Source organism: Luteipulveratus flavus, from assembly GCF_029439465.1.
Lineage (GTDB): Bacteria > Actinomycetota > Actinomycetes > Actinomycetales > Dermatophilaceae > Luteipulveratus > Luteipulveratus flavus.
The window spans coordinates 55268-169159 of record NZ_JAROAV010000010.1; the positions used below are offsets into that span (position 1 = coordinate 55268).

Annotated in this window: 109 protein-coding genes, 1 tRNA gene, 5 pseudogenes and 1 riboswitch (2 of these 116 only partly in view); of the genes and pseudogenes, 71 read left to right on the top strand and 44 right to left on the bottom strand. The window is 72.1% G+C overall.

Going from position 1 to position 113892, the window contains the following annotated elements; genetic code table 11:
* Window positions 1-143 carry the 5' portion of a transporter substrate-binding domain-containing protein gene (locus P4R38_RS03355; RefSeq protein ID WP_277191048.1) on the bottom strand. It extends 580 nt beyond the left edge of the window, so only the first 143 of its 723 coding nucleotides appear in the window; its start codon is at window positions 141-143; the stop codon falls past the left edge of the window.
* Between the two features lie 10 nt (window positions 144-153).
* Window positions 154-711, bottom strand: coding sequence for a GNAT family N-acetyltransferase (locus P4R38_RS03360; protein WP_277191049.1), 558 nt, complete (start codon window positions 709-711; stop codon window positions 154-156).
* Between the two features lie 86 nt (window positions 712-797).
* Here P4R38_RS03360 and P4R38_RS03365 point away from each other — a divergent pair, with 86 nt between their 5' ends.
* Genes P4R38_RS03365 through P4R38_RS03375 form a run of 3 tightly spaced genes read left to right on the top strand, consistent with a single transcriptional unit; the run spans window position 798 to window position 1696 of the window.
* Window positions 798-1223, top strand: coding sequence for a bifunctional DNA primase/polymerase (locus P4R38_RS03365; RefSeq protein ID WP_277191050.1), 426 nt, complete (start codon window positions 798-800; stop codon window positions 1221-1223).
* Window positions 1220-1384 carry a hypothetical protein gene (locus P4R38_RS03370; protein ID WP_277191051.1) on the top strand — a complete coding sequence of 55 codons (165 nt, stop codon included), beginning with the start codon at window positions 1220-1222 and terminating at the stop codon, window positions 1382-1384. Before P4R38_RS03365 ends, P4R38_RS03370 begins: the two co-directional genes overlap by 4 nt.
* A gap of 39 nt (window positions 1385-1423) precedes the next feature.
* A complete protein-coding gene (locus P4R38_RS03375) occupies window positions 1424-1696 on the top strand; it encodes an acylphosphatase (protein ID WP_277191052.1) in 273 nt (90 codons plus the stop codon).
* Between the two features lie 49 nt (window positions 1697-1745).
* Here the strand turns inward: P4R38_RS03375 and P4R38_RS03380 are convergent, their stop codons facing one another.
* Window positions 1746-2681, bottom strand: coding sequence for an aminoglycoside phosphotransferase family protein (locus tag P4R38_RS03380; RefSeq protein WP_277191053.1), 936 nt, complete (start codon window positions 2679-2681; stop codon window positions 1746-1748).
* Window positions 2678-3532 carry a hypothetical protein gene (locus P4R38_RS03385; RefSeq protein ID WP_277191054.1) on the bottom strand — a complete coding sequence of 285 codons (855 nt, stop codon included), beginning with the start codon at window positions 3530-3532 and terminating at the stop codon, window positions 2678-2680. Before P4R38_RS03385 ends, P4R38_RS03380 begins: the two co-directional genes overlap by 4 nt.
* A gap of 184 nt (window positions 3533-3716) precedes the next feature.
* Here P4R38_RS03385 and P4R38_RS03390 point away from each other — a divergent pair, with 184 nt between their 5' ends.
* The 14 genes from P4R38_RS03390 to egtD all read left to right on the top strand — a co-directional run bounded on the left by P4R38_RS03390 (window position 3717) and on the right by egtD (window position 19687).
* Complete coding sequence (locus P4R38_RS03390; protein ID WP_277191055.1) at window positions 3717-5399, top strand: nitrite/sulfite reductase; 1683 nt, start codon at window positions 3717-3719, stop codon at window positions 5397-5399.
* A complete protein-coding gene (locus tag P4R38_RS03395; protein WP_277191056.1) occupies window positions 5396-6085 on the top strand; it encodes a phosphoadenylyl-sulfate reductase in 690 nt (229 codons plus the stop codon). Before P4R38_RS03390 ends, P4R38_RS03395 begins: the two co-directional genes overlap by 4 nt.
* Window positions 6082-6633 carry an adenylyl-sulfate kinase gene (cysC, locus tag P4R38_RS03400; RefSeq protein ID WP_277191057.1) on the top strand — a complete coding sequence of 184 codons (552 nt, stop codon included), beginning with the start codon at window positions 6082-6084 and terminating at the stop codon, window positions 6631-6633. The genes P4R38_RS03395 and cysC overlap by 4 nt, the downstream gene beginning before the upstream one ends.
* The gene (gene cysD / locus P4R38_RS03405; protein ID WP_277191058.1) at window positions 6630-7556 is read left to right on the top strand and encodes a sulfate adenylyltransferase subunit CysD; all 927 of its coding nucleotides are present in this window, start codon (window positions 6630-6632) and stop codon (window positions 7554-7556) included. Before cysC ends, cysD begins: the two co-directional genes overlap by 4 nt.
* A 2-nt stretch (window positions 7557-7558) precedes the next feature.
* Complete coding sequence (locus tag P4R38_RS03410; protein WP_277191059.1) at window positions 7559-8872, top strand: sulfate adenylyltransferase subunit 1; 1314 nt, start codon at window positions 7559-7561, stop codon at window positions 8870-8872.
* 104 nt (window positions 8873-8976) lie between these two features.
* Window positions 8977-9531: a ribosome maturation factor RimP gene (gene rimP, locus P4R38_RS03415; protein ID WP_275240514.1), complete on the top strand. Its 555-nt coding sequence runs from the start codon at window positions 8977-8979 to the stop codon at window positions 9529-9531.
* The gene (nusA, locus tag P4R38_RS03420) at window positions 9531-10583 is read left to right on the top strand and encodes a transcription termination factor NusA (protein WP_277191060.1); all 1053 of its coding nucleotides are present in this window, start codon (window positions 9531-9533) and stop codon (window positions 10581-10583) included. The genes rimP and nusA overlap by 1 nt, the downstream gene beginning before the upstream one ends.
* 7 nt (window positions 10584-10590) lie before the next feature.
* Window positions 10591-10905: a YlxR family protein gene (locus P4R38_RS03425; protein ID WP_277191061.1), complete on the top strand. Its 315-nt coding sequence runs from the start codon at window positions 10591-10593 to the stop codon at window positions 10903-10905.
* A gap of 178 nt (window positions 10906-11083) precedes the next feature.
* Window positions 11084-14038 (top strand): translation initiation factor IF-2, encoded by a 2955-nt coding sequence (gene infB / locus P4R38_RS03430; RefSeq protein ID WP_277191062.1) that lies wholly within the window; start codon window positions 11084-11086, stop codon window positions 14036-14038.
* 209 nt (window positions 14039-14247) lie between these two features.
* Window positions 14248-15318, top strand: a complete 1071-nt coding sequence (locus P4R38_RS03435; protein WP_277191063.1) for an aminotransferase class V-fold PLP-dependent enzyme — start codon at window positions 14248-14250, stop codon at window positions 15316-15318.
* A gap of 184 nt (window positions 15319-15502) precedes the next feature.
* Window positions 15503-16750: an ergothioneine biosynthesis glutamate--cysteine ligase EgtA gene (egtA, locus tag P4R38_RS03440; protein ID WP_277191064.1), complete on the top strand. Its 1248-nt coding sequence runs from the start codon at window positions 15503-15505 to the stop codon at window positions 16748-16750.
* Window positions 16747-18018: an ergothioneine biosynthesis protein EgtB gene (egtB, locus tag P4R38_RS03445; protein WP_277191065.1), complete on the top strand. Its 1272-nt coding sequence runs from the start codon at window positions 16747-16749 to the stop codon at window positions 18016-18018. Before egtA ends, egtB begins: the two co-directional genes overlap by 4 nt.
* A gap of 1 nt (window position 18019) precedes the next feature.
* Complete coding sequence (gene egtC / locus P4R38_RS03450) at window positions 18020-18712, top strand: ergothioneine biosynthesis protein EgtC (protein ID WP_277191066.1); 693 nt, start codon at window positions 18020-18022, stop codon at window positions 18710-18712.
* Entirely contained in the window at window positions 18713-19687 is a 975-nt protein-coding gene (gene egtD / locus P4R38_RS03455; RefSeq protein ID WP_277191067.1) for an L-histidine N(alpha)-methyltransferase, read from the top strand.
* Window positions 19688-19700: 13 nt separating this feature from the next.
* Here the strand turns inward: egtD and P4R38_RS03460 are convergent, their stop codons facing one another.
* Entirely contained in the window at window positions 19701-21062 is a 1362-nt protein-coding gene (locus P4R38_RS03460) for a DHA2 family efflux MFS transporter permease subunit (RefSeq protein ID WP_277191068.1), read from the bottom strand.
* Window positions 21063-21147: 85 nt separating this feature from the next.
* Between P4R38_RS03460 and P4R38_RS03465 the strand changes: the two genes are divergently transcribed.
* From P4R38_RS03465 to P4R38_RS03500, 8 genes are all read left to right on the top strand, one after another.
* Window positions 21148-21777, top strand: a complete 630-nt coding sequence (locus tag P4R38_RS03465; RefSeq protein WP_277191069.1) for a TetR/AcrR family transcriptional regulator — start codon at window positions 21148-21150, stop codon at window positions 21775-21777.
* Window positions 21774-22826: a TRM11 family SAM-dependent methyltransferase gene (locus P4R38_RS03470; protein WP_277191070.1), complete on the top strand. Its 1053-nt coding sequence runs from the start codon at window positions 21774-21776 to the stop codon at window positions 22824-22826. The genes P4R38_RS03465 and P4R38_RS03470 overlap by 4 nt, the downstream gene beginning before the upstream one ends.
* 97 nt (window positions 22827-22923) lie before the next feature.
* The gene (rbfA, locus tag P4R38_RS03475) at window positions 22924-23367 is read left to right on the top strand and encodes a 30S ribosome-binding factor RbfA (RefSeq protein WP_275240499.1); all 444 of its coding nucleotides are present in this window, start codon (window positions 22924-22926) and stop codon (window positions 23365-23367) included.
* A gap of 50 nt (window positions 23368-23417) precedes the next feature.
* Entirely contained in the window at window positions 23418-24329 is a 912-nt protein-coding gene (truB, locus tag P4R38_RS03480) for a tRNA pseudouridine(55) synthase TruB (protein ID WP_277191207.1), read from the top strand.
* Window positions 24330-24382: 53 nt separating this feature from the next.
* Window positions 24383-25336 carry a bifunctional riboflavin kinase/FAD synthetase gene (locus tag P4R38_RS03485; RefSeq protein WP_277191071.1) on the top strand — a complete coding sequence of 318 codons (954 nt, stop codon included), beginning with the start codon at window positions 24383-24385 and terminating at the stop codon, window positions 25334-25336.
* A 93-nt stretch (window positions 25337-25429) separates the two neighbouring features.
* A complete protein-coding gene (locus tag P4R38_RS03490) occupies window positions 25430-27271 on the top strand; it encodes an AMP-dependent synthetase/ligase (RefSeq protein WP_277191072.1) in 1842 nt (613 codons plus the stop codon).
* A gap of 78 nt (window positions 27272-27349) precedes the next feature.
* Window positions 27350-27967 carry a LysE family translocator gene (locus tag P4R38_RS03495; RefSeq protein ID WP_275240493.1) on the top strand — a complete coding sequence of 206 codons (618 nt, stop codon included), beginning with the start codon at window positions 27350-27352 and terminating at the stop codon, window positions 27965-27967.
* A 45-nt stretch (window positions 27968-28012) separates the two neighbouring features.
* Entirely contained in the window at window positions 28013-29968 is a 1956-nt protein-coding gene (locus P4R38_RS03500) for a TIGR03960 family B12-binding radical SAM protein (protein ID WP_277191073.1), read from the top strand.
* Here the strand turns inward: P4R38_RS03500 and P4R38_RS03505 are convergent.
* The 4 genes and pseudogenes from P4R38_RS03505 to P4R38_RS03515 all read right to left on the bottom strand — a co-directional run.
* On the bottom strand, window positions 29965-31278 hold the full coding sequence (locus tag P4R38_RS03505) for an FtsX-like permease family protein (protein WP_277191074.1): 1314 nt from the start codon (window positions 31276-31278) through the stop codon (window positions 29965-29967). The genes P4R38_RS03500 and P4R38_RS03505 overlap by 4 nt on opposite strands.
* A complete protein-coding gene (locus tag P4R38_RS20025; RefSeq protein WP_346770736.1) occupies window positions 31275-31502 on the bottom strand; it encodes a hypothetical protein in 228 nt (75 codons plus the stop codon). The genes P4R38_RS03505 and P4R38_RS20025 overlap by 4 nt, the downstream gene beginning before the upstream one ends.
* Window positions 31503-31997, bottom strand: a pseudogene (locus P4R38_RS03510) (ABC transporter ATP-binding protein); the annotation flags it as partial.
* A gap of 166 nt (window positions 31998-32163) precedes the next feature.
* Window positions 32164-33441 (bottom strand): annotated as a pseudogene (locus P4R38_RS03515) (MFS transporter); the annotation flags it as partial.
* A 19-nt stretch (window positions 33442-33460) separates the two neighbouring features.
* Between P4R38_RS03515 and P4R38_RS03520 the strand changes: the two are divergent.
* The 10 genes from P4R38_RS03520 to P4R38_RS03565 all read left to right on the top strand — a co-directional run bounded on the left by P4R38_RS03520 (window position 33461) and on the right by P4R38_RS03565 (window position 44520).
* The gene (locus P4R38_RS03520) at window positions 33461-34447 is read left to right on the top strand and encodes a GlxA family transcriptional regulator (protein ID WP_277191076.1); all 987 of its coding nucleotides are present in this window, start codon (window positions 33461-33463) and stop codon (window positions 34445-34447) included.
* Between the two features lie 28 nt (window positions 34448-34475).
* On the top strand, window positions 34476-35198 hold the full coding sequence (locus P4R38_RS03525) for a TIGR03936 family radical SAM-associated protein (RefSeq protein ID WP_277191077.1): 723 nt from the start codon (window positions 34476-34478) through the stop codon (window positions 35196-35198).
* Between the two features lie 324 nt (window positions 35199-35522).
* The gene (locus P4R38_RS03530; protein ID WP_409201232.1) at window positions 35523-38033 is read left to right on the top strand and encodes an Rne/Rng family ribonuclease; all 2511 of its coding nucleotides are present in this window, start codon (window positions 35523-35525) and stop codon (window positions 38031-38033) included.
* Window positions 38034-38201: 168 nt separating this feature from the next.
* Window positions 38202-38510 (top strand): 50S ribosomal protein L21, encoded by a 309-nt coding sequence (gene rplU, locus P4R38_RS03535; protein ID WP_275240481.1) that lies wholly within the window; start codon window positions 38202-38204, stop codon window positions 38508-38510.
* 22 nt (window positions 38511-38532) lie between these two features.
* Window positions 38533-38805, top strand: coding sequence for a 50S ribosomal protein L27 (gene rpmA, locus P4R38_RS03540; protein WP_275240479.1), 273 nt, complete (start codon window positions 38533-38535; stop codon window positions 38803-38805).
* A 125-nt stretch (window positions 38806-38930) separates the two neighbouring features.
* The gene (obgE, locus tag P4R38_RS03545) at window positions 38931-40463 is read left to right on the top strand and encodes a GTPase ObgE (protein WP_275240478.1); all 1533 of its coding nucleotides are present in this window, start codon (window positions 38931-38933) and stop codon (window positions 40461-40463) included.
* Between the two features lie 46 nt (window positions 40464-40509).
* On the top strand, window positions 40510-41691 hold the full coding sequence (gene proB, locus P4R38_RS03550; protein WP_277191078.1) for a glutamate 5-kinase: 1182 nt from the start codon (window positions 40510-40512) through the stop codon (window positions 41689-41691).
* Window positions 41688-42464, top strand: a complete 777-nt coding sequence (locus P4R38_RS03555; protein WP_275240475.1) for a DedA family protein — start codon at window positions 41688-41690, stop codon at window positions 42462-42464. Before proB ends, P4R38_RS03555 begins: the two co-directional genes overlap by 4 nt.
* Before the next feature lie 58 nt (window positions 42465-42522).
* On the top strand, window positions 42523-43791 hold the full coding sequence (locus tag P4R38_RS03560) for a glutamate-5-semialdehyde dehydrogenase (protein ID WP_277191079.1): 1269 nt from the start codon (window positions 42523-42525) through the stop codon (window positions 43789-43791).
* 36 nt (window positions 43792-43827) lie between these two features.
* Window positions 43828-44520 (top strand): class I SAM-dependent methyltransferase, encoded by a 693-nt coding sequence (locus P4R38_RS03565; protein WP_277191080.1) that lies wholly within the window; start codon window positions 43828-43830, stop codon window positions 44518-44520.
* Here the strand turns inward: P4R38_RS03565 and P4R38_RS03570 are convergent.
* Window positions 44489-45502: a glycosyltransferase family 2 protein gene (locus tag P4R38_RS03570; protein WP_277191081.1), complete on the bottom strand. Its 1014-nt coding sequence runs from the start codon at window positions 45500-45502 to the stop codon at window positions 44489-44491. The two genes, P4R38_RS03565 and P4R38_RS03570, sit on opposite strands and share 32 nt — an antisense overlap.
* A gap of 62 nt (window positions 45503-45564) precedes the next feature.
* Here P4R38_RS03570 and P4R38_RS03575 point away from each other — a divergent pair, with 62 nt between their 5' ends.
* The 7 genes from P4R38_RS03575 to P4R38_RS03605 all read left to right on the top strand — a co-directional run bounded on the left by P4R38_RS03575 (window position 45565) and on the right by P4R38_RS03605 (window position 49142).
* Window positions 45565-45753: a hypothetical protein gene (locus P4R38_RS03575; RefSeq protein ID WP_277191082.1), complete on the top strand. Its 189-nt coding sequence runs from the start codon at window positions 45565-45567 to the stop codon at window positions 45751-45753.
* A gap of 2 nt (window positions 45754-45755) precedes the next feature.
* Window positions 45756-46358 (top strand): nicotinate-nucleotide adenylyltransferase, encoded by a 603-nt coding sequence (nadD, locus tag P4R38_RS03580; protein ID WP_275240587.1) that lies wholly within the window; start codon window positions 45756-45758, stop codon window positions 46356-46358.
* Complete coding sequence (rsfS, locus tag P4R38_RS03585) at window positions 46359-46745, top strand: ribosome silencing factor (protein WP_275240468.1); 387 nt, start codon at window positions 46359-46361, stop codon at window positions 46743-46745.
* Entirely contained in the window at window positions 46742-47410 is a 669-nt protein-coding gene (locus P4R38_RS03590; protein WP_275240466.1) for a histidine phosphatase family protein, read from the top strand. The genes rsfS and P4R38_RS03590 overlap by 4 nt, the downstream gene beginning before the upstream one ends.
* The gene (locus tag P4R38_RS03595; RefSeq protein WP_277191083.1) at window positions 47407-47973 is read left to right on the top strand and encodes a DUF4442 domain-containing protein; all 567 of its coding nucleotides are present in this window, start codon (window positions 47407-47409) and stop codon (window positions 47971-47973) included. The genes P4R38_RS03590 and P4R38_RS03595 overlap by 4 nt, the downstream gene beginning before the upstream one ends.
* Before the next feature lie 14 nt (window positions 47974-47987).
* A tRNA-Ala gene (locus tag P4R38_RS03600) sits at window positions 47988-48060 on the top strand.
* Window positions 48061-48188: 128 nt separating this feature from the next.
* Window positions 48189-49142: a DUF3500 domain-containing protein gene (locus P4R38_RS03605; protein WP_277191084.1), complete on the top strand. Its 954-nt coding sequence runs from the start codon at window positions 48189-48191 to the stop codon at window positions 49140-49142.
* A gap of 18 nt (window positions 49143-49160) precedes the next feature.
* On the opposite strand, the gene P4R38_RS03610 is transcribed toward P4R38_RS03605, so the two are convergent.
* From P4R38_RS03610 to aceB, 14 genes are all read right to left on the bottom strand, one after another.
* Complete coding sequence (locus tag P4R38_RS03610) at window positions 49161-49664, bottom strand: DUF6328 family protein (protein WP_277191085.1); 504 nt, start codon at window positions 49662-49664, stop codon at window positions 49161-49163.
* A 97-nt stretch (window positions 49665-49761) separates the two neighbouring features.
* Complete coding sequence (locus tag P4R38_RS03615) at window positions 49762-50166, bottom strand: rhodanese-like domain-containing protein (RefSeq protein WP_277191086.1); 405 nt, start codon at window positions 50164-50166, stop codon at window positions 49762-49764.
* Window positions 50163-50675, bottom strand: a complete 513-nt coding sequence (locus tag P4R38_RS03620) for a cysteine dioxygenase (protein ID WP_277191087.1) — start codon at window positions 50673-50675, stop codon at window positions 50163-50165. The genes P4R38_RS03615 and P4R38_RS03620 overlap by 4 nt, the downstream gene beginning before the upstream one ends.
* Window positions 50676-50893: 218 nt before the next feature.
* A riboswitch (SAM riboswitch) is annotated at window positions 50894-51006 on the bottom strand.
* 91 nt (window positions 51007-51097) lie between these two features.
* A complete protein-coding gene (locus tag P4R38_RS03625) occupies window positions 51098-52633 on the bottom strand; it encodes a glycoside hydrolase family 3 protein (RefSeq protein WP_277191088.1) in 1536 nt (511 codons plus the stop codon).
* Window positions 52630-53457, bottom strand: a complete 828-nt coding sequence (locus tag P4R38_RS03630) for a carbohydrate ABC transporter permease (protein WP_275240455.1) — start codon at window positions 53455-53457, stop codon at window positions 52630-52632. Before P4R38_RS03630 ends, P4R38_RS03625 begins: the two co-directional genes overlap by 4 nt.
* On the bottom strand, window positions 53454-54419 hold the full coding sequence (locus tag P4R38_RS03635) for a carbohydrate ABC transporter permease (protein ID WP_277191089.1): 966 nt from the start codon (window positions 54417-54419) through the stop codon (window positions 53454-53456). Before P4R38_RS03635 ends, P4R38_RS03630 begins: the two co-directional genes overlap by 4 nt.
* 4 nt (window positions 54420-54423) lie before the next feature.
* Complete coding sequence (locus tag P4R38_RS03640; protein WP_277191090.1) at window positions 54424-55779, bottom strand: sugar ABC transporter substrate-binding protein; 1356 nt, start codon at window positions 55777-55779, stop codon at window positions 54424-54426.
* A gap of 205 nt (window positions 55780-55984) precedes the next feature.
* Complete coding sequence (locus tag P4R38_RS03645) at window positions 55985-57232, bottom strand: acyl-CoA dehydrogenase family protein (RefSeq protein ID WP_277191091.1); 1248 nt, start codon at window positions 57230-57232, stop codon at window positions 55985-55987.
* A 49-nt stretch (window positions 57233-57281) separates the two neighbouring features.
* Window positions 57282-58613 carry an acyl-CoA dehydrogenase family protein gene (locus P4R38_RS03650; RefSeq protein ID WP_277191092.1) on the bottom strand — a complete coding sequence of 444 codons (1332 nt, stop codon included), beginning with the start codon at window positions 58611-58613 and terminating at the stop codon, window positions 57282-57284.
* Between the two features lie 272 nt (window positions 58614-58885).
* Window positions 58886-59656: an IclR family transcriptional regulator gene (locus P4R38_RS03655; RefSeq protein WP_277191093.1), complete on the bottom strand. Its 771-nt coding sequence runs from the start codon at window positions 59654-59656 to the stop codon at window positions 58886-58888.
* Window positions 59646-61001: a (Fe-S)-binding protein gene (locus P4R38_RS03660; protein ID WP_277191094.1), complete on the bottom strand. Its 1356-nt coding sequence runs from the start codon at window positions 60999-61001 to the stop codon at window positions 59646-59648. Before P4R38_RS03660 ends, P4R38_RS03655 begins: the two co-directional genes overlap by 11 nt.
* On the bottom strand, window positions 61002-62177 hold the full coding sequence (locus tag P4R38_RS03665; RefSeq protein WP_277191095.1) for an FAD-binding oxidoreductase: 1176 nt from the start codon (window positions 62175-62177) through the stop codon (window positions 61002-61004).
* Window positions 62177-63646 carry an FAD-linked oxidase C-terminal domain-containing protein gene (locus P4R38_RS03670; protein WP_277191096.1) on the bottom strand — a complete coding sequence of 490 codons (1470 nt, stop codon included), beginning with the start codon at window positions 63644-63646 and terminating at the stop codon, window positions 62177-62179. The genes P4R38_RS03665 and P4R38_RS03670 overlap by 1 nt, the downstream gene beginning before the upstream one ends.
* A 4-nt stretch (window positions 63647-63650) precedes the next feature.
* Entirely contained in the window at window positions 63651-65249 is a 1599-nt protein-coding gene (aceB, locus tag P4R38_RS03675) for a malate synthase A (protein WP_277191097.1), read from the bottom strand.
* 306 nt (window positions 65250-65555) lie between these two features.
* On the opposite strand from aceB, the gene P4R38_RS03680 reads away from it, so the two are divergent.
* On the top strand, window positions 65556-66470 hold the full coding sequence (locus P4R38_RS03680) for a hypothetical protein (protein ID WP_277191098.1): 915 nt from the start codon (window positions 65556-65558) through the stop codon (window positions 66468-66470).
* Window positions 66471-66557: 87 nt separating this feature from the next.
* Here the strand turns inward: P4R38_RS03680 and P4R38_RS03685 are convergent, their stop codons facing one another.
* Entirely contained in the window at window positions 66558-67541 is a 984-nt protein-coding gene (locus P4R38_RS03685; RefSeq protein WP_277191099.1) for a phosphotransferase family protein, read from the bottom strand.
* Window positions 67542-67602: 61 nt separating this feature from the next.
* Here P4R38_RS03685 and P4R38_RS03690 point away from each other — a divergent pair, with 61 nt between their 5' ends.
* Window positions 67603-68871 carry an MFS transporter gene (locus tag P4R38_RS03690; RefSeq protein ID WP_277191100.1) on the top strand — a complete coding sequence of 423 codons (1269 nt, stop codon included), beginning with the start codon at window positions 67603-67605 and terminating at the stop codon, window positions 68869-68871.
* A gap of 24 nt (window positions 68872-68895) precedes the next feature.
* Here P4R38_RS03690 and P4R38_RS03695 read toward each other — a convergent pair whose 3' ends face one another.
* Window positions 68896-69492 carry a hypothetical protein gene (locus tag P4R38_RS03695; RefSeq protein ID WP_277191101.1) on the bottom strand — a complete coding sequence of 199 codons (597 nt, stop codon included), beginning with the start codon at window positions 69490-69492 and terminating at the stop codon, window positions 68896-68898.
* 184 nt (window positions 69493-69676) lie between these two features.
* Between P4R38_RS03695 and lepA the strand changes: the two genes are divergently transcribed.
* A complete protein-coding gene (gene lepA / locus P4R38_RS03700) occupies window positions 69677-71518 on the top strand; it encodes a translation elongation factor 4 (RefSeq protein ID WP_277191209.1) in 1842 nt (613 codons plus the stop codon).
* The gene (trmB, locus tag P4R38_RS03705; RefSeq protein ID WP_277191102.1) at window positions 71518-72297 is read left to right on the top strand and encodes a tRNA (guanosine(46)-N7)-methyltransferase TrmB; all 780 of its coding nucleotides are present in this window, start codon (window positions 71518-71520) and stop codon (window positions 72295-72297) included. Before lepA ends, trmB begins: the two co-directional genes overlap by 1 nt.
* Window positions 72298-72321: 24 nt before the next feature.
* Here the strand turns inward: trmB and P4R38_RS03710 are convergent, their stop codons facing one another.
* Complete coding sequence (locus tag P4R38_RS03710) at window positions 72322-73410, bottom strand: acyltransferase family protein (protein WP_277191103.1); 1089 nt, start codon at window positions 73408-73410, stop codon at window positions 72322-72324.
* 127 nt (window positions 73411-73537) lie between these two features.
* A complete protein-coding gene (locus P4R38_RS03715) occupies window positions 73538-74716 on the bottom strand; it encodes a GNAT family N-acetyltransferase (RefSeq protein ID WP_277191104.1) in 1179 nt (392 codons plus the stop codon).
* A gap of 43 nt (window positions 74717-74759) precedes the next feature.
* Between P4R38_RS03715 and P4R38_RS03720 the strand changes: the two genes are divergently transcribed.
* Window positions 74760-75224 carry a hotdog fold domain-containing protein gene (locus tag P4R38_RS03720; RefSeq protein ID WP_277191105.1) on the top strand — a complete coding sequence of 155 codons (465 nt, stop codon included), beginning with the start codon at window positions 74760-74762 and terminating at the stop codon, window positions 75222-75224.
* 220 nt (window positions 75225-75444) lie between these two features.
* On the top strand, window positions 75445-76023 hold the full coding sequence (locus P4R38_RS03725; RefSeq protein ID WP_275240427.1) for a TMEM165/GDT1 family protein: 579 nt from the start codon (window positions 75445-75447) through the stop codon (window positions 76021-76023).
* Window positions 76024-76032: 9 nt separating this feature from the next.
* Here the strand turns inward: P4R38_RS03725 and P4R38_RS03730 are convergent, their stop codons facing one another.
* The gene (locus P4R38_RS03730) at window positions 76033-76683 is read right to left on the bottom strand and encodes a DUF4232 domain-containing protein (protein WP_277191106.1); all 651 of its coding nucleotides are present in this window, start codon (window positions 76681-76683) and stop codon (window positions 76033-76035) included.
* Window positions 76684-76774: 91 nt separating this feature from the next.
* On the opposite strand from P4R38_RS03730, the gene hemW reads away from it, so the two are divergent.
* Window positions 76775-78010, top strand: a complete 1236-nt coding sequence (gene hemW, locus P4R38_RS03735) for a radical SAM family heme chaperone HemW (protein ID WP_409201233.1) — start codon at window positions 76775-76777, stop codon at window positions 78008-78010.
* Here hemW and P4R38_RS03740 read toward each other — a convergent pair whose 3' ends face one another.
* Window positions 78011-78406: a DUF4870 domain-containing protein gene (locus tag P4R38_RS03740; RefSeq protein WP_277191108.1), complete on the bottom strand. Its 396-nt coding sequence runs from the start codon at window positions 78404-78406 to the stop codon at window positions 78011-78013.
* 115 nt (window positions 78407-78521) lie between these two features.
* Window positions 78522-79400 carry a DUF3097 domain-containing protein gene (locus P4R38_RS03745; protein ID WP_275240421.1) on the bottom strand — a complete coding sequence of 293 codons (879 nt, stop codon included), beginning with the start codon at window positions 79398-79400 and terminating at the stop codon, window positions 78522-78524.
* Window positions 79401-79517: 117 nt separating this feature from the next.
* Between P4R38_RS03745 and hrcA the strand changes: the two genes are divergently transcribed.
* The 3 genes from hrcA to P4R38_RS03760 are packed head-to-tail and all read left to right on the top strand — an operon-like array spanning window position 79518 to window position 82423.
* On the top strand, window positions 79518-80546 hold the full coding sequence (hrcA, locus tag P4R38_RS03750; RefSeq protein ID WP_275240419.1) for a heat-inducible transcriptional repressor HrcA: 1029 nt from the start codon (window positions 79518-79520) through the stop codon (window positions 80544-80546).
* Entirely contained in the window at window positions 80543-81670 is a 1128-nt protein-coding gene (dnaJ, locus tag P4R38_RS03755; RefSeq protein ID WP_277191109.1) for a molecular chaperone DnaJ, read from the top strand. The genes hrcA and dnaJ overlap by 4 nt, the downstream gene beginning before the upstream one ends.
* A 12-nt stretch (window positions 81671-81682) precedes the next feature.
* Window positions 81683-82423, top strand: coding sequence for a 16S rRNA (uracil(1498)-N(3))-methyltransferase (locus P4R38_RS03760; protein WP_277191110.1), 741 nt, complete (start codon window positions 81683-81685; stop codon window positions 82421-82423).
* Here the strand turns inward: P4R38_RS03760 and P4R38_RS03765 are convergent.
* On the bottom strand, window positions 82412-83185 hold the full coding sequence (locus tag P4R38_RS03765; protein ID WP_277191111.1) for an ArsR/SmtB family transcription factor: 774 nt from the start codon (window positions 83183-83185) through the stop codon (window positions 82412-82414). The two genes, P4R38_RS03760 and P4R38_RS03765, sit on opposite strands and share 12 nt — an antisense overlap.
* Window positions 83186-83304: 119 nt before the next feature.
* Here P4R38_RS03765 and P4R38_RS03770 point away from each other — a divergent pair.
* The 7 genes and pseudogenes from P4R38_RS03770 to P4R38_RS03800 all read left to right on the top strand — a co-directional run.
* A pseudogene (locus P4R38_RS03770) lies at window positions 83305-84045 on the top strand (PhoH family protein); the annotation flags it as partial.
* A gap of 345 nt (window positions 84046-84390) precedes the next feature.
* Window positions 84391-84843: pseudogene (locus P4R38_RS03775) on the top strand (LAGLIDADG family homing endonuclease); the annotation flags it as partial.
* 270 nt (window positions 84844-85113) lie between these two features.
* A pseudogene (locus tag P4R38_RS03780) lies at window positions 85114-85458 on the top strand (PhoH family protein); the annotation flags it as partial.
* On the top strand, window positions 85455-85949 hold the full coding sequence (gene ybeY, locus P4R38_RS03785) for an rRNA maturation RNase YbeY (protein WP_277191112.1): 495 nt from the start codon (window positions 85455-85457) through the stop codon (window positions 85947-85949). The pseudogene P4R38_RS03780 and the gene ybeY, both read left to right, overlap by 4 nt.
* 6 nt (window positions 85950-85955) lie before the next feature.
* On the top strand, window positions 85956-87275 hold the full coding sequence (locus P4R38_RS03790) for a hemolysin family protein (protein WP_275240411.1): 1320 nt from the start codon (window positions 85956-85958) through the stop codon (window positions 87273-87275).
* Window positions 87272-88216 carry a GTPase Era gene (era, locus tag P4R38_RS03795; RefSeq protein WP_275240409.1) on the top strand — a complete coding sequence of 315 codons (945 nt, stop codon included), beginning with the start codon at window positions 87272-87274 and terminating at the stop codon, window positions 88214-88216. The genes P4R38_RS03790 and era overlap by 4 nt, the downstream gene beginning before the upstream one ends.
* Complete coding sequence (locus P4R38_RS03800) at window positions 88216-88947, top strand: class I SAM-dependent methyltransferase (protein ID WP_275240408.1); 732 nt, start codon at window positions 88216-88218, stop codon at window positions 88945-88947. Before era ends, P4R38_RS03800 begins: the two co-directional genes overlap by 1 nt.
* Here the strand turns inward: P4R38_RS03800 and P4R38_RS03805 are convergent.
* A complete protein-coding gene (locus P4R38_RS03805; RefSeq protein WP_277191113.1) occupies window positions 88937-90115 on the bottom strand; it encodes an ABC-2 transporter permease in 1179 nt (392 codons plus the stop codon). The two genes, P4R38_RS03800 and P4R38_RS03805, sit on opposite strands and share 11 nt — an antisense overlap.
* A 36-nt stretch (window positions 90116-90151) precedes the next feature.
* Window positions 90152-91285: a M4 family metallopeptidase gene (locus P4R38_RS03810; RefSeq protein ID WP_275240406.1), complete on the bottom strand. Its 1134-nt coding sequence runs from the start codon at window positions 91283-91285 to the stop codon at window positions 90152-90154.
* Window positions 91286-91356: 71 nt separating this feature from the next.
* Between P4R38_RS03810 and P4R38_RS03815 the strand changes: the two genes are divergently transcribed.
* Together P4R38_RS03815 and leuA are read left to right on the top strand one after the other, a co-directional pair.
* Entirely contained in the window at window positions 91357-92850 is a 1494-nt protein-coding gene (locus tag P4R38_RS03815) for a glycosyltransferase family 39 protein (protein ID WP_277191114.1), read from the top strand.
* A 227-nt stretch (window positions 92851-93077) separates the two neighbouring features.
* Complete coding sequence (gene leuA / locus P4R38_RS03820; protein ID WP_277191115.1) at window positions 93078-94838, top strand: 2-isopropylmalate synthase; 1761 nt, start codon at window positions 93078-93080, stop codon at window positions 94836-94838.
* A gap of 12 nt (window positions 94839-94850) precedes the next feature.
* Here the strand turns inward: leuA and P4R38_RS03825 are convergent, their stop codons facing one another.
* A complete protein-coding gene (locus P4R38_RS03825; RefSeq protein WP_277191116.1) occupies window positions 94851-95267 on the bottom strand; it encodes a hypothetical protein in 417 nt (138 codons plus the stop codon).
* 66 nt (window positions 95268-95333) lie between these two features.
* Here P4R38_RS03825 and P4R38_RS03830 point away from each other — a divergent pair, with 66 nt between their 5' ends.
* Genes P4R38_RS03830 through meaB form a run of 3 tightly spaced genes read left to right on the top strand, consistent with a single transcriptional unit; the run spans window position 95334 to window position 100302 of the window.
* Window positions 95334-97112: a methylmalonyl-CoA mutase family protein gene (locus tag P4R38_RS03830; RefSeq protein WP_277191117.1), complete on the top strand. Its 1779-nt coding sequence runs from the start codon at window positions 95334-95336 to the stop codon at window positions 97110-97112.
* Entirely contained in the window at window positions 97109-99304 is a 2196-nt protein-coding gene (gene scpA / locus P4R38_RS03835) for a methylmalonyl-CoA mutase (protein WP_277191118.1), read from the top strand. Before P4R38_RS03830 ends, scpA begins: the two co-directional genes overlap by 4 nt.
* Entirely contained in the window at window positions 99301-100302 is a 1002-nt protein-coding gene (meaB, locus tag P4R38_RS03840) for a methylmalonyl Co-A mutase-associated GTPase MeaB (RefSeq protein ID WP_277191119.1), read from the top strand. Before scpA ends, meaB begins: the two co-directional genes overlap by 4 nt.
* On the opposite strand, the gene P4R38_RS03845 is transcribed toward meaB, so the two are convergent.
* The 3 genes from P4R38_RS03845 to P4R38_RS03855 form a co-directional block, all read right to left on the bottom strand.
* On the bottom strand, window positions 100295-101104 hold the full coding sequence (locus P4R38_RS03845) for a maleylpyruvate isomerase N-terminal domain-containing protein (RefSeq protein ID WP_277191120.1): 810 nt from the start codon (window positions 101102-101104) through the stop codon (window positions 100295-100297). The two genes, meaB and P4R38_RS03845, sit on opposite strands and share 8 nt — an antisense overlap.
* A gap of 69 nt (window positions 101105-101173) precedes the next feature.
* Window positions 101174-101818, bottom strand: a complete 645-nt coding sequence (locus tag P4R38_RS03850; protein ID WP_277191121.1) for an alpha-ketoglutarate-dependent dioxygenase AlkB — start codon at window positions 101816-101818, stop codon at window positions 101174-101176.
* A 122-nt stretch (window positions 101819-101940) separates the two neighbouring features.
* Entirely contained in the window at window positions 101941-103515 is a 1575-nt protein-coding gene (locus P4R38_RS03855) for a phytoene desaturase family protein (RefSeq protein WP_277191122.1), read from the bottom strand.
* A gap of 69 nt (window positions 103516-103584) precedes the next feature.
* Between P4R38_RS03855 and recO the strand changes: the two genes are divergently transcribed.
* Window positions 103585-104346 (top strand): DNA repair protein RecO, encoded by a 762-nt coding sequence (recO, locus tag P4R38_RS03860; protein WP_277191123.1) that lies wholly within the window; start codon window positions 103585-103587, stop codon window positions 104344-104346.
* Window positions 104343-105158, top strand: a complete 816-nt coding sequence (locus tag P4R38_RS03865; protein ID WP_275240389.1) for an isoprenyl transferase — start codon at window positions 104343-104345, stop codon at window positions 105156-105158. Before recO ends, P4R38_RS03865 begins: the two co-directional genes overlap by 4 nt.
* Before the next feature lie 35 nt (window positions 105159-105193).
* On the opposite strand, the gene P4R38_RS03870 is transcribed toward P4R38_RS03865, so the two are convergent.
* The 6 genes from P4R38_RS03870 to P4R38_RS03895 all read right to left on the bottom strand — a co-directional run bounded on the left by P4R38_RS03870 (window position 105194) and on the right by P4R38_RS03895 (window position 109218).
* Window positions 105194-105568, bottom strand: a complete 375-nt coding sequence (locus P4R38_RS03870) for a hypothetical protein (RefSeq protein WP_277191124.1) — start codon at window positions 105566-105568, stop codon at window positions 105194-105196.
* Between the two features lie 102 nt (window positions 105569-105670).
* On the bottom strand, window positions 105671-106081 hold the full coding sequence (locus P4R38_RS03875; protein WP_275240386.1) for a Fur family transcriptional regulator: 411 nt from the start codon (window positions 106079-106081) through the stop codon (window positions 105671-105673).
* Entirely contained in the window at window positions 106078-107070 is a 993-nt protein-coding gene (locus tag P4R38_RS03880) for a metal ABC transporter permease (protein ID WP_275240385.1), read from the bottom strand. Before P4R38_RS03880 ends, P4R38_RS03875 begins: the two co-directional genes overlap by 4 nt.
* On the bottom strand, window positions 107063-107893 hold the full coding sequence (locus tag P4R38_RS03885) for a metal ABC transporter ATP-binding protein (protein ID WP_277191125.1): 831 nt from the start codon (window positions 107891-107893) through the stop codon (window positions 107063-107065). Before P4R38_RS03885 ends, P4R38_RS03880 begins: the two co-directional genes overlap by 8 nt.
* Complete coding sequence (locus P4R38_RS03890; RefSeq protein ID WP_277191126.1) at window positions 107890-108837, bottom strand: metal ABC transporter substrate-binding protein; 948 nt, start codon at window positions 108835-108837, stop codon at window positions 107890-107892. Before P4R38_RS03890 ends, P4R38_RS03885 begins: the two co-directional genes overlap by 4 nt.
* Window positions 108838-108882: 45 nt before the next feature.
* Window positions 108883-109218 carry a DUF6703 family protein gene (locus tag P4R38_RS03895; RefSeq protein ID WP_277191127.1) on the bottom strand — a complete coding sequence of 112 codons (336 nt, stop codon included), beginning with the start codon at window positions 109216-109218 and terminating at the stop codon, window positions 108883-108885.
* A 296-nt stretch (window positions 109219-109514) separates the two neighbouring features.
* Between P4R38_RS03895 and P4R38_RS03900 the strand changes: the two genes are divergently transcribed.
* The 5 genes from P4R38_RS03900 to P4R38_RS03920 all read left to right on the top strand — a co-directional run.
* Complete coding sequence (locus P4R38_RS03900) at window positions 109515-110543, top strand: S1 family peptidase (protein WP_277191128.1); 1029 nt, start codon at window positions 109515-109517, stop codon at window positions 110541-110543.
* Window positions 110544-110698: 155 nt separating this feature from the next.
* Window positions 110699-111643, top strand: a complete 945-nt coding sequence (locus tag P4R38_RS03905; protein WP_277191129.1) for an ABC transporter ATP-binding protein — start codon at window positions 110699-110701, stop codon at window positions 111641-111643.
* A 3-nt stretch (window positions 111644-111646) separates the two neighbouring features.
* Window positions 111647-112447: an ABC transporter permease gene (locus tag P4R38_RS03910; RefSeq protein WP_275240374.1), complete on the top strand. Its 801-nt coding sequence runs from the start codon at window positions 111647-111649 to the stop codon at window positions 112445-112447.
* A gap of 25 nt (window positions 112448-112472) precedes the next feature.
* A complete protein-coding gene (locus tag P4R38_RS03915) occupies window positions 112473-113693 on the top strand; it encodes a sensor histidine kinase (RefSeq protein ID WP_277191130.1) in 1221 nt (406 codons plus the stop codon).
* A protein-coding gene (locus P4R38_RS03920; RefSeq protein WP_277191131.1) for a response regulator transcription factor crosses the window boundary here: on the top strand, window positions 113690-113892 show its 5' end (the start). The gene runs 406 nt beyond the window's last position; 203 of the gene's 609 nt are visible here — the first part of the coding sequence; the start codon lies at window positions 113690-113692; its stop codon lies off the right edge, out of view. Before P4R38_RS03915 ends, P4R38_RS03920 begins: the two co-directional genes overlap by 4 nt.

Here is a 113892-nt window from a genome sequence, read left to right on the forward strand (position 1 = left end):
ATCTCACGGGCGAGGTCGACCGTGATGCCGCTCGGGTCCTGCGACGTGCCCTGGGCCAGGACGGCGTTGCCGAGGTTGATGCTGGCGCGCAGCGACCCCGTCGGGGCGAGGTCGTGGACGATGTCGGCGGGTACGTCGGTCATGCGGGCCACCCTACGAAGCGCGCCACCGGTCGACGGGCAGGCGGTAGAGCACGTGCCGCGACAGCCGGTGTCCCGGCTCGATGCGCGGGTGGTCGAAGTCGTCGGAAGCACTGTGGCACATGCCGATCCGGCGCATGACCGCCTGCGACCGGTCGTTCGTCACTGCGGTGAAGGACACGATCTCCTCCAGGTCGAGGACGCCGAACCCGTACCCCAGCGCGGCGCGGGCGGCCTCCGTCGCGTAGCCGTACCCCCACGCCTCGCGGGCCAGCCGCCACCCGATCTCGACCGCCGGGGTGAAGTGCGTGGTGAACGAGGGGACGGACAGTCCGGTGAAGCCCACGAACCGGCCGCTGCTCGCGACCTCGACCGCCCAGAGCCCCCACCCCTCGGCGGCGATGCGGTCGTGGATGCGGCCGGCGAGAGCGTCGCTCTCGGTCCGGCTCATGGGAGCGGGGAAGTGCTGCATGACCTCCGGGTCGGCGTTCAGCGCGGCGAAGGGGCGCAGGTCGTCGTCGGTCCAGTCACGCAGCACCAGTCGGTCGGTCTCGATCCGGATCGCGGCCACGACGCCAGCGTAGGTGTGCCGCCAGGTCGCGCGTCCCCTGTGGATATCTCCGGGGACGGATGTCTGCCACCGAGCATGCTCTGCGCATGGGAACTCCGTTGAGCAACAGCGTGATCAGCAGCAACGACGACCTTCTCCGGGTGTGGCGGAAGCTGATGGGTGACGGCGGCTTCGGGAAGCGCAGTCTGTGGTTGATCTTCCTCGACGACGAAGGTCGCCCGGCGCCGCTGGTCGTGCCGATCGACGACATACCGCCTGAGCCGGATCCGGAGGACATCCGCCGGATCGCCGACCTCGTGCGCCGGGTCCAGGACGAGCTCGGCGTGCGGTCCGTGCCGATGCTGATCTCACGGCCGGGTCCGTCGAGGATGACCGACTCCGACCGCCGGTGGGCGGTCGGACTCACCGGCGCGTTCGCCGACCAGCAGGCACCGTGGCCGATCCACCTGGCGACCGCCGACGACGTACAGGTGTTCACGCCCGACGACCTGATCGCCCAGGGAGCAGCGTGACGCGGGGAGGTGTGGTGGTGCGAGCCGGCGGACATCGGGCGCCGCCCGGTTCGGTCGAGAGCGTCCCGGTCGCGCTGCTGGTCCAGCGACTCGGTCGTCTCAGTGACGACCGGATGCGCGAGATGTGCGCGGCACTCGCCGTCGCGACCGCCTGCGGCTGATCCTGTCGCGGTCGGGTCGATGAGGGCAGCATGGGGTGCATGAGCCGCAAGGTGGTCGACGTCCAGGTCTCGGGTCGGGTTCAAGGGGTGTTCTTCCGCGCACGCTGCGCGGACGAGGCGCGCGAGCGGGGAGTGACCGGCTGGGTCCGCAACGAGGCTGACGGATCCGTCGCGGGCCACTTCGAGGGCGAGGCGGAGGCGGTCGACGCGCTGGTCGAGTGGTGCCGCGACGGGTCACCGCGGGCCGACGTCACCGACGTACGAGTAACGGACGGGACGGACGAGCACGCCGAGGGCTTCCGGGCGTCGTGACGCGTCGTGGTGGCCAGGACGTGAGCCATGACTCACGTCTCGACCACCGTCAGTCCTGCATCGCCTTGCAGATCGTGACCATGTGGGAGACGAAGTCGGCGGCGTCGTCCTGATCTGCCGCCCAGACCGCGTTCAGAGCGCATCGGGCGAAGGTCCAGTCGAGGGCAACGCGCCCGTCGAGATCGCCTGCCTCACACGCGATCTCGACCCGTCGCCGAAGGTGCCATCGAGTGGAGCCGGCGTCCATGGCCTCCTCGGCGCGGTTCCACACCAGCGGTGCGACCGCGAACTCGGGTACGCCGGCGACCGGCTTCGGATCGATCGCGAGCCACGGACGACGCTGTGCGGCCAGCACGTTCGCGTCGTGCAGGTCGGCGTGCACCAGCCGGTCGTCGACGCCCACCGAGGAACCGAGCTCGGTGAAGATCGACGCGGCGCGGTCCGCGATCCGGCGCGGCAGCGCGTCCGGGCGTGAGCGGACCTTCTCGGCCCACCGCACGGACTCCTCGGACAGCCGGACGAGCTGGGGAAGCGCGGGGCGGTCCAGGTGCCGCAGCAGGGCACCGATGGTGGCGCAGGACTCGTCGACGTCCACCCCGCCGAGGTCGTGGGCGGCGTCCAGCGGCTCGAGCAGCATGGCCCACCGGGATGGGTCAGCGGCGATGAGCCGCACGGCGCCGTCGCCGTCCCAGGCGCGCAGCGCGAGGTGCTCGTGCTCGGCCTCGGGGTGCGGCCAGGTGACTTTGAGCATCACTGGCTCGTCGCCGTACGAGCACGGGACGACGACGCCGGCGACACCGTGCAGGACCGATCCGGTGGCCCACAGGTCCCAGTGCTCGGCGCACTCGGCGACCAGCCGCGGCAGGTCGCGCAGCCAGTCCGCACCCTCGACGCCACCCTCGGGCTCGTGGCCGGACACGGTCCTGGCGAACGCCGGGGGCACGAACCGCGCGAAGTCGTGCAGGTCCGGGGTCTCGACCGTCATCCGCTCAGCCCGGGGAACGGTGTCGGTGGCACACCCCAGCTCCACGCCCGGGCGACGGCGCCCGACCACAGGTCGAGCAGGCCGGTCAGCGGGGCGGCCTCGCCGCGGACCTGGATCACCTGAGCGGCGGTCGCGGTGACGACCGGGGCGAGCAGACCGGCCACGACCTGCCGGCGCGCCTGCGGCGTGCTCGCGGTGGGCGGCAGCGGGTACGACAACGGGGGAGGCGGCGCCGCCGTACCCGCAGCGGCCTCCAGGCGGGACCGGTCGGCGTACAGGCCCTTCAGCAGAGAGCGCATGGCCTTGCGCTCGGCGTTCGCGCGGACTCCCGCGGCGACCACCTCGACGCCGTAGACCGCCGGGCGGACCGCGGCCAGCAGCGCCACGCAGACGGCAGCCGGTGGCATCGTGACGTTCGGCCACGTCGGGCTGTGACCGGCGAGAGTGGCGGCCGCGCCGCGCGTGGCCGCCACCGCCGCGAGCATCGGCAGGTGGGCAGCGGTGGTGCGGGCGAGGTCGGCGGGAGCCGCGCCGGTGGCGAACGTCATCTCGGCCCCCGCGAGGTCACCGACGGCTCCGCCGTCCGCCCTCGTGCTGGACGGGCTGCTGCTCGGTCGGACGCCGAGGCCGGCGACCACGTCGGAGATCCGGTCCTCCTGCGCCCGGTGGACGGCAGCGAGCCGCGGCCCCCAGCCGGCGCTCGCCGCAGCGACCCGCTCGAGCCGGCGGACATCGCCCAGGGTGGCGAGGAGGGCGGCGGAGTCCGGTGGTGGTGCGGCGGTCCGCAGCCCCGGGATGCCGGGCGCATCCCGCTCCAGCCGCACGCCGCAACCTGCGAGCGTGATCGTCAACGCGCCTCCGGCGACGGCCGAGACGAGGCTCCGACGACTGACACCTCTGCTCTGCTGCGGCACGCACGGGATCATGTCACGCGCCCTGCGGTCCGCCGCATGAGACAGGCACCGGCATCATTTGACGTTATGTCCGGAGAAATGTCAGGTTATCGCTGACGTCCATCGACCCGAGGAGCACTTCGTGACCACTGTCGCACCGCGCACCGGCTCGTCGGGACGCGCCCGTGACCGGAGCGAGGGTCAGTGGGCGCTGGGCCAGCGCGAACCCCTCAACCACAACGAGGTCTTCAAGGCCGAGGACGACGCCCTGAACGTGCGCCGTCGGGTCGAGGAGGTCTACGCCAAGGAGGGGTTCGCCTCGATCCCCGGCGACGACCTGCGCGGGCGGATGCGCTGGTGGGGCCTCTACACCCAGCGCCGCCCCGGCATCGACGGCGGCCGGACGGCCAGCCTGGAGCCGGAGGAGCTCGAGGACGAGTACTTCATGATGCGGGTCCGCAGCGACGGCGGTGCGCTCACGACCGAGCAGCTGCGCGTGGTGGCCGGCATCTCGACCGAGTTCGCACGCGACACGGCCGACATCTCCGACCGGCAGAACATCCAGTACCACTGGATCCGCATCGAGGACGTCCCGGAGATCTGGCGGCGGCTGGAGTCGGTCGGCCTGTCCACCACGGAGGCCTGCGGCGACTGCCCGCGGGTCGTGCTCGGCTCCCCGGTGGCCGGGGTCAGCACCGAGGAGCGCATCGACGGTACGGCGGCGATCGAGGAGATCAAGCGGCGCTACATCGGCGACCAGTCGATCTCCAACCTGCCCCGCAAGTTCAAGACCGCCATCTCCTGGCTGCCCGACACGGCGCCGGAGATCAACGACGTCACCTTCGTCGGCGTCGAGCACCCCGAGCACGGGCCCGGGTTCGACCTGCTGGTCGGCGGCGGCCTGTCCACCAACCCCCACCTCGCGGTGCGCCTCGGCACCTTCGTCCCGCTCGAGGAGGTGCCGGAGGTCTGGTACGGCGTGGTCTCGATCTTCCGCGACTACGGCTACCGCCGCCTGCGGCACCGCGCGCGCCTGAAGTTCCTGGTCAAGGACTGGGGTGCGGAGAAGTTCCGCGAGGTCCTGGAGACCGAGTACCTCCAGCGGCGCCTGCTGGACGGCCCGCCGGCGCCGGTGCCGTCGCGTCCGGTGGACCACGTGGGTGTGTTCGAGCAGCAGGACGGTCGCCGGTACGTCGGTCTCGCGCCGGTCGCCGGACGGGTGAGCGGCTCGACACTCACGGCCGTCGCGGACGCCGCCGAGGCCGCGGGCTCCCAGCGCGTCCGGCTCACGCCGTACCAGAAGCTCGTCGTCCTCGACGTGGAGCCGGACGGCGTCGAGGAGCTGGTCGGCACCCTCGCGCCGCTGGGTCTGGTCGCGCGGGCGTCGACCTGGCGCCGGTCGGTCATGGCGTGCACCGGCATCGAGTACTGCAAGCTGGCGATCGTCGAGACCAAGCAGCTGGCCCACGACCTGGTGGGCGACCTCGAGCAGCGTCTCTCCGACCTCGAGCTGGACCGCCCGATCTCGGTGCACATCAACGGCTGCCCGAACTCCTGCGCCCGCATCCAGGTGGCCGACATCGGGCTCAAGGGCCAGATCGTCACCGACGCCGACGGCAACCAGGTCGAGGGTTTCCAGGTGCACCTCGGCGGAGGCCTCGGCCTGGACGCCGGCTTCGGGCGCAAGCTGCGCTCGCACAAGGTCACGTCCGCGGAGCTCGGGGACTACGTCGTCCGGGTCGCCCGCAACTACCAGTCCCAGCACGAGGAGGGCGAGCGGTTCGCCGAGTGGGCGATGCGCGCCGACGAGGAGGCGCTGCGGTGACCGTCGCCACCGACCTGCGCACCCTCGCCGAGCGCGGGGCCGCCGAGCTGGAGGGCGCGTCCGCGCAGGACGTCCTGCGCTGGGCCGACCGGCACCTGGCCCGGTTCGCCGTGGCCGCCTCCATGCAGGACACCGTCCTGGTCCATCTCGCCTCACAGGTCGTGCCCGGCATCGACGTGCTCTTCCTCGACACCGGTTACCACTTCCCGCAGACGCTGCAGACTCGTGACGAGGTCGCCCGCCGGTACGACGTGACGGTGCGCGACCTCACCGCCCGGCAGACCGTGGCCGAGCAGGACGCGTCGTACGGCGCCCGTCTGCACGACCGCGACCCGGACCTGTGCTGCACGCTGCGCAAGACCCACCCGCTGGACGAGGCGGTCGACACCTACGACGGCTGGGCGACCGGTCTGCGTCGCGCCGAGTCGGCCACCCGCGCGCTCACCCCGGTCGTCACGTTCGACGAGCGCCGTGAACGGATCAAGCTGGCGCCTCTCGCGGCGTGGAGCGACGAGCAGGTCGCGGCCTACGTCGATGAGCACGACGTGATCATGAATCCGCTTCTGTCGCAGGGGTACCCGTCGATCGGGTGCGAGCCGTGCACCCGCCGGGTCCTCGCCGGTGAGGACGCCCGCGCCGGCCGCTGGTCGGGGACCGGCAAGACCGAGTGCGGGATCCACTCATGAGCGCGGGCGCGAGCGGCGTCACGGTCTGGCTGACCGGGTTGTCCGGTGCGGGCAAGACGACGGTGGCGGAGTCGCTGGCCGAGCAGCTGCGCTCGCAGGGCCGGCCGGTCGAGGTGCTCGACGGCGATGAGCTGCGGACGAATCTGTCTGCGGGACTCGGCTTCTCGCGTGAAGACCGCAGCACCCACGTCCGTCGGGTGGGCTTCGTCGCCGAGCTGCTGTCCAGGCACGGCGTCGTCTCGCTCGTGCCCGTCATCGCGCCGTACGCCGATGCGCGTGATGACGTCCGCCGCCACCACGACAAGCACGGCACGCCCTACCTCGAGGTGCACGTCGCGACGCCGCTCATCGAGTGCGCCCGCCGCGACGTCAAGGGCCTGTACGCCAGGGCTCGGGCCGGCGAGCTGACCGGACTCACCGGCGTCGACGACCCGTACGAGGAGCCGCAGGCGCCCGACCTGCGGCTCGACACGACCGGGCTGCCGCTGCACGAGGCGGTCGCGCGGGTCCGCACGCTGATCGCATCGACCACCGAGGAGGAGTCGTGACCACGACAGCCGAGCCGACGACCACGACCGGGCTGACCCCGGCGCTGGCCGACCTGGAGGCCGAGGCGATCGAGATCATCCGTGAGGTCGTCGCCGAGTTCGACCGTCCCGCACTGCTGTTCAGCGGAGGCAAGGACTCCGCCGTGCTGCTGCACCTCGCCCGGAAGGCGGTGTGGCCGGCGCCTCTCCCGATCACCCTGCTGCACGTCGACACCGGCCACAACCTTCCGGAGGTGCTGTCCTTCCGGGACCAGGTCGTGGCCGACGGCAACCTGCGGATCGAGGTGGCCCGGGTCGAGGAGTGGATCGCCGACGGACGGCTCACCGAGCGCCCCGACGGCACCCGGAACCCGCTGCAGACGGTCCCGCTGCTGGACACCATCGCGGCGCAGAGGTTCGACGCCCTGCTCGGCGGTGCGCGCCGGGACGAGGACCGCGCCAGGGCCAAGGAGCGGATCTTCTCGGTCCGAGACGCGTTCGGCGGCTGGGACCCCCGGCGTCAGCGGCCCGAGCTGTGGAACGTCTACAACGGACGCCACGCGCCGGGGGAGCACACCCGGGTCTTCCCGATCTCGAACTGGACCGAGCTGGACGTCTGGGCCTACATCGAGGCCGAGGACGTCCCGCTGCCGGACATCTACTACGCGCACGAGCGCGACGTCTTCCTGCGCGACGGCATGCTCCTGACGCCCGGCCCGTGGGGCGGACCGCGGGACGGGGAGGCGCTGGAGCGCCGCACGGTCCGCTACCGCACCGTCGGGGACGGCTCGTGCACCGGGGCGGTGGAGAGCGACGCCGCCGACGTGGCGGCGGTGATCGCCGAGATCACCGTCAGCCGACTGACCGAACGTGGCGCGACCCGGGCCGACGACCGGCTCTCCGAGGCCGCCATGGAGGACCGCAAGCGAGAGGGCTACTTCTAGAGATGACGGTGCTCACCGAACGTCCCGCACCCGCTCCGGACGACGACACCCCAGCGGCGGTCGGCCAGCTCCGGCTGGTCGTCGCCGGCTCGGTCGACGACGGCAAGTCCACCCTGGTCGGGCGCCTGCTGCACGACACCAAGTCGATCCTCGCCGACCAGTACGACGCGCTGGAGCACGTGAGCCGCAGCCGCGGCGCCGACGGCTTCGACCTCGCCCTGCTGACCGACGGCCTGCGCGCGGAGCGCGAGCAGGGCATCACCATCGACGTCGCCTACCGCTACTTCGCCACGCCACGACGCTCGTTCGTGCTGGCCGACACCCCGGGGCACGTGCAGTACACCCGCAACACGGTGACCGGCGCCTCCACCGCCGACGCCGCGGTCGTCCTGGTCGACGTCCGGAACGGGGTCTCGGTCCAGACGCGCCGGCACGCCGCCGTGATGGCCCTGCTGCGTGTGCCGCACGTGGTGTTCGCCGTGAACAAGATGGACGCCGTCGACTGGGACGAGGCGCGCTTCGCCGAGGTCGAGGCGGATGTCCGCCGGGTCGCCGAGCGCGTCGGGCTGGAGCACACGGAGGTGCTGCCCGTCTCGGCCCTCACCGGCGAGGGCGTCGCCGCACCCGCGCCGGGTCGAGCGGACCGGCCGACGCTGCTGTCGCTCCTGGAGCAGCTGCCCGCACGTCGCTCCCTGGTCGCCGAGGACCTCCGGTTCGCCGTCCAGCTGGTCATCCGGCCGCGCACCGAGGCCCACCCCGACTACCGCGGCCTCGCCGGTCGTGTCGGCTCGGGCACCGTGTCGGTCGGGGACGAGGTCGTGGCCCAGCCCAGCGGGCTGCGCTCCACCGTGGTCGCCGTCGACGGACCTCGCGGCCCGCAGCAGTCCGCGACCGCCGGGCAGTCGGTGACCCTGCGGCTCGCCGACGAGCTCGACGTGGCCCGCGGCGAGGTGCTCTCCCGTCCGGACTCGCCCGCCCCCGCCGTACGGTCGCTCGACGGCGTCGTGTGCTGGCTCGGCGACGCGCCGACGCGGCCGCGCCAGCGGGTGTTGATCAAGGCAGGGACGCGCGTGACGCGAGGCATGCTCGGCGACCTGGAGCAGCACTGGGACGTGGACGAGCAGCGCTGGCAGGACGGTGACGCCCCGCTGGAGCTCAACGACATCGGCCGGCTGTCCGTACAGCTCGCCGAGCCCGTCGCGGTGGACCCGTACGTCGAGCACCGGCACACCGGTGCCTTCCTGGTGATCGATCCTGACACCGGCGTGACGCTGGGTGCGGGCATGGCAGGCGGCCGGCTCGGGCAGCACTCCTGAGGTCTGCCGGGCCTGCGAGCGGTCGGGAGCGGCGTCGTTCTCGGTTAGAGTTCGGGTGCGAGCGAGAACCTTCGCTCGCGCACGACTCGAGAACAGGGCTGACCATGGGGACGACGGCACGGGCCGAACAGGTCGGGCAGGTCATCACCGAGGTGATGACGCCACGAGGCCTGGTCGTCGAGGACGTCACGGTCACCCCTGCCGGCAAGCGGCGCCTGGTGCGCGTCCTGATCGACACCGACGTGACCTCGCTCACCTCCGGTGACGACCTCGCCGGCGTCGTACCCCCGCTGAGCCTGGACGCCGTGGCCGACGCGACCCGCGCGGTCAGCGACGCCTTGGACGCCTCCGACGCGATGGGCGACCAGCCGTACGTCCTGGAGGTCAGCTCGCCCGGTACGGACCGTCCGCTGACCCAGCCGCGCCACTTCCGCCGCAACGTCGGTCGCCTGGTCGAGGTCGCGCCGGTCGAGGGTGAACCGGTGACCGGCCGCATCCTCGCCGCGAGCGAGACCGCGGTGACCCTTGAGGTCGACGGCGCGGAGCGCGTGATGCCCTACGAGGAGTGCGGCCGCGCCCGAGTCCAGGTGGAGTTCAACCGGGCCTCCGGGCCGGACGACGGGCCGCGCGGCGGCGATGGTGACGAGGAGGACAGCTGATGGACATCGACATGGCGGCGCTGCGGGCGCTGGAGCGTGAGCGCGAGATCCCGATGGATGTCATCGTGCCGGCGATCGAGCAGGCGCTGCTCACCGCGTACCACCGCGAGGACGGCAGCTACCGGCACGCGCGGGTCGAGCTGGACCGTCGGTCCGGCCACGTCGTCGTGTGGGCGCGCGAGGACGGCGAGCTCGACGACGAGGGCGTCCGCGCCGAGCCCGGCCCCGAGTTCGACGACACCCCCACCGGATTCGGCCGCGTCGCGGCCTCCACGGCGCGCCAGGTCATCGTCCAGCGGATGCGTGACCTGGAGGACGAGGCGATCCTCGGCGACTTCCGCGGTCGCGAGGGCGACGTCGTCGCCGGAGTGATCCAGCAGTCCAACGACCCCCGCCTGGTGAAGGTCGACTTCGGCACGGTCGAGGGCATCCTGCCGACCGCCGAGCAGGTGCCCGGTGAGCAGTACGTCCACGGGCAGCGACTGCGCTGCTACGTCGTCAGCGTGAAGCGCGGTCCGAAGGGCCCGCAGATCGGGCTCTCCCGGACCCACCCCAACCTCGTGCGCAAGCTGTTCGCGCTGGAGGTGCCGGAGATCGCGGACGGCTCGGTCCAGATCGCCGCCCTGGCGCGCGAGGCCGGCCACCGCAGCAAGATCGCCGTCACCACCAAGGTCCCCGGGCTGAACGCCAAGGGCGCCTGCATCGGACCGATGGGCAGCCGGGTGCGGGCCGTCATGACCGAGCTGCACGGCGAGAAGATCGACATCGTCGACTACTCCGACGACCCCGCCGAGTTCGTCGCCGCCGCGCTGTCGCCCTCGCGGGTGCAGTCGGTCGAGGTGACCGACCCCAAGGCTCGCGCCGCCCGGGTGATCGTCCCCGACTTCCAGCTGAGCCTGGCGATCGGCAAGGAGGGCCAGAACGCCCGCCTCGCGGCCAAGCTGACCGGGTGGCGGATCGACATCCGCCCGGACACCCAGCCGGCCGATGGTGCGGCGCGCTCCGAGGCGGTCGCGGCCCCCGTGGACGACGCCGACGAGCATTCGGGCTAGACTAGGTATGACCGGTCACCTGCGTACCGACCGGCAGTCACCTTCTCACGCCGGACGGCGTACGTGTGTGGGCTGCCGCAGGAGAGATGACCGATCCGCACTGCTGCGAGTGGTTGCTCGTGCGGCGCAGGAGCCCGACACCGCGACGGTGGCCGTGGTTCCCGACGTCGAAGAGCGCCGTCCGGGCCGAGGGGCCTGGATCCATCCCACGGCAGACTGCTTCGAGCAGGCTGTCCGTCGCCGCGCCTTCGGGCGAGCGTTGCGCGTGAGCGCGCCGCTCGATCTGAGCGCGGTGCGAGGAGAAGTCGGCTCGACGCAGTGAGGCTGCACAGCAAGGGCCCGGTGACCGTCACCGGGCAGACCGTAGGAAAGCGGGTTTGACGCTGATGAGCACCCGATGAGTACTCAGCAATGAGCACCCAGCACTGACGGTCTGTGCTGCCCGGCGAACCCGCCGGCGCCGGCCCGGACCGTCACGAAACCCCCCAACGAGGAGAAACGTGGCAAAGGTCCGGGTCCATGAGCTCGCCAAGGAGCTCGGAGTCGAGAGCAAGGAACTGCTCGCGTACCTGAAGGAGCAGGGCGAGTTCGTCAAGACGGCGAGCTCGACCATCGAGGCTCCGGTCGTACGCAAGATCAAGGAGAACCCCCCGCCGTCGTCGGCCAAGACCGGTGGGGACGACACGTCGGCGCCCAAGGCGCCGGCCCCCAAGCCGGGTGCGCACAAGCCCGGCCCGAAGCCCGCTGCCCGGACCGCTCCGGCCCCGGCAGCCCCCGCCGAGCCGGCCCGTCCGGCTCCGGCAGCACCGGCCGAGCCCGCTCGTCCGGAGCCCACCCGCTCCGCACCCGCGGCACCCGCCCCGGCTGCCTCCGCCCCGGCTGCGCCCGCAGCCGCGGCGTCCGCGCCCGCCCCGGCGAAGCCCGGTGGTCCGGCAGCGCCGAAGCCCGGTGCCGCCAAGAAGTCCGCCTCGGCGCCGACCCCCGGTCCGCGTCCGCAGGCTCCTGCTCCCGCCGAGCCGGCCCGCCCGGCCCCGGCGGCGCGCGACAACGGTCCGCGTCCGGGTGCACCCCGGCCGAAGACCTCGGGTCCGCGTCCGGGAGCCCCCGGTCCGCGTCCGGGCAACAACCCGTTCGCTCCCAGCCAGGGCATGCGACGAGAGGGCGGCGGCGGTTCCCCGCGTCCGGGCAACAACCCGTTCGCTCCCAGCCAGGGCATGCCGCGTCCGGCCGACCGCCGCGGTGGTGCTGCGGCGGGCCAGGGCGGTCCGCGTCCGGCTGCGCCGCGTCCGGGTCAGGCCGGCCAGGGTGGTCCCCGCCCCGCCGGTCCCCGTCCGGGCGGTGCCCGTCCGAACCCCGGCATGATGCCGGACCGCGCCGCGGTTCCCCGTCCCGGTGAGCGCCCCGCGCGTCCCGGTGGCGGTCGCGGTGGTCCCGGTGGTGGCGGCGGTGGCGGTTTCGCCGGCCGCGGCGGCTTCGGTGGCCGTCCCGGTGGCGGCGGCCGTGGCCCCGGTGGCCGTGGCGGCACCCAGGGTGCGTTCGGTCGCGGCGGCGGCAAGGTCCGCGGGCGCAAGTCCAAGCGGGCGAAGCGCCAGGAGTTCGAGCAGATGCAGGCGCCGACGATCGGCGGCGTCACCGTTCCCCGCGGTGACGGCAAGACGATCGTGCGCGTGCGTCGTGGCGCGTCCCTGACCGACTTCGCGGACAAGATCGACGCGAACCCCGCCAGCCTGGTGACGGTGCTGTTCCACCTCGGTGAGATGGCCACCGCGACCCAGTCGCTGGACGAGGACACCTTCCAGCTGCTCGGTGCCGAGCTGGGCTACGACGTCCGCGTCGTGTCCCCGGAGGACGAGGAGAAGGAGCTGTTCAGCTCCTTCAACATCGACCTCGAGGCCGAGCTGGAAGGCGAGGGCGACGAGGACCTGCAGCCGCGTCCGCCGGTCGTGACCGTCGTCGGTCACGTCGACCACGGTAAGACGCGACTGCTGGACGCGATCCGCAACGCCGACGTCGCCGAGGGCGAGACCGGTGGCATCACCCAGCACATCGGTGCCTACCAGGTCCACACCGACCACGAGGGCGTCGACCGTCCGATCACCTTCATCGACACCCCGGGTCACGAGGCGTTCACCGCCATGCGTGCCCGTGGTGCGAAGGTGACCGACATCGCGATCCTGGTCGTGGCGGCCGACGACGGTGTCATGCCGCAGACGATCGAGGCCCTCAACCACATGCAGGCGGCCGACGTGCCGATCGTGGTCGCGGTCAACAAGATCGACGTCGACGGTGCGAACCCGCAGAAGATCCGTCAGCAGCTGACCGAGTACAACCTCATCGCCGAGGAGTACGGCGGCGACACGATGTTCGTCGACGTCTCGGCCAAGCAGGGTCAGAACATCGAGTCGCTGCTGGAGGCGGTCCTGCTGACCGCGGACGCCGCGCTCGACCTGCGGGCGAACCCGGACAAGGCCGCCCGTGGCGTCGCGATCGAGGCCAACCTCGACCGTGGCCGCGGTGCGGTCGCCACCGTCCTGGTGCAGTCCGGCACGCTGCGCGTCGGTGACGGCATCGTCGCCGGTGTCGCGCACGGTCGCGTCCGCGCCATGCTCGACGAGCACGGCAACAACGTCTACGAGGCCGGTCCGTCGCGTCCGGTCCAGGTGATGGGTCTGGCGTCGGTGCCGCGGGCGGGTGACACGTTCATCGTGGCCCCGGACGACCGCACGGCTCGCCAGATCGCCGAGAAGCGCGAAGCGGCCGACCGGCAGGCGTCGCTGGCCAAGGCGCGCAAGCGGATCAGCCTGGAGGACCTCAACGACGCTCTGGCGGCGGGCAAGGTCGAGACGCTCAACCTGATCCTCAAGGGCGACGTCTCCGGTTCCGTCGAGGCGCTCGAGGACGCGTTGATGCAGATCGACGTGGGCGACGAGGTCGACCTGCGGATCATCGACCGTGGTGTCGGCGCGATCACGATGAACAACATCAACCTCGCTGTCGCCTCCGACGCGGTGATCATCGGCTTCAACGTCCGTGCCGAGGGCCAGAACGCCGAGTACGCCGACAAGGAGGGCGTGGAGATCCGCTACTACGGCGTGATCTACCAGGCCATCGAGGAGATCGAGTCGGCCCTGAAGGGAATGCTCAAGCCGGAGTTCGAGGAGCACGAGCTCGGTACGGCGGAGATCCGCGAGATCTTCCGCTCGTCCAAGTTCGGCAACATCGCCGGTTCGATCGTGCGCTCGGGCGAGATCAAGCGCGGTTCGAAGGCGCGGATCACCCGTAACGGTGTGGTCGTCGCCGAGAACATCGAGATCGCCGGTCTGCGTCGCTTCAAGGATGACGTCACCGAGGTCCGCGAGGGCTTCGAGTGCGGTATCAACCTCGGGTCGTTCAACGACCTGCAGGAGGGCGACCTGATCGCGACGTACGAGATGCGCGAGAAGCCCCGCGACTGACGAAGCACGGAGCGAAGGTTGGGCCCCGAGCTTGCGAGGGTCCCGGCCGGAGCGCAGTGCGAGGATGTCGCGACATGAGTTCAGCGACTGACGACTGACGACTGACGTCCGACGCAGCACATCTGCACCCCCGTACCGCTGGTACGGGGGTGCAGTGCGTTGTCGGCGGCTCTGCCTAGGGTGGTCCTCGTGACTCCGGGTGCTGCCGCATGACGACCGAGATGATCTACCTGCAGACCGCCGCATGCGGCCGTCCCTCTGCCGGGACGGTGGCCGCGATGGTCGACCACCTTCGGCTGGAGGTGGAGGTCGGCGGGTACGCCGCTCAGGCGGCGTCCGGGCCGGTGCTGCAGCAGGCGTACGAGGGCCTCGGCTCGCTGCTGGGCGCGGACGCGGACGGGGTGGTGATCGTGGCGGGCGCCACGGACGGTCTGCTGACCCTCCTGGGCTCCTGGGCGTTCCCCGAGGGGGCCACGGTCGGTGTCGTCCCCGCGGAGTGGGGTCCGAACCTCGACGCCTTCGCCCGGTTCGGGCTGCGTCCGGTCCTGCTCCCGGTCGACGACCGCGGCGTCCTGGACCTCGAGGCGTTCGAGCAGGCGTTGCACGCCGACCCGCCCGCCCTGGTGCACCTGACCCAGCTGGCCTCGCACCGCTGCGTGGCGCAGCCGGTCGCGGAGGCGGTCGGGCTGTGCCGTACGGCCGAGGTCCCGCTGTGGGCGGACGCGGCGCAGGCGCTCGGTCACCTCGACACCGCGACCGGCGCGGACGCGGTCTACGCACCCGCCCGCAAATGGCTCGCGGGCCCGCGCGGCGTCGGCGTCCTGGCGGTGAACCAGCGGGCGCGCGACCGGTTGAGCCCGTTGTGCCAGCGGCCGCTGCAGGACGAGTCGCCGATCGCCGCGATGCGGCACGGTGAGGTGCCGGTGGCGGCGCAGGTCGGGTTCGCCCACGCCGTGCGCGAGTATCTCGAGGCCGGTCCGGATGCTGTCCGGGCGTCGCTCGCGGCACTGGGGCAGCGCACCCGGGAGGCGGTCCGCGGCCTTCCCGGCTGGTCGCTCGCCGACCCGGCCGACGCGGTGGGTGCCGTGGTCGGTCTGCGGCCGACCGCCGGGCAGGACGTGGAGGCGGTCGTCAGCCGCCTGCGCGACGAGGACCGCATCCTCACGACGGCCTGCCTGCCGTGGCGGGCCGCGGAGATGGACGGCCCGCTCCTGCGCCTGGCGCCGGAGCCCGGCACCGACGAGGCCGCGCTGGCCTGTCTGACCCGCGGGTTAGGCTGAGGACAGCGCCGGTCCCACCGGCCGACGCACGACATCTCGGCACACCGAGTTTCGGCCCCGATGGGGTCGGGTACGAGGAACTGCACGACGAGGACGGTCGTCCTGGCCGCCCCCGCACCGACCCGCGGTCGTCTTCTGACGGCCGGTCCGGACCTGGAGGGGGCGGATGACCATGCCGCATCTCATGTCGACCGATGATCATCTGGCGCAGGACCCGCTGCACACCGGCGACCCCGTGGACGCCGCCCGCGCGTACCTCGTCGACACCGCTCTGACGGCCGGCTCCGTCGGCCGGGTCGGGCTGGAGCTCGAGCTGCACCTGGTCGACCACGGCCGGCCCGCGAGCCGTCCGAGCTGGTCGCAGGTGCAGCGCCTGGTCGCCGATCTTCCGCCGATGCCCTCGGGCAGCTCGGTGACGGTCGAGCCCGGTGGCCAGCTGGAGCTGTCGACCCCGCCGCTGGACGACGTGGTCGAGGCCGTGGCAGCGCTGTCGCTGGACCGGGCGGTGCTCGCGGCGTCGCTGCACGACGGGGGTTTCGGCTGCGCGCCGATCGGGTCCGACCCGGCCCGTCCGCCCCGCCGGGTGAATCCCGCGACGCGCTACCAGGCCATGGAGCGGCACTTCGCCGGAGTCGGGTGCGTGGACGCGGCGAGGGCCATGATGTCCTCCACCGCCGCCCTGCAGGTCAACCTGGACGCCGGTCCGGAGGCGGAGTGGGAGCAGCGGCTCGACCGCGTCCATCTGCTGGGCCCGGTGCTGATCGCCCTCTCGTCCACGTCTCCCTACCTGGGCGGCACGACGACCGGCTGGCACTCCATGCGGCAGGCCGCCTGGCAGGGCCTGGACCCCGCCCGGACCGACCGGTTCCCCGCGGCCGCGCCGGCGCAGGCGTGGGCGTCGTACGCGCTGGCCGCCCCGGTGATGGCGGTCCGGGACGGGGAGGTGGCCACGGAGGTCGCCGGGACGGTGGCGTTCGAGGACTGGCTGCAGGGGAGCGGTCCGGTGGGGCGGCCGCCGACCCTGAACGACCTCGACTTCCACCTGACCACGCTGTTCCCGCCGGTGCGACCGCGCGGCTACCTGGAGATCCGGTACATCGACGCCCTCCCGGACCGGTGGTGGCCCGCGGTGGCGGCTGTCGTGGCGACCCTGATGGACGACCCGGTGGCCGCCGACCAGGTCGTCGACGCCTGCGAGCCGGTCCGCGACGCCTGGGAGCTCGCGGCCCGTGAGGGCACGCGCGACCCCCTTCTGCTGCGGGCGGTCCGGCAGTGTCTCGACATCGCCGCGTCCCGGGCTCCGGCGGCTCTGCGTGGCGAGGTCGAGGAGCTCGCCGAGCTGTTCGCCTCGGGACGCAGCCCGAGCTCGGTGCTGCGCGGCCGCATCGAGGCGGTCGGCCCCGTTCGTGCCCTGGAGGAGGAGTCCCGATGATCGAGACCATTGCCCGCGGCCTGGAGGCCGCCCGCAGCCGGACGCATCGCCTGACCTCGTTCGAGGACGGGGTCCTGACGACGCAGCACAGCCGGCTGATGAGCCCGCTCGTCTGGGACCTCGCCCACATCGGCCAGCAGGAGGACCTGTGGCTGCTGCGCGGCGGCAACGCGGCGTGCCAGGGCCTGCTGTCCGCCAAGATCGAGGGGCTGTACGACGCCTTCGAGCATCCGCGCGCCGAGCGGCCCTCGCTGCCGCTGCTCACGCCCGTGGAGTCCCGGTCGTTCATCGCCGACGTCCGCGGCCGCGTCCTGGACCGGCTGGACCGCGCCGAGCCGGAGGCCCCGGACGGCCTGTTCCCCTTCGTCATGGTCGAGCAGCACGAGCAGCAGCACGTCGAGACGATGCTCGCCACGCATCAGCTGCGTGACGGTGAGTCCCTGCTCGGCCCCGGCGCACCGCTGCCCGCGGGCCGGGTGCTGCCGGCGGACTCCGTGCTGGTGCCCGGCGGCCCGTTCGTGCTGGGCGTCGACGGCGAGGACGAGCCCTGGTCCCTGGACAACGAGCGTCCGGCCCACCAGGTCGACCTTCCGGCGTTCCGGATCGCCCGCGTCCCCGTCACGAACGCGGAGTGGCAGCTGTTCCTGGACGCCGGCGGCTACGACGAGCCGCGCTGGTGGTCCGAGCGCGGGTGGGCGCACCGCGTCGAGGCCGGGCTGGAGCGTCCGCTGTTCTGGGCCGCCGACGGCTCGCGGCGGCGGTTCGGGCGGGTCGAGCCGGTCCCGCCGGACGAGCCCGTGCAGCACGTGTCCTACTGGGAGGCGCAGGCGTACGCCTCGTGGGCGGGCGCCCGGCTGCCCACGGAGCAGGAGTGGGAGAAGGCCTGCGCCTGGGACCCGGTGCTGGGCCGGCGTCGCCGCTGGCCGTGGGGCGACGAGGGCTGGACGCCCGAGCGCGCCAACCTCGGCGGCGAGGGTCTGCGGCCGGCGCCGGTGGGGGCCTACCCCGGCGGTGCGTCGGCGTACGGCGTGGAGCAGATGATCGGCGACGTGTGGGAGTGGACCTCCTCCGAGCTCACGCCCTGGCCCGGCTTCCGGCCGATGCTGTACGCCGACTACAGCGCGCCGTTCTTCGGCGGCGACTTCCGGGTGCTGCGCGGTGGCTCCTGGGCGGTCGGCGGCGCGGCCGTCCGGCCCTCGTTCCGCAATTGGGACCTGCCGGTACGCCGCCAGATCTTCACCGGCGTACGCCTGGCCTGGGACGCCTGAGGTGTGCCGTCATCAGGCCTGGCTGGGTCGGGACCGGTCGGTCGCCTCGCTCGTGCTCGAGCCCGAGTACGGCCTGCTCCGCCAGTCCTACCAGCCGCGCCGGCAGCAGCGCGGGCTGCTGAACGCCGACGGCTGGGGCGTCGGGCTGCACATGCCCGGCCGCCCGGAACCGGTCCGCTGGCGCTCGGCGCGGCCGCTGTGGACCGACGCGTCGTTCGCCTCGGTCGCGCCGGTCCTGTCGGCCGGGTGCGTGCTCGCCGCCGTCCGATCGGCGACCGTCGGGATGCCGCCGGACGAGACGGCCGCCGCGCCGTTCACCGACGGCCGCTGGCTGCTCTCCCACAACGGCCGTGTCGGTCGTGACGTCCTGCCCGCGCGGCACGACGCCGAGTCGGTCTGCGACTCGGCGGTCCTCGCCGCGCACGTGTTCGCGCAAGGCCCGGAGCGGGTGGCCGACACCGTCCGCGCGGTCGCGCGGCAAGCGCCCGACGCCACGCTCAACCTGCTGCTCACCGACGGCTCGCGGGTGCTCGGCGTCACCTGGGGCGACCCGCTCAGCTACCTCGTCGACGACGCCGGGATCGTCGTCGCCAGCGAGCCGTACGACGACGACCCGCGCTGGGTCGACGTGCCGGACCACCACCTGATCGAGGTGACCCCGGACGGGGTCGCCGTCACCGCTCTGGAGGACTGAATGCCCACGCTCGACGTCTCCGTCCACCTCGACCCGACCTCGCTGGCCGCGCAGATGGCCCAGGACGTCCGCGACGGGCTCACCCGCGTCCCGAAGGTGCTGCCACCCAAGTACTTCTACGACGCGCGCGGCAGCGAGCTGTTCGACGAGATCACCCGCCTGCCGGAGTACTACCCGACGCGCACCGAGCGGGCGATCCTCGTCGAGCACGTCGCGCAGATCGCGGCGGTGACCGAGGCGTCGACCCTGATCGAGCTCGGCAGCGGCACGTCGGAGAAGACCCGGCTGCTGCTGCAGGCGCTGCAGGCGGCGGGCACGCTGCGCCGGTTCGTCCCGTTCGACGTCGACCCGGCCGTGCTGGCAGAGGCGAGCGAGGCTGTCGGCGCGGAGTTCGACGGCCTGGTGGTCGAGCCGGTCGTCGGCGACTTCGAGAAGCATCTCGGCGAGCTGCCCCGGCAGGGGCGCCGGTTGCTCGCCTTCCTGGGCTCCACCGTCGGCAACCTCGACCGTGAGCAGCGCACCGCCTTCTTCGCTGACGTCCGCGCGACCCTGGGCGAGGGCGACGCGTTCCTGCTCGGCACCGACCTGGTGAAGGACCCCGCCCGGCTCGTCGCGGCGTACGACGACGCGCAGGGGGTGACGGCGCAGTTCAACCTCAACGTCCTGCACGTCATCAACCGCAGCCTCGGGGCCGACTTCGACCCGGACGCCTTCACCCACCGCGCGGTGTGGGACGCCGAGGAGGAGTGGATCGAGATGCGCCTGGAGTCGGCGCGCGACCAGGACGTCCGGGTCGCCGACCTGGACCTAGACGTGTCCTTCACCCGCGGTGAGCAGATGCGGACCGAGATCTCGGCGAAGTTCCGGCGTGCGGGCGTCGCGGCCGAGCTCGCCGCTGCCGGTCTGGAGCTCGTGCACTGGTGGACCGACCCGAACGACGACTTCGCCCTGTCCCTCAGCGTCCCGACGTCCTGAGGCCGCCCCGGCCTCAGGACGGCGCGCCCGGGCGGCCGGGGAGCCCTCGTGCGAGGACGCCCGCGACGAGGGCAGCCCCGGCCAGCACCGCGAACAGGACCCCGAACGGATCGGCGAGCCGGTTCAGCAGCAGCCCGAGCACGGTGACACCCAAGGATGCAGCCAGCTGGACGGTAATGAAGAGTGCCGTCGTCCCCTGCGCCGCGTCCTTGGGTGTCAGCGTGCGGTAGACGCTGGAGAACGTCGGCGAGGCGATCGCGCCGAAGGCGAGCCCGGTGAGAATCAGCAGCACCACGAGCGCGGGCAGCGCCCAGGCGTCGTGGACCCCGGCCACGGCAGCGACCAGGAGGGCCATGGTCGCTCCACCGCCACGAACCAGCGGCCGTGGACCGACGCGGTCACTGATGCGCGCCGCGACCGACATCGACACCATCAGACCGCTGCCGAGACCGGTCACCAGGACTCCTTGCGACAGTCCCTCCAGCCCGTATCGGCGCTCGGCCAGGACCGGCAGCCCGGTCAGCATCGCGTACATCATGAACCCGACCAGGCCCATGATCAGCAGCGCGCGGGCAAAGGCCGGCGCCGCGAGGAGCCGCAGGTCCAGCACCGGGGCGTCGGTACGTAGGGCGTGCCGCGCGTACGTCGCGAGCAGCACGGCCCCGACGACAGCGATCACCAGCGGCAGGGCGGCCCCGGCGCCGTCGCCCCAGCGGTTGACCGCGACGAGCACGAGAACGAACCCGGGGGAGAGGAGGAGCATCCCGCGGGCGTCGGCGCGCAGGCCCGCCCGCGCGGGCGGTGTACGAGGAAGGGACCGCACGGCCAGGCTCGCCACGACCACTCCCAGCGGCAGGTTGGCCAGGAAGATCCATCGCCACAGCCCGTTGCCCGCGAGGACCCCGCCGACGAGCGGACCGAGCACCGGGGCGATGTTGATGATCAGCGACATGAGTCCCATCACCCGTCCGACCACGGCGCGAGGCGCGGCGCCGGCGACGACGGCGAGCGACACCGGCTCCAGGAGCCCGCCGCCGAACCCCTGCAGCACGCGGAAGGCGACCAGGCTCTCGACCGACCACGCGAGGCCGCTGAGGACCGAACCGGTCACGAACACACCGAGGCCGGTGAGGAACACGCGTCGGCCGCCGAACCGGTCGGTGGCCCAGCCGACGAGGGGGAGAGCCAGGCCGGCGGCCATCAGGTAGCCGGTGGTCACCCACACGATGCTGGAGACGCCGGCGTCGAGGCTGTGCTGCAGGTCGCGCAGCGCGACGGCGACCGCCGTGCCGTCGAGCACGGCGATGAAGGCGGCCACGGCCATGGTGGCGACGAGGACGAGGGTGGCGCGGTCGAGTCGAGGCTCGGAGGGCACCGCGTCGGTTGGACGTGTCTTTACTGGCATTGCCCGAAACTAAACTGAACGGTGTGGTTTAGACAAGTGGCCTACGATGCAAGGCATGAGCACCGCACCGGCACGACCGCGGCCCACGACCGATCGGCGGCAGCGGATCCTCGACGCCGCGGGACCGGTCTTCGGCGAGCACGGTTACGAGCGCGCCAGCGTCGATGCGATCGCCCGGGCCGCCCAGGTGTCGAAGCCGACGATCTACAGCCACTTCGGGAGTAAGGAGCAGCTGTTCCAGGTGTGGGTCGGGGCGGTCGCTCGCCAGGTGAGCGATGACGCGGTCCGGGCCGTCCACGGCCTCGACGTCTCCCCGAAGAAGTGGCGGGCCGCTCTGGTGACCGCGGCCACCGACCTCGTAGAGGCGTGGCACACCGACTGCGCCGCCTCGCTCGCCCGCACGATCAACGCGGAGGTCGGCCGTGACCCGCAGATCTACGCGGTCGTCCGGGAGGCGGCCCACGACCCGGTGATCGAGGCCCTCGCCGGCCGGCTCGCGATGCTGGGCAACGCCGGACTGCTGCGCGTGCCGGACCCCGTGCTTGCCGCGAAGCAGCTCATCGCGCTGTCGCGGGCCGAGCTCGACGACATCAGCGAGTTCGGGACGAAGCCCACGTCCGCGCCGGTCGTGCGGCGCGTGGTGAAGGCCGGCGTCGAGACGTTCCTGCGGGCGTACGAGGCATGAGCGGCCCCACCGAGGAGCGCGGTGCCGCCGAGTTCCTGCTGCTGATCGCGCCGTCGGCCAACCGCGTCTACGCTGACGCTGCCCCGAGCCTGATGGCGGCCGAGATCCGTTGTCTCGCAGATGCTTTCGTCGACGGTGAGATCGAGGTGGAGCCGGTCCGGGTGGCCGACGTGGAGTACGTCCGGGTGCGCGCGGGCGATCTCGGCGGGTCCGCGCTGCGGGCGCTGTCCAACGCCTCGGGTGTGCACGCCGTGTACGAGCGCTTGGGCGACCTGCTGAGGCCGGTGCGCGCCGAGCGGCTCGACCGGTACCCCAGCGACCTGCTGACCATCCAGAAGTACCCGGGCAAGACCAACGAGCAGCTCACCCGGCTGCTCCTCAACGTCACGGCCGCGGCGACGACCCGCCCCGAGCGGCTGCTGGACGGCACTCTTGCGGTCCTGGACCCGATGTGCGGTCGCGGCACGACGCTCAACCTGGCGCTGACGTACGGCCTGGACGTGACCGGCGTCGACGTCGACAAGCACGACCTCGAGGCGTACGAGACGTTCCTGAAGACCTGGATGCGTCAGCACCGGCTCAAGCACACGGTGAGCACCGGGTCGATCCGCACGGGCGGCGAGCACCGCGGCCGCCGGATGGACGTCGAGGTCGCGCCCACTAAAGAGGACTTCAAGGCCGGGAGGTCGCAGCACCTGACCTACCTCGGCACCGACACCACCCGGCTGGACGGCCTGGTCCGCGGCGCGAGCGTCGACGTGGTCGTGACCGACACCCCGTACGGCGTCCAGCACGGCTCGCACGGCGACCGGATCGCCCGTAACCCACTGGAGCTGCTGGAGTCCGCGCTACCCGGATGGGTCCGGGTGCTGCGGACCGGGGGAGCGGTCGGCATGTCCTACAACCGGCACGTGGCGGCTCCGGAGCAGCTCGCCGACCTGCTCGAGCGGCACGGGCTCACGGTGGTGGGCGACCCCGCCGACGACCGGTTCCGCCACCGGGTGGACGCCTCGATCGACCGCGACGTGGTGGTCGCTCGCAAGGGGTGAGGCAGGGCTCGACCGGGACGACCGGAGCGGGTTCGGCCGGCCGGTCCGGATCGCCTAGGGTTGACAGGCGCTGAACCCATCGACGCCAGGAGGAACCATGGCTGACCCTGCACGCGCCCGTAAGGTCGCAGACCGCATCAAGTCGCTGGTCGCGGAGTACCTCGAGTTCCGTCTCAAGGACGAGCGGGTCGGCTTCGTGACCGTCACCGACGTCCGGGTGACCGGCGACCTGCAGCAGGCGTCGGTGTTCTACACCGTCTTCGGCGACGACGACGAGCGCGCCGGCACCGCCGCCGCGCTGGAGGACAACAAGGGGCGCATCCGCTCCGCCGTCGGCAAGGGCCTGGGCATCCGGCTCACCCCGACGCTGGAGTTCATCCCGGACGCGATCCCCGAGGGTGCCGCCACCATCGAGCAGGCCCTGCGCGACGCACGCGAGCGGGACGCGGAGCTGGCCCGCTCTGCCTCCGACGCCACGTACGCCGGCGAGGCCGACCCGTACCGCAAGCCCGGCGAGGAACCCCCGGCCGGCACCCCGTGACGACGCCCTCGCGCACCGCCGGTGACGACGGCTCGGCGTCGCCGGCGGGCTTGGCGGACGCGACCCTCGTCCACGGGCTCCTGGTCGTCGACAAACCCTCGGGATGGACCAGCCACGACGTGGTCGCCCGGACCCGGCGGCTGGCGCGCACCAGGCGGGTCGGGCACGCCGGCACGCTGGACCCCATGGCGACCGGTGTGCTCGTTCTCGGGGTCAACAAGGCGACCAAGCTGCTGACCTTCCTGGTCGGGTGCGACAAGACGTACACCGCGACGATCCGGCTCGGCCAGAGCACCCTCACCGACGACGCGGAGGGTGAGATCACGGCCTCTCGGGACGCCGCCGGCGTGGCCGACGCGGCGATCGAGGAGGCGGTCGCGCGCCTGACCGGCGCGATCGAGCAGGTGCCGAGCGCGGTGAGTGCGATCAAGATCAAGGGCGTGCGCTCCTACACCCGCGCCCGTGCCGGCGAGGACGTCGCGCTGCCCGCCCGACCGGTGACCGTGCACCGCTTCGACGTGCTGGATCGCCGCGCCGTCACGACCGAGACCGGCGCGGTCCTCGACCTCGACGTCGAGGTCGACGTGAGCTCGGGGACGTACGTCCGCGCGCTGGCTCGCGACCTGGGCTCGGCCCTGGGCGTCGGCGGTCACCTCACCGCCCTGCGACGCACCCGGGTGGGCTCCTTCGGGCTCGACGAGGCGGCCCCGCTGGCCGACCTGGAGTCCCTGGCCGAGCAGGGCGCGGCGCTGCCGGTGATCCCGCTCGCGACCGCCGCACGCCGGCAGCTGCCGGTCCGCGAGGTCACCCCGCCCGAGGCGGCGGCGATCCGGCACGGCAAGCGGCTCACCTCCGCGGCCGGGCACCGTGACCCGGTGGCGGCTCTGGCCGGTGAGGACCTGGTCGCGATCCTGGACGAGTCGGACCGGCTGGCCCGCTCGCACGTGGTCTTCCCGCTGTGAGCGGCGCGGAGCCGACCCCGTTCGCCCGCGTACGAGCCAGTAGAGTGGCCGCCGTGCTCCGCCTGACCGACCTGTCCGAGGTCCCCGCCGATCTCGGGCCCACGGTGCTGACGCTGGGCAACTTCGACGGCGTCCACCGCGGCCACGCCTCGGTCCTCGCGACCGTCGTCGAGCAGGCCCGCGCTCGCGGCGCCCGCGCCGTGGCGGTGACGTTCGAGCCGCACCCGCTGGCGGTCCTGCACCCCGAGAGCGCTCCGCCGATGCTCACCAGCACCGCCGACCGGCTCGACCTGCTGGAGGCCGCCGGGCTCGACGCGGTGCTGCTGATGCCGTTCACCCGAGAGCTCGCCGCGCAGACGCCGGAGGAGTTCGTGAAGGCCGTCTTCGTCGACGCCCTCCAGGCGACGGCGGTCATCGTGGGCAAGGACACGCGCTTCGGCGTCCGCAACTCCGGCGACATCGGCACGCTGCGCGAGCTGGGTACCCAGTACGGATTCGAGGTGCTCGCGCTCGAGGACGTCGGCACCGACCACCGGTGGTCCTCCACCGAGCTGCGTCAGCTGATCGGCGACGGCGACGTGGCCGGCGCAGCCGCGATCCTGGGCCGTCCGCACCATGTGTCCGGCACGGTCGTCCGCGGGCTCCAGCGCGGCCGCGAGCTCGGCTACCCGACCGCCAACCTCTCGCAGGACGCCTCGGGCCTGGTCCCGGCCGACGGCGTCTACGCCGGCCGGCTGATCCGGCACGCGCTGCCGGAGTCGGACCCGGAGCACCGCATGCCGGCGGCGATCTCCGTCGGTACCAACCCCACCTTCGAGAACGTCGCGCGCACCGTCGAGGCGTACGTCCTGGACCGCGACGACCTGGACCTGTACGGCGAGCGGGTCAGCGTGCAGTTCGTCCGCCGGCTGCGCGGCAACGACCGGTTCGAGTCGATCGAGGCCCTGGTCACCCAGATCGGTCGGGACGTCGACACCGCCCGCGCCGTCCTCACGTCCACGACGTGATCCGTTCGGACGGATCACCCGGCTCCGTGGTGACCTGCCAGTAACAACTGGCATGCTTGCGCCACCCGACCGACCAGCAGGAGAGTTCCCACCATGGCGATGTCGCTCAACGACGAGCAGTACGACCAGTCAGTCGTCGACCAACGGGCACAGTCCGTCGCGCACCTGTTCGTCGACCGCGTGGCGGCGTCCTCGGGCGAGAAGGCGTTCGGTCACCCCGACGGTGAGGGCTGGAGCTGGCTGACCTGGGCGCAGGTCGACGAGCGGGTTCGCCGCATCGGCGCCGGTCTGGTGACGCTCGGCGTCGAGCCGCAGGACCGCGTGGCGATCGCCTCGAGCACGCGGCTGGAGTGGGTGCTCGCCGACCTCGCCGTGATGCTGGCGGCCGGCGCCACCACGACGATCTACCCGACGACGACGGCCGAGGACGTCCAGTACATCCTCGCCGACTCGGGCAGCAAGGTCGTCTTCGCCGAGAACGACGAGCAGGCCACCAAGCTGCGCACGCTGCGCGAGTCCGTCGCGGACGTCCGCAAGGTCGTCCTCTTCGACGGCGAGGGCGACGGCGACTGGGTCATCGGTCTGGCCGACCTCGAGGCCGCGGGCGCCCAGCTGCTCTCCGAGCAGCCCGACGTGCTGGACGCGCGGATCGCCGGCATCGGCTCCCAGGACCTCAGCACGCTGATCTACACCTCCGGCACGACGGGCCGTCCCAAGGGTGTCCAGCTGCCGCACGACGCGTGGGCGTACGAGGCCGCGGCGGTCGACGCGACCGGGCTGCTGGACCAGGACGACCTGCAGTTCCTGTGGCTGCCGCTCGCGCACGTCTTCGGCAAGATGCTGCTGACGCTGCCGCTGCAGATCGGTTTCCCGACCGCGATCGACGGCCGGGTCGACAAGATCATCGAGAACCTCCCGGTCGTCAAGCCGACCTGGATGGGCGCCGCGCCGCGCATCTTCGAGAAGGTCTACGGCCGCATCACCACGATGATGGCCGACGAGGGCGGCGCGAAGGCGAAGATGTTCGACTGGGCCTCCGGTGTGGCCACGGACGCCTCGAACGTGCGGGCCGACGGCGGCAAGCCCGGCGGTGCGCTGGCGCTGAAGCACTCGGTCGCCGACAAGCTCGTGCTGCACAAGATCCGCGACCGCTTCGGCGGACGCGTCCGCTTCTTCATCTCCGGCTCGGCCGCGCTCAACCCCGACGTCGCGCGCTGGTTCGACGCGATGGGCCTGCCGATCCTGGAGGGCTACGGTCTGACCGAGACCAGCGCCGCCGCGTTCGTGAACCGCCCCTACCCCGGCGCGAACCAGATCGGCACGGTCGGCTGGCCGCTGCCGGGCACCGAGGTGAAGATCGCCGAGGACGGCGAGATCCTCGTCAAGGGCCCGGGCGTGATGCAGGGCTACCGCGGGCTGGACGACGCGACCGCCGAGGCGCTGGTCGACGGCTGGCTGCACACCGGCGACATCGGCGAGCTGCTGCCGACCGGGCACCTGCGGATCACCGACCGCAAGAAGGACCTGTTCAAGACCTCCAACGGCAAGTACGTCGCGCCGAGCGTCATCGAGTCGCTGTTCAAGGGCATCTGCCCCTACGCCTCCCAGCTGGTCATCGAGGGCGACGGGCGCAAGTTCGTCTCCGCGCTGGTCACCCTGGACGAGGACGGGATCGTGGAGTGGGGCGCCCACCACGGCATGCAGGACGCCGACTACCAGACGATCGTCACCTCCGACGCCTGCCGCGCGATGGTGCAGGGCCACATCGACGAGCTCAACACCAAGCTGAACCGATGGGAGCAGATCAAGCGGTTCATCATCCTGCCGCGCGACTTGACCATCGAGGACGGCGAGATCACGCCGAGCCTGAAGCTCAAGCGCAAGGTCGTCACGGGCAAGTACCGCACCGAGCTGGACGGCCTGTACGTCGACTGATCCTCCCGGCCTTCCACCCGCCCTCCACCTGGTGGACGGTCGGTGGGAGGGCCCGGGCGGCGTCCGTACCCTCGTCGGGTGAGCCAGTACGCCGCCTTCGTCGCCTTCGCGGCCGCCCTCGCCTTCGCGCCCGGCCCGGACTCGTTGCTGACCCTGCGCAACACCGTCGCCGGCGGTCGTGCCCGCGGGTTCTCGACGCTGGCGGGGATCAGCGCCGCGAACGCCGTGCAGGGCGTTCTCGTGGCCAGCGGTCTGAGTGCCCTGCTCGTCCGCGCCGAGCAGGTGTTCCTCGTCGTGCGGTGGGCCGGTGTGGCCTACCTGTGCTTCCTCGGAGTCATCGCGCTGCGCGCGGCCTGGCGGCACGACCCTGAGGGCTGGAGCGCGTCGGGGCGGAGCCGTACGAGCCGGCTGGCCGCGTTCCGCCAGGGGTTCCTGTGCAACATCACCAACCCCAAGGTGCTGATGTTCAACCTCGCGGTGCTGCCGCAGTTCGTCGGCGCCGATGCGCGGCTCGGCGAGCTGCTGGCGTACGCGTTCACCCTGATGCTGATCGGCACCGTCGTCCTGGTCGGCCTGGTCCTCGGCGCGGACGCCGCGAGCCGGTGGCTGCGCCGTACCCGCGTCCGTCGGCTGGTCGACGCCGGGACCGGCCTGGTCATGCTCGGGTTCGCCGGCGCGCTCGCGACCGAGCGATGAGCGGGGATTCGGCAGGCCCGCCGGGTCGGTCGTACCCTGGAACCCATGTCTGGTGAGTCCCTCTTCGCTGCCCTGGAGCCGTTGCTGGAGTCGGTGAGCAAGCCGATCCAGTACGTCGGCGGTGAGCTCAACAGCCAGGTCAAGGACTGGCACTGCGGGGGCCACGGGCCGGACGGCGAGGAGCTCACGACCCGGTGGGCCCTGATGTACCCCGACGCCTACGAGGTCGGCGTGCCGAACCAGGGCGTCATGATCCTGTACGAGGTGCTGAACGAGCGCCCGGACGCCCTCGCCGAGCGGACGTACACCGTCTGGCCGGACATGGAGCAGGCGATGCGCGACGCCGACGTCCCGCAGCTGACCGTGGACGGCCACCGCGCGGTCCGCGAGTTCGATGTCCTCGGCGTCTCCTTCTCGACCGAGCTGGGCTACACCAACATGCTCACCGCGCTCGACCTCGCGGGCATCCCGCTGCACGCGGCCGACCGCGGCGACGACGACCCGATCGTCCTCGCCGGTGGGCACGCCGCGTTCAACCCCGAGCCGGTCGCGACCTTCATCGACGCCGCCGTCATCGGCGACGGCGAGCAGGCCGTGCTGACGATCACCGACCTGATCCGGGAGTGGAAGTCGCAGGGCCGTCCGGGGGGCCGGGCCGAGCTGCTGCTGCGGCTCGCGCGTACCGGCGGCGTGTACGTCCCCTCGCTGTACGAGGTCGACTACCTGCCCGACGGCCGGATCAAGCGCGTCGCACCCGCGGCGGACGCGCACGGCGTCCCGTGGCGAGTCTCCAAGCACACCGTCATGGACCTGGACGAGTGGCCGTACCCGAAGCAGCCGCTGGTGCCGCTGGCCGAGTCGGTGCACGAGCGGATGTCCGTCGAGATCTTCCGCGGCTGCACCCGCGGCTGCCGGTTCTGCCAGGCCGGCATGATCACCCGTCCCGTGCGGGAGCGGTCGATCACGGGTATCGGTGAGATGGTCGAGAAGGGCCTGGCCGCAACGGGATTCGAGGAGGTGGGTCTGCTCTCGCTGAGCTCGGCCGACCACTCCGAGATCGCCGACGTGACCAAGGGCCTCGCCGACCGGTACGAAGGCACCCAGACCGGGCTGTCGCTGCCGTCGACCCGGGTCGACGCGTTCAACATCGACCTGGCCAACGAGCTGACCCGCAACGGCCGCCGCTCCGGCCTCACCTTCGCCCCAGAAGGCGGCTCGGAGCGCATCCGCAAGGTCATCAACAAGATGGTGACCGAGGAGGACCTGATCAGCACCGTCGCCGCGGCGTACGGCGCTGGCTGGCGCCAGGTCAAGCTGTACTTCATGTGCGGTCTGCCGACCGAGACCGACGAGGATGTCCTGCAGATCGCCGACCTCGCCAAGCGGGTCATCGACACCGGCCGCAAGGTCAGCGGCCGCCGGGACATCCGGTGCACGGTCTCGATCGGCGGGTTCGTGCCCAAGCCGCACACGCCGTTCCAGTGGTGCGCGCAGCTCGGCTCCGAGGAGACCGACGCCCGGCTGGGCAAGCTCAAGGAGGCGCTGCGCTCGGACAAGCGGTACGGGGCGGCGATCGGGCTGCGCTACCACGACGGCGAGCCCGGCATCGTCGAGGGCCTGCTCTCGCGCGGTGACCGACGGGTCGGCAAGGTCATCGAGGCCGTATGGCGCGACGGGGCCCGGTTCGACGGCTGGAGCGAGCACTTCTCCTACGAGCGCTGGATGCGCGCGGCGGACGCTGCGCTGGCGGACGAGCCGGTCGACGTCGCCTGGTACACCACGCGCGAGCGCGGCGAGGCCGAGGTCCTGCCCTGGGACCACCTGGACTCCGGTCTGGACAAGGACTGGCTCTGGGAGGACTGGCAGGAGGCCCTGGACGAGACCGAGGTCGAGGACTGCCGCTGGACGCCGTGCTTCGACTGCGGCGTGTGCCCGCAGATGGGTACCGAGATCCAGGTCGGCCCCACAGGTAAGAAGCTGCTGCCGCTCACCGTGGTCTAGTCGGTGCCGGCCGCGGCCTTCCGGACCAGGGGGGCGGTGCTCGTGACGGACGCCAGCATCAGGGCGACGCTGCCGACGATGGCCCCGCCCAGCCACACCAGCGCCCCGGCATTGGTCGCCGCTCCGAACGGCACGATCAGCAGAGCGCACATCACCGCGGCGAGGCACACCGTGATCGCCAGCGGCAGCGTGGTCTCACGCCGGGAGGCCCGCACCAGCAGGCCGGGCTCGGCGCCGGTCAGGCTCAGCGCGTACAGCTCGTGCCGGCGGTCGATCACCCGGGCCGCCTGGACGACGCCGGTGGACGTCGCGGCGATGACCGCGATGATCCCGAGCGTGACCAGCGCACCGGTGCCCATGTCGTGGAGCACGATGCGCTGCGCCTCGTCGTGCGCGTCGGCCGAGGCGAAGGCCCCGCCGACGCCCGCGACCACGATCGCGAGCCCGAGCGCCCCGACGGATCGCCACGTCGCCTTCGGGTCGTCGACGATGCGGCGGGCGGCCAGCAGCGTCTGCGGCGTCCGCGCTCGCCAGGCGACGAGGCGACCGAGCAGCATCATGACGAACGGTCCGACCACGTTGAGGACGCCGACCATCGCGGCGACGACGATCATCACGACGCCCGTGCCCGCCTGCCGCAGGCTCGACGCGACCGCGAGCCAGAGCACCCCCGCGACCACGGTCAGGACGACCCGCACCACCCTCATGCCGGGCGGACGGGTGCGCTGCGCGACACCGAGGGGGCTGATGCTGACGCGGCGCAGGCCGAGCACACCCGAGAGGAGTGCGAGCGCGACGACCGTCAGTGCGGCGACGGGTACCCACCACAGCGGCACCAGCAGGTTCGAGAACCCGAACGGCCTGCCCTGGAAAGAGATTCGGCCGAGCCCGGGCAGGACGAGGAGGTACAGGCCGACGCCGGCGACGGCTCCGATCAGCGCCAGCCGGCCGGACTCCACCAGCGTGATGGCCGTGGTCTGGGCGCGCGTGGCACCGGCGAGACGAAGGGCGGCGAGGCGGCGGTCACGGCGCCCGACCGTCAGGCGGGCCGCGACGCCGCCGAGGGTCAGGACCGGGGCGAGGAGCAGGCCGGCCGCGCAGAACGCCAGCCCGACGTAGAGGTCCCCGACATCGTCGGGAGGCGCGGCCTCGTCGCGTACGGAGAAGGCGTGCACCCCCGAGATCGTCACGAGAAGGGCGGCCGTCGCGACCGCGAAGGCCAGGACGGCCAGCGTGCTCGGCAGGCGACCGGTGCCGCGGGTGAGCTGCTCCGCCCGACGTCCGACCCGGACCGCGGCAGCGACGCTCATCGCGTCTCCCGGACGATGTGGCCGTCCTGCATGTGCAGCGTGCGGTGGCACCAGGCGGCGACGTGCTGGTCGTGCGTCACGAGCAGGAGCGAAGCGCCGAGGGTCCCGGTGAGCGCTGTGAGGTGGTGCATGACCTCGGCCCCGGTGCGCTGGTCCAGGGCACCGGTCGGTTCGTCGGCGAAGACCACGCGCGGACGCCCCACCAGGGCCCTGGCGATCGCCACGCGCTGGGCCTGTCCGCCGGACAGCTCACCAGGCCGGCGGCGTTCGAGACCGGCGAGCCCGAGCGGGGCGAAGAGCTCGGCCGCGCGCGCCTGGGCGGTGCGCCGGTCGACGCCGGCGAGCATCAGGGGGAGGGCGACGTTCTCCAGGGCCGGCAGCTCCGGCAGCAGCTGACCGGACTGGAACACGAAGCCGAACGTGTCGCGCCGCAGCCGGGTGCGCGTGCCGTCCGAGGCGTCGGACACCGGGTGGCCGTCCAGGGTGACCAGGCCGGTGTCCGGGGTGAGAATCCCGGCGAGGACGTGCAGCAGCGTGGTCTTGCCTGATCCCGACGGGCCCATGACGGCGACCGCCTCGCCCGGCCGTACGAGCAGCCGTACTCCCGCGAGGGCCGGCGGTCCACCGGAGCCGGCGTACGTCTTGACGAGGTCGTGGGCGGCGAGTCCCGCGGCCACCGGCGGCGCCGGTGCGGGGCTGTGGGCAGCTGGCTGAGTCATGCGTCCAGCGTGCTGCGGCAGCAGGGGCCGGGTCCTGCGCCCACGGGCCCGACCGTCGTACGACCTGCGTCGCAGACCCGCTCAGACCTCTGCGGCCACGGCACCACGACGCAGCTCGTCCGACGACGCCGTCCCCCCGAGCCCGGCCGCCGACCATGAGCAGGCACATCCCGGCCGCCAGCAGGCACAGGCCGCCGGAGACGTACCAGGCCAGGTCGTAGTTGCCGAGGCGGTCGCGGACGGAGCCGGCTAGCACGGCGGCGGCCGCGGCGCCGATCTGGTGCGAGGCGAACACCCAGCCGAACACGATGGGAGCCCGCTCGCCGAAGTACTGGCGGCACAGCGCCATCGTGGGCGGGACCGTCGCGACCCAGTCCAGTCCGTAGAACAGCACGAAGACGAACATGCTCGGCTGGACGTGCACCGCGAACAGCGCGGGCAGCAGGAACAGCGACAGACCGCGCAGGCCGTAGTACGCCGCGAGCAGCGCCCCGGCGCTGACCCGGTCGGTCAGCCAACCGGAGAACACCGTGCCTGCGACGTCGAAGATGCCGATCAGAGCCAGCAAGCTCGCGGCGGTCGGCTCCGACATGCCGTGGTCGTGAGCCGCGGGGATGAAGTGCGTTCCGACGAGGCCGTTGGTGCTCGCGCCGCAGATCGCGAACGTCCCGGCGAGCAGCCAGAAGATGGGCTGCCGGGCCGCGTCGCGCAGGGTCCGCAGCGCCAGGGCCGCTATCCCCGTCGCGGGCGGCGGGGGCGGGCTCACCGGTGCGTCGGCGGGCTCGCCGTAGGCCGTGACGCCCAGCGAGCCGGGGTGGTCGTGCATCCGCCAGAGCACCAGCGGGACGACCAGCAGCGCGACGCCGGCGGTGAGCAGGGCGGCCCAGCGCCAGCCGTGTGCCTCGGCGAGGCGGGCGAGGACCGGCAGGAAGATCAGCTGGCCGGTCGCACCGGCAGCCGTGAGGATGCCGGAGACGAGCCCGCGCCGGGCCACGAACCAGCGGCTGGTGATGGTCGCCACCAGGGCCATGGACATCGACCCGGTGCCGAGCCCCACCAGGACGCCCCAGCACAGGACCAGCTGCCACGACGCCGTCATCCAGACCGGCAGCAGCGAACCGATGCTCACCAGCAGCAGCGCGCCCGTGACGACGCGCCGTACGCCGAACCGTTCCATCAGCGCCGCCGAGAACGGCGCGGTGAGCCCGAACAGCACCAGGTTGACCGACACCGCCGAGCCGATCACGCCGTGCGACCAGCCGAACTCCTCGTGCAGCGGCTCCATCAGGACGCCGGGCGTCGACCGGAAGCCGGCCGCGCCGATGATCGTGAGGAAGGTCGCGAGGGCGATCCACCACGCAGGGTGGACGCGCCGGGAGGTGGTCGTCGTCACCCGACCAGCGTGCCGGACGAGCCCGTCCGCAGGAAGTGGCCGGAGGGCCACGGTGTGAAAGAATCAGGCCATGACACGCACGCTCCGTACCGAGCAGGTGGTGGTCCTCGCGCTGGAGAACTCCGTCGCGTTCGAGCTGGGGCTGCCGCACCGGTTCCTCACTGCTGACGCGCTGCGGCCCACTGACGGCGGTCCGCGGCCGTACGAGGTGCTGATGTGCACCGTCGACGACGGGCCGATCACGACGTCCGCGGGGTACCAGGTGCTGCCGACGCACCCCCACGAGGCGCTGCGGACGGCCGACACCGTCGTGATCGTGGGCACGCCGTGGCACTCCGTCATGGAGACCGGCGCCCTCGCGCAGCCGATCCGCGACGCGCTCGCCCTCGTCCCGACGGGAGCGCGCTGGGTGTCGATCTGCACCGGCGCGTTCGTCCTGGCTGCGCTCGGCCTGCTGGACGGGCGTCGGGCGACCACGCACTGGGCGCACGCCGACGCGTTCCGCCGCTGCTTCCCCGACATCGAGCTCGACGCGGACGTGCTCTTCATCGACCACGGCGACGTGCTGACCTCCGCGGGCAACGCGGCCGGCATCGACCTGCTGCTGCACCTGGTCCGGCGCGACCACGGCGTCGAGGTCGCCAACCGGGTGGCCCGCGGCGCCGTCGTCGCACCCTGGCGGGACGGCGGGCAGGCGCAGTTCATCGACCGCCCGGTGCCGGCGGTGGGTGAGGGCGGGACCGCGTCCACCCGCGAGTGGGCGCTGCGGCATCTCGAGGAGGACCTGTCGCTGGCCCGGCTCGCCCAGCACGCCGGGATGAGCGTGCGCACCTTCACCCGCCGGTTCCGCGAGGAGACCGGTCAGACCGCGGGGGAGTGGATCACCGGCCGGCGGGTCGAGCACGCGCGGCACCTGCTGGAGAAGACCGACTGGCCGGTCGACCGCGTTGCTGCCGCGAGCGGGTTCGGGACGGCAGCGGCGTTCCGTACGCAGTTCCGCACCGGCGTCGGCATCTCGCCGTCCGCCTACCGGCGGGGCTACCTGACCCCGGCCTGAGCCCGCGTCCGCCGTACGCTCTCCTCCCATGGCCAAGCGCGTTCCCGAGGGTCCTGCACCCGACCCGGCCGTCCAGAAGCTGCGCGTCCAGTACGCCAAGCGCGGTCGGCTGCGGTTCTCCTCCACCCGTGACTTCCAACGCGCGCTGGAGCGTGCGCTGCGCCGGGCGCAGGTGCCCATGGCCTTCTCCGCGGGCTTCCACCCCCATCCGCGGATCAGCTACGCCAACGCGGCCCCGACCGGGACGGCGAGCGAGGCGGAGTACTTCGAGATCCAGCTGCGCGAGCGCCGTGAGCCGGCGCAGGTGCTGGACGCGCTCGACGTGGCGCTGCCCGACGGCCTCGACATCCTGTCGGTCGTCGAGGCGCAGCCCGGCGCCCTCGCCGACCGCCTGCAGGCGAGCGAGTGGCGGCTGGACTTCGCGGCCGTCGCCCCCACCGACCTGCGGGCCGCCGTGCAGGCGTTCCTCGCCGAGAGCCTGGTCGAGGTCACCCGCATGATGAAGAGCGGTCCGCGCACCTTCGACGTCCGGGCCGCGGCCCTGGCCACCGCGGTGAGCGAGCTCGCCGACGGCAGCCGGCTGGAGGTGACGCTGCGCCACACCACGCCGGCCGTCCGGCCCGACGACCTGCTGAACGGGTTGCGCGCGGTGAGTGGGCTGGAGGTCCCCCGCTCGCCGCTGGTCACCCGGCTGCGGCAGGGCGTGCTGCAGGACGACGGCAGCGTGTCGGACCCGCTCGAAACCGCTTGACAACCGCCGGTGTGCGATACTGGCCAACGGTCGTACGAGGCACCACAGCCCTCGTACGCCCCGATCGTGCCCCGACCGCGAGCGCGCGCCTCATCCGGCAGCCCGCACCGTGCGGGTGGCTGACGCCCGCGTGCGAAGCCGCCGACCTGGGCCGTTCGGCGTCGTTGTTCCGGTGACGCGCTCGACGCGAGCCACCTCGACGTAGCAGACGACTTCCGTCCCGTCGCGACCCGCGACCGGGCGGGTGCATCACCGCACACGCGGGAGCCGGGCCCTCGGGCCTGTGCTGTGGGGACCGCCCGCGTGATGACGGAAGGAGGGGTTTTGACCCTCGATTTCTCTGACCAGTCCGACACCTCGGACGAACAGCAGCCGGAAGCGGCGACCCAGGCGGACGCCTCGGACGCGCCCGCAGCGGGGCCGGCCGGCGGGACCGCGTTCGGCCTGCTCTTCCAGGCTCCCGACCTCGAGCAGCGCGTTCCGCGCCGGCAGACCGAGGTCGTCCTCGACGACGAGGACACCGACGAGGACTCCTCGTCCGGCCCGCAGGAGCGCGACGACGCCGAGGGCGGCGACCAGGGCAACCGGCGGCGTCGCCGGGGTGGCCGGGGCCGGCGGTCCGGCGGCCGGGACGAGGAGACCGAGACCGACGCGGAGGACGACAGCTCCTCGAGCGACGGCCCGCAGGGCGGCGGCTCCCAGGGGAGCGGCTCACAGGGTGGCGGCTCGCAGGGTGGCGCCAAGAAGTCCGGCAAGGGCGGCAAGGCCAAGGACACCACGAAGGACGGCGACGACTCCGCGACCGAGGGCGACACCGACGGGGGAGACTCCGACGGTGGCGGTGACAGCGACGAGGAGTCGGGGTCGACGTCCCGTCGACGCACCCGGCGCCGTCGTCGCAGCGGCTCCGGCCCGGCCGAGGGGGAGGACCCGCCCGGCACCGTGACCAAGGTCCGGGAGCCGCGCAAGGCCCGCGACGAGGTCACCTCGATCAAGGGCTCGACGCGCCTGGAGGCCAAGAAGCAGCGGCGCCGTGAGGGCCGCGAGGCCGGGCGTCGCCGTACGGTCATCACCGAGGCCGAGTTCCTCGCCCGTCGCGAGAGCGTCGAGCGCACCATGGTCGTGCGCGAGGCCGAGGGCCGGACCCAGATCGGTGTCATGGAGGACGGCGTGCTCGTCGAGCACTACGTCTCCCGCGAGACCCAGCAGGCGTCGATGGCCGGCAACGTCTACCTCGGCCGCGTCCAGAACGTCCTGCCGAGCATGGAGGCCGCCTTCGTCGACATCGGCCGTGGGCGCAACGCCGTCCTGTACGCCGGCGAGGTCAACTGGGACGCCGCCGGCCTGGAGGGCAGGCCCAAGCGCATCGAGAACGCGCTGAAGTCCGGTGAGTCCGTGCTGGTGCAGGTCACCAAGGACCCGATCGGCCACAAGGGCGCGCGCCTCACCTCGCAGGTGTCGCTGCCGGGCCGCTACCTGGTGTACGTGCCGGGCAGCTCGATGACCGGCATCTCCCGCAAGCTGCCCGACACCGAGCGGGCGCGGCTGAAGAAGATCCTCAAGGAGGTCGTGCCCGAGGACGCCGGCGTCATCGTGCGGACGGCCGCCGAGGGCGCGAGCGAGGCCGAGCTGAAGGCCGACGTCGAGCGCCTCACCAAGATCTGGGACAAGATCCAGAAGAAGGCCAAGACCGCCTCGGCGCCGTCGCTGCTGCACGGCGAGCCGGACCTCACCGTCCGGGTGATCCGGGACGTCTTCAACGAGGACTTCGCCAAGCTCATCGTCGCGGGCAACCACGCCTGGGAGCAGGTGAGCGACTACGTCGGCTCGGTCGCTCCCGATCTCGCCGACCGCCTCGAGAAGTGGACCGGGGAGAAGGACGTCTTCGCCGTCTACCGCGTCGACGAGCAGCTGGCCAAGGCCATGGACCGCAAGGTGTGGCTGCCCTCGGGCGGCTCGCTGATCATCGACCGCACCGAGGCGATGACGGTCATCGACGTCAACACCGGCAAGTTCGTCGGCTCCGGGGGCAACCTGGAGGAGACGGTCACCAAGAACAACATCGAGGCGGCCGAGGAGATCGTCCGCCAGATGCGGCTGCGCGACATCGGCGGCATCATCGTCGTCGACTTCATCGACATGGTGCTGGAGTCCAACCGCGACCTGGTCGTCCGGCGTCTGCTGGAGTGCCTGGGCCGCGATCGCACCAAGCACCAGGTGGCCGAGGTCACCTCGCTGGGCCTGGTCCAGATGACGCGCAAGCGCGTGGGCACCGGCCTGATCGAGGTGTTCTCCGAGCCGTGCGAGCACTGCGGCGGGCGCGGCATCATCGTCCACGACCACCCGGTCGACAAGGGTGGCAACAGCTCCGGTGGCGGCAACGGTTCCGGCGGCAACGGCGGCGGCGGTGGGGGCGGCAAGGGACGTTCCCGCAAGGGCGGCAAGGTGGCCCCGCAGGAGCCCGCCGAGGAGCCGGCCGAGAAGGTCGACTCCAACGGTCGCACTGCGGCCCAGATCGCGGCCGCTGCGCACGCCGCGGCGATGAGCGCCGGCGAGAAGCCCGGTGTCGACTCCGTGGTCGAGGCGCCCGTCGTCCCGACCCCGGACGCTCCGGTCGCCGCGCCGGCCGAGTCGCCCGCGGCGACGACTCCCGTGGTCGCCTCGGTCGCGGCCGAGGCCCCTGCTCGCCGCCCGCGGCGCAAGCGGACGCGGGTCGTCGCACCCGCCGGTCCTCCCGGTGCCGCCCCCGCGAGCACGGTGACCGCAGCCAGCACCGCCGACGAGCCCGGCGACAGCGCCGGCACGAGCGGTCCGAGCGAGGACGCCGACGCCTGAGTTTGGCTCCGGTGGGGCGTACCGGGTAGTCTTGACCCTCGGTGCGTCCCATCGGCCGCCACCTGCCCATGCTTGTTCCACCGGCAGGTCGAGCGCCCGCGCACAGCGCCGGGACACCACCCACGTTCTTCGTGAACAGACCCTGAACGACTAGAGAGTGAGACAGACGTGTACGCGATCGTTCGCGCGGGCGGCCGCCAGGAGAAGGTCTCCGTCGGCGACGTCCTCATCATTGACAAGGTCAAGGGTGAGGCCGGCGACAGCATCGACCTCACGCCGCTCCTGCTCGTCGACGGCGACACCATCACCAGCGACGCGAGCAAGCTCGCCAAGGTGACGGTCAAGGCCGAGGTCGTGAAGGCCGAGAAGGGCCCGAAGATCACGATCATGAAGTACAAGAACAAGACCGGCTACCGCAAGCGCCAGGGTCACCGCCAGCCGCTGACCCGCGTCAAGGTCACCGCGATCGAGTCCTGAGAGACCTGAGGGAGAATCTGAGATGGCACACAAGAAGGGTGCGTCCTCGACCCGTAACGGTCGTGACTCCAACGCACAGCGACTCGGCGTGAAGCGCTTCGGCGGTCAGCTGGTCAACGCCGGCGAGATCATCGTCCGCCAGCGTGGCACCCACTTCCACCCGGGCCAGAACGTCGGCCGCGGTGGCGACGACACGCTGTTCGCGCTCGCCCCGGGCGCCGTGGAGTTCGGCACCAAGGGTGGCCGCAAGGTCGTCAACATCGTCGCGCAGGAGACCGCCGACGCGACTGCCTGAGCGCAGCTCTTTCCGCACGCGAGGGGCCTGGCCGTACGGCCGGCCCCTCGCGTGCGTCTGTTCCCGCGGCGTAGGCCGCCGTGCCAGGCTCGTGCTGCGAGCCCGGCACATCCGAGAGGAGAACCATGGCCACCCAGTTCGTCGACCGTGTGAGTCTGCATGTGGTGGCCGGCAACGGCGGCCACGGCGTGGCCTCGGTGCACCGGGAGAAGTTCAAGCCGCTCGGCGGCCCTGACGGGGGCAACGGTGGCCGCGGCGGGGACGTCGTGGTCGAGGTCGACCCGCAGTCGACCACGCTGCTGGACTACCACCGCAGCCCGCACCGCAAGGCCGCCAACGGCCGACCGGGCGCCGGGGACGAGCGCAACGGCGCCGACGGCGACGACCTGGTGCTGCCGGTGCCGGAGGGCACGGTCGTCAAGGACCGCAGCGGTGAGGTGGTCGCCGACCTCATCGGCGCCGGGACTCGGTTCGTCGTCGCCCGCGGCGGCCGTGGCGGCCTCGGCAACAAGGCACTGGCCTCGCCGCGCCGCAAGGCACCGGGCTTCGCGCTGCTCGGTGAGCCGGGCGAGGAGCACGACGTCGTCCTGGAGCTGAAGACGCTGGCCGACGTCGCGCTGATCGGCTTCCCCTCGGCGGGCAAGTCCAGCCTGGTCTCGGTGCTCTCGGCGGCCAAGCCGAAGATCGCCGACTACCCCTTCACGACGCTCGTCCCGAACCTCGGCGTGGTCACGGCGGGCTCGCAGCGGTACACCATCGCCGACGTGCCCGGCCTGATCCCGGGCGCGAGTCAGGGCCGCGGGCTCGGGCTGGAGTTCCTGCGGCACGTGGAGCGGTGCTCCGTCCTCGTGCACGTCATCGACTGCGCGACCCTGGAGCCCGGACGCGACCCGATGACCGACCTGGACGTCATCGAGCACGAGCTCGCCGAGTACGTCCCGGACGCCTCGCTGGGCGGTCGTCCCCTCTCCGAGCGCACCCGCATCGTGGTCCTCAACAAGGCGGACGTCCCGGACGCGCGCGAGCTCGCCGAGATGGTCCGCCCGGACCTGGAGGCGCGCGGGCTGGAGGTCCACGTGGTGTCCGCGGTCGCCCACCAGGGTCTGAGGGAGCTGTCCTTCGCCCTTGCCCGCCATGTCGCCCAGGCCCGTGCCGAGGTGGAGGTGGAGACGCCGAGCCGGGTGGTGCTGCGTCCGAAGGCGGTCGACGACAGCGGCTTCGAGGTACGCCGCGAGAACACCGCGGACGGCGAGGTCTTCCGGATCGTGGGGGAGCGGCCCACCCGCTGGGTCCGCCAGACCGATTTCAGCAACGACGAGGCCGTCGGCTACCTCGCCGACCGGCTCAACCGGCTGGGCGTCGAGGAGGCGCTGTTCAAGGCGGGTGCGGTGGCCGGTTCGACGGTGCTCATCGGCCCGGTCGACAACGCCGTCGTCTTCGACTGGGAGCCGACCATGGCCGCCGGTGCCGAGCTGCTCGGCGCGCGCGGCACGGACCTGCGCCTGGACGAGCACCACCGTCCGACGCGCGCCGAGAAGCGGGAAGAGTTCCACTCCCGCAAGGACGCGCAGCGCGAGGCCCGCGAGTCGTTGCAGTCCGAGCGCGAGGCGGGGATCTGGACCGAGCGCCCGGCGGTCGAGATCGACGACGAGGACTGACGGCGCCGACGACGCCGGCCGCGGCTCACAACTAGGCTCGAGAGCGATGAGTGAGGACCAGTCGACCACGCGCACGGCCGTCGCCGCGGCGCGCCGTGTCGTGGTGAAGGTCGGGTCGAGCTCCCTCACCGACGGCGCCGGCGGGCTGAGCCGTGAGCGCCTGGAGACCCTCGTCGGGGTCCTGGCCGAGCGGCGGGCGGCCGGGTCCCAGGTCATCCTCGTGTCCTCGGGTGCGATCGCGGCCGGGATGCGGCCGCTGACGCTGGCCAAGCGGCCCCAGGACCTCGCGACCCAGCAGGCGGCCGCCAGCGTGGGGCAGGGCGCGCTGGTCGCCGCGTACACCGCGTCGTTCGCCACGTACGGCCAGGTCGTGGGGCAGGTCCTGCTCACCGCCGACGACGTCACCCGGCGGACCCACTACACCAACGCCCGGCGGACCCTGGAACGTCTGCTGGACCTGGGCGTTGTCCCTGTCGTGAACGAGAACGACACCGTGGCGACGCACGAGATCCGCTTCGGTGACAACGACCGCCTCGCGGCCCTGGTCGCGCACCTGGTGGACGCGGACGCCCTGGTGCTGCTGTCGGACGTCGACGCGCTGTACGACGGCCCGCCCAGCCGCGCCGGTACGCGCCGCATCCCGCAGGTGCACAGCGTGGACGACCTCGCCCAGGTCGAGATCGCGGGTTCCGGCTCCACCGTCGGCACCGGCGGCATGCAAACGAAGGTGGAGGCCGCCTCGATCGCGACCTCCGCCGGCGTCCCCACCGTCCTCACCTCGACCGACCTGGCCAGGGACGCCCTCGCCGGTGCGGACGTCGGCACGCTGTTCCACCCGACGCAGGGCCGCGGCCGTGCCCGCCGGCTCTGGCTGGCCCACGCGACGACCCCTCGCGGACGACTGGTGCTCGACGACGGTGCGGTGGAGGCGGTGACCGCGCGCAAGAAGTCCTTGCTGCCGGCGGGCATCGCCGCGGTGTCCGGACGGTTCAGCGAGGGCGATCCGGTCGACCTGGTCGACACCCGCGACCAGGTCGTCGCCCGTGGTCTGGTCAACTACGACGCGAAAGAGCTGCCCCGGCTGCTCGGTCGCAGCACCCGTGAGCTCGCCCGCGACCTGGGGCCGGCGTACGAGCGCGAGGTCGTCCACCGGGACGACCTGGTGGTCCTGCGCGGGCCGCGGCGTCGACCGGCCGCCCCGACGACACAGAAGAGCGAGAGCAGATGACTGCCGACGACAGCGAGGCCGGACGCCTCGACCGTCCCGCCGGAGCGGGAGCCACCTCCGCGTCGGAGGTCGCCGGCGAGGAGTCGGTCGCCGAGGGCAAGGAGTGGTGGGACGACCCGCGGCTGCCGTGGAAGGGCAAGCCCGGCCGGGCCGACCTGTGGTGCTGGGGCGCCATCTCGCTGATCGGCATCTACGGCCTGGTCACCCTGCCCCTGCGCCCGCTGATCCTGGCCCTCAACCCCTACGCGCTGGCGGCGGTCAACGGGTCGTCGATCGCCATGGTCGACATCGGCGCCGAGCTGCGCCTCGGCGACGAGCCGTACTGGTGGTTCGGGCTGCTGCTGGCGTCGTTGTCGGTGATGAAGTTCGACTGGATCTTCTGGTGGGCGGGCCGGCTGTGGGGGCACGGCATCATCGAGGTGATCGCCGGACGCTCCCGGTGGGCGTCGCGCACGGCCCACCACGCCGAGCGGCTGGCGGAGCGCTTCGGCGCGCCCGCGCTGCTCCTCGTCTGGTTCATCCCGTTCATCCCGAGCGCCATCGTGTACGCCTTCGTCGGCAACGCCCGGATGCGGCTGCGGACCTTCCTGCTCATCGACTTCCTCGGCGCGCTCGGCAACCGGGCGGTCTACCTCTACCTCGGCTACCGCATCGGTGAGCCGGCCAAGCACGTCGTGGACCTCATCGGCAAGTACAGCTGGTACATCTCGATCGCGCTGATCATCGGGATCATGGTCACCAGCGTCATGCGCAGCCGCCGCCAGGCGGCCTAGCGTCCCGCACCGGCGGCGGGGTTCGCGGCGGTCGCCGACGGCCACGTACGCTGGAGAGATGCAGAGCTCCCAGGCACGGATCGACAGCGCCGCCAAGGCCGCCCGCGCGGCGAGCAGGCGGCTGGCGTTGCTGCCGCGCGCCGAGAAGGACGCGGCGCTGCACGCCATGGCCAACGCCCTGGAGGCGGCGAGCGACCGCGTCGTCGCCGCGAATGACCAGGACGTCGAGCGGGGCGCGCGGGCCGGGATGCCGGAGAGCCTGCAGGACCGGCTCCGCCTGACCCCGCAGCGGGTCGTCGCGGTGGCGGACGCGCTGCGCGACCTGGCGGCGCTGCCGGACCCGGTCGGCGACGTCGTGCGCGGCTCGACCCTGGCCAACGGGCTGCAGATCCGCCAGGTGCGGGTCCCGATGGGCGTCGTCGGCATGATCTACGAGTCCCGTCCCAACGTCACCGTCGACGCGGCCGGGCTCGGGCTGAAGTCGGGCAACGCCATGATCCTGCGCGGCGGGTCCGCGGCCGCTGACTCCAACGCCGCACTGGTGGACGTGATGCGCACCGCCCTGTCCGCCCAGGGGCTACCGGCCGATGCCGTCCAGCTGCTCGACGGCGGGCGCGAGGACGTCGGCGCCCTCATCACCGCCCGGGGCCTGGTCGACCTGGTGATCCCGCGCGGTGGCGCCGACCTGATCCGTACGGTCGTCACCCAGGCGACGGTGCCGGTGATCGAGACCGGCGTCGGCAACTGTCACGTCTACGTCGACGCGGCGGCCGACCTGGACATGGCGCTGGCGATCGCGGTGAACTCCAAGACGCACCGTCCGAGCGTGTGCAACGCGGCCGAGTCGCTGCTGGTCCACCAGTCCGTGGCCCGCGACTTCCTGCCCAAGGTGCTCGCCGAGCTGGCCGGTGCCGGCGTGCTGCTGCACACCGACGAGGCCGCGAGCACCGCCGCCCGGGTCGCAGGCGTGTCGTACGAGCCCGTCACCGACGAGGACTGGGCCACCGAGCACCTGGCGATGGAGATGAGCGTCGGCGTGGTCCCCAGCCTGGACGCGGCGCTGGACCACATCGACCGGTTCGGGACCCGGCACACCGAGGCGATCGTCACGGGGGACCGCCGGGCGGCCCGGCGGTTCAGCGCGGAGGTGGACGCCGCTGTGGTGACCGTCAATGCCTCGACCCGCTTCACCGACGGCGGCGAGTTCGGCTTCGGCGCCGAGATCGGCATCTCCACCCAGAAGCTGCACGCACGGGGTCCGATGGCCCTGCAGGAGCTCACCAGCACCAAGTGGGTCGTGGAGGGTGACGGCCAGGTCCGGGTCTGACCGTCCGGCGCTGCGCTGACGTCTACGGTATGCGTCATGGAAGGCACTGAGGTACGCAAGCTGGCCCAGCTCGAGGACAAGCACTGGTGGTACGCCGAGCGCCGGCACCTGCTGGCCAAGGCGATCCAGGGGCTCACTCCGGGGCGGGCCCTGGACATCGGGGCCGCCGGCGGCGGTAACACCCGCGTCCTGGTGGAGCACGGCTGGTCGGCCAGCCCGCTGGAGTACGGCGAGGACGGTGCCGAGGTCGCCCACGAGCGCGGGCTGCCGGTGATGCGTGCCGACGCGATGCGGCTGCCCCTGCAGGACGAGTCCCTGGACCTCGTCGTCGCCTTCGACGTCCTGGAGCACCTCGAGGACGACGACGCCAGCGCTCGGGAGGTCCTGCGGGTCCTGCGCCGGGGCGGCAGCTTCCTGATCGCGGTGCCGGCCGACCCCAGGCTGTGGTCGGCCCACGACGAGGCCGTCGGTCACGTCCGGCGCTACACCCGCGAGAGTCTGCTGGACCTGCTGCGCCGCAACGGGTTCGAGATCGAGAGCGTCGCCTCGTGGATGGTGCTGCTGCGGCCCGCCGTCGCCATCAAGCGACGCAGCAGCAGCGGCAGCGACCTCGACGACCCGCCGCGCATCGTCAACGCGGCGCTGCGCGGGGTGGTCACGCTGGAGCGTTACCTCCCGGTGAAGAGGCTGCCGGGCGTCAGCCTCGTGGTCCGGGCACGTCGGCCGTAGCCCGCGCCGGCGCCGCCGGCTCGTCGGCCACGGGTCGGCGCTCGGGCGGCGCCGCCAGCAGGGAGTCGTACGCGACGTAGTAGGTGGGCCGCGCCTGCTGCGTGGCGTAGATGCGGCCGACGTACTCACCCAGGATGCCCAGGCACAGCAGCTGCAGCGCGGCGAAGCCGGCGACGATGACCACGGTCGAGGTCCAGCCCGAGATCGGGTTGCCGGCGATCTTGCTGATGACGGCGTAGGCCAGCAGGGCGGCGGCGAGCACGAAGCCCCCCATGCCGAACCACGTGGCCAGCCGCAGCGGCGCCAGGCTGAACCCGGTGACCGAGTCCAGGGTCAGCTTGAGCATCTTGTGCAGCGGGTACTTCGAGGTGCCGGCGGCGCGGTGGTCGCGCCGGTAGCCGACCTCGGCCTCCGGGAACCCCAGGGTCGGGATGACCAGCCGCAGCACGCGATGGTGCTCCGGCAGTGCGTTGACCGCGTCGACCGTCGCCCGGGACATCAGCCTGAAGTCGCCGGCGTCCATCCGCAGCCCGCTGCCGCCGATGGCGCGCATCAGCGTGTAGAACCCTCGCGCCGTGGAGCGCTTGAACGCGCTGTCGGTCGACCGGTCGGTACGGACGCCGTAGACGACGTCGGCCTGCTGGGCCTCGCCGACGGTCAGCATCTCGCCGAGGACCTCCGGGGGATCCTGCAGGTCGGCGTCGATGGTGGCGATCCAGTCGCCGCGCGCGTTGGACAGACCCGCGGAGATCGCGGCCTGATGACCGGAGTTGGCGCGCAGGCGTACGACCCGCAGCTGTGGCCACTCGCGCAGGAACCTCTGCAGCAGCACCGGAGTCTGGTCGGCGGATCCGTCGTCGACGGCGACCACCTCGTAGGCGACCCCCAACCCGTCGAGCACCGGCCGCAGTCGTTGCACGAAGAGCGGAAGCACGTCCTGCTCGTTGTACATCGGCACGACGACCGAGATGTGCGGAGTCATAGTGCGGACAGCGTAGTCGACCGCCTGGAAGGCTCCCTGGCGTCACCCAGTAGGCTGCGGCCATGTCCTCGTCCCTGATCTCCTTCGCGTCCGCCGAGGCCGAGCACGGCCGCGAGCTGCCGATGCCGCCGATCGGCTACGGCCTGATCGCCATCGGCTTCTTCCTCGTCCTCCTGGCGATCCTGTGGTCCTTCCGCAACACCGCCGCCAAGCTCGGCGAGACCGAGCACAAGCTGGACCAGACGCACTGACCATCAAGCTGGGGGTCATGGGCGGCACGTTCGACCCCATCCACCACGGACACCTCGTCGCGGCCAGCGAGGTGCAGTCCCTGCTGGGGCTGGACGAGGTGGTGTTCGTGCCGACCGGCCAGCCCTGGCAGAAGGCGGAGAAGGACGTCAGTCCCGCCGAGGACCGCTACCTGATGACGGTCATCGCGACGGCGTCGAACCCCCGCTTCACCGTCAGCCGGGTCGACATCGACCGGCCCGGCCCGACGTACACCCTGGACACCCTGCGTGACCTGAAGGAGCAGCGCCCGGACGCCGAGCTCTACTTCATCACCGGCGCGGACGCGCTCGCGCAGATCCTGTCCTGGAAGGGCGTCGAGCAGATGTGGGACCTCGCCCGGTTCATCGGGGTGACCCGGCCGGGGCACGAGCTGTCCGACGACGGCCTGCCCAAGGACCGCGTCACGCTCAAGGAGGTCCCGGCCATGGCGATCAGCTCGACGGACTGCCGCGAGCGGGTCGCCGACGGCGAACCCGTCTGGTACCTCGTGCCGGACGGCGTCGTGCAGTACATCGGTAAGTACAACCTCTACCGGCCCGGTGCCGGAGAGCTCCAGGAGGACTGAGTGGCTGCGACAGCACACGCCATCGACCTGGCCAGGGCCGCAGCAGCCGCCGCGCAGGACAAGATCGCCGCCGACGTGCTGGCGATCGACGTGAGCGACCAGCTGGCCCTGACCGACGTGTTCGTGATCGCCTCGGCGAGCAACGAGCGACAGGTCTCGGCCATCGTCGACGCGATCGAGGAGCGCCTGCTCACGCTGCAGGCGAAGCCGATCCGTCGTGAGGGACAGCGGGAGGGGCGCTGGGTGCTGCTGGACTTCGGCGACATCGTCGTCCACGTGCAGCACGAGGAGGAGCGCGAGTTCTACGCGCTGGAGCGGCTGTGGCGTGACTGCCCGACCGTGGACCTCGGGCCCGAGCCCACGCCGGACGCCGACGAGCAGGCATGACCTCGCCGCAGCAGACGCCGCACGGACCGTCCGAGCGGCTGATGCGAAGCGGCTCCGGCCGACGTCGCATCGTGGTGTGGCGGCACGGCCAGACGACCCACAACGCCGCAGGCATCTGGCAGGGGCAGCTGGACACCGAGCTGTCCGACCTCGGCCGGCAGCAGGCCACGGACGCCGCGGCGGTCATCGCCACGCTCGAGCCGGTACGGATCGTCTCCTCCGACCTGCGCCGCGCGGCCGCGACGGCCCAGGCGCTGGTCGACGTCACCGGTCTGACCCCGACGTACGACGACCGGCTGCGCGAGATCCACGTCGGTGAGTGGCAGGGCCTGACCGCGGGCGACGTGGCCGAGCGGTACCCCGAGCTGCAGGACGCCCTCGCGCGCGGCCAGGACATCGCGCGCGGCGTGACCGGCGAGACCCTGGCCCAGGTCGTGGTGCGCGCGGGCGAGGCGGTCCGCGAGGTCATCGACACCATGGAGGAGGGCGAGACCGTCGTGCTCGCCACCCACGGGGTCACCGGTCGGGCGGTCGCCGCCCACCTGGTCGGTATCGCCCAGGACGTCGCCTGGATGTCGCTGGCGGGTCTGCACAACTGCCACTGGGTCGAGATCGTCGAGCACCGCTTCGGCTGGCGGATCGAGCGGTGGAACATCGGGGCATGACCCGCCTGCCGCGCTCCCGGCCGCACTACACGCCCCGTCGGCTGGTGCGGCTGATGAACCTGTGGCCGCCGCTGCTCGGCACCGGCATCCGGGTGCAGGAGATCGCCGACGACTGGACGTACGCGCGCGTCAAGCTGCTGCTGAACCGCGTCAACCGCAACCAGCACGGCACCGCGTTCGGCGGCTCGATCGGTGCCATGTCGGACGCGTTCTACGCGATCCTGCTCATGCACCAGCTCGGCAAGGACTACAAGGTCTGGGACCAGGCCGCGCAGATCGAGTACGTCAGCCCCGGTGTCGGCACGGTGTACGGCACGTTCCGGATGCCAGCGGAGAAGGTCGCCGAGATCCGGGAGCGCTGTGACCGGGGCGAGAAGGTCCTGGAGTGGTTCGAGACCGATCTGACGCTGCGGGACGGCACGGTGGTGGCCCGCATCCGGCGTCAGGTGTACGCCCGCAGGAAGCCCGCGTCGCCGGCGGTCGCCCGGCCAGCACGCCGCTCGCGGCGCTCGATTTGGTCGGCGGGCGTCGTTCTCGCTAAAGTGTGCCGGTCGCCGCGATGAGCGGAGACACACCTGGGGCTGTGGCGCAGCTGGTAGCGCACTTCCATGGCATGGAAGGGGTCAGGGGTTCGAGTCCCCTCAGCTCCACCCAGGAGGGCCGCAAGGCCTCCAGCACAAGAGCCCGGGCCGGTCGGCCCGGGCTCTTGTGCGTGTGCGCCGCCGGTGCGCGTATCGCTCAGTAGGGTCGACGGGTCAGCGACGAAGGAGCCCCGTCCATGGATCCCGACCCCGACGTCCGGCGTACGGCCGAGCTGGTCGAGCGTCTGCAGCGCTCGTTGTCGCCGGCGCGGCGCGCCTCCGCGACCGAGGAGGCGAACGACCCCGAGCGGCGCCGCTGGACCTACCTGCCCGGGCAGCGCCCGGGCCTGCCGCTCGCCGAGCTGGACGCCGACCAGCACGCGCTCGTGATGGAGCTGCTCGAGGCGCTGGAGAGCGGGGAGGGACGCCTGGCGGTCGGAGCGGTCGAGGTCGAACGCGTTCGGCGGACCCTGGCCGGTGCGCAGCCCCGTCCGGGCGACGACCGGTACTGGCTGCGCCTGATCGGGTCCCCTGGTCCGCAGCCGTGGGGATGGCGGGTCAACGGCCATCACCTCGCGGTCCACGTCCTGGTGGTGGACGGCGAGTGCTCGGTGACCCCGCACTTCATCGGGTCCGAACCCGCGACCCTCCCGTCCGGGACCGCGTGGCCGGGGCGGCGGCTGCTCGGGCCGGAGGAGGACCTCGCGCACGACCTGCTGGCGTCCTTCGAGCCCGACCGTCGCGCCCGTGCGGTCGCCTCCGACCGCGCGCCGAGGGACATCCTCACCGGCGCGGACCCGGTGGCCGACCCGTCCGTCCTGCCGCCGGGCCTCATCCGGCGCGACATGACCGGCGACCAGCGGGCGCTGCTGGACGCCCTCGTGCGCCGGTACCTCGCGCGCGCCCCGCGGTCGCGGGCGCGAGCGGCGTGGGCGGCGGCCGAGGACGAGGGACTGGACCGGCTGGCGTTCGCGTGGGCCGGCTCGTCGGTGCCCGGCGTGGGTCGCTACTACTGCATCCACGGGCCGACGCTGCTGATCGAGTACGACAACACCCAGGACGACGCCAACCACGCGCACTCGGTGTGGCGCGACCTCACCCTCGACTGGGGCGAGGACCTGCTGCGGCGGCACCGGGCGAGCAGCCACTGACGGCCCGCTCGCGCGCGGTCAGGGGAGCTCGTCGACGCCGACGTCCTGACGCTGCAGCGCGCGCGAGCGGATCATCACCGGCAGCGCCCACCAGCAGGCCACGAAGACCAGCAGGGCGGCCGCGCCGGCGATGAACCCGGCGGGGGAGCCGACGACCACGTCGAAGATGAGCGCGGTGGCCGCGATCATCGTCATCGCCAGGGTCAGCAGGCCGGCTTTGGCCAGTGCGGCCGATGCCTCGACGAGGTCGTCACGCACTCGGCGCCGGAACATCACGCGGTGCATGCTGACCGGCGCGACGATGAGTGCCGTCGACACCACGGCGAGGACGAACGCGCACAGGTAGAGGACTCGTTCGCCGTTGCCCATCTGCGGGAACCGCTGCTGGAACGGCACGGTGAGCAGGAAGCCGGTCAGGATCTGCACGCCCGTCTGGACGACGCGCAGCTCCTGCAACAGCTCGGCCCAGTGGCGGTCGAGGCGCTCGGTGGCCGACTCGCCGCGGCCGTCGGCCGCCGTCACCGGCCGTCTCCTGCGTCGTGGTGACCGAGCCCGGGGGAGTCCGTCGGTGCGGGGCCGGAGGTGCTCACCAGGCCATCATGCCGCGCGAGGCGGCAGGTCAGGGGAGCCGCTCCGCGGGCAGTCGGGAGGGCAGCCCGGCCTCGTGCCAGGCCTGGAACCCGCCGACGACGTCGGTGGCGCGGGTGACGCCGACCCGCTGGAGGGACTCCGCCGCCAGCGAGGAGGCGTACCCCTCCTGGCACAGCACCAGGACGCGCAGGTCGGCCGCCGCCTGGGGGATGCGCGCCTCGCTCCACGGATCGAGCCGCCACTCCAGCACGTTGCGCTCCAGGACGATCGCGGGTACGTCGACCTCGCCCTCGGCGGCCCGCTGGGCCGCCGGACGGATGTCGACCAGGAGGGCGCCGGCGTGCAGCACCTCGTCGTACGCCTCCCGGACCGTGACGCGGTCCAGCCCGACCCGGACGTCGTCCAGGACCGCGGTGATGCCGTGCGCGGTCACCAGCGCTCACCCCCGTCCACCTCGTGGGCCTCCAGCCGGCCGTCGGTCTCGACGTACCTGGTCATCGCGTCCAGCCGGGGCGAGTACGCGTGGACGGACAGCGCCGGGACGGCGCCGGTGTTCCGGACGTCGTGGACGTGCGAGCCGGAGAAGACGCGCAGGTCACCCGGGGCCAGCGTCCGCAGGCGTCGTCCGTCGCGGACGGTGTGCTCCTCCAGGGAGCCGCGGACGACCCGGAACGCGCCGACGGCGCCGCCGTGGTCGTGCCATCCGGTGCTGGTGCCGGGAGGCCAGGAGATGACCCACACCTGCAGCTGCGGGGTCCGCGCGACCTCGTGCCACTGCCGGTCGGTCGCCGCCAGGTCGACCAGCGAGGCGATGCCGGGGTCCTGGGAGAAGAGCCGGAGGGTCAGCAGCAGCTGCGCCCGGGTGGCGGGTGGCTGCTCGGTCAGGTGCTGCTCAAGCGTGGCGAGGGTCGGTGTCGTGGGCAGGGTCGAGCTGATGGGCATGACGAAAGTCCTTGCGTCGCAACGAGTTCGGGAGTGATGACGAGCGGTCGTGAGCCGTCGTGCGTGCTCAGCCGTCGCAGGGCGCCGGGCGGTGTGTCAGACCGGACACTGCGCCGAGCAGACCCGCTGCAGGTCGACGTGACGGCGGCGGTGCAGGCGTGCCGCCCGTCGGCGTGGGTCTGCGCTCATCGCTCTCTCCGAGGTCGGAAGGACCCGAGGGTCCGCGCTTGCGTGGGCCGGTCGGTCCACGCCGGGTCATCACCCGGAGCACCCCACCGCGGAGGAGGGTTGCTGCCCAGCGAGCCGGGGCTTGGCGCTGGGGCTCATGACCTGGGCTCGACGGTAGAGGCGCCGTCCGGCCGTCGGCAAGGACGGCGAGGAGCTGTCCCATAACGCGAGATGGGAAGATGAGTAACGCTGCGTTACTTAGCGAGGAGATCGACGACGGCGCGCGCCGTGGGCAGCGAGTCGCCGAACGTGTGCACCACCCGGTCGGCCACGAGGGTGCCCGGTGGCACCATCCCCGTGCAGACGACGACCGCCCGCGGGTTCGCCTCCACGATCCGGGCCAGCGCCTCGGCCTCCGCGGGATCCAGGCCCGGCGTCCCGGTCACGACGACATCGGCGTGCGCGGCCGCTCGGCGACCCGGAGCCCCGGGCTCCTCGGGCGCGTCCGGTGAAGCCGTGCGCTCGGCCGCGCTGGCACGTCCCTCGGCGACCGTCGCCTGCGGCGCCTGGCACATCGCCTCGCTGCCGGGCAGCCGTTCGACGATGGCGTGCGCGATCAGCCCGGTGTTGCCGCCTGCGGCGATGTTGCGCCGACGCCGGACGTCGATGACCCGGACGGGCCCGGTCAGGACGCCCGCCACGTCGCCGACCGTTCGCAGGGACGCCCGGGCCGCGCGGGCGTCCGTCTCCGGCTCGCCCGCCGGGACCTCGCTCCCCCGGCGATCACGGCACCAGCGCTCCAGCCGGTCGACGCGGCCGGCGGCCTCCCGCAGCCGCTCCAGGGGCAGTCGTCCGGACGTCGCGGCCTCGACCAGCGCGTCGAGCGCTGCGACGAACGTCCGCTCGTCCTCCCGCTGCGGCGCGTTCAGGACCGGGTTGCCCAGACCGACCAGGTCGACCCCGGCGATGACGGCCTGGACGCAGCCCTCGGCGAGGCCGATGGAGTCGACGACGGCGCCCATGTCCATCGCGTCGGAGGTGATGACGCCGTCGAACCCCAGCTCGTCGCGCAGGAGCCGCATCACGGGCGCACTCACCGTGGCCGGGCGGTCGTCGAGGGCCTCGAACACGATGTGCGCCGTCATGATCACCTGGACGCCGGCCTCGACGGCGGCGGCGAAGGGCGGCAGCTCCCGCCTGCGCAGGGTCTCCAGGTCGACGGCGATCCGGGGCAGCCCGGCGTGCGAGTCCACGCTGGTGTCGCCGTGGCCCGGGAAGTGCTTCGCGCACGCCGCGACGCCGAGCCCCTGCAGCCCCCGCACGAACGCCCGCGTGTGACGGGCGACGTGCTCGGGCTCCGTACCGAACGAGCGGACCCCGATGACGGGGTTCTGCAGGTCACTCGTGACGTCCGCGACCGGGGCGAGGTCGAGGTCCACGCCGACGTCGCGCAGGTCGATCGCGATCTGGCCGGCCACCGCCTCGGTGAGCGCGACGTCGTCGACCACCCCGAGGGCCGCGGCCCCGACATGTCGCGAGCCCTTCCGAGTCCCGAGGCGGCTGACGATGCCGCCCTCCTCGTCGACCCCGACGACCACCGGGCCCAGGCCGTGGGCGTCGTCGGTGAGCGCGCACAGCTGCGCGGGGGACTCGATGTTGTGCCCGAACAGGCAGATGCCGCCCAGCCCCTCGTGCAGGGCCCGCGCGAGCCAGCGCGGCACCTGTGTGCCGGCGAACCCGGGCATCAGCACCCGGTGGGCCAGCCGGCGTACCTGCGCGGCGTCGGTCACTTGACCGCGCCGGAGACCAGGCCGCTGCCGAGGCGGCGCTGGGCGAGCACGAACACGATCACGACGGGGATCGTCACCATCGTCGAGGCCGCCATCAGGCCACCCCAGTCGTTGACGTTCTGGCCGAAGAAGTGCTGCAGGCCGATGCCGACCGTCATCCGCTCCTCGTTGTTGAGGAACGTCCTGGCGAAGGTGAACTCCTCCCACGCCATGACGAAGGTGAACGCGCTGGTCGCCACCAGGCCCGGCCAGACCAGCGGCAGCAGGACCCGGCGGAACATCTGCCACCAGCCGCAGCCGTCGAGGTACGCCGCCTCCTCCAGCTCGCGAGGGACCGCGGCGACGAACCCGCGCAGGTTCCAGATGGCGAACGGCAGCGAGAACGCGACGTACACCAGGACGAGACCACCGAGTGAGTTGAGCATCCGCAGGTCCTTCATCTGCAGGAACAGCGGGATGACCAGCGCCTCCGCCGGCAGCATCTGGACGACCAGGATCATGACCAGCACGGTGGTCCGCAGCGAGAACTGGAAGCGCGCCATCGCCACGGCGCCCAGCAGCGCGAGGCCGCACGAGACCAGGACCGTCACGACGGTGACGATCGCCGAGTTGGTCATGTACGTCGTGAAGTGGCCGTCGGTGAGCGCCGTCGTGAAGTGCTCGAAGGTCCAGTGCGTCGGCAGCAGCGCGTCGGTGCCGGAGGCCGCGCGGGCGTTGAACGCCGTGCTCAGCATGAAGTAGATCGGGAAGAGCGTGAACGCGAGCAGCGCCGTGACCGCCACGGCCTTGCCGATCCGGGCGGCCGGTGAGGAGCGTCGGGTCATTGCAGCTCGTCCTCCCGGAACAGCGCGCGGACGTAGATCATCGTGATCACCAGCAGGACCAGGGTCAGCAGCACCGCGATGGCCGAGCCCAGGCCGTACTTGTTCTGGTTGATCGAGGACACGTACGACCACACTCCGAGGTTGAACACGTCGGGGTTGCTCCCGTCACCGCCGGGCATCAGGTAGATCTGCGCGAACACCTTGAAGTCCCAGATCGTCGACAGGATCGTCACGACCGCGAACACCGGTCGCATCAGGGGCACGGTGATCGACCAGAACCGGCGCCAGGCGTTGGCGCCGTCCAGCTTGGCGGCCTCGTGCAGCTCCTCCGGCACGGTCGACAGTCCGGCGAAGATGGTGATCGCGATGAACGGGTAGCCGTGGTGGATGACGTTCAGCACCGCGATCGCGTAGAACGACAGCCGGTCGGTGAACCAGTTGAAGCCCTCCGGGTCGAGCATGCCCAGCGCGATCAGGGTGCGCCGGACGATGCCCGAGTCGGGGTCGAAGATCCACACCCACACGTACGTCCCGGTGACCGCGGGCAGGGCCCAGGCCACGAGCGCCGATCCGATGACCAGCGCCCGCAGCCTGGGGCCCAGGTGCTGCAGCAGCAGCGCCACGAGGGTGCCGAGCACCACCGTTCCGGCCACGGCCACGGCTGCGAACACCACGGTGTTCGGAAGCACCGTCTTCCACAGGTAGTCCCCCGAGAGAGCCTCCCGGTAGTTGTCCAGCCCGATGAACTCGGGCTTGCCGGAGATGACCTCCTTGAGCCCGTACCGCTGGAAGGACAGGACGGTGACCCGGACGATCGGGTAGAGCAGCAGGCCGGCGATGACCAGCAGCGGCCCGGCGAGCAGCAGCCAGGGCCGTGCCGCCCGGCTCCGCCGAACGCGTCGGGGCCGAGCGGCAGGGTCGACCCGGGCTGGTGCTGCCGGTTCGTCGAGCGACGTCGCCAATGCGTCAGCTTCCCGAGTTGAGGGTCTTGGTGATCGACTCCGACGCCTTCTTCGTGGCGTCGTTCACGGACGTGCCGGTCAGGATGGACTGCAGCATCTGGGTGAGCGTCTTGTCACCCTCGACCGCGCCCCACTGTGGTGCGCTCGGCACGTTCTTGCCGGCCTTCATCATCGCCGTGGCGAACGGCGCGACCAGGGGGTCGCTGCTCGAGGCGAACGTCTGCATACCCGTGGTGGTGCTCGGGAAGAAGCCGGTCTGCTGGGCCCACTGCTTGGACAGCTCGCCCGTGGTCAGCATCTGGATGAGCTTCCAGGCGAGGTCCTGGTTCTTGCTCGTCTTGAGCATCGCCAGGTTGGAGCCGCCGAGGAAGGTGGGCGCCATGCCCCCGTCCTTGCCCGGGACGGCGAACGCCGCGATCTTGCCCTTGAGGCTCGGGTCCTTCTCGACGGCGGCCTTCGGGGTCCAGTTGCCCTGGATCACCATGGCGGCCTTGCCCTTGGTGAAGGCGTCCAGCAGGTCGGTCTCCTTCCAGGTGGCCGCGCCCTTGGTCGAGGAGCCGTCCTTGTTGGCCAGGTCGGTGTAGAACTGCAGACCCTGCCGCGCCTTGTCGGAGTCGAGGGTGCCCTTCCACTGGTCGCCGTCCTTGGCGGCGAAGTCGCCGCCGGTGCCCCACACGAACGGTGCCGCGGCGTACGCGCTGCCACCGGCGACCGGGAACGGTGCCATGTCCGGCTGCTTGGCCTTGAGCGTCTTGACGGTCGTCTGGAGCTCGTTCCAGGTGGTCGGTGGCTTCAGCCCGAGCTTGTCGAAGACGTCCTTGCGGTAGACGATGCCGCGGGTCCCGGCGTACCAGCCAACGCCCCACTGCTTGCCGTCGTAGGTGGCCGAGTCCTTCAGCGCCGGCAGCAGGTCCTTGTTGAGACCGGCGCTGCTGATCTTGCCGCTGAGGTCGACCAGGCCGCCGGCCGCCGCGAACTCGGGGTTCCAGGTGCTGCCGATCTCGGAGACGTCGGGGCCCCCGCCGCCGGCGAAGGTGCGGACGAGCTTGTCGTGCGCGTCGGCCCACTCCACCTCCTGGATGTTCAGCGTCGCGCCGGTCTCCTTCTTGAAGGTGTCCTTCGCGGACTGGTAGAAGGCGGTGGAGTCGGGGTTGGTGCCCTTCATGACCCACCAGGTCACCGTCTTGCCGTTGCCGCCGCCTCCCGAGCCGCCCGCTCCGCTGGAGCCGCCGACGGCCGTCGCGCCCCCGGTGTCACCGCCACCGCCACCGCTCCCGCCCGAGCCGTCGTCGCCGCAGCCGGCGAGAGCCAGCCCGAGGACCGCGACCGCGGCCACTCCTGTCGTTCGTGACCAACGCATCCGACTCTCCTTCGGGGTTCCGGGCAGTCTGGCGACCCCGAAAGTTTCCGTGCACGTCTGGGGTCTGGAGTGAAAATAGTTTCCACGGTGGGGGCCGTCAACGAACTCGCCGAAACCCGGAGCAGATCGTGACCAACGCGGGCGGCCGGGACGGCGAAGGGCTCGGTACGCGACCGCGTACCGAGCCCCTCGTGCCAGGTGCTGCTCAGCGCAGCTGGGTGCTGGACAGCCCCAGCAGCCGGCGGGCGACGACCAGCAGCTGGATCTGCTGGGTGCCCTCGAAGATGTCCAGGATCTTGGAGTCGCGCGCCCACTTCTCCAGCAGCTCGGTCTCGGCGTAACCGGTCGCGCCGGCGAGCTCGACACAGGCGAGCGCGACGTCGACGCACGTACGCCCGGCCTTCGCCTTGGCCATCGAGGCCTGCATGGAGTTCGGCCTGCCGTTGTCGGCCATCCACGCCGCGCGCAGGGTGAGCAGGTACGCGGACTCGTAGTCGGCCTCCATCTGCACCAGCCGGGCCGCGGCGTGCGGCTGGCTGTGCAGCGGCGCGTCGAGGTCGGGCTCGACGCCGGCCTCCTTCAGCAAAGCGGTGGTCGTGTCGAGGCAGGCGCGCGTCAGCCCGACGGCCATCGCCGCGACGAGCGGACGGGTGTTGTCGAACGTCTGCATCGCGCCGCCGAAGCCGCCCTCGGTCCGGATCTCCGGATCGCCGAGCAGGTCCTGCGCCGGCACCCGGCAGTCCTGCAGGTGGAACGCGGCGGTGTCGGAGGACCGGATACCGAGCTTGTGCTCCAGGCGCACGAGCCTCAGCCCGGGGTTGGAGCGCTCGACGACGAACGACTTGATCGCCTTCTTGCCCAGGGAGCGGTCGAGGGTGGCCCAGACGACCACCAGCTCGGCCCGCTCGCCGGAGGTGACGTAGATCTTCTCGCCGTTGAGGACGTACTCGTCACCGTCCTTGACCGCCGTCGTGCGGATGGCGCCGGAGTCCGAGCCCGTCTCCGGCTCGGTGATGGCCATCGCCGCCCAGCGGTTGCCGTACCGCTGCTTCTGTTCGTCGTTCGCGACGGCCGCGATCGCCGCGTTGCCGAGACCCTGGCGCGGCAGGCTCAGCGTCAGGCCGACGTCGCCGCGGCAGGTCTGCATGATCGACAGGACCGAGGACAGGTTCGTGCCGTTGCGGTTGGCGCCCTTGTCCTTGGTGCTCCGGCCTGACCCGACGCCGGCGGGGACGTCGTCGCTCGCGCGGGTCGAACCGCGCGCGCCGGCGCCCTGGCTGGCGCCGGAGTCGCTCAGCCCGTCGATCAGCGCGGAGGTGAGGTCCAGCTCGCGGGGGTACTCGTGCTCGGCGAGGTCGTACTTGCGGCTGATCGGCCGGAACACCTCGTCCGCGAGTGCGCCGGCCTGCCTGACCAGCGGGAGGAGCTTCTTCGGGACTTCGAGATCGATCATCAGTGGTCCTTGCGGTCGGTGCGGGTCAGCGGGCGGGGGCGGCCGGGCGTCACAGGAGCAGCGCTCCCTCGAGGACACCGGTGGCCCGCAGGTCGCGGTACCAGCGCTCGTTGTCGAACTCCTTGACGAACCCGTGGCCGCCGAGCAGCTGGACCGCGTGCGAGCCGATCTGCGCGCCGTACGTTGCGGCGAGGTGGCGGGCGTGCGCGATCTGGGCGCTCGCGTCCTGGCCGGCGTCCAGCAGCGCGGCGGCCCGCCACACCACCAGGCGCAGGCCGTCGAGCTCGATGGCGATGTCGGCGACGGTGAACGCGACGGCCTGGCGGTGCCCGATCGGCTCGCCGAACGCCTTGCGCTCCTTGACGTACTCGCTCACCTGGTCCAGGACGGCCTGGGCGGTGCCGACCGCTGCTGCGGCCCACGCGAGGCGCGCCCGGCGTACGGCGTCGCGGTGGTCGTCCGCGGTGCCGAGCAGGTTCGTGCGGGGGACGCGGACGCCCGCGAACGTGAGCCGACCCGTACGGGCCGCGCGGACGCCCATGCCCGGGTCCTGCTCGAGGCCGATGCCGTCGGTGCCGGGCTCGACGATCACCAGGCGGCTCTCACCGTCGAGGGTCGCGGAGACGACGAACAGCTCGGCGGAGTCGGCGTTCGGGACCATCGCCTTCACGCCGTCGATGACCAGCTCGTCGCCCTCGGCGCGGGCGGTGGTCCGCAGGGCGAACGGGTCGAACAGCGGCTGCGGCTCCATCAGCGCCAGCGCGGCGACCGGCGGGTTCTTCTCGTCCGCGAACGCCGGCAGGTACGTCGCCTGCTGGCTTGCGTCGCCGTACGCGGCGAGAGCCGTGGCGACGGCACCGGTCGCCATCAACGAGACGGCCAGTCCCATGTCGCCCCGGGCGAGCTCCTCGAGCACGAGCGCCGCGGTGACCGCCGACCGCTCCTCGGCGACCCCGCCGAGCTCGGCGGGTACCCCGACGAGGGTGAGCCCGAGCTCACCGGCCTGCGCGCGCAGCTCCGCCGGGGTGGTGCGCTCGGCATCGGCGGTCGCGGCCGCCGGGCGCAGCAGCTCGTCCGCCAGCTCGCGGGCGACCTGCTGGATCATCGCCTGGTCCTCGGTGGGGGTCAGGTCGAGCTCGCGGCGGGGCTTGGTCGGTGCGTTGCGGGCGGGTGCGCCCGTGCCGGTCTGCTTGGCGAACGCGCGTCCGGCGGCGGTCTGCGCCTTGAACCCCTGCCGGGCGCCGTTGTAGAGCACCCGCTCCACGGCGCGGCGGACACCGGGGTTCTTCATGGACTCCAGGCCACCCGCGCGGGTGATCAGGCGCAGCCCGAGCGCCTGGCCGCGGTCGGCCAGGCTGGGCTTGCTCTGCAGATCGCTCATCTCGACCTCTCGTCGGCCCGGGACGAGGGTCGTCCCGGGACGGGGGATTGCGTTCAGGACCGATGCTACCCACAAGTCGGTACTTTGGGTATCGGGTACAGCAAGTACCAGATAAATCGCCGCTGGAACCCAACCCCTTACCGGCAAAAGGTGGTGGCGGGCACAGGTATGCGTGTGCCGGCGCTCAGCTTTTGCCGGGGAGCGGCAGAAGGTGGTGAAGGGCACAGGTATGCGTGTGCCGGCGACCAGCTTTTGCCGGGAGGGGAGGGGGGTCAGGCGCGGAGGGCGGTGGCCAGGTCGGCGGCGACGGCCCGGACCTGCGGAGCCGCAGCACGGGCGGCGTCCACGGTGAAGCGCTCGGTCGGACCGGACACCGACAGTGCGGCGTGCAGCCCGGGTGAGGAGACGACGGCGGCGACGCAACGGACACCGAGCTCCTGCTCCTCCTCGTCGACCGCGTACCCCTCATCCCGCACCCGCGCGAGCTCACGGTCGAGCTCCTCCGTCGTGGTCAGCGTCCTCGGTGTCGAGGCGGTCAGCGGCCGGGCGCGCAGCAGGTCCGCCGCCTGCGGGGTGCCCATCGACGCCAGCACAGCTTTCCCGACGGCGGTGCTGTGCAGCGGGATGCGCCGCCCGACCTCGGCGAAGATCCGCAGCGAGTGCGGTGACGGGCTCTGGGCGACGTAGACCATCTCGTGGCCCTGCAGGACGGCGAGGTTGACCGTCTCACCGCACAGGGCGGTCAGCCGCGCCGCGTACGCCCGTCCGACCGCGGCGAGCGAGCGCTCACCCGCGTCGGCGAGGCCGAGCGCCGCCGGTCCGATGGCGTAGCGGCGCTCGCTGTCCTGCCGTACGTAGCCGCGCTCGGCCAGCGTCGCGAGCAGCCGGTGGACCGTGCCGAGCGGGAGCTCAGTGGCGCGGACGAGCTCCGAGACACCCTTGGTGGACCCGTCGCCGAGGACCTCCAGGATGTCCAGGGCACGGTCGACCGCCTGGACGCCGCCGCGACGCGAGCCGGCGGCCACCGCCGGTTCACGGGTCACCAGGCACCCCCGTCAGCGACGCGACCGGCAGGCCGCGCAGTGAGGCGTCCAGCACCTGCGCGGTGTGCGCGACGGCCAGGTCGGTGCCCTGGTCGCGCGCGGCGGCGGCGATCTGCATCATGCATCCGGGGTTCGCCGTCACGAGCAGCTGCGCGCCGGTGGCGACGACGGTGCGCGCCTTCTGCTCACCGAGCGCCCGCGCGGGCTCCGGCTGCAGGATGTTGTAGACCCCGGCCGATCCGCAGCAGATCGCCGCGTCGGCGATCTCCCGCACGGTCAGGTCGGGGATGCCGGCGAGCAGCTCGCGAGGCTGAGCGCGCACTCCCTGGGCGTGGGCGAGGTGGCAGGCGTCGTGGTAGGCGATAGTCGCGGGCAGCGGGTGGCGTTCCGCGCGCGGCCCGAGCTCGACGAGGACCTCCGTGAGATCGCGGACTCGCTCGCTGAACGCCGCCGCTCGCGCCGTCCCGGCGTCGTCGCCGGTGTCGAGGAGCTGCTCGTACTCCTTCATGGCGCTGCCGCAGCCGGCGGAGTTCACCACGACGAAGTCGACGTCCAGCGGGTCGAACGTGTCCATCGTGGCGCCGGCGAACCCGCGGGCCTCCGGCTCCCGCCCGCTGTGGCTGCTCAGGGCTCCGCAGCAGCCCTGCCCACGGGGGACGACGACGTCGCAGCCCTCCGCCGCCAGCACCCGGGCGGTCGCGGCGTTCACCTCGGGGAAGAACTCGCTCTGGACGCATCCGGTCAGCAGCGCGACCCGGGCCCGGCGCTCACCCACGGCGGGGATCAGCTCGGGGAGGGGCTCGCGCGCACCGATGGTCGGAGCCACGCGCTGCATGGCCGCCAGATGGGGCGCGAGCCGCTCCAGGACGCCGGACCGCCGTACCGCGCGGTCGAGCCCGCAGCGCTGGGTCGCCCGCAGCACCGCCCGGGCGATCCGCAGCCGCCGCGGGTACGGGAACAGGGAGAAGATCGCCCCACGCAGGGCCTTCTCGCTCCGTGTGCGCTCGTGGTTGCGCTCCACCTGCGGGCGGGTGCGTTCGAGCAGGCGGTCGTACTGCACACCCGAGGGGCAGGCCGTCACGCAGGCCATGCAGCCGAGGCACGCGTCGAAGTGGCCGGCCATCTCCGGTGTGAGCGGCTCGCCCTCGAGCGCGGTCTTCATCAGGTGGATACGACCGCGGGGGCTGTCCATCTCTTCGCCCCACAGCACGTACGTCGGGCAGCTGGGCAGGCAGAACCCGCAGTGCACGCAGTCGTCGATGAGCTCGCCGCTCGGCGGCCGCTCGGCGTCGAAGCCGCGTACGGCGGGCATGCCCAGACGGATGGGGTCGGTGTGCTCGGACACTCAGATCCCTCCGACGAATCTGCCTGGTGCCAAACGGCTCTCAGGATCGAACTCGTGCTTGACCCGACGCATCAGGTCGAGGGCGGCGACGGGTCCCCACACGTCGACGGCTGACTTCACCTCGGCCGGGGCGTCGACGAGGACGAGCGCGCCACCGCGGGCTGCCGCCAGCGGGCGCAACCGACTCACCGCAGTCACCGCCGTCTCCGGGTCGTCGGTGCTCGCGTACAGGACACCCGCACCGACGGATCCGCGTACATGGAGGCCGAGCTGGACCGCGGCCTGGGCGATCTCGGTCGCGGACGAGATCTGCGTCGTGATCTTGAGCAATGATCCGTCACGGGCGAGGCCGATGCCGGGGGCGCTCGCACGGGCGGCGGGTGCTCCGATCAGCCCGGCCGCCGCCGCCGACCGCTGCTCGACGCCCGCCCGCGTACCCTCCACGAGGACCGAGACCGTGCAGCGTCCGCGCTCGGCGTCGATCTCGACCGCGGCGGGCACGATCTGCGAGCTCATCACTGCTGCAACGAGATCGGTCGCTTCTGCCGGGGAGCCGCACTCAACCTGGGTCGACGCCGACGCCTCGGGCACCGGGTGCAGGCGGAACGTCGCCTCCGTGATCACGGCGAGCGTGCCGTACGAGCCGACCATGAGCTTGCCCAGGTCGTAGCCGGCGACGTTCTTGACGACCTTCCCACCGGCACGAGCGACGACGCCGTCGGCGCGGACCACCGTCACGCCGATGAGCAGGTCGCGGACGGTGCCGAGCGCCACGCGGCGAGGCCCGCTGACGTTGGTGGCCACCAGCCCGCCCAGGGTGGTCCCGGGGACGACCTCGTCGACGCCCAGCCGCTGGTCGGTCCGCCCGACGATGCGCTGGAGCTCGGCCAGCGGGGTGCCGGCCTGCGCCGACACGATGAGGTCGCCGGCCTCGTGCTCCAGCACGCCGCTCATGCCGCCGAGGTCGAGCAGCAGGTCGGCCGACCGCGGGGGAGCACCCCACGGCAGCTTGGTTCCTGCGCCACGCACGACCACCGAAAGCCGTTGTACCGCTGCGTCTTTCATGATGTCGGCGACCTCTGCCGTCGACTGCGGTCGGACGACTTCCCCGACCGGTACACCGTCGACGTGTTCGGCGGCCTCCGCGGCTTGCGTGCGGACCGGGCTCGACGGCATCAGAACACCTCCGCCAGCCCGGCGGCCTGCGCCGGGTGCGGCTCGGTGCGCTTGCCGGGCCGCTCACCGCACAGTCGCGGCGTGGGGTAGATCTTGCCGGGGTTGGCGATGCCGCCGGGGTCGAACGCGCAGCGCACCAGCTGCATCGTGTCGAGGTCGTCGGCGCTGAACATCTTGGGCATGTGCTTGGCCTTGTCCGCGCCGACGCCGTGCTCGCCGGTAAGCGAGCCGCCGTGCTCCAGGCACAGGTCGAGGATCGCGCCGGACAGCTCCTCGGCGCGCTCGCCTTCGCCGTCCCTGGCCTCGTCGAACAGCACGAGCGGGTGCAGGTTGCCGTCCCCGGCGTGGAACACGTTGGCGACGCGCAGCCCGCGTTCCTCAGCGAGCTGCGTCATCGCGCGCAGCACCTCCGGAAGCGCCGTACGCGGGATGACACCGTCCTGGACGATGTAGTCGGGGCTGATCCGCCCGACGGCGGCGAAGGCGGACTTGCGGCCGCGCCAGATCGCCGCTCGCTCGGTGTCGTCCGCGGCGACGCGCAGCTCGAACGACCCGGCGTCCTCGCACATGCGCTCGACCGCCGTGAGCTCGTGCTCGACCTCGGGCGCCGGCCCGTCGAGCTCGATCACCAGGACGGCGCCGGCTCCCTCGGGGTAGTTGCACCCGACCGCGGCCTCGGCGGCCTCGATCGCGAGGGCGTCCATCATCTCGATGGCGGCCGGCACGATGCCGGCCCCGATGATCGCCGACACGGCTGCGCCCGCCTCGTCGGTGGAGCCGAACCCGGCGAGGACGGTCTGGACCGCCTCGGGCGTCCGGAGCAGCCGTACGGTCACCGAGGTCGCGACGCCCAGGGTGCCCTCGGAGCCGACGACGGCGCCGAGCAGGTCGTAGCCCGGTGCGTCGGGCGCGCGGGTACCGAGCGTCACCTGCTCGCCGTCCGGGGTGACCAGGTCGATCGAGAGGACGTGGGTGCTGGTGAAGCCGTACTTCAGGCAGTGGGCTCCGCCGGAGTTCTCGGCGACGTTGCCCCCGACCGAGCAGATCTGCTGGCTCGAGGGGTCCGGCGCGAAGTAGTAGCCGTGCGGCCTGGCCGCCTCGGAGACGTGCAGGTTGATGACGCCCGGGTCGACGACGGCGCGCTGGTCCTGCGGCGCAATCTCGCGGATCTGCCGGAGCTGCGAGGTGACGATCAGGACGCCGTCGGCGTGGGGGAGCGCGCCGCCCGACAGGCCCGTGCCCGAGCCGCGCGCGACGAAGGGGACGCCCTCGGCCGCGCAGGCCGCCACCGTCGTACAGATGTCGTCGGCCGAGCGGGCCAGCACGACCAGGGCCGGGACGACCCGGTAGTGCAGGAGCCCGTCGCACTCGTACGTGCGCAGCCGGGTCCGGTCGGTGACCAGGGCGGACTCCGGCAGCTGCTCGCGCAGCCGCCGCAGCACCGTGGTCACCGACCCGGACTCGGTCATCGCGTCACGGCATCCGGGCGTACGCGGGGAGGGTGAGGAAGTCGGCGTACTCGTCGGCGACGGCGACCTGCAGGAAGGTGGCCTTCGCGTCGTCGTAGTCGCTCGCGTCGCCCGGCAGCTCGGCGATGACCTCGTCGACCAGCTGCAGCACCAGGTCCTTGGTGATGAGCTGGTCGGTGTCCGCGGTCTTCACCTGGTTGTTGATCTGCTGCCAGATCTGCGAGCGGGAGATCTCGGCGGTGGCCGCGTCCTCCATCAGGTTGTGGATGCCGACCGCGCCGCGGCCCATCAGCCACATCCGCAGGTACTGGATCGCCACGTCGATGTTGCTGCGCAGCCCGGTGAAGGTGACCTCTCCCGGGGTGGCCTTCACGTCCAGCAGCGCAGCGCCCTCGACCTGGACGTCCTCGCGCTTCTTGTCGATCTGGTTGGGGTTGTCGCCCAGCACCTTGGTGAACACGTCGGCGCAGGTCTGCACCATCGCCGGGTGCGCCACCCACGAGCCGTCGAAGCCGTCGCCGGCCTCGCGGGTCTTGTCGGCGGTGAGCTTCTCGTACGCCGCGGTGTTGACCGCCTCGTCCTTGCTCGGGATGAAGGCCGCCATGCCGCCGATCGCGGACGCGCCGCGCTGGTGGCACGTGCGCACCAGCAGCTCGGTGTACGCACGCATGAACGGCACCGTCATCGTCACGGTGTTGCGGTCCGGGACGATGTAGTCGGCGCCGCGGGTGCGGTACGTCTTGATCACCGAGAACAGGTAGTCCCAGCGGCCGGCGTTCAGGCCGGCGGAGTGGTCACGCAGCTCGTAGAGGATCTCCTCCATCTCGAACGCGGCGGGCAGGGTCTCGATGAGGACCGTCGCGCGGATGGTGCCCTGCGGGATGCCGACGAAATCCTGGCCGATGACGAACGCGTCGTTCCAGATACGCGCCTCGAGGTGGGACTCCATCTTCGGCAGGTAGAAGTACGGGCCGCGACCCTTGTCGATCTGCTTCTGACCGCAGGCGACGAGGTAGAGCGCGAAGTCGACCAGGGACCCGGAGGTCTCCTCGCCGTCGACCAGGATGTGCTTCTCCGGCAGGTGCCAGCCACGCGGCCGCACGATGATCGTCGGCAGCTCCTCGAACGGCTTGGTGACGGCGTATTCCTTGCCCTCCGGGCTGGTGAAGGCCAGCGTGCCGTCGAGCGCGTCCTTGAGGTTGAGCGGACCGGACACGACGTTGCCCCACATCGGGGTGTTCGCGTCCTCCTGGTCGGCGAGCCAGGCCTTGGCGCCGGAGTTCAGCGCGTTGATCGTCATCTTGCGGTCGGTCGGGCCGGTCATCTCGACGCGGCGGTCCTCCAGGCCCGGGCCGAGGGGCGCGACCTGCCAGGAGTCGTCCTCGCGGACGTGCCGGGTCTCCTCCAGGAAGCCCAGGTCGGCGCCGGCGGAGATCTCCGCGACCCGCTTGCCGCGCGCGTCCAGTCGCTCCAGGCGTCGGCCGTTCAGCTCGCGGTGCAACTTCGCGACGAGCTCGAGCGCCTTCTCGGAGAGGATCTCCTCGTAGCGGTCCTCGAGCGGGCCGGTGACCTCGACTCCGTCGGGCAGCGTCAGGGCAGACATACACATCTCTTTCCACGATACGGAAACTCTGGCTCGCTTCGTGGAAACCCTAGCGGGGGCCGTTCTCGACGACCAGGCCCGTCCGGATCCCGAGGCGATTGCGGTCGCGCTGCCTCGAGCCGTAGGCGGAAGCGCGACGGTCCTCGAGCCGTAAGAGAACGTGCGCGATCTCGCACATCATTTTACGGGTCCGGGGAACTCGCACGCGGCGGCAAGCCTGTCCACATCCCCGCCCTCCGCACCGCGCGATCCACCCGCGCGTGCGCCGTACTGTCCGCCGGCGTGGCCGGGCGATGAGGTGGAGCCGTGAAAGAGTCCCTCGACGCCGCCTACCGGCTCGCGGAGTCGCAAGGATGGGTGGCGTCCCGCACCCAGCTGACGGCTCTCGGTGTCACGCGCTGGATGGTGCGGGACCGACTGGCGAAAGGCGCCTGGGTGCGATGGGGAGTACACACCGTCGGCCTGCGGCGAGGCGATCTCAGCGGTCTCGGCCGGCTGTGGCGTGCGGTCTGGGAGAGCGGCCGAGTGTCCGCACTCGACGGTGTGTCCGCCCTCGTCGTCGCAGGTCTGACTGGCTTCGACGTGCCGGAGGTCCATGTCTCGGTGCCGCATGGCCGCGCGCCACGGCAGGTCGACGGAGTCAGGCGCCATGTCGTCGCCCTGCGCCGGCCGGGCGAGCTGCTCGGGGGCGGTCTGCCCAGGACGACCACCGCGGTGGCTGTCATCAGAGGTGCCCAGTGGGCATCCTCGGACCGGCAGGCGGCGCTGCTCCTGGTCATGAGCGCTCAGCAGAGACTCCTGCCGCTGGCGCGCATGCAGGACACCTTGGATACCTGGCGGCCCCATCGCCGCCGCGCCCTGATCCGGACGGTTCTCAACGACGTGATCGATGGTGCGCAGGCACTGGGCGAGCTCGACGTCGGGGCGCTGTGCCGACGCCACGGGCTGCCGGCGCCGCATCGACAGGTGGTCCGCCGCGGGCCGAGCGGCCGGATCTATCTGGATCTGGGCTGGCCGGACATCGGTCTGTTCGTCGAGATCGACGGTATCCATCACGTGTTCGGTGACTCGGTCGTCGTCGATGCGCTGCGCCAGAACTCCGTCGTGCTGAGTGGAGGGTCCGTGCTTCGAATCCCGTTGCTGGGACTGCGCCTTCAGGAGTCAGCCTTCATGGGTCAGGTGGTCACTGCGTATTGGATGCGAAGCCGGCGCGCGGCATGACCCGGAGCGCACCGTCCGGGAGCCGTAAGAGAAGGTGCGGCGCCGCGCTCCTTCTCTTACGGCTCCATCGACGGACCCGGCATCGGGTCAACGCCAGCCGCGGCGGCCGGCGAGCATGCTGGTGAAGTCGTGGGCGAACACCAGCTGGTGGTGGCGCATCGCGGGGGTGCAGCCGGCCGGCAAGGGCTGCTCCTGGGTGCTCAGCATGTAGACCGCGATGTTGGCCAGGAGGACGTCGACCTGCTGGTCGGTCGCCGAGTGCAGCAGCGGGCGGCTCAGCCAGGCGCGCACGTCCAGCCCTTGACGCCGCGCCATCGGCAGCAGGCCGGCGAAGTCGAGCCAGGCGGGCCCGAGCGTGACGTGGTTCCAGTCGACGACGACCACCCGACCGCCGGTGACGAGCAGGTTGTCCGGGCGCAGGTCGTTGTGGCAGAGCACTTCACCCGTGAGGTCGGCGGTGCGGCGCGACAACGCGGCCAGCTCGGCGCCGTGCCGGCGGAGGACGTCCACGAGCCACGGGTCCTCGCCTTGGGGCGTCGGCAACGCGTACCCACCCCGCGCCAGGGCGTGCTCGGTCTCGATCAGCCGGTCGTCCCGCCGGGTCGCGTCGCGGAACTCGCTGGGGCCGAGAGCGGGTGGAGGCACAGCGGAGGCCGCTGCCACGCAGGCGTCGTACGCCAGCGCGAGGTCGGCGTCCGTCCACGGCTGTCCGGGCAGGCGCCCGTCGAGGTGCTCGACGGCGAGGACGACCCACCCCTCGCGGCGTACGACCGCGAGGGGACGCGCGTGCGGGACCTCTGGCGGCAGCAGGGCGAGCACCGCCGCCTCGCGCAGCAGCGCCGCCGCAGGGAACTCCAGCTCCCACGGTGCCGCCTTCACGAAGGCCGACCGGCCGTCCTCCAGCCGCACCGTGCCCGCGTACTGCCCGCCGAAACCCGACCCCACCGGCTCCGCCGCCGACGCGACGGCCGACCCCAACCGGTCGCCCAGCTCGACGACCGCCTCGGCAGCGACCTGCTCCCAGCCGAGCCGCTTGGAGGTACGCGTGTAGTCCACGCCGTGGGGATGCATGTGAGCAGTCTCTCCATCCGGCGGTTTGGTGGTCGACCGCTTTCTGGAGGACCGTTGGGCGGTGACCGAGTCCGCCGCCCTGCACGACATCTGCGACGACACGGCCGTCCGGCCCGGCTCGGAGACCACCTCGCACGTCCGGCTGGCGCTCCTCGCGCTCGCCCTCGGCGGGTTCGGCATCGGGACCACCGAGTTCGTCACGATGGGCCTGCTGCCCCAGATCGCCGACGGGGTGTCGATCGACATCCCGACCGCCGGTCACGTCGTCTCCGCGTACGCCCTCGGCGTCGTCGTCGGTGCCCCCGCCCTCGCGGCCCTCACCGCGCGCCTGCCGCGCAAGCCCGTCCTGGTCTGGCTGATGGTGCTGTTCGCGGTCGGCAACTTCGCGTCCGCGCTGGCCCCCTCGTACGGCACGCTGCTCGTCGGCCGGTTCGTCGCGGGTCTGCCGCACGGCGCCTTCTTCGGCCTGGGGTCGGTGGTGGCGGCCTCCCTGGTGCCGGCGCACCGGCGCACCTGGGCGGTGGCGATGATGCTGGCCGGCCTCACCGTCGCCAACATCCTCGGCGTGCCGGTCGCGACCCTCCTGGGTCAGCACCTCGGCTGGCAGTGGCCGTACGCCCTCGTCGCGCTGATCGCGGTGCTGACCGTGCTGGCCGTCCTCGCCTGGGTGCCCTCCCAGCCGGCGGATGCGGGTGCCGGCGTCGCCGCGGAGCTGCGCAGCCTGCGTCGGCCGCAGGTGTGGCTCGCGCTCGCGATCGGGACCGTCGGCTTCGGCGGGATGTTCGCGACGTTCTCCTACATCACCCCGACCATGACCGAGCTGGCCGGCTTCGGCGAGCGGACCGTGCCGGCCATCCTGGTGGTGTACGGCGTCGGCATGACCACTGGCGCCTTCCTCGCGGGCCGGGTCGCGCAGCGGGGGATCATGCGCGGCATCGTGCTCAGCCTTCTCGCCATCGCCGTGCTGCTGGCCGCGTTCGGGTTCCTGGCGCAGACGAAGGTGACCGCGGTGCCGGCGGTGTTCCTCCTGGGGCTCGTCCCCACGATCCTGGTGCCGATGCTGCAGACCCGCCTGATGGACGTCGCCCACGAGGGTCAGTCGCTCGCCGCGGCGCTCAACCACTCCACCCTGAACATCGCCAACGCGCTCGGCGCCTGGCTCGGGGGAGTGGTGCTGGCCGCCGGGTACGGCTATGAGTGGCCGAGCCGGCTCGGTGCCGGGCTCGCTGTCCTGGGTGTGCTCGTCGCCGGCTTCTCCGCGTGGCTGGGGCGCCGCTCACCCGAGGAGGGAGACCCTGCGACGAACGCCCTCACCGACCGCGGTCGGTGAGGGCGTTCGTCGAGGCGGAGCCGGTCAGGGAGCCGCCACGTAGTCGATCTTCACGGTGTTGCCGCTGCCGGAGACCATCTTGGAGACGATCGGCGTGGCGAGTCCGCAGTCGGCGAACTTCGGGATGTCGAACGAGCCCTTGAGCGTGAACGGGTCGAAGAGGCCGCCCTGCTTGCCGGACAGCTTCATCGTGACCGGGGACGAGGTCTTGCAGCTGTTGCCCACCAGGTTCACCGGCAGCCCGAGCGGCTGGATCTTCACGATGCGGATGTTGAGCCGCTGGGTGACCGAGATGTTGTTGGAGAAGTCCACCGTGCCGGTCGCCGGCCCGAGGGGTTCGATCCGGATCGTGGCCTTGGCGAGCGGGAGGCCGATGACCTTGACCGGTGAGGTCGCGTCCTTGAGCGAGAGGTTCGCGCTCAGGGTGCGCTTCTCGAGGTCGAAGTTCGCGGTCTGGGTACCCGTGGTCGTCACGGTCTGGTTCATCGACTTGATGTAGGTGCTAGCCGTCGCCGTGTGGTGGAGCTCCCAGACCTCCGCCTGGGCGCCGGGAGCCGTGGCCATGAGAGTCGCACCGGAGGTGGCGACCGCGGCGAGAGAGATCAAGGTGCGCGAGGGCATGCCGGATTCCTTTCCTACTGATTGGTAACCAATGCACGTCACCGTACGTGATCCGGCTCACCTTGGCTACGCCACCGTAACCTCGTGTCGGATGGCGAGCGTCCTGACGGCCACGCCGGACGTGGGAGACTGAGCCGACTGCTCCCGTACGCCGATCACCCCGAGGTACATGCCCGTGTCACCGATGGCCACCACCGCGCTGCCCCCTGCCGCGACGCCACCGGAGCTGATCCGAAACTTCTGCATCATCGCCCACATCGACCACGGGAAGTCGACCCTGGCCGACCGGATGCTGCAGATCACCGGCGTCGTCGAGGAGCGGGCCATGCGCGCGCAGTACCTCGACCGGATGGACATCGAGCGCGAGCGCGGCATCACCATCAAGAGCCAGGCCGTCCGGATGCCCTGGGCCGCCGAGGGCACGACGTACTGCCTCAACATGATCGACACCCCGGGGCACGTCGACTTCACCTACGAGGTGTCCCGCTCGCTCGCGGCGTGCGAGGGTGCCGTCCTGCTGGTCGACGCCGCGCAGGGCATCGAGGCGCAGACGCTCGCCAACCTCTACCTGGCGATGGAGAACGACCTCACGATCATCCCGGTCCTCAACAAGATCGACCTGCCGGCGGCGCAGCCGGAGAAGTACGCCGCCGAGCTGGCCGGCCTGATCGGCTGCGACCCGGAGGACGTCCTCCGGGTATCGGGCAAGACGGGGGAGGGCGTCGAGGAGCTGCTCGACCAGATCGTCGGCCAGCTGCCCGCTCCCGAGGGCGACGCCGACAAGCCCGCCCGCGCGATGATCTTCGACTCGGTGTATGACACCTACCGCGGCGTGGTCACCTACGTCCGCGTCATCGACGGCCAGCTGAGCCCGCGCGAGAAGATCGCGATGATGTCGACGAAGGCGACGCACGAGCTGCTGGAGATCGGCGTCATCTCCCCGGAGCCGGTGCCGTCCAAGGGGCTCGGCGTCGGTGAGGTCGGCTACCTCATCACCGGCGTGAAGGACGTGCGCCAGTCGCGCGTCGGCGACACCGTGACCAACGCCGCGAAGCCGGCCGGCGACGCGCTCGGCGGGTACCGCGACCCCAAGCCGATGGTGTTCTCCGGGCTGTACCCGATCGACGGCTCGGACTACCCGATCCTGCGCGACGCCCTCGACCGGCTGAAGCTCAACGACGCCGCGCTGGTGTACGAGCCGGAGACATCGGCGGCGCTGGGCTTCGGCTTCCGCGTCGGCTTCCTCGGCATGCTGCACCTGGAGATCGTCCGCGAGCGGCTGGAGCGCGAGTTCAACCTCGACCTCATCTCCACCCTGCCGAACGTCGTCTACGAGGTGGCGCTCGACGACGGCCGTACGCACACGGTGACCAACCCGAGCGAGTTCCCCGAGGGCAAGATCGCCGAGATCACCGAGCCGGTCGTGCGGGCCACGCTGCTCGCGCCGAGCGAGTTCGTCGGCGCGATCATGGAGCTGTGCCAGTCCCGGCGCGGGTCGCTGCGCGGGATGGACTACCTGTCCGAGGACCGCGTCGAGATGCGCTACACCCTCCCGCTCGCGGAGATCGTGTTCGACTTCTTCGACGCCCTGAAGTCCCGCACCCGCGGCTACGCCTCGCTGGACTACGAGCCGGACGGCGAGCAGACCGCCGACCTGGTCAAGGTCGACATCCTGCTGCAGGGCGACAAGGTCGACGCGTTCAGCTCGATCGTCCACCGCGACAAGGCGTACGCGTACGGCACCCTGATGGCGACCAAGCTCAAGGAGCTCATCCCGCGCCAGCAGTTCGAGGTGCCCATCCAGGCGGCCATCGGCGCCCGGGTCATCGCCCGCGAGAACATTCGCGCCATCCGCAAGGACGTCCTGGCCAAGTGCTACGGCGGTGACATCAGCCGCAAGCGCAAGCTGCTGGAGAAGCAGAAGGAGGGCAAGAAGCGGATGAAGATGGTCGGCTCCGTCGAGGTGCCGCAGGAGGCCTTCATCGCCGCGCTCTCCCAGGACTCCGGCTCGGAGAAGAAGAAGTAGTGCAGCCGCCGCCCGACGTCCCGCCCGAGCACCGGGCGCGGACCCGGTCCTTCACCCGTCGTGGCGGCCGGATGCCGCAGCGGCACCACCGCGCGATCGCCGAGCACGGCTCGACCTACCTGCTGGACGTCGAGCTGGAGGGCCTGGGTACGACGGTGGCGGCCGACTCCCGGCTGGACCTCCCGTCGGTGTTCGGCCGGGTCGCGCCGGTCGTGGTCGAGATCGGCTCGGGTTCCGGTGACGCGGTGGTGCACGCCGCGCAGCAGAGCCCCGAGCGGGACTTCGTCGCGCTCGAGGTCTGGCGCCCGGGTGTCGCGCAGACCATCGCCAAGGCCGTGCACGCCGGCGTCGAGAACATCCGGCTGCTGGAGGCGGACGCGGCGCAGGCGCTGGCCGTGCTGTTCGGGCCGGGCACGGTGAGCGAGGTCTGGACGTTCTTCCCCGACCCGTGGCCCAAGAGCAAGCACCACAAGCGCCGTCTCGTCACGCCTCAGTTCGCCGCCGCGGTCGCGACCGTCCTGGTGCCCGGTGGTGTGTGGCGGCTCGCGACCGACTGGGCCGACTACGCCTGGCAGATGCGCGACGTCGTCGAGGGCGAGCCGGCGTTCGAGAACCCGTACGTCGGCCGACTCGCCGCTCCAGGCGACGAGCACAACGACCCCGCGGGCGCTCGGGGCGGTTTCGCCCCGCGGTTCGAGGGCCGGGTCGAGACCCGGTTCGAGGGCAAGGGCCTGAAGGTCGAGCGCATCGTGCGCGACCTCACCGTCGTCAAGCGCTGACGCTCGCCGCCGACCGGCTCCCGGTCAGGGTGTCGCGGCGTCGACCTCCGGGGCACTGGTGACCGCCGCCGGCCGGCGTGCGCGGCGGCCGGTCGAGATCCAGCGTTGCGCGGGTCGCTCGACGAGGTGGTGGAGCAGCACCGCGCTGATCACGGACACGGCGAGGACGACCATCGCCGCCGGTACGCCCGTCGACGGGCGGTCGGGCAGGTGCCTGATGACGAGCTCGTGCACGAGGTAGAACGCGAACGACACCTCGCCGGCGTACGTGAGGCCGCGGTGTCCGAGCAGCCCGCTGCGTCCGCGGATGTCGTTGACCGCGGCCGCGGCGATGAGCAGGGCGAACGGCGGGGCGAGGAGCACCTGGGTCACCGGGTGGATCGCACCGGTCTTCGCCAGCACCCCGAGGGCGGCGAGGGTGAGGAGCAGGTACGGGACCAGTCCGCCGCGCGGACGCCAGCCGTCCCGGACGGCGAGGGCCACGACCATCCCGAGCGTGAACTCGGCCATCCTCGCCCATGGCGCGTGGAACCAGATGTCGGTCCAGCTGAACGCCACGCCGAGCGCGAGGACCGCCCCCAGGTACGCCGTCGCCACGAGGAGGCGAACCCGGGGACGAAGCCGACGCAGACCGGTGACGAGCAGCGGGAAGGCGAGGTAGAACGCCATCTCGCAGCTGAGCGACCACGCGGGACCGTTCATCCCGTAGACGACCTTGGGGTCGAACGCCCAGGCCTGCAGCAGCAGCACGTTCGGGATCAGCACCGCGGCACGCAACGGCCTCGGGTCGATGGTGAGCAAGAAGGCCAGCGCGACCAGCAGGGTGACCAGGTGGGAGGGGTAGACGCGGGCGAAGCGGCGCCGGTAGAAGCGGCGCGCGCTCGTTCCGGGCGCCGTACCCCACGTGAGCACGAAGCCGGACAGGACGAAGAAGAACCCCACGCCGGTGTAGCCGATCGAGGACGCCGGCAGGTCCAGCACCCCGAACAGCATCAGGTGGAAGACCAGCACGGCCGCGGCCGCGAAGGCACGCAGCGAGGTGAGGCTGGGCAGCGCACGGGGCAGGGCCAGGTCCGGTGCCCGCGGCCCCGATCGTGCTTCGACATCCCCCACGCCCACCAGCTCCCTCCCGGCATGTTGCGAGGAGCGTACGGGGGCAGCGGCACGCGCCTGGCGTTGTTCGCGGGTCGCGCGGCGGACCGAAACAAATCCGCCAGCGAACCTCACGCCCGAAGGGGCCTCAGAAGTAGTCGCGGATGTGGACGCGACGTCCGGAGAAGGCTGCGTCCCATCGTTCGTCGTCGTGGTCGGCGCCGGACAGCAGACCCGCCTGCCGCAGCTCGGCGCAGCTGCTGACCCCGGCGTACCTCAGCGCGAGACCCGTTGCGGTGTACACGATCTCGGCGTTCTTGGCCGGCTCGACCGCCGCCCGGCCGTCGGCGACCCGTACCCGGTAGGCGCCGTCGGAGCCGACGGGCAGCCCCGAGACGCCGAAGGCCAGGTCCAGGTCGAGCCAGGTGGGGTACGCGCGTCCGGTCAGCGCTGCGGCGACGTCGAGAACGGCCAGCCCGTACGGGTTCGCCTGGCGGACCTTCCACACGTGGCTCGGCAGCGCCAGCTGCAGCAGGTCGGGCGCGGAGGTCGAGATCACGGTGGTGGGTGCGACCGTCGCGGAGGTTCCGAGTGCCCGGAGCAGGCTGCGCATGCCCTGGTCGGTGACCGCGACGAGGTCGTGCACCTCCAGGGTCCCGTCCTGGCCGTAGCCGCCGCTGCGCGACCAGAGGGCGTACCCGGACGGCCTGCCGTCGTCGTCCGTCGCGATCGTCATGCCGGGGTACTCGCCCGCCACCTCCTCGTCCGTCCGGGCGAAGCTCGCGCCGTCGCGGGTGAGCGGCCCGTTGTGGGTCACGGCCCACCGGGCGTACAGCTCACGCAGCACGGGTACGTCGCAGGCGCCGCCCCGGCGGACCGAGCCACCGGTCGTCCGGACCGCCGCGAGCTCGGCGGTCGGGAGGACCAGCTCGTCGTAGCTGCCGACGGTCTCGTACCCGAAGCGGCGGTAGATGCCGGGGGCGGTCGCGTAGAGCGTGCTGATCGCGCAGCCGTCGGCCACGGCGTCCGAGAGCATGCGCTCGAACAGCGGCGTGAGCAGACCCTGACCACGGTGCTCCAGGGCGACCTTGACGCCGGCGATGCCCGCGGTCCGGAACCGCGAGCCCCAGAACCACGAGTCGTACCGGCGGTCGACCACAGCCGCGACCGGTGTGCCGCGCCACGTCGCGACGTACGTGCGGCGCCCGTCGGCGTCCGGGGGACGGGGCGGCCCGTCCGGTCGGGGGTAGCCGAAGCTCTCGACGCCCAGGACGGTCAGCGCCTCCGCGTCGTCGAGGACGGCCGGGCGGATCTCGTACTCGTTCACGACCGAGATCGTACGGACGCTACCGGCCGGTAATATCCGGCTCGTGACTTCCACCTACGAGCTGTACCGCAGAGCCGGCACGCGCCCGCTCGGCCAGAAGGCCTTCTCGCTGGCGTACATGCTGAAGGCGCCGTACTTCGCCAGCGTCCGGCCCCAGGTCATCGAGATGCGAGAGCACCGCGCGGTCGTGCAGATCCGCAAGCGCCGGGCCGTGCAGAACCACATCGGCACCGTGCACGCCATCGCGGTCGCCAACGGCATGGAGGCGGCCATGGGCCTGCTCGCCGAGGCGACGACTCCGTCGGGAATGCGCTGGATCCCCAAGGGAATCCAGCTGGAGTACGTCGCCAAGGCCACCTCCGACGTCCGGTGCGTCGCCGAGACCGACGCGGGCGACTGGGCGCACGAGCCGCCGTTCCAGGTCGACGTCCGCTGCACCGGGGTCCTCGCCGACGGCACCGAGGTCGTCCGCGGCACGATCCCGATCTGGGTGACGGCCAAGAAGTAGCCGGTTTTGCGGGGCGACCGCGTCGGCCCCTACAGTGGGCGGCCGAAAGGGAGTAGTCCCCAACAGCCGTGTCGACACACTGACCTCCGGGTCCGGCGCGGCGGGCCGCATCGCGGCGGACGAGACTTTCGACCAGTCGTACGACCCGTCAACAGGGCGTGCCTGGTCGAAGGCGCGTCCCCCCGGCCGGCTCCTTCGCCCAGCACGCAGAAGGAGCAGCATGTACGCCTTCCTGCTGAGTACAGCAGTGATCTTCGTCGCCGAGCTCGGTGACAAGAGCCAGCTCATGGCCATGACCTTCGCGGCGCGCTACAACGTCCGCCAGGTCCTCATCGGCATCACCGTCGCGACCGCCGTGGTCCACCTGGCCTCGGTCGGCATCGGCCGTTTCGTCGGCGACCGGTTCACCGACAACCAGTGGATCATCACCCTCGTCGCGGGCATCGCGTTCCTCGTCTTCGCGCTGTGGACGCTGCGCGGTGACGAGCTCACCGACGAGGAGGCCGAGAAGGCCAAGCGCAGCACCGGCGCGGCCGTCCTCGCGGTTGGCACCGCGTTCTTCCTCGCCGAGCTCGGCGACAAGACGATGCTCGCGACCATCACGCTGGCCACCCGCGAGGGCTGGTTCGGGACCTGGCTCGGCAGCACCCTCGGCATGGTCCTGGCCGACGCCCTCGCCATCGGGGTCGGTGCGCTGCTGGGCAAGCACCTGCCCGAGAAGGCGATCAAGTACGGCGCCGCCGCGCTGTTCGCGATCTTCGGGGTGCTGCTGATCATCGACGGTCTGGCCGCTCGCTGACGCCCCTCGTCAGTCCTGCGGCCCGACCGTCTCGGGCGCCGTCCGCCAACCACTCACGCGCACCGACCCGCCGTCCACGATGTCGATCGGCATCGTGTGCTCGGTGAGGGTCACCGGCGCCGGGGCGCTGCCGCGGGTGACGGTCAGCGCGAACGACCCCACCTGCTCGACGCCAGCGGCAGCGCCGTCGCCGCGCCAGCCGAGTCGGACGACCGCCTTCCGCCCGGGCGCGATCCGCACCGTGCGGGGGCGGATGGGCCCGTCGTTGTCGTAGACCGCCATGGTGCGGTCCCTGGTGACCCGAAACCTCTGCCCGCTGGTTCCCCACATGGTGGCGGTCGCGTAACCGGCCACGGTGCACGGCGTCCGGCTGGTGTTCGTCGCGACGACCGCCATCTCGCGGTAGCCGAGGGAGGCGTCCGTGCCGCCTGCGACCAGGCGCAGCTGGGAGGGCTGGCACGGACCACCTGAACGGGGCGCTGCGGCGTCGGTGACCCGGACAGGCGGAGTGGCCGGGGCGGACCTCGACGCGGTTGTCGACGGTTTGCCGTCCGTCCCGCTCGGTGTCCGCCCGCCCTCCTGGCCGGGCGCGACCTCGGTGCCGCACCCGGCCAGGGCTGCGGCGACCGCGAGCGACAGCACGACCGGTCGGGCCCTCACCGGGCCTCCGTCGGCGTCATCGGTGCGAGAACGACCGGCTCGTCAGGAGTCACGGGACCACTGTGCCGGACGACGCGGGCGAGCACCGACAATGGAGGACGTGCCGAGTGTCCTGCCCGACGGAGAGCCCGCCCCGCGCGACGGGGCGCTGCCCTCGTCCGCGCTCACGCACCTGGGCGAGCGGCCGTTCGGCGCGTACGTCCACGTGCCGTTCTGCTCGGTGCGCTGCGGGTACTGCGACTTCAACACCTACACGCTGACCGAGCTCGGCATGCCCGGCGCAGGGGTGTCCTCGTACGCCGACGCTGCTCTCGCGGAGGTCGCGCTCGCGGCCGACGTGCTGGGCCCGGCCAGGCCGCCGATCGACACCGTCTTCGTCGGCGGCGGCACCCCGACGATGCTGCGCTCCCGTGACCTGGTGCGAATCGTTGACGGTCTGCGTGACGCGTTCGGCCTGGCCGAGGGCGTGGAGATCACGACCGAGGCCAACCCGGACTCCGTCACCCCGGACTCGCTGCGCGAGCTCGCCGACGGTGGGTTCACCCGGGTGAGCCTGGGCATGCAGTCGGCCGTCCCTCACGTGCTGCGAACCCTGGAGCGCACGCACGACCCGGCCAACGTCGGGCGCGTGGTCGAGGCGGTGCGGGCCGCCGGGATGCAGGTCAGCGTCGACCTGATCTACGGCACACCGGGGGAGTCGCTCGGTGACTGGCGGACCAGCCTGGAGGCCGCGGTCGCGATGGAGCCCGACCACATCAGCGCGTACGCACTGGTCGTCGAGGACGGCACCAAGCTGGCCGCCCAGGTGCGCCGCGGACTGGTGACGATGCCCGACGACGACGACGAGGCGGACAAGTACGAGCTGGCCGACGAGATGCTGTCGACCGCCGGGTTCGGCTGGTACGAGGTGAGCAACTGGGCGACGTCCCCGACGACGCGGTGCCGCCACAACGAGGGCTACTGGGCGGACGGCGACTGGTGGGGCATCGGCCCGGGCGCGCACAGCCACGTGGGCGGCGTGCGTTGGTGGAACGTCAAGCACCCCAACGCCTTCGCCGGGCGCGTCAACGCCGGCGACTCGCCGGCCGCGGGACGCGAGCTCCTCACCGAGGAGCAGCGGTACGACGAGCGCGTCCTGCTCGGCGTGCGCCTGGTCGAAGGTCTGCCGCTGGACCTCGTCCGCCCGGACGGCCGCCGCGCCGTGGCCGGGCTGGTGGCCGACGGTCTGCTGGACGGACCCAGCGCCGTCCGGGACGCGCGAGCGGTGCTCACCCGACGCGGACGGCTGCTGGCCGACACGGTGGTCCGCCGCCTGCTGGGCTACTGATCAGCGCAGCACACGCAGCTGCCACGGGTACTCGTACGGCTGGCCGTTGGCCGCGCGGATCGCGCCCTTGACGTGGCACCAGGCCGCGACGACGAAGATCACGATCAGCAGCGGCACGCCGACGATCAGGCCGATCACGCTGAAGATCAGGATCCAGCTGATGAGGTAGAGGATCCAGAACGACAGGTTGAAGTTGAACGCTCCCGCGGCGGCGTGCCGGGCGGCAGGGCTCCGGTCCTTGTAGACGAACCACACGATCAGCGGTCCGACCATGCTGAGCCAGCCCAGGCTCAGGACGGCGGCGATCGGGGCGGACAGGTGGGCGAGCACCGAGGCGGTGCGGTCCTGCGAGGACAGGGCGGGTTGGCCCGCGTACGGCTGGGTGGGATAGCTCATGGCATCACTCCTGGATCGGTTCTCCACCAGTGAACTCCACGAGAGGCGCAGAATCTCGCCCGATCGGGGTGGGATCGGTGGGGACCAGGGTGGTTTCAGGGACCACCCTGACCGGCTACTCCTGCGGTGCGGTGACGAAGTCGATGAGCTCCTCGACCCGGCCCAGCAGCGAGGGCTCCAGGTCGGCGTAGGTCCGCACGGTCGACAGGATGCGCTTCCAGCCCTGAGCGACGTCGGCCTGGTCGGCGTGCGGCCACCCGAGCTCGGCGAGGATGCCGTGCTTCCACGACGTCCCGCGGGGGATCACCGGCCACTGCGACCAGCCGAGCCGCTCCGGTCGGACCGACTGCCATACGTCGACGTAGGGGTGGCCCACGATCAGGACGTGCTCCGAACCCGCGCTGCGGTGGGCCTCCTCGACGATGCGCGCCTCCTTGGTGCCCGGCACCAGGTGGTCCACGAGCACCCCGAGCCGGCGTGACCGGTCCGGAGCGAAGTCGCGGATCACCGCGGCCAGGTCGTCCACGCCGTCGAGCATCTCCACGACCACGCCCTCGATGCGCAGGTCGTCGCCCCAGACCTTCTCGACGAGCTCGGCGTCGTGGCGCCCCTCGACGAAGATCCGCGAGCCGGACGCGACCCGCGCGCGAGCGCCCTGCACGGCCACCGAACCGGACGCGGTGCGCTGGGTCGCCGCGCGGGCGGCGTCCAGCGCGGACCGCTGGGTCGCGGTGGGCGGCGTCAGCTCGACGGGCTTGCCGTCGACCAGGAAGCCCGGCCCGAGCGGGAACGCCTTGAGCCTGCCGCGGCGGTCCTCCAGGTGCACGACCTGCATGCCGCCGGCCTTCTCGACCCGGACGACGGCGCCGCACCAGCCGGTCTGCGCGTCCTCGACCACGAGCCCCGGCTGCGCCTCCACCGGCGTCGACCGGCCGCGGCGGGGAGCCTTCCAGTCCGAGCTGAGCACGTCACTGCCGTATCGGTCGTAGGTCACGCGGCGAGACTAGGCGGACGCGCCGCGTCCACCGGCGTCCGACACGCTCGGCTGCAACCACCCCGTAGACTTGGCACTCGGATGTCCTGAGTGCCAGCGTCAGCGAGGAGGTGGACCATGTCCGAGGAGCGACGGCTGCAGATCCTGCGAGCGATCGTGCAGGACTACGTGTCGACCTCCGAGCCGGTCGGCTCCAAGGCCCTGCTCGAGCGCCACCACCTGGGCGTGAGCGCGGCGACGGTCCGCAACGACATGGCCGTCCTGGAGGAGGAGGGCCTGATCGCGGCCCCGCACACCTCCGCCGGCCGGGTGCCGACCGACGCCGGCTACCGGCTGTTCGTCGACCGGCTCAGCCAGGTGAAGCCGCTCAGCCGCGCCGAGCGCTCGGCCATCCGGGAGTTCCTCGAGCAGTCCATCGACCTGGACGACGTCGTGGACCGCACGGCCCGGCTGCTCGCCTCCATCACCCAGCAGGTCGCGGTGATGCAGTACCCCTCCCTGTCCCGCTCGTCGGTCCGGCACATCGAGCTGGTGCCGCTGACGTCCAGCCGCCTCATGGTGGTGCTGATCACCTCCAGCGGCCGGGTCGAGCAGCGTGTCATGGACGTGGGGGAGGAGAACCTCGCCTCAGCCGGCGGCGAGGCGTTCGTCGCCCGGCTGCGCAGCCGCCTCAACGCCGAGGCGCAGGGACGCCTGCTCGGTGACGCCGCGCAGGGCCTCACCGACCTCCCGGAGACGTTCGACGACACCGAGCGCGCCTCGGTGCGGCGCGTGGTCCAGGCCCTGACCGACGTCCTCGCCGAGCAGCGCGAGGAACGCGTCGTCCTGGCCGGTACCGCGAACCTCGCCCGCACCGGTGGTGACGTGGTCAGCATCGCGCCGGTGCTGGACGCCCTGGAACAACACGTCGTCCTGCTGCGTTTGCTCTCGACGATGAACGCCGACGCGACGGACGCCGTCGCGGTGCGGATCGGTGCGGAGAACCCGTACGAGGGCCTGCACACGACCTCGATGGTGACCACGAGCTACGGCACCGGAGCGGTCGCAGGCCTGGGGGTCCTCGGCCCGACCCGGATGGACTACCCCTCGACCATGGCGGCCGTTCGTGCCGTCGCCCGCTACGTCTCGGAGATCCTCGATCAGTGAACGACTACTACGCCACCCTCGGTGTCGACCGCGATGCGAGCCAGGAGGAGATCAAGCGCGCCTACCGCAAGCTGGCGCGCAAGCTCCACCCGGACGTGAACCCCGACGCCGAGGCGTCGGATGAGTTCAAGCGGATCTCGCAGGCGTACGAGGTGCTGTCGGACCCGCAGAAGCGACGTGCCTTCGACATGGGTGCCGACCCGTACGCCCAGGCGGGCGCCGCCGGCTACGGCCAGGGCTTCTCGTTCAGCGACATCATGGACGCCTTCTTCGGCGGCACCGCCGCAGGCGCCGGTCGCGGTCCTCGGTCCCGCCAGGAGCGCGGGCAGGACGCCCTGCTCCCGCTGGAGATCGACCTCAGCACCGCGGTGTTCGGCGGCAACGCCGACCTCGTCTTCGACACCGCGGTCGTCTGCCCGACCTGTCACGGCGGCGGCTCGCGGCCGGGCACCGGGACGCGGACCTGCGACGTCTGCCAGGGCGCCGGTCAGGTCCAGCAGATCCAGAAGTCCTTCCTCGGCCAGGTCATGACCACCCGCCCCTGCTCCGCCTGCCGCGGGTACGGCGAGGTCATCACCGACCCGTGCTTCGAGTGCTCGGGCGAGGGCCGGGTGCGTGACCGCCGCAGCATGACGATCAAGGTTCCGGCCGGGGTCGACAGCGGCACCCGCATCCAGCTGTCCGGTGAGGGCGAGGTCGGACGCGCCGGCGGCCCGGCCGGAGACCTGTACGTCGAGGTCCGCGTCCGCAAGCACGCGATGTTCCAGCGGCAGGGCGACGACCTGCACTGCTCGCTGGAGCTGCCGATGACCGCCGCCGCTCTCGGGACCACCCTCCCGCTGGAGACCCTGGACGGCACCCGCGACGTCGACATCAAGCCGGGTACACAGCCGGGCGACGTCATCACGCTCAAGGGCCTCGGCGTCACGCACCTGCGCTCGAGCGTGCGCGGCGACCTGCACGTGCACGCCAACGTCCGTACGCCCACCAAGCTCGACGCCCCGCAGCAGGAGCTGCTCCACCAGCTCGCCAAGGAGCGCGGCGAGGAGCGGCCCGAGGCGAAGTTCCAGCCCGTCAACCACGGTCTGCTCGGCCGCCTGCGCGACGCGTTCGCCGGCAAGTAGGCGCCGGCCGTCATGACCGCGCCGCTCTTCCACCTGGAGCCCGGCCGCCTCGACGGGTGCGCACCGGGCTCGTCGGTGGTGCTCGACGGTGCGGAGGGGCGGCACGCGGCGACCGTGCGCCGGATCGGCGTCGGCGAGGACGTCCTGCTGGCGGACGGGTCCGGCCTCCTGGTGCGGGGGGTCGTCTCGACCACCGCCAAGGACGAGCTGACCCTGACGGTCGCGTCCGTGGAGCAGGTGGCTCCGGACCAGCCGCGGCTCGTGCTGGTCCAGGCGCTGGCCAAGGGCGACCGGGACGACCAGGCCATCGAGGCGGCCACCGAGCTCGGCGTCGACGAGGTCGTCCCCTGGCAGGCCGCACGCAGCATCGTGCAGTGGAAGGGCGAGCGTGGCGCCAAGGCGCACCGCAAGTGGGAGAGCGTCGTCCGTGCGGCGGCCAAGCAGTCGCGCCGGCCCGTCGTGCCGGTGGTGGCCGATCTCGTCGCCCGGGACGCCCTCGCCACACGAGCCGCCGCCGCCGCTCTCGTCCTCGTCCTGCACGAGGACGCGCGGACGCCGCTGAGCGACGTCGAGCTGCCGGCTGAGGGTGACGTGCTGGTCGTGGTCGGACCCGAGGGTGGCATCGCCCCCGACGAGGTCGACGCGCTCACGGCCGCCGGGGGAGTGCCGGTCCGGCTGGGTCCGACCGTGCTGCGCTCCTCGAGCGCCGGTCCGGCCGCCCTGGCGGTGCTCGCGTCCCGCCTACGCTGGTGACGCGCCCAGCAGATCGGCCAGGGCCTCCTCGCCGCGCCGGGTGATCACCAGCTCGCGCGGCCGCGGCCCGTCCTCCACCCAGCCCTGGTCCCGCACGCTCCGCAGCAGCGCGGCACCGAGACCGCCCGCCAGGTGGTAGCGCTGCTCGGTCCAGTCGGTGCAGAACCGCAGGACTGGGCGGCTGCGCCCGTGCTCCCGCAGCGCCGCCAGGTTCACACCCCAGCGCGCCAGGCCCTCCGCGGCGCGGGCGCCCAGCTCGTACGGCGACCCGTGCGCGGGGGAGGACAGCGCGTCCGAGTGCGACCGGTGGACACCGTCGCCGCCGTCGGTCCGGCGCAGCACCGCGATGTCGACCAGGTGCGCGGTGATCCGTACCCCCAGCCGACCGGCGAGATGGTCGTAGCAGGTACGGGCGTCGCGGAGCCGTTGCGCCCGGGTGCCCTGCCGCAACGAGGTGATCGGTGGCTCGGGCGCGAGGCGACCGAGCGCCTCGAGGGCGGTCGCGACCTCCGCGCTCGCCAGACTGTAGAAGCGGTGCCGTCCGCTGCGCTCGACCGTCACCAGTCCCGCCTCCAGCAACCGTCCCAGGTGCGAGCTGGTCGTCTGGGGCGTGACACCGGCCTCGGCGGCGAGCCGCCCGGCCGGGAGCGCACGGCCGTCCAGCAGTGCCGACAGCAGGCGTGCGCGCGAGCGGTCCGCGAGCAGCGCTGCGACCGCGGCGATGTCCGGCTCGCCGCCGGTACGGGTGATCGGTGCGCTCATCGGTCCATGGTGCGCCCAGGACGTCTCGACCACCGTCGAGACGACCGAGACGCTTCACCGAGGACCGCGGCGAGAACTCATGAGGTGACGACAGTCCCGAACCGTAGACTGAGGGGAACATGACTGACGATCACAGCACCATGTCCACCGGACCCGACTCCTCCGACATCGAGGGTCTGCCGCCGACGACCGAGACCCCGCGCACCATCGTGATCCCGCCGGACGTGCAGATGGTCACCCTGCTCGGCCCGCGCGACGAGCTGCTGCGCACCATGGAGCGAGCGTTCCCGCGCCTGGAGATCCACGTCCGCGGCAACGAGTTCCACCTGACGGGTCCGGAGGCGGACATCGCGATCGTCGAGGACCTGCTCACCGAGCTCCTCACCATCATCGACGCCGGCCAGCCGCTGAACCGGGACGCGGTCGAGCGCTCGATCGGGATGCTGCAGTCCCAGACCCGTGAGCGTCCCGCCGACGTGCTGACGATGAACATCGTCAGCAGCCGCGGTCGGACGATCCGGCCGAAGACGCTTGGTCAGAAGGAGTACGTCGACGCGATCGACAAGAACACCATCGTGTTCGGGATCGGCCCGGCGGGCACCGGCAAGACCTACCTCGCGATGGCCAAGGCGGTGGCCGCGCTGCAGGCCAAGCAGGTCAACCGCATCATCCTGACGCGTCCGGCGGTGGAGGCGGGCGAGCGGCTGGGCTTCCTGCCCGGCACCCTCAACGACAAGATCGACCCCTACCTGCGGCCGCTGTACGACGCGCTGCACGACATGGTCGATCCGGACTCCATCCCGCGCCTGATGGCCTCGGGCACCGTCGAGGTCGCGCCCCTGGCGTACATGCGTGGCCGAGCGCAACCGTTGGACGCGAAGGTGCTGACGCCGGAGGGGTTTGTCCCGATCGGCTCGCTCGCGGTCGGTGACCTGGTGATCGGGTCGAACGGAGAGCCCACGCCCGTGCTCGGCGTGTTCCCACAGGGACGCAAGCAGGTCTACCGCCTGTCGACCCAGGACGGCGCGTCGACGCGCTGCTGCGGCGAGCACCTGTGGGCCGTCATGACGCGCGATGACAAGCGCCGTGGCAAGCAGCGCGTGGTGCAGACGACCGACATGATCGGCCGGCTGCGCCAGAACCACTTTCACCGCTTCGAGCTACCCGTGGTCGATGCCGTGGCCCTTCCTGAGCAGCCGGTGCCGATGGATCCGTACGCACTCGGGCTGCTGCTGGGCGACGGCTGCATCACGACGAAGACGACCCCGTCGTTCACCACCGCCGACCCGGAGCTGGTCGAGGCGCTCGAGCAGGCGCTGCCCGGCATCACGCCGGTGCGCAAGTCCGGGTACGACTACGTCCTGAGGCGCACCGGCGGCGGACGCGGTGGAGTCATCGTCGCGAATCCCGTGACCGCGGTGGTTCGCGAGCTGGGGCTCGCCGGCACGACGTCCGCGACGAAGTTCGTGCCGACCTCCTACCTTCACAACACCCGCGAGGTTCGCCTCGCGGTGCTGCAGGGTCTTCTCGACACCGACGGTGGTCCCGTCCCGCAACGCGGGCGCACCTGTCGGGTCCAGTACTCGACGACCTCGACCCGCTTGCGGGACGACGTCATGTTCCTGGTGCGCTCGCTCGGTGGCGTCGCGTACACGAGGACGAGAGCTGCCGAAGGGAGAGTGCCGGGGCTGGCGAACGGGCGACCGGTGGGTTACCGCACCGACGCACACGTGGTCGACATCCGGCTTCCGGAGGGCTGCGAGCCCTTCAGGATGACGCGCAAGCGTGAGGCCTACGCCCGTACGGCGCCCGGGAGGCCGATGCGCTATGTGCACGCCATCGAGCCGCTCGGCGAGGTGGAGACGGTGTGCATCCAGGTGGCCGCGGCGGACTCGCTCTACGTGACCGACGACTTCATCCTCACCCACAACACGCTCAACGACGCCTTCATCATCCTGGACGAGGCGCAGAACACCTCGGCCGAGCAGATGAAGATGTTCCTCACCCGCCTCGGGTTCGGCTCCAAGATGGTCGTGACCGGAGACGTCACCCAGGTCGACCTCCCCGGCGGTACCCAGTCGGGTCTGCGGGTGGTCCAGGACATCCTGGGCGGCGTCGAGGACGTCCACTTCTCCCAGCTGAACGCCCAGGACGTCGTCCGCCACCGGCTGGTCAGCCACATCGTCGAGGCGTACGGCCGGTGGGACGCTCGAGGCAAGGCCGGTCGCGGTCCCTCCCGCGTGCGTCCGGCGCAGGAGCGGGACCAGGCATGAGCATCGACGTCCTCAACGAGACCGACGTCGAGGTCGACCTCGACGAGCTGCACGCCTGTGCGGGCTACACCCTGGAGCAGATGCGGGTCCACCCGCAGGCCGACCTGTGCGTCCGCGTGATCGACGAGGCCGCCATGGAGGTCCTGCACGTGCAGTGGATGGACCTGCCCGGCCCGACCGACGTGATGAGCTTCCCGATGGACGAGCTGCGTCCCGGTCGGGACGGCGCGGAGCCGGAGGAGGGCGTCCTCGGCGACATCGTGCTGTGCCCGACCGTCGCCGCCCGCCAGGCGGCGCAGGCCGGCCACTCGGCGCAGGAGGAGCTGCTGCTGCTGACCGTGCACGGCATCCTGCACCTGCTCGGCTTCGACCACGCGGAGCCGGACGAGCGCCGCGAGATGTTCGACCTGCAGCGCACCCTCCTGCTCACCTTCCTCGCGAGCCGGAACCGACCCGCGGCCCGGATCACCCCTCCCTCGGGAGCTGAGTGAGCCGTCATGACCGGCTTGTGGATCGCCGCGCTGCTCAGTGTGGTGCTCGGCTTCGTCCTCGCTCTGATCGAGTCGGCGATCGGCCGCCTGGGGCCGCACCGCGCTGACGACCTCGCCGAGGAGGGTCGCCGCGGTGCGAGCACCCTCCAGGCCCTGCTCCAGGACCGCGGTGCGGTGCTGATGGTGATCACCTTCCTGCGGGTGCTGGCCGAGGCGACCGCTGCCGTCCTGGTCACCCTCGCCGTGGACCGGCTCGTCGGAGGCTTCTGGACGACGTTGCTCGTCGCGGTCGCCGTGATGGCCGTGGTGTCGTTCGTCCTCGTCGGGGTCTCACCGCGCACGCTCGGGCGCCAGCACGCCGAGGCGGTGGCGCTGGCCAGTGCGCCGCTGGTCCGCTGGTTGCGGGCCGTGCTCGCCCCGATCGTGCGGCTGGTCGTGCTCGTCGGCAACGCCGTCACGCCCGGCCGCGGCTACCGCGACGGACCGTTCGAGACCGAGGCCGAGCTGCGCGAGTTCGTCGACCTGGCCCAGGAGTCGGAGCTGATCGAGGCCGACGAGCGCAAGATGATCCACTCGGTCTTCGAGCTCGGCGACACCGTCGCCCGCGAGGTCATGGTGCCGCGGACGGACATGATCACGATCGATCGCGGGAAGACCCTGCGCCAGGCGATGGTGCTGTTCAGCCGGTCCGGGTTCTCCCGTCTGCCTGTCGTCGACGGCAGCCCGGACGAGGTCGCCGGGCTGCTGTTCTTCAAGGACGTCTCGCGCCGGATCTTCACCGACCCCGACGCCGAGTCCACGGTGGTCCACGAGGCGATGCGCCCGGTCGCGTACGTCCCGGACAGCAAGCCGGCGGACGACCTGCTGCGCGAGATGCAGCTGGAGCGGCGCCACTTCGCCATCGTCATCGACGAGTACGGCGGGACGGCCGGTCTGGTGACCATGGAGGACATCGTCGAGGAGATCGTCGGCGAGATCGACGACGAGTACGACCGCGCCACCCCGGGGGTGGAGCACACCGACGACGGGCGTACCCGGGTGCCGGCCCGGATGCACGTGGACGACCTCGCCGAGCTGTTCGAGGTCACCATCGAGGAGGACGACGTCGACACCGTCGGCGGCCTGCTCACCAAGCTGGTCGGTCGCGTCCCGATCCCCGGCGCGACGGCCGTTGTCGCCGGCCTGCAGCTCACCGCGGAGCGGATGGCCGGACGACGCCATCAGCTCGCGACCGTGGTGGTCGACCGCGTCGCGGCCGACGCAGGGGACAATGAGCCGACGCTGACCGCGAACCACCGAGACATCGGCGAGGAGAAGGTGCTGTGAACGCAGGAGGAGCGGGTACGGGCGCTCGCGGCGAGGACTTCCGCGCGGGGTTCGCCTGCCTGGTGGGACGGCCGAACGCCGGCAAGTCCACGCTGACGAACGCCCTGGTCGGGCAGAAGGTCGCCATCACCTCGAGCAAGCCGCAGACCACCCGGCACACGATCCGCGGCATCGCGACCAGTGAGCGGGGCCAGCTGATCCTGGTGGACACACCGGGGCTGCACAAGCCGCGCACCCTGCTGGGCCAGCGGCTGAACGACCTGGTGCGGGAGACGCTGCTCGAGGTGGACGTGATCGGGTTCTGCCTGCCGGCGGACCAGCGGATCGGGCCGGGCGACCAGTTCATCGCGGCCGAGCTGAAGGAGCTGCGCCAGGGCCGCCGGCGTCCGGTCGTCGCCATCGCGACGAAGTCGGACACGGTCGACAAGCAGCGCCTGGCCGAGCACCTGGTGAGCATCGACCAGCTGGGGGAGTGGGACGAGATCGTCCCGTGCTCGGCGACGGGCGGCGACCAGGTCGACGTCGTCGCCGAGGTGCTGACGTCGTACCTGCCGCTGTCGCCCGCGCTCTACCCCGACGGCGTCCTCACCGACGAGCCCGAGGCGGTGATGATCGCCGAGCTGGTCCGCGAGGCCGCGCTGGAGGGTGTCCGCGACGAGCTGCCGCACAGCCTGGCCGTCGTGGTCGAGGAGATGGTGCCGCGCGAGGACCGCCCGGCCGACAGCCCGCTGCTGGACGTGCGCGTCAACGTGTTCGTCGAGCGGTCCAGCCAGAAGGCCATCGTCATCGGGCGCGGCGGTTCGCGCCTGCGAGAGGTGGGGACGACTGCGCGACGCGGCATCGAGGCGCTGCTCGGGCAGAAGGTGTTCCTCGACCTGCACGTGAAGGTCGCCAAGGACTGGCAGCGGGACCCGAACCAGCTGAGCCGGCTGGGCTTCTAGTGAAGGACTACCAGGCCTGGGCGGAGTTCGGCGACGTCCTGCGGCTGCCGCTGCAGGAGACCGACTTCGTGCACGAGATCCCTTGGGACGCAGCGGCGTTCGACCCCTCACTACCCCTGATCGACATCGGTCCCGGCAGCGGTGTGACGACCGTGGCGCTGGCGCAGCGGTACCCCGGAGCCGAGGTCATCGCCGTCGAGCCGGACGAGATCATGCGGTCCCTGCTGATGACGCGGCTGTCGGAGTGCACGCCGGTGCGCGAGCGGACGACGGTCGTGCCCGACTCGATCCTGGACGCCTGGCTGCCCGAGCCGTGCGGTGGTGCGCTGCTGTTCAACGTCATCTACTTCCTCGGCGAGCGTGAGCGGGAGATGTTCTGGCACCGCATGGCCCAGGTGCTCGTGTCGGGTGCCTCGGTGCTGATGAGTCGCTCGTACGGCGCCGGTGGCGGGCGCGTCGAGCGGAAGCTGTCCAGCTCGGCACGCGTCGGACGGCACGAGTACCAGCGGTGGTTCGAGGCGGAGCCGGTGTCGGAGGGGCGGGTGCGCACCAGCAACACCTACGTCGTCCTGCGCGACGACGAGGTGGTCCGCGAGGAGCACACCCAGAACGTCATCGTCGGGCTCACCGAGGACCACGTCGTGGACGAGATCCCGGTGGGCCAGTTCGGCATCGAGGAGATCGACGAGCGGTTCATCGCGATCCGCCGGCTGCCCGACATCAAGCGCTGACGGCGTCCGACTCCTCCTGCTCCGGTGCGGTGACGTCGTCCCGCAGACCCCAGTAGACGTTGGCGCTGACGAGCAGGACCAGCAGGAGACCGGCCGCGATCCAGAGGGCGATGACGCCGAGGTGGGACCACAGGTCCTCGCTGCGCAGGTAGACGACGCTGCGCACCGCGTCGACGCCGGCGCCGTTGGGCAGCCAGCGGCCGATGGAGCGCCACGGCTCATCCAGCAGCTGGTAGCCGTACGCGCCACCGGCGCTGGGATTGCCCAGGACGACGAAGACGACGATGGCGACGCCGATCCCGATGATGCCGAGCAGCGCCTGCAGGCCGAGGGTGACGACGGAGGCCGACAACGACAGCAGGAAGCCGATGCCGACCAGCTGCCAGAAGTGACCGGTGATCGCGCTCAGCCAGGTGTCGACGACCAGCGCTCCGCCGACGCCCGAGACGGCCGCGTAGACGGCGCAGGCCACCAGCCGCCAGAGCGTCCGGCTGAAGTTGCGAGCCCGCCCCCCGCCGCGGACGCCGATGAACGAGGCCATCAGGTAGCCGCCGACGAGCCAGCCGATGACGACGTAGAAGCTGGTGAGGCCACGGGCGTCACCGGGCTGCGCCGGGACGACGTCCTGCACCGTGACCGTCCGCCGCTGGGACGCCTCGACCTGCTGGAACACCGCCTGCATCGCCTGGGAGGTGGACGCCCCCTGCGCCGAGCTGACCAGCAGCCGGTCCTGGGTGCCCTGCGGGTCGACCACCAGCACCGCCTGGCGCAGCCCGTGCCGCAGGTCGTCCACCGCGCTCGCCCGGTCGGTGGTCGCGTCGGCCTGCAGCGGGTTCCCGGCGATGCCGTTCAGCCGAGTGGCGACCTGGTCACCGGCGTCACCGGGCGCGACGACGGCGACCGTGAGCGCGTGGGGCTGCGGGGCGTGGAAGGCGCCGACGTAGGAGGCGATGAACGCCAGCTGGACGAGCAGGACGCCGATCAGGATGCCGACCCACGCCGGGCCCAGCACCTCACGGAGCCGGTCCCGACGCGGCTCGTCGGAGCTGCGCTCGTACCCCGGGCGCGGGGCACGGGCCAGGGGACTGCGGTGCTCGACGTGGGCGCCGGCGGGCGGTTCCGGGCCAGTGTCCGCTGATGGTGGGGTCGCGTCGGGCTGGTCGGACATGGTGCCTCCTCGCCTGGGGATCACACTCCGGCGACGCTACCCGCCCGGCGTGACCTTCACGGTCGCCCACGCCTGCTGGACCGCGCGGTGCTGCGTGCCCCCGTCACCGAACCGGGCCGCGGCCGCCTGGGTCGTCGCGGCGGCGAAGCCGGCGAAGTCCAGGTCCTTGGCCAGGTTGCCGTCGACGAGCGTGTCGTACCAGATCCGTCCGGCGCCGTCCCACGCGTTGCCCCCGATGGCGGTGGCGGCCAGGTAGAACGCCCGGTTGGGGATGCCGGAGTTGATGTGCACGCCGCCGTTGTCGTGCTCCTCGTCGTGCGGGAGGTCCTGGTAGCCGTCCATGTCGGCGGGCTGGGGGTCCTTGCCGAGGTGCGGGTCGTCGTACGCCGTCCCCGGCGCCTTCATCGAGCGCAGCGCGACGCCCTTGACCCGGTCGGTGAACAGCTTGTCACCGATCAGCCAGTCGGCCTGCTCGGCGGTCTGACCGAGCGTGTGCTGCTTGACCAGGGAGCCGAAGACGTCCGAGACCGACTCGTTCAGCGCGCCGGACTGACCGACGTAGGTGAGTCCGGCGGTGAACTGGGTGACGCCGTGGGTGAGCTCGTGCCCGATCACGTCGACGCTGTCGGTGAAGGAGTTGAAGTACGTCCCGTCGCCGTCGCCGAACACCATCTGCTCGCCGTCCCAGAAGGCGTTGTCGAAGTCGCGGTCGTAGTGGACCGAGGCGACCAGGCCGAGGCCTGCCCCGTCGAGGGAGTTGCGGCCGTACACCTCCGCGAACAGCGAGAAGGTGGCGCCGAGCCCGTCGTACGCCTCGTTGGCCGACTCGTCCGAGACCGCCGGCTGGCCCTCGGAGCGGACCAGCGTGCCGGGCAGCGTCGTGCCGTGCTGGGCGTCGTGCACCGACCGCTTCGGCGAGAACGCCGTGGCGCCCTCCTCGGCTCGGGTCCGGGGCCCACGCGCCCGCTCCCTCAGCTCACCGGGCAGCAGTCCGGTGCCGCCGAGACCGCCGGCCTCGCGGCCGGAGCGCGCCGACCGTACGTCACGGCGCGCGACGACGCGCATGCCGAACTCCAGTGTGTGGCGGGCGGCCTGGGCCGCACGGGGGTCGTCGACGGCGGCGAGGTGGGCGAGCAGGTGCGGCGGCACGATCAGGCAACGGTGGCTCATGACGACACTCTGCCCGCGAGGGCCGACACGGCAGGCGCAACAGGCCGGCACGAGTCAGTACGATCTGGCCCGTGACCGCTCACAGGGTGGGGTCCGCAGCACCGACGGCGCGCCTCGCTCGTGCTCCGATCGCTGTCGTCCTGCTCGGTGTCGCCGTGCTGCTGCTGGTGACGAGCGCGCGCTGGGGCTACCACCGCGACGAGCTGTACTTCCGCGCGGCGGGCTACCACCCGGCGTGGGGCTACCCCGACCAGGGGCCGCTCACCCCGCTCGTCGCCCGCGCCGCAGACCAGCTCGGCGGCGGCTCGCTCGTGGTCTTTCGCCTGCCGGGCCTGCTCTGCGTGCTCGTCCTCGCCCTGGTCAGCGCGCTGATCGCCCGGGAGCTCGGCGGCCGGACGGTCGCCCAGGTCCTGACGGCCCTCGTCGTGGGCCTCGGCGGATTCCCGCTGGCCGTCGGGCACATCCTGGTGACAGCCACGATCGACGTGCTGGTGTGGGTCACGGTGCTGTGGCTCGTGGTCCGCATCGTGCGCACCGGCCAGGAGAGGCTCTGGCTGCTGGTCGGCGCGATCGCGGGGCTGGGCCTGCTGAACAAGGCGCTGCCCGAGGTCCTGCTGCTGGCCGTGGTCTTGTCGCTCGCGCTCGTGCCAGGCACCCGGCGGCCCCTGCGCAGCCGGTGGCTGTGGCTCGGGCTGCTGGTCGCGGCCGTGATGTGGGTCCCGTACCTGCTGTGGCAGGCGGACCACGGCTGGCCGCAGCTGACGTTCTCGCGGCAGATCTCGAACGAGTACTCGGCGCTCGGCGAGCGCATCGGGTTCGTGGTCGAGCAGCTGGGCATGTACGGGCTGGTGGGCGCCTTCCTCTGGATCGTCGGCGTTCGACGCCTGCTGCGCGACCGCAGCCCGTACCGAGTCCTGGTCTGGGTCTGGCTCATCGGGCTCGTCGTCTTCGTGGTGACGGCCGGTCAGGGGTACTACACGGCCGGCACCTACCCACCGCTGATCGCCGCGGGCGCGGTCGCCCTCGAGCGGCGGTTGCGCCGGCCGTGGATCGCGTACGTCGTGACCGTCCTGGGGGCCGCGGTGATGGCTCCGGCGTTCATCCCGCTCACCTCGCCGGCGACGGTCGCGGACAGCCCGGTGTGGTCCGGACTGGGGGAGAACCAGCTCGAGACGGTCGGGTGGCCGCAGCTGGTGGACCAGGTCGCCGGGGCGTACCGGTCGCTGCCCGCGGACGCTCGCGCCCGGACGGCGATCCTCACCGACAACTACGGCGAGGCCGGCGCCGTCGACCGGTTCGGTCCCGAACGCGGCCTGCCGCGGGCGTACAGCGGCATGAACGGGTACGGCCTGTGGGGGCCACCTCCGGAGTCGGCCACCACCGTGGTCGGTGTCTTCCAGGGTCGGCCGCCCGCCCCGCTGCGGGACTGCCGCCGGTACGCGGACGTGCCCGACCACGACGGCGTCGCCAACGAGGAGAGCACCGAGGCCGCGATCTACCTCTGCCGCGGGCCCGCCCAGGGATGGGCCAGGTCCTGGCCGGCCTTCCGGTACCTCGCCTCCTGAGCCGTCTCGTCTTGTGATGTGGACCTCATGCCCGAACTGTGGACGTCCGCCGAGGTCACACCTACCCTGGTGGCGTGCGGACGGCGTACGGACTTCTTCTTCGCTGCCGCGGCGAGGCCTGACGCTCGGCCTCCCTCGCCGCGGAGTTCAGTCCTGCCGGCCGAACCCGAGCACCGGGCGCCACCCTCGCGCCGTGCTCGATCCGCACCCGAACCAGAGGCGAGCAGATGATCCACCCCCAGCAGCCGACGACGATGCCGATCGGCAAGTACGTCCCGTTCCACGAGCAGATCCCGGTCGACCTGCCCGACCGCACCTGGCCCGACCAGGTCATCTCGACGGCGCCGCGCTGGTGCGCGGTGGACCTGCGTGACGGCAACCAGGCCCTGATCGACCCGATGAACTCCGAGCGCAAGCTGCGGATGTTCCAGCTGCTGTGCCGGATGGGCTATAAGGAGATCGAGGTCGGCTTCCCGAGCGCCAGCCAGACCGACTTCGACTTCTGCCGCGAGCTCATCGAGGGCGGTCACATCCCCGACGACGTGACCATCCAGGTGCTCACCCAGTGCCGGGACCAGCTGATCGAGCGCACGTACGACGCCATCCGCGGCGCGAAGCAGGCGATCGTCCACTTCTACAACTCCACCTCGGTGCTGCAGCGCCGCGTCGTCTTCGGGATGGACCAGGACGGCATCGTCGACATCGCACTGCAGGCCGCGCGGCTGTGCCGGAAGCTCGAGGAGACGGTCCCCGAGACGACCGTGTACTACGAGTACTCCCCGGAGTCCTACACGGGCACCGAGCTGGAGTTCGCCGTCCGGATCTGCAACGAGGTGATCGACGTCATCGACCCGACGCCGGACCACAAGATGATCGTCAACCTGCCCGCGACCGTGGAGATGGCGACGCCGAACGTCTACGCCGACTCGATCGAGTGGATGTCGCGTCACCTGGCCCGCCGCGAGTCGGTGCTGCTGTCGCTGCACCCGCACAACGACCGCGGCACGGGTGTGGCCGCCGCGGAGCTGGGCTACCAGGCGGGTGCCGATCGCATCGAGGGCTGCCTGTTCGGCAACGGCGAGCGCACCGGCAACGTGTGCCTGGTGACCCTGGGCCTGAACCTGTTCGGTCAGGGCATCGACCCGCAGATCGACTTCAGCGACATCGACGAGATCCGCCGCACGGTCGAGCACTGCAACCAGCTGCCGGTGCACGAGCGCCACCCGTACGGCGGCGACCTGGTCTTCACCGCGTTCTCCGGCTCGCACCAGGACGCGATCAAGAAGGGCCTGGAGGACATGACTCGCCGGTCCCAGGAGGCCGGCAAGCCGGTCGATGAGCTGGTCTGGGGCGTGCCGTACCTGCCGGTGGACCCGCACGACATCGGTCGGTCGTACGAGGCCGTCGTCCGGGTCAACAGCCAGTCGGGCAAGGGCGGCGTCGCCTACATCCTCAAGACCGAGCACCAGCTGGACCTGCCGCGACGGCTGCAGGTGGAGTTCAGCGGCGTCGTCCAGCGCCGGACCGACCTGCAGGGCGGCGAGGTCACGCCCGACCAGCTGTGGCAGGCGTTCGTGGACGAGTACCTGCCGGGGACGGGCGAGGGTGACAGTGCCTGGGGTCGGTTCGCTCCGGTCACGCACACGATCGACAGCTCGGCGGACGGCCAGGACCGCATCACGGCGACCATGCTGGACCGCGACCAGGGCGGCGAGGTCACCATCGCCGGCACCGGCAACGGTCCGATCGCGGCGTTCATCGACGCGCTCGCGACCCTGGACGTCGACGTGCGGGTGCTGGACTACGCCGAGCACGCGCTGTCAGCCGGTGACGACGCGAAGGCGGCGGCCTACGTCGAGTGCGCGATCGGCGAGCGCGTCCTGTGGGGCGTGGGCCGGCACAGCTCTATCGTGAAGGCGTCGCTCACCGCAATCCTGTCAGCGGTCAACCGGGCGCTGCGCGACGGAAAGCAGGAGCCTGCCGCCTGACGGCCGACCCGGTCACCGCAGGGCGACCAGGGCGGCGGCCGCGCCGATGAGCGCACCGACCAGCCGGATGCGGTCGACGCGGACGAGCCGATCGAGCAGGGTCGGCTCGTACGCGTCCCCCAGGCGTGCGTGCAGCGGCGCCGCGAGCGCGGCGGTCACGCCCGCCGACAGCAGGGCGCCCATCGTGCTGACGACGACGGCGGTCGAGGGCTGCGCCACCAGGCACCAGGTCAGGGTCGCGACCAGGCCGAGGTACACGACCGCGACGACCGGCGTGATGGTGCGGGAGTGGCGCTCGTGCGCGATCCGCCAGTCGTCCCGGCCCACGCGGCCCAGCGCGGGATACACCAGGAGCGTGACGGTGCCCTGGAAGCCCAGGTGCAGCCACGTCGCCGCGACCAGGCACACGAGTGCCGCCGGTGTCCTCACCCGCGGAGGCTAGCCGCGCGCGGGCTGTCGCGGCGCCGCTGCGACCCCCCGAATAGGCTGACCGCCATGATTGCGCTGGACGACGACGCTGCGCCGGATCGCCGGCAGCACTGGGAGCACGCGGTTCGCGCGGTGCTCACCCGGGCCGGACGCGACATCGGCGACGGCGATCTGGCCGCAGCGCTCGACAGCGACACGCTCGACGGGGTCGTCGTCCACGCCCTGGCCGAGCCGGTCCGTACCGATCGGGGGAGCGTGGGCGAGGCGCCGTTCACCCGTGGGGCGCCGATGCCCGGGGGCGGCTGGGACGCGCGCGCACTGCTGACGGCCGGCTCCGAGCAGGCTGCCCGCGACGCCGTCGAGGAGCTCGAGGGCGGCAGCACGTCGCTGTGGGTACGAGCGGACGGCGCCGAGGCCATGACATCGGCGCTCGCGGACGTCTACCTCGATCTCGCTCCGGTCGTCCTGGACGCGGTCGATGTGCCGGTACCCGAGCTCGCTCGCGCGCTGGTGGACCGGGCCGAGCACGCCGGGCGGGCGCTGCACGCGAGGACGAACCTCGGCGCAGAGGCGTTCGGCGCCGCGCTCCGGGACGGCGGATCCGCAGACCTCGCCGCCACGGTCGAGGTCGCCCGCCTGGCCGCCGGCGCAGGAGTACGCGGTGTGGTCGTCGACGCCACCGCCGCGTACGACCTGGGCTCGACGGACGTCACCGAGCTCGCCTTCGCCCTGGCCGCCGGCGCCGAGGTGCTGCGAGCCCTCGAGGACGGCGGCGTCGACCTGCCGACAGCGTTGCGACTCATGGAGTTCCGGCTGTCGGTGTCGGACGACCAGCTGATCTCCATCGCCAAGCTGCGGGCCGCCCGCCTGCTCTGGTCGGGGCTGGCACGCGCCGCGGGGGCCGACGCGCCGAGCACCCTGATGCACCAGCATGCGGTGACCGCACGGCCGATGCTCACCCGCTACGACTCGTGGACCAACCTGCTGCGGACCACGATCGCCGCGTTCTCGGCCGGGGTCGCGGGCGCGGAGGCGGTGACGGTGCTTCCGTTCGACACCGCGCTGGGCGAGCCCGAGCGGCTGGGCCGCCGGATGGCCCGCAACATCTCGCGTCTGCTCATCGAGGAGTCCCACCTGGACGCCGTCGCGGACCCGGCGGGTGGCGCACACGGCATCGAGCGGCTCACCGACGACCTCGCCGCCGAGGCGTGGGACGCGTTCCGGCAGATCGAGCAGGACGGCGGTCTGCGGATCGCGCTGGAGTCCGGCACGATTCGTCGCCGGATCGACGAGGAGGCAGGCGAGCGTGACCGGCTCGTGCGGACGCGACGGCAACCGGTGACGGGCGTCAGCGAGTTCCCCGTTGCGGGAGAGACGTTGCCGGTGCGGCGGCCTGAGCCCCATCCGGTACGGGTTCGCTCCTGGACGCACGAGCTCGAGGCGTTGCGTGACGATGCCGCAGCCCGGCCGGTGGTGCTCGCGGCGATCGGCGCGGTCGCCGAGCACACCGCCAGGGTGGGTTTCGCCTCGCACCTGCTGACCGCTGGGGGCGTACCTGTGGTGTCCACCGGTCCGACCGCGTCGGCGGCAGACGTCAACGAGGTGATCCGCGAATCACGTTCTGCGGTGGCTGTTCTCGCGGGTAGCGACGCACAGTACGCGAAGGAGGGTGCTGCATACGTCGAGGCGTTGCGCGACGCGGGCGTGACCTGGGTCGTCCTGGCAGGGAGACCGTCCGCCGAGCTGGAGCCACGGGTGGACGACCACCTGGCGGTGGGGCACGACGTGGTCGAGACCGTGCAGCGGCTACGCAGCCGACTCGACGGCGAAGGAGCCGAGTCATGAGCATTCCCCAGTCTTTTGCCGAGCTGAGCTGGGACGAGGCGCGCTCGACCAGGAGGGCTTCGTCCTCCGCCGGCGCTCCGAGCCACTCGACCAGCGGGTGGGAGTCGCCGGAGGGCATCCTCGTGCGGCCCTCGTACGACGCGGACGACCTCGACGGGCTCGACGCCCTGGACACCTACCCCGGGCAGCCGCCGTTCCTGCGCGGCCCGTACCCGGCGATGTACGCGACGCAGCCGTGGACGATCCGCCAGTACGCCGGGTTCTCGACGGCCGAGGAGTCCAACGCCTTCTACCGGCGCAACCTCGCCGCCGGGCAGAAGGGCCTGTCGGTGGCGTTCGACCTCGCCACGCACCGCGGCTACGACTCCGACCACCCGCGGGTCGCCGGCGACGTCGGCATGGCGGGGGTCGCGATCGACTCGATCCTGGACATGCGGCAGCTCTTCGACGGCATCCCGTTGGATCGGATGAGCGTGTCGATGACGATGAACGGCGCCGTCCTGCCGGTGCTCGCGCTCTACATCGTCGCGGCGCAGGAGCAGAGGGTGAAGCCGGAGCAGCTCACGGGGACCATCCAGAACGACATCCTCAAGGAGTTCATGGTCCGCAACACCTACATCTACCCGCCGGAGCCGTCGATGCGGATCATCTCCGACATCTTCGCGTTCACCGCGGCGCACATGCCGCGGTTCAACTCCATCTCCATCTCGGGCTACCACATCCAGGAGGCCGGAGCGACGGCCGACCTGGAGCTCGCGTACACCCTCGCCGACGGGATGGAGTACATCCGGGCCGGTCAGGCGGCAGGCCTGGACATCGACGCGTTCGCGCCGCGGCTGTCCTTCTTCTGGGCGGTCGGGATGAACTTCTTCATGGAGGTCGCCAAGCTGCGGGCGGGCCGGGCGCTGTGGTCGCGGGTGACCCGCGAGCTCGGCGCGCAGAACCCGAAGTCGCGCTCGCTGCGGACCCACTGCCAGACGTCCGGCTGGTCGCTGACGGCACAGGACCCCTTCAACAACGTGGCCCGGACGTGCATCGAGGCGATGGCGGCAACGCAAGGCCACACCCAGTCGCTGCACACCAACGCCCTGGACGAGGCGATCGCGCTGCCGACCGACTTCTCGGCCCGCATCGCCCGCAACACCCAGCTGGTCCTGCAGCACGAGAGCGGGACCACGCGGATGGTCGACCCGTGGGGCGGCTCGTACTACGTCGAGCGCCTGACCCACGAGCTGGCCGACCGCGCCTGGGAGCACATCCGGGAGGTCGAGGACGCCGGCGGCATGGCCAAGGCGATCGAGGCGGGCATCCCGAAGATGCGCATCGAGGAGGCGGCGGCCAGGACGCAGGCACGGATCGACTCCGGCGCGCAGGCCGTCGTCGGTGTGAACCGGTACCGGTCCGAGGACGCCGACGACATCGAGGTGCTGCGGATCGACAACGCCTCGGTCCGCGCCCAGCAGCTCGCGAAGCTGGAGCGGCTGCGGCGCGAGCGGGACGACGAGGCGGTCCGGGCCGCCCTGGACGCGCTGACCCACGCGGCCGAGCAGCCGGCCGGCGGCGCCGACTCGGAGCACAACCTGCTGGCGCGCGCGGTGGACGCCGCTCGGGCGCACGCGACGGTGGGCGAGATCTCCGACGCGCTGGAGAAGGTCTACGGCCGGCACACCGCCCAGATCCGTACGATCTCGGGTGTGTACCGCGACGAGGCCCGCAGCAGCGGCGGCGACGCCACCGTGCAGCAGGTCTTGGACGCGACCGAGTCGTTCGCCGAGTCCGAGGGCCGACGCCCGCGGATCCTCGTCGCGAAGATGGGCCAGGACGGCCACGACCGCGGGCAGAAGGTGATCGTGACCGCGTTCGCCGACATGGGCTTCGACGTCGACGTGGGCCCGCTGTTCGCGACGCCCGAGGAGGTCGCGCAGCAGGCGGTCGACAACGACGTGCACGTCGTCGGGGTGAACTCGCTGGCCGCCGGTCACCTCACGCTGGTGCCGGCGCTGCGGGACGCGCTCGCGGAGGCCGGACGGCCGGACATCATGATCGTCGTCGGCGGTGTCATCCCGCCGGCGGACGTCGCGACGCTGCGCGAGATGGGTGCGGCGGCGGTGTTCCTGCCCGGCACGGTGATCGCGGAGTCGGCGCTGACCCTGCTGGGCGATCTCGCCCGCGCCCACGGGCACGCGGTGTGACCGCGGGACGGGTCGACGTCGCCCGGCTCGCGGCGGGCGTACGGGCGGGGGACCGGTCGTTGCTGTCGCGGGCGATCACCCTCCTGGAGTCGACCCGCGCCGACCACCGCTCCGCGGCGCGCGAGCTGCTGACCGACCTCGCCGCCGACGACCCCGGCGCGGCGTCCGTACGACTCGGCGTCTCCGGCGTGCCCGGCGTGGGAAAGTCCACGTTCATCGAGGCGCTCGGCTCGATGCTGATCGAGCGCGGATACCGTGTCGGGGTGCTGGCTGTCGACCCGTCGAGTACACGCACGGGCGGCTCGGTTCTCGGTGACAAGACCCGGATGCCGCGGCTGGCCGCGAACGAGGCGGCGTACGTCCGTCCGTCACCGACCGCGGGAACGCTCGGTGGCGTGACGCGCGCCACCGCCCAGACGATCCCCGTGCTGGAGGCGGCCGGGTACGACGTCGTGCTCGTCGAGACCGTCGGGGTCGGCCAGTCCGAGACCGCCGTCGCGCAGATGGTCGACACCTTCCTGCTGCTCGGCCTCGCTCGCTCGGGCGATCAGCTGCAGGGCATCAAGAAGGGCATCCTGGAGATCGCTGACGTGCTGGCGGTCAACAAGGCCGACGGCGCGTACGCCGAGCAGGCGGCGACCGCGGCCAAGGAGCTCGCCGGCGCGATCAGGCTCGTCCACCCGCGGGGGAGCCGGTGGGTGCCCCCGGTGCTCACCACCTCGGGCCTCACCGGGGAGGGCATCGACCGGCTCTGGGACGCGGTGGTACGCCACCGGGAGTCCTACGACGACGGGGGCCTGGCGGCCAAGCGGTCCGACCAGCAGTGGGCGCTGGCCCGGCTGCTGGTCCAGGACGAGCTCGAGCAGCGGTTGCGGCGGTCGCGCGGGGTTCGCGAGGTCTCCGCGGACCTGCGCGCAGAGGTCCTCGCCGGCCGGCTGCCCGCTGTGAGCGCGGCCGACCGGATGCTCGCGGCGTACGACGCCGAACGGCTCAGCTGACTCCGCGGTCGACAACGGCGTGCACGGCGGCGAGCGCCGCGGAGTCGCCCTCGGTCTCGACCTCCTCGGAGGTCGGTCGGCGCCACAGCCACAGGTCGAGGTCGGTCGCCTTACCGCTGATGGTGACGCCCACCGGGCCGGTGGAGTCGGCGGCGCACTGGAAGCGATGGTCGTTGACGGGCTCGCCGCCCCACGGAGGCATGCCGGTGAACCGACCGACCGAGACGACCCACTCCTGCTCGGTGTCGGTCGCGCGGAACCGCGCGGTGTGCTCGCCGACCGTGAACGTGCCCCACGCGGGGTGGCCGCCGTACATGACCCGTAGCACCTCGTCGACGCCGTCCGCCGCGAGCTCGGTGTCGATCGGCGCGCGGTCGGTGCCGGCGGTCAGCTCGGCGTCGATGCGGTGGATGAGCGCCTCATGGGCTTGGCGGCGACGGATGTAGCCGACCGTGTGCAACGACTCGTCCGGCACCCACATCCAGCGCGGCTCGCTCGGGTCCGCGGCCGCGGCGGACTCGGCCAGGTGCGGGCTCCACCGGTCGAAGAACCGCAGCAGGCCGGTGTGGTCGGTGGGCCGCTCGGGATCGGGGAGGTCCTCGATCTGCTGCACGGTGCGCAGGTCCTCGCTGATGATCGACCCCCAGAACCACTGCACCTCACCGAGGTGCCACAGCAGGTCGTCGGTCTGCCACCCGGGGCACGTGGGAACCGGCGCGTCAGGGGCGGCCAGACGGATCGCGTCGCTGAACCGCACCGACTCGCGGGCCAGGTGCTCGAGATAATTCAGCTCGTCAGTCATCGTCAGGCACCGTATCCCGGGAGCCGTCTCCGCACGACCCGGAGCACCCGACCGTCGCCGTGAGACGGCTCACCGCACGCCGCGTGGTCGCAGCTGGATGCTGATCCGCGGACCGATCGGACGGGTCGTCTTCGGGATCGCGTGCTCCCACGTCCGCTGGCACGAGCCGCCCATCACCAGCAGGTCGCCGTGGCCGAGGACGAACCGCATCGACTCACCGCCACCCTGGGGGCGCAGCGCCAGGGCACGTGGCGAGCCGATCGAGACGATCGCCACCATCGTGTCGTGCGTGCTCGCCCGGCCCTCACGGTCGCCGTGCCAGGCGACCGAGTCCCGGCCGTCGCGGTACAGGCACATCCCTGCTGTACGGAACGGCTCGCCGAGCTCGGCGCGGTAGTACGCCGACAGCTCCGCGCGCGCCCGCTCCACGACCGGGTCCGGCCAGGGCTCGTGCTCGCCGTAGAAGCACAGCAGCCGCGGGGTGTCGACCTCGCGGTCGTACATCATCCGTCGCTCGCCGCGCCATTCCACCCCGGCGGAGCCCCCGAGGGTCAGCCGGGTGAAGAGCTCGTCGGCCCCCGTCAGCCACCCGGGGCGCAGGTCGACCCACGCGCCGCGCGACAGAGGCGTCCGCCGGACGGCACCGTGCAAGGAGCGCAGCCCGACGTGGTCGACCTGGTCCAGCAGCGAGCCCTGCAGCGCGGCGACGTCCATCCCCACACTCTAGAACACCTGTTCGGACCTGTCGATCGTTCCTCCCTCTCGTGCACCAGGGTGGGCGAGACGTCGGGTCGGTCGTCGCGGACGATCAGGGGAGGCGGCCACGGTGCGTCGGCTCAGGAGCGGTCGGCCTCCAGGACGGCGCGGGCGGCGTGGTAGCCACCCAGCCCGCTCACGCCGCCGCCTCGGCGCGAACCCGCACCGCACACCAGGACGCGGTCGTGCGCGGTCGCGACGCCCCAGCGCCGGGCCGGGGTGTCCAGCGGCTCGTCGTCCTCGGCGAACGGCCAGTCCAGCGGACCGTGGAAGATGCTGCCGCCGGACATCCCGAGCGTGCGCTGCAGGTCCAGCGTGGTCTTCGTCTCCACGCAGGGCGTACCGTCCGGCCGGCGCATCACGACGTCGTCGATCGGCTCGGCGAGCACCGAGGTCAGCGAGTCCAGGACGGCCTTCTCGAGCGCCTCGCGCTGAGCGTCGTGCGTCGCCGCGTCGAGCAGGCGGTGCGGCGTCTGCAGCGAGAAGACGGTGAGGGTCTGCGCGCCGGAGGCGTGGAGCTGTGGGCTCAGGATGCTGGGGTCGGTGAGGGAGTGGCAGTAGATCTCCGCCGGCATCGGGGCCGGCACCTGCCCGCCGGCCGCCGTGGCGTACGCGTCCTCCAGCTGGGTGTAGAGCTCGTTGATGTGGAAGGTCCCCCCGAACGCCGCGGCCGGGTCGACGCCCGCCTCGCGCAGGCGGGGCAGCCGGGACAGCAGCAGGTTGACCTTGACCTGCGCGCCCTCCGCGGCCGGCCCGGACGTCTGGGATCCGAGCAGGCCGGCGAGGACCTGCGGGGCCGCTCCGCACAGGACGTACTCGCCGCGGACGGTGTGCTCGCCGTCCGCGTCGGCGTACGAGACCGTGCCGTCGGGGTCGATCGCGCTGACCGTGCTCCCGCTACGTAGCCGCGCCCCTGCCTCGCGAGCGGCGCGTTCGAGCGCCCCCGAGACCTCGCCCATCCCGCCGACCGGCACGTCCCAGGCGCCGGTACCCCCGCCGATCACGTGGTAAAGGAAGCAGATGTTCTGCTGCAGATCCGGCTGGTGGGCCCGGGCGAACGTGCTGATCAGCCCGTCGGTGAGGACGACGCCGCGGACCAGGTCGTCCTGCAGCCGGGTCTCGATCATCTCTCCGAGCGGCCGCTCGATCAGGTCGTGCCAGATCGAGTCGTCGACGCGGGAACGCAGCTCGGCCCGGCGCGCGAGGGGCTCGGTCACGGTCGGCCACAGCGCCTCGGCGAGGCGTCCGGTGCGCTCGTACAGCTCGGCGAAGGCGTCCGCGTCCTGCCCGGCGCCGACGGCGCGGAACGACTCACGGGTGGCGGCGACGTCCTGGTTGTCGACCAGCAGCCCGGTGTCGGCGCCCGGACGCGGGGTGTAGGAGGCGTACCGGCGGCGCCGCAGCGTGATGCGCAGACCGAGGTCGTCGATGATCTGCCGGGGGAGCAGGCTGACCAGGTAGGAGTACCGGGACAGCCGGGCGCCCATGCCCTCGAACGCCTCGGCCGAGACCGCCGCGCCACCGAGATGGTCCTGCCGCTCCAGCAGCAGGACCGAGCGGCCGGCGCGGGCGAGGTAGGCCGCGGCGGTCAGTCCGTTGTGGCCACCGCCGACGATGACGACGTCGTAGGAGGTGCGGTCGGGTGAGGAGGACACGGCCGGGAGCGTAGTCCTCCGGTCGTGTCCGTGAGCGTTCTGTCGGGTACGGGGATCACAATGGTGGGGATGTCCCTGTACCGAGATGCTGCGATCGTGCTGCGCACCCACAAGCTGGGCGAGGCGGACCGCATCGTCACGCTGCTCGGTCGCAGCAAGGGCAAGGTCCGCGCGGTCGCCAAGGGCGTGCGGCGTACCCGGTCCCGGTTCGGTGCCCGGCTGGAGCCGGGCATGGTCGTGGACGTCCAGTGCTACGAGGGGCGCTCGCTGGACACCGTGACGCAGGCCGAGTCCCTCGCGCCGTACGGCGACCAGATCGCCCGTGACTACGCCGCCTGGACCGCGGCGTCCGCGATGCTGGAGACGGCCGACCGGCTCACCGAGGAGCGCGAGCCGATCACCGCTCAGTTCACGCTCCTGGCCGGTGGGCTCAGTGCCCTCGCCGCCGGCCAGCACGACTCCTCGCTCCTGCTGGACTCCTACCTGGTCCGTGCCGTGTCCGTCGCCGGGTGGGCGCCGACGTTCGACGCCTGCGCGGGCTGCGGCGCCCCGGGCCCGCACCGCGCGTTCAACCTCGCCAGCGGCGGCGCCGTCTGCTCCTCGTGCCGGCCGCCGGGCTCGGCCGCTCCCCGGCCCGAGACGTTCACGCTGCTCGGCGCGCTGCTGGTCGGTGACTGGTCGACCGCCTCGACCAGCGACGACCGCACCCGGCAGGAGGCGAGCGGGCTGGTGTCGGCGTACGTCCAGTGGCACCTGGAACGCGGTGTGCGATCCTTGCGCCTCGTGGACCGCACCGCTGACACAGCCGCCGTACGCGAGGGCACCCGGTGAGGGGTCGCCGCGCCCCCGAGCCCTCCCGCCCGGTCGTCGCCCCACCGCCGCACGCCGGCGGCGCCCGACCGCCCGTGATCCCCGCGGACCTGGTGCCGCAGCACATCGCCATGGTCATGGACGGCAACGGCCGCTGGGCCAACCAGCGCGGCCTGCCCCGGACCAAGGGGCACGAGGCCGGCGAGGCGCAGCTCATCGACGTCATCGCCGGAGCGATCGAGCTCGGCGTCAAGAACCTGTCGGCGTACATGTTCTCCACCGAGAACTGGAAGCGCTCGCCGGACGAGGTGCGCTTCCTGATGGGGTTCAACCGGGACGTCATCCGGCGCCGGGTCGACCTGCTGGACTCCTGGGGTGTGCGCTGCCGCTGGTCGGGGCAACGACCCCGGCTGTGGCGCTCGGTCATCAAGGAGCTGGAGCGGGCCGAGGAGATCACGGCCGACAACTCGGTCATGACCCTGCAGATGTGCGTCAACTACGGCGGCCGCGCGGAGATCGCGAACGCCACCCGCCGGATCGCCGAGCAGGTCGCCGCGGGAAAGCTGCGCCCGGACCGCATCGACGAGCGCACCATCGCCCGCAACCTGGACTGGCCCGACATGCCGGACGTCGACCTGTTCGTCCGGTCCTCGGGGGAGCAGCGCACCAGCAACTTCCTGCTGTGGCAGTCCGCGTACGCGGAGATGGTGTTCCTGGACACGCTGTGGCCGGACTTCGACCGCCGCCACCTGTGGGAGGCCGTGCAGATCTTCGCCGAGCGCGACCGCAGGTACGGCGGGGCGATCGACCAGTCCACCCCGACCACCGGCTGAGCACTGCGCCGTCTGGCGGTGGGTGCGACCGACGCTCAGGCCCGGGTGGTGCGTGACCGCCAGGCGAGTCCGGCCGCCGCCGCCGACACCGGCGTCCAGACGGCGCGCTCGATCGGAGACCGCGACGCGGCGTTGGTCGCTGACCCGATGCCCATCAGGACGCTCAGGCCGGTGAAGGCGATGACTCGGGATCGCGGCGAGCCGGCGCCGCTGACGATGAGGGCTGCGCCCGTGCCGTACCCCAGCGCGGCGACGCCGCTCACCACGCGGAGGCGAGTCGGGAGAACGCCCTGGTGCGCCCCGCCGTACGACGCTCGGCCCCACGGTGCACCGCCGGCGAGGGCCACCTGGAACGCGCCGATGGCCAGAAGTGTTGTCGCGGTGGCTGTTTCGGAGCGGCTCGCACGCACGACCCGAGGCTAGCGGCCCACCGAGTCACAGCAAAGGCCGGCCACGCACCTTCCGTGACGGCTCCCGAGGTGCCAGGCCAGGGCCGGCCCGGGCGCAGCCGATCAGGACTGGCAGTCGCGGCAGGTACCGAAGATCTCGACGGTGTGGGTGACGTCGACGAACCCGTGCTCGGCGCTGATCGCCTCGGCCCAGCGCTCGACGGCAGGGCCCTCGACCTCGACCGTCGACCCGCAGGAGCGGCACACCAGGTGGTGGTGGTGCCCGGTGCTGCACTGCCGGTAGACCGCCTCCCCGTCGTCGGTGCGCAGCACGTCGACCTCACCGTCGGCGGCCATCGACTGCAGCGTCCGGTAGACGGTGGCCAGGCCGACCGAGTCGCCCTGCGAGCGCAGCTGGGCGTGCAGGTCCTGGGCCGAGGTGAAGTCGTCCAGCTCGGACAGCAGGCCGGTCACGGCCGACCGCTGGCGGGTCGGGCGGCGTGAGCGGCTGGTGTCGTCGGTGCGGGTGGTCATCGCTCCTCCTTCTGGCCGGCGGCGACGATGTGGTGCTCGTCCCAGTGGTCGGCGTGCGCGGCGTGGCGCTCGCCGTCGTGCAGGTAGTCGACGTGGTCGCCGTGCCGGATCGCCGGGTGGCCGCACCCGGCACCGTGCTCGTGGTCGTGCTCGTCCAGGTGCTCCTGCCGGCGACCGCGTCGCCGCGCCAGCATCCCGCTGAGGACGGACGCGAGCACGAAGAACACGATCGTGAGGATCACGATGGTCCCGCCGGACGGGGTGTCGGCGTAGTACGACGTCGCGACTCCTCCGACGCTGGCGACGACGCCCAGCACGACCGCCAGGCGCAGCGCCGCCCGGAAGCTGCCGGTCAGCAGCTGCGACGCGGCGTTCGGCACGATCATCAGCGCGCTGATCAGCAGCAGGCCCACGACGCGCATCGACACCACCACCGTGATCGCGGTGAGGACGGCGAGCGCGATGTTGAGCGCCGTGACCCGCATCCCGGTGGCGCGGGCGTACTCCTCGTCGTTGGCGACCGCGAACAGCCGGGGGCGCAGCACCCAGGTGGTGACCACGATGACCGCGGCCAGCACCGCGAACGTCCAGACGTCGCCCCTGCTCGTGGTGGTGATGGCACCGAAGAGGTAGGAGTCCAGGTTGGTGGGCGTACCGGTGTCGGCCTTGCTGATGAGCACGACGCCGACGGCGATGCCGCCGTAGAACATGATGGCCAGCGCGACGTCGCCGCTGGTGTTCCCGCGCGCCCGCACGACCTCGATCAGCACGGCGGCCGCGACGGCGAAGATTAGTGCCGTGGCGACGGGCTGGTTACCCGTGAAGAGGCCGACGGCCACACCGGCGAGGGACACGTGACCCATACCGTCCCCGATCAGCGACAGCCGCCGCTGCACCAGGAAGATGCCGACCATCGGCGCGGCGAGGCCGACGAGGAGCGCCGCGATCAGCGCGCGCTGCATGAAGTCGTACGAGAGCAGGTCAAGCATCGGGCGCTCCCAGGTGGTCGACGGGTCCGTGGGCGCCGGTCGGGGTCGGTCGACGGGCGGGCAGCTCGTCGTCGTGGTGGTGGCCGCCGTGGGTGTGGGCCAGCTCGTCCGCGGCGCGGCGCTCGGCGTACGCCGCCGGGGTGTCGTCGAAGATCACGCGGCCGCTGGTGAGCACGACGATGCGACTGACGACGTCGCGCAGCGCTGCGAGCTCGTGGGTGACGATGAGCATGGTCGTGCCTCGCGCGACGAGCCGGTGCAGCACGTCGGCGAGGACGTACTGGCTCGCCTCATCGATCCCGGCGGTGGGCTCGTCCATGATCAGCACGTCCGGCTGGGCCGCGAGGGCGCGGGCGATGAGCACCCGTCGCTGCTGGCCGCCGGAGAGGGTGGAGACGTCCTCCTGGGCGCGGTCGGACAGCCCGACCAGCTCCAGGCTCTCCCGCACGATCTGCTGGTCCGCGCGGCTGCGGCGGGCGAACCAGCCCTGGTGCGGCAGCCGGCCGATGGCGACGATCTCCTCGACGGTGGCGCGCACGGACGCCGACAGCGTGTGCCGCTGGGGGACGTACCCGAGGCGGTAGCGGTCGCGCAGCCGCTCCACCTCGGTGCCGAACAGGCGGACCGAGCCGCCGAGGTGCTCGTTGAGGCCGAGCAGGCCGCGCACCAGGGTCGACTTGCCCGAGCCGTTCGGGCCGAGCAGCGCGACGACCTCGCCGGGCTCGACGTCCAGGTCGACGCCCCGGACGACGGCGCGGTCGGCGTACCCGAACGAGGCGCCCTGCAGCTGCAGGATCCCCGAGCCGGACGATGAGCCGCTCATGTGCACGCCTGGCCCTTCTTCAAGGTCGCCAGGTTGGACCGCATGACCTCGAAGTAGTCCTTGCCGGCGGAGGAGTCGGTGATCCCTTCGACCGGGTCGAGCACCGCCGTGGTGGCACCGGTGCTGCGGGCCACGGTCCTGGCGAACTCGGGCGAGCCGAGGGTCTCGGCGTAGATCGTACGGATGCCGTGCTGCTTGGTGTAGCGCGCGACGGCGGCGAGGTGGGCGGCGTCCGGCTCGGACTCGGGGGAGAGGCCGGCGATGGGCACCTGGTGCAGTCCGGTGCGGGCGGCGAGATAGCCGAACGCCGCGTGGCTGGTGACCAGGTTCTTCTGGGCGCAGGAGCGCAGGCCGGCGGTCAGCTCGGTCGACAGCGTGCCGAGCCGGGCGTTGAAGGACTTCAGCCCCGCGGCGTAGTCGGCCCGGTGCTCCGGGTCGGCCTTGCTCAGCCGGTCCGCGACGGCGCTCGCGACGCCCTGGTAGCGCACCGGGTCCAGCCAGAAGTGCGGGTCGGTGCCCCCGTGGTCGTGGTCGTGCGCCTCCTCGCCCTCGCCGCCGTGGTCCTCCTCGCCGACGCCCTCCTCGAGGTGCAGGTCCAGGTGAGCTGCGCCCGACACGTCGTACGCCCGGTCCCCCGCCTGGTTCCGCGCGGTCTGGTCGACGGCGCCCGAGATGCCCTTCTGGTAGACGAGCAGGTCGGCCTTGCTGACCTTCGCGACGTCCTTGGGTGACAGCTCCAGGTCGTGGGGCTCGGTGCCTGGCTTGGTGAGGTCGGTGACCGTCACGTGACTGCCGCCGATCTGCTGGACGGCCAGCTGCAGCGGGTAGAAGGAGGTCACGACGTCCATCCCGGAGGAGGCCGACGCCTCGTCGTCGCCGCAGGCCGACAGCGCGAGGGGGGCGAGCAGGGCGGCTGCGGCGGTGGCGGCGACACGTGAGTTCATGACAACCATTCTCAACTCAACTGAGAACGATTGTCAAAAAGAGGCTCAGCGAGGGACGGCCGTCACCAGGGTCAGCACCGCGGTCAGCAGCAGCAGGGCGAGCCGCATCAGCCGCTCCAGGCTCCCCAGCCGCGGCCAGCTGAGGTAGAGCAGCCAGGCGACGAGCACGGTCAGGACGCCGAAGCACACCGCGCCGACCCAGCCGCGCAGCACCGCGCCGAGCACGGCGAGCACCACGAACAGGACCAGGGGAGTGAACCGGGGCAGCCGGGCCAGCCGTTGCAGGACGGGGTGGCTCGCGTGCTCGACCCGGCTGCGTACGGCGCTCGTACGGACGGACGGCTTGGGGGCGGACGGCTGCGGCGCTGACTGCGGAGGCACGCGCAGAGGGTAGTCAGCCGGAGGGGCCTGACCAACTCTTGACCGCTGCGTGGCCGATCCCGGGACTCACCTTGGGCCGGTGCAGCCCGAATCACGCCTACGGTCCTGCCACCGGGGCCCGTACCCCGTGGCCCCTCGCACGCAGGAGATCAGGCATGAATGCTCAGACCTCGAAGCTTGCCACTGCTGTTGCCGCTGCAGGACTGCTCGTGACCTCGTTGGCCGCCGCACCCGGCGCCGGCGCCGCGCATCATCCGGCGCCACGAAGCGTACAGGGCAGCGGGGACGCCACCGAGATGACCGCCCGGTTCTTGGCAAAGGACCGCGGCATCAGCCTCGCCGCCGCGCGCGCCCGGGTCGCCGCCGAGCCCCGCCAGACCGCCCAGGGCGCACGGATGGAGTCCGGCCTCGGATCCTCGCGCACCGGCGGCTCCTACCTGGACGGGCAGGGTCGCCTCGTCGTCACCGTGGTGAGGACCGCGGACGCCGGATCGGTCCGGTCCCAGGGTGCCGTCGCCCGCGTTGTCACGCGGTCGACCCAGCAGCTCGACGCGACCCAGCGCACCGTCCGCAGCCGCCTCGGAACCGGCTTCTCGGCGCTCGGGACCGATGTGGTCGCCAACACCGTCACGGTCACCGTCCCCGCGGCCGACGTCGCCCGGACCCGCACCGCCCTGCGCGGCCTCGGCGGTGTGAAGGTGGTCGGCACCACCGCCCGGATCAGCCCGCAGGCCAACGTCTACGGAGGGCAGCAGATCGCGTTCAACGGTTACGTGTGCTCGCTCGGCTTCAACGCCCGGCGCGGCTCGACGCCGGTCTTCATCACCGCTGGCCACTGCGGCGAGGGTTACCCCACCTTCACCCGCAACGGCATCACCCTCGGCCGGACGCAGGCGTACTCCTTCCCGGGCAACGACTACGCGTACTCCTCGCTGACGTCCAGCTGGACCGGCGTCGGCGCGGTGGACCTGTACAACGGGTCGGTCCGCGCGGTGAAGGGGTCCTCGAACGCCGCGGTGGGCTCGGCCATCTGCAAGTCCGGTCGCACCACCGGGTGGACCTGCGGGTACGTGCGCGCCAAGAACCAGCAGGTCAACTACGGCGGCGGTGACGTCGTGTCCGGGCTGACCCGCGCCAGCGCCTGCACCGAGGGCGGTGACTCCGGCGGTCCGTGGATGGTCGGCAACTACGCCCAGGGCGTGACCAGCGGCGGGGCGATGATCAACGGCCGCTGCCTGCAGGTCTACGGGCAGGAGAACCAGACCTACTTCCAGCCGGTGGGAGAGATCCTCTCCGCGTACGGCCTGACGCTCGCCACGAGCTGACGCCGGACCGCTCGCTCGACGTCACGGCGTACGCGCGCTCCCTGTCGTCGGCAGCGGTGCCGCCCGCAGGCGGGCCGCCGACGATGACGGATGTCACGCGTACGCCGTGACGCGCGTGTGGGGTCGAGGGTCCTCGCCCGCGCCAGAGTGGCGGCATGACGACAGAGGTGTCCGTGGCGACGGGCCACGAATCAGGGGAGAGCGGCTCGGCCGCAGCGATCCGGCTGGACGGTGTGCACCGGTCCTTCGGGAGCGTGCATGCCGTCCGGGGGATCGACCTGCGGGTCGAGCCGGGGGAGATCGTGGCCTTCCTCGGACCCAACGGGGCTGGCAAGACCACGACGATCGACATGGTGCTCGGGCTCACCCGACCCGACGCGGGGGAGGTGGAGGTCTTCGGGATGGCGCCGCGCCGCGCGATCGAGCGCGGGCTGGTGTCGGCGGTGATGCAGACCGGTGGCTTGCTCAAGGACCTCACGGTCGCCGAGACCGTCGAGCTGACCGGGTCGCTGTTCAGCCACTCCCGCACCGTGGGCGAGGTGCTGGACCGAGCCGGGATCGCCGACATCGCCAAGCAGCGGGTCGGCACCTGCTCCGGCGGCCAGCAGCAGCGGCTCCGGTTCGCGATGGCGCTGATGTCCGACCCGGCGCTGATCATCCTGGACGAGCCGACGACGGGGATGGACGTCACCGGGCGGCGCGACTTCTGGTCGGCGATCCGGGCCGACGCAGCCCGCGGACGCACCGTGCTCTTCGCCACCCACTACCTGGAGGAGGCGGACCAGTACGCCGACCGCATCGTGCTCGTCCGCGACGGCGAGATCGTCGCGGACGGCACCGCCGCGCAGATCAAGGCCCGCAGCGCCGGCCGCACCGTACGGGCGACCGTGCCCTCGCTCGACGAGTCGGAGCTGCGGGCCGTGCCCGGCGTCCAGGGCCTGGAGCTGCGCGGGGAGTCGGTCCTGGTGCACACCACCGACTCCGACGCGGTGGCCCGCCACCTGCTCACCCGCACCGGCGCCCACGACCTCGAGATCACCGCCCACGGCCTGGAAGAGGCGTTCATCGCCCTGACCGGCCGCGACGCCGAAGGAGCCTGACCGATGACGACCCTCACCCCCGAGAACCGCATCGACGCGGCGTCCCGGACCGTGCCGCCGCGGGGCGGTCTCAACGTCACCCTCCTGCGCATCGAGCTGCGCCGGGTCCTGCGCAACCGGCGCACGATGATCTTCACCCTCCTGATGCCGGTCGCGTTCTACTTCGCCTTCGGCAACGCCGAGTACGGCGACGACCGGCTGGGCGCCGGCAACTACGCCGCGTACTCCGTCATCTCCTTCGCGCTGTACGGCGCCATGGTCGCGACCACGTCGGCCGCCGCCTCGGTGTCGGTCGAGCGCTCGCAGGGCTGGTCCCGGCAACTGCGGCTGACCCCGCTGAGCGGCTTCGCCTACATCACGGTCAAGGTCGTCGCGGCCATGGTGCTCGGCCTGCTGCCCGTCGCGCTGGTGTACGCGGTGGGGCAGACGGGCAAGGCCGAGATGCCGGGCAGCGCCTGGATCACCTCGGCGGTGCTGGTGTGGGCGGGCGCGCTGATGTTCGCGGCGTTCGGGCTGTTCATGGGGTACCTGCTGCCCACCGAGAACGCCATGCAGGTGATCGGTCCGCTGATGGCCTTCCTGGCCTTCGGCGGTGGCATCTTCTACCCCTATCCCGCGATGGGGAGCACGATGCAGCACGTCGCCCAGCTCACGCCGATGTGGGGTGTCAGCATGATGGCCCACCTGCCGCTGACCGCCGAGGGCGTGCAGGCGTGGCAGTGGGCGCTGAACATCGTGGTCTGGCTCACGATCTTCGTCGGCGGCGCGGTGTGGCGGTTCCGCCGGGACACCCGTCGGGTCTGAGCGCCCAGGTGCCAGAGTGGGCGCCATGAGCGCCACTGATCGTCGTCCGGCATGGTTCGCGACCGTGCCGGACGACGCCGACGCGGCCGCGCCGGAGGGCGAGGAGCGCGGGATGTCGGGGCTGGTCGTCTCCGCCCTTTTCGCCGGTGTCTGGCTGGTCTTCCTCGCCACGCCGATCGCGACCGCCTGGCGGATGCCGAACCACGTCCGTGGCGCGGCGGGGGTGGCGCTCACCATCGCCTTCGGCGCCGTCTACCTGCTGCACTTCAACGCCGCCCGGACGGCGTCCTTCGGTGCTCGGCCCTCCGGCGAGGTCAACCGGCTGCGCCACCTCGCCTGGTACGCGCTGCTGGCCCTGACGGCGCTCGCCTGCACCCTGGTGGTCGGCCAGGACGGTACGGCGACCTGGGTCTTCCTGGCCGTGGCGGGCTGCTGGACCTTCCGGCTGTGGATCGCGCTCGCCGTCGGAGTGGGCCTGATCGTGGCGTACGAGCTGCTCGCCTGGCTCTACACCGGCTGGGAGCGCGACGCCTCCCTGGGCGGCTCGATCCTGCTGGCGATGATCGCCGTCTCCGGGGCCATGCTCGCCGCCCGTCGGCAGCGGGCGCTGGTCGAGGTCCGGCGCGAGAACGCCCGGCTCGCCGTCCAGGACGAGCGCAACCGGATGGCCCGCGACCTGCACGACATCCTCGGGCACTCCCTGACCGTCATCACCGTCAAGGCCGAGCTGGCCGGCCGGCTGCTGGACGCCGACCCGGTGCGTGCTCGCGCCGAGGTCGCCGACCTCGAGCGGCTCTCGCGCGACGCGCTGTCGGACGTGCGCCGCGCCGTCGAGGGCTACCGCGAGATCTCCCTCGCCGGTGAGCTGGCGCGGGCCCGGGAGGTGCTGGCCGCCGCGGGAATCCGGGCCGAGGTGCCGCGCGCGACGGACGAGGTGTCGACCGACCTGCGCGAGATGTTCGCCTGGACGGTGCGCGAGGCCATCACCAACATCCTGCGGCACAGCCGCGCGCAGGAGTGCACCATCACGCTCACGCCGACCAGCGTGACCGTCACGGACGACGGTCGGGGGGCCCAGGGCTCCTCCGGCGGCGGCAACGGTCTGCGCGGGCTGCGCGAGCGGGCGACCGCGGCCGGTGCGGTCCTGGTGACGCGTCAGCGTGAGCCGTCCGGCTTCGAGCTGACCGTCGCGGCGAGCGGCACCCCGACCACCAGCAGGACGACGAGGGAGACCACGCAGGCATGAGCATCAAGGTGATGCTGGCGGACGACCAGGCGATGGTGCGCGGAGCACTGGCAGCGCTGCTCGACCTGGAGAACGACCTGCAGGTGGTCGGCGAGGTGGGGCGCGGTGACGAGGTGGTGCCGCAGGCGGTGCGGGCCGGGCCGGACGTGGTCCTGATGGACGTCGAGATGCCCGGTCTCGACGGCATCGCGGCGACCGC

Bases quoted from the DNA above. Each gene is read 5' to 3' on its own strand.
- P4R38_RS03365 (WP_277191050.1), top strand. From the start codon at position 798: ATGGGAACTCCGTTGAGCAACAGCGTGATCAGCAGCAACGACGACCTT.
- P4R38_RS03375 (WP_277191052.1), top strand. From the start codon at position 1,424: ATGAGCCGCAAGGTGGTCGACGTCCAGGTCTCGGGTCGGGTTCAAGGG.
- P4R38_RS03380 (WP_277191053.1), bottom strand. From the start codon at position 2,681: ATGACGGTCGAGACCCCGGACCTGCACGACTTCGCGCGGTTCGTGCCC.
- cysC (WP_277191057.1), top strand. From the start codon at position 6,082: ATGAGCGCGGGCGCGAGCGGCGTCACGGTCTGGCTGACCGGGTTGTCC.
- P4R38_RS03410 (WP_277191059.1), top strand. From the start codon at position 7,559: ATGACGGTGCTCACCGAACGTCCCGCACCCGCTCCGGACGACGACACC.
- rimP (WP_275240514.1), top strand. From the start codon at position 8,977: ATGGGGACGACGGCACGGGCCGAACAGGTCGGGCAGGTCATCACCGAG.
- nusA (WP_277191060.1), top strand. From the start codon at position 9,531: ATGGACATCGACATGGCGGCGCTGCGGGCGCTGGAGCGTGAGCGCGAG.
- P4R38_RS03425 (WP_277191061.1), top strand. From the start codon at position 10,591: ATGACCGGTCACCTGCGTACCGACCGGCAGTCACCTTCTCACGCCGGA.
- P4R38_RS03435 (WP_277191063.1), top strand. From the start codon at position 14,248: ATGACGACCGAGATGATCTACCTGCAGACCGCCGCATGCGGCCGTCCC.
- egtA (WP_277191064.1), top strand. From the start codon at position 15,503: ATGTCGACCGATGATCATCTGGCGCAGGACCCGCTGCACACCGGCGAC.
- egtB (WP_277191065.1), top strand. From the start codon at position 16,747: ATGATCGAGACCATTGCCCGCGGCCTGGAGGCCGCCCGCAGCCGGACG.
- egtD (WP_277191067.1), top strand. From the start codon at position 18,713: ATGCCCACGCTCGACGTCTCCGTCCACCTCGACCCGACCTCGCTGGCC.
- P4R38_RS03465 (WP_277191069.1), top strand. From the start codon at position 21,148: ATGAGCACCGCACCGGCACGACCGCGGCCCACGACCGATCGGCGGCAG.
- P4R38_RS03470 (WP_277191070.1), top strand. From the start codon at position 21,774: ATGAGCGGCCCCACCGAGGAGCGCGGTGCCGCCGAGTTCCTGCTGCTG.
- rbfA (WP_275240499.1), top strand. From the start codon at position 22,924: ATGGCTGACCCTGCACGCGCCCGTAAGGTCGCAGACCGCATCAAGTCG.
- P4R38_RS03490 (WP_277191072.1), top strand. From the start codon at position 25,430: ATGGCGATGTCGCTCAACGACGAGCAGTACGACCAGTCAGTCGTCGAC.
- P4R38_RS03500 (WP_277191073.1), top strand. From the start codon at position 28,013: ATGTCTGGTGAGTCCCTCTTCGCTGCCCTGGAGCCGTTGCTGGAGTCG.
- P4R38_RS03505 (WP_277191074.1), bottom strand. From the start codon at position 31,278: ATGAGCGTCGCTGCCGCGGTCCGGGTCGGACGTCGGGCGGAGCAGCTC.
- P4R38_RS03520 (WP_277191076.1), top strand. From the start codon at position 33,461: ATGACACGCACGCTCCGTACCGAGCAGGTGGTGGTCCTCGCGCTGGAG.
- P4R38_RS03525 (WP_277191077.1), top strand. From the start codon at position 34,476: ATGGCCAAGCGCGTTCCCGAGGGTCCTGCACCCGACCCGGCCGTCCAG.
- rpmA (WP_275240479.1), top strand. From the start codon at position 38,533: ATGGCACACAAGAAGGGTGCGTCCTCGACCCGTAACGGTCGTGACTCC.
- obgE (WP_275240478.1), top strand. From the start codon at position 38,931: ATGGCCACCCAGTTCGTCGACCGTGTGAGTCTGCATGTGGTGGCCGGC.
- proB (WP_277191078.1), top strand. From the start codon at position 40,510: ATGAGTGAGGACCAGTCGACCACGCGCACGGCCGTCGCCGCGGCGCGC.
- P4R38_RS03555 (WP_275240475.1), top strand. From the start codon at position 41,688: ATGACTGCCGACGACAGCGAGGCCGGACGCCTCGACCGTCCCGCCGGA.
- P4R38_RS03560 (WP_277191079.1), top strand. From the start codon at position 42,523: ATGCAGAGCTCCCAGGCACGGATCGACAGCGCCGCCAAGGCCGCCCGC.
- P4R38_RS03565 (WP_277191080.1), top strand. From the start codon at position 43,828: ATGGAAGGCACTGAGGTACGCAAGCTGGCCCAGCTCGAGGACAAGCAC.
- P4R38_RS03570 (WP_277191081.1), bottom strand. From the start codon at position 45,502: ATGACTCCGCACATCTCGGTCGTCGTGCCGATGTACAACGAGCAGGAC.
- P4R38_RS03575 (WP_277191082.1), top strand. From the start codon at position 45,565: ATGTCCTCGTCCCTGATCTCCTTCGCGTCCGCCGAGGCCGAGCACGGC.
- P4R38_RS03590 (WP_275240466.1), top strand. From the start codon at position 46,742: ATGACCTCGCCGCAGCAGACGCCGCACGGACCGTCCGAGCGGCTGATG.
- P4R38_RS03595 (WP_277191083.1), top strand. From the start codon at position 47,407: ATGACCCGCCTGCCGCGCTCCCGGCCGCACTACACGCCCCGTCGGCTG.
- P4R38_RS03605 (WP_277191084.1), top strand. From the start codon at position 48,189: ATGGATCCCGACCCCGACGTCCGGCGTACGGCCGAGCTGGTCGAGCGT.
- P4R38_RS03620 (WP_277191087.1), bottom strand. From the start codon at position 50,675: ATGCCCATCAGCTCGACCCTGCCCACGACACCGACCCTCGCCACGCTT.
- P4R38_RS03630 (WP_275240455.1), bottom strand. From the start codon at position 53,457: ATGACCCGACGCTCCTCACCGGCCGCCCGGATCGGCAAGGCCGTGGCG.
- P4R38_RS03640 (WP_277191090.1), bottom strand. From the start codon at position 55,779: ATGCGTTGGTCACGAACGACAGGAGTGGCCGCGGTCGCGGTCCTCGGG.
- P4R38_RS03645 (WP_277191091.1), bottom strand. From the start codon at position 57,232: ATGATCGATCTCGAAGTCCCGAAGAAGCTCCTCCCGCTGGTCAGGCAG.
- P4R38_RS03650 (WP_277191092.1), bottom strand. From the start codon at position 58,613: ATGAGCGATCTGCAGAGCAAGCCCAGCCTGGCCGACCGCGGCCAGGCG.
- P4R38_RS03665 (WP_277191095.1), bottom strand. From the start codon at position 62,177: ATGCCGTCGAGCCCGGTCCGCACGCAAGCCGCGGAGGCCGCCGAACAC.
- P4R38_RS03670 (WP_277191096.1), bottom strand. From the start codon at position 63,646: ATGACCGAGTCCGGGTCGGTGACCACGGTGCTGCGGCGGCTGCGCGAG.
- aceB (WP_277191097.1), bottom strand. From the start codon at position 65,249: ATGTCTGCCCTGACGCTGCCCGACGGAGTCGAGGTCACCGGCCCGCTC.
- P4R38_RS03685 (WP_277191099.1), bottom strand. From the start codon at position 67,541: ATGCATCCCCACGGCGTGGACTACACGCGTACCTCCAAGCGGCTCGGC.
- P4R38_RS03695 (WP_277191101.1), bottom strand. From the start codon at position 69,492: ATGCCCTCGCGCACCTTGATCTCTCTCGCCGCGGTCGCCACCTCCGGT.
- lepA (WP_277191209.1), top strand. From the start codon at position 69,677: ATGGCCACCACCGCGCTGCCCCCTGCCGCGACGCCACCGGAGCTGATC.
- P4R38_RS03725 (WP_275240427.1), top strand. From the start codon at position 75,445: ATGTACGCCTTCCTGCTGAGTACAGCAGTGATCTTCGTCGCCGAGCTC.
- hemW (WP_409201233.1), top strand. From the start codon at position 76,775: ATGGAGGACGTGCCGAGTGTCCTGCCCGACGGAGAGCCCGCCCCGCGC.
- P4R38_RS03740 (WP_277191108.1), bottom strand. From the start codon at position 78,406: ATGAGCTATCCCACCCAGCCGTACGCGGGCCAACCCGCCCTGTCCTCG.
- hrcA (WP_275240419.1), top strand. From the start codon at position 79,518: ATGTCCGAGGAGCGACGGCTGCAGATCCTGCGAGCGATCGTGCAGGAC.
- P4R38_RS03760 (WP_277191110.1), top strand. From the start codon at position 81,683: ATGACCGCGCCGCTCTTCCACCTGGAGCCCGGCCGCCTCGACGGGTGC.
- P4R38_RS03765 (WP_277191111.1), bottom strand. From the start codon at position 83,185: ATGAGCGCACCGATCACCCGTACCGGCGGCGAGCCGGACATCGCCGCG.
- ybeY (WP_277191112.1), top strand. From the start codon at position 85,455: ATGAGCATCGACGTCCTCAACGAGACCGACGTCGAGGTCGACCTCGAC.
- P4R38_RS03790 (WP_275240411.1), top strand. From the start codon at position 85,956: ATGACCGGCTTGTGGATCGCCGCGCTGCTCAGTGTGGTGCTCGGCTTC.
- P4R38_RS03805 (WP_277191113.1), bottom strand. From the start codon at position 90,115: ATGTCCGACCAGCCCGACGCGACCCCACCATCAGCGGACACTGGCCCG.
- P4R38_RS03810 (WP_275240406.1), bottom strand. From the start codon at position 91,285: ATGAGCCACCGTTGCCTGATCGTGCCGCCGCACCTGCTCGCCCACCTC.
- leuA (WP_277191115.1), top strand. From the start codon at position 93,078: ATGATCCACCCCCAGCAGCCGACGACGATGCCGATCGGCAAGTACGTC.
- P4R38_RS03830 (WP_277191117.1), top strand. From the start codon at position 95,334: ATGATTGCGCTGGACGACGACGCTGCGCCGGATCGCCGGCAGCACTGG.
- scpA (WP_277191118.1), top strand. From the start codon at position 97,109: ATGAGCATTCCCCAGTCTTTTGCCGAGCTGAGCTGGGACGAGGCGCGC.
- P4R38_RS03845 (WP_277191120.1), bottom strand. From the start codon at position 101,104: ATGACTGACGAGCTGAATTATCTCGAGCACCTGGCCCGCGAGTCGGTG.
- P4R38_RS03850 (WP_277191121.1), bottom strand. From the start codon at position 101,818: ATGGACGTCGCCGCGCTGCAGGGCTCGCTGCTGGACCAGGTCGACCAC.
- recO (WP_277191123.1), top strand. From the start codon at position 103,585: ATGTCCCTGTACCGAGATGCTGCGATCGTGCTGCGCACCCACAAGCTG.
- P4R38_RS03875 (WP_275240386.1), bottom strand. From the start codon at position 106,081: ATGACCACCCGCACCGACGACACCAGCCGCTCACGCCGCCCGACCCGC.
- P4R38_RS03880 (WP_275240385.1), bottom strand. From the start codon at position 107,070: ATGCTTGACCTGCTCTCGTACGACTTCATGCAGCGCGCGCTGATCGCG.
- P4R38_RS03885 (WP_277191125.1), bottom strand. From the start codon at position 107,893: ATGAGCGGCTCATCGTCCGGCTCGGGGATCCTGCAGCTGCAGGGCGCC.
- P4R38_RS03890 (WP_277191126.1), bottom strand. From the start codon at position 108,837: ATGAACTCACGTGTCGCCGCCACCGCCGCAGCCGCCCTGCTCGCCCCC.
- P4R38_RS03900 (WP_277191128.1), top strand. From the start codon at position 109,515: ATGACCGCCCGGTTCTTGGCAAAGGACCGCGGCATCAGCCTCGCCGCC.
- P4R38_RS03905 (WP_277191129.1), top strand. From the start codon at position 110,699: ATGACGACAGAGGTGTCCGTGGCGACGGGCCACGAATCAGGGGAGAGC.
- P4R38_RS03910 (WP_275240374.1), top strand. From the start codon at position 111,647: ATGACGACCCTCACCCCCGAGAACCGCATCGACGCGGCGTCCCGGACC.
- P4R38_RS03915 (WP_277191130.1), top strand. From the start codon at position 112,473: ATGAGCGCCACTGATCGTCGTCCGGCATGGTTCGCGACCGTGCCGGAC.